Annotated in this window: 107 protein-coding genes, 1 pseudogene and 1 riboswitch (2 of these 109 running past the window's edge); of the genes and pseudogenes, 47 read left to right on the top strand and 61 right to left on the bottom strand. The window is 62.5% G+C overall.

Features of this window, described 5'->3' with window-relative positions:
• On the top strand, window positions 1-370 hold the final stretch of the coding sequence (locus tag HB375_RS00810; protein WP_167671055.1) for a DMT family transporter. It extends 494 nt beyond the left edge of the window; only the last 370 of its 864 coding nucleotides appear in the window; the start codon falls outside the window, past its left edge; the stop codon is at window positions 368-370.
• A 53-nt stretch (window positions 371-423) separates the two neighbouring features.
• Here the strand turns inward: HB375_RS00810 and HB375_RS00805 are convergent, their stop codons facing one another.
• From HB375_RS00805 to clpB, 3 genes are all read right to left on the bottom strand, one after another.
• A complete protein-coding gene (locus HB375_RS00805; protein ID WP_167671053.1) occupies window positions 424-588 on the bottom strand; it encodes a hypothetical protein in 165 nt (54 codons plus the stop codon).
• Between the two features lie 120 nt (window positions 589-708).
• Entirely contained in the window at window positions 709-1791 is a 1083-nt protein-coding gene (locus HB375_RS00800) for a TRAP transporter substrate-binding protein (protein ID WP_167671051.1), read from the bottom strand.
• A gap of 222 nt (window positions 1792-2013) precedes the next feature.
• Entirely contained in the window at window positions 2014-4638 is a 2625-nt protein-coding gene (gene clpB / locus HB375_RS00795; protein ID WP_167671049.1) for an ATP-dependent chaperone ClpB, read from the bottom strand.
• A 182-nt stretch (window positions 4639-4820) separates the two neighbouring features.
• Between clpB and HB375_RS00790 the strand changes: the two genes are divergently transcribed.
• Window positions 4821-5147, top strand: coding sequence for a hypothetical protein (locus tag HB375_RS00790; RefSeq protein ID WP_167671047.1), 327 nt, complete (start codon window positions 4821-4823; stop codon window positions 5145-5147).
• Between the two features lie 49 nt (window positions 5148-5196).
• Window positions 5197-5967, top strand: a complete 771-nt coding sequence (locus HB375_RS00785; RefSeq protein ID WP_167671045.1) for an MOSC domain-containing protein — start codon at window positions 5197-5199, stop codon at window positions 5965-5967.
• Window positions 5968-6030: 63 nt separating this feature from the next.
• Here HB375_RS00785 and HB375_RS00780 read toward each other — a convergent pair whose 3' ends face one another.
• From HB375_RS00780 to HB375_RS00755, 6 genes are all read right to left on the bottom strand, one after another.
• Window positions 6031-6936, bottom strand: coding sequence for a DUF4167 domain-containing protein (locus HB375_RS00780; protein ID WP_167671043.1), 906 nt, complete (start codon window positions 6934-6936; stop codon window positions 6031-6033).
• 372 nt (window positions 6937-7308) lie between these two features.
• Window positions 7309-8169, bottom strand: a complete 861-nt coding sequence (prmC, locus tag HB375_RS00775; protein WP_167671041.1) for a peptide chain release factor N(5)-glutamine methyltransferase — start codon at window positions 8167-8169, stop codon at window positions 7309-7311.
• Window positions 8166-8579, bottom strand: coding sequence for a FosX/FosE/FosI family fosfomycin resistance hydrolase (gene fosX / locus HB375_RS00770; RefSeq protein ID WP_167671039.1), 414 nt, complete (start codon window positions 8577-8579; stop codon window positions 8166-8168). Before fosX ends, prmC begins: the two co-directional genes overlap by 4 nt.
• Entirely contained in the window at window positions 8576-9664 is a 1089-nt protein-coding gene (prfA, locus tag HB375_RS00765) for a peptide chain release factor 1 (protein WP_167671037.1), read from the bottom strand. The genes fosX and prfA overlap by 4 nt, the downstream gene beginning before the upstream one ends.
• Window positions 9664-11931, bottom strand: a complete 2268-nt coding sequence (ptsP, locus tag HB375_RS00760) for a phosphoenolpyruvate--protein phosphotransferase (protein ID WP_167671034.1) — start codon at window positions 11929-11931, stop codon at window positions 9664-9666. The genes prfA and ptsP overlap by 1 nt, the downstream gene beginning before the upstream one ends.
• A gap of 88 nt (window positions 11932-12019) precedes the next feature.
• A complete protein-coding gene (locus HB375_RS00755) occupies window positions 12020-13258 on the bottom strand; it encodes an aspartate kinase (RefSeq protein ID WP_167671031.1) in 1239 nt (412 codons plus the stop codon).
• Window positions 13259-13389: 131 nt separating this feature from the next.
• Between HB375_RS00755 and ubiG the strand changes: the two genes are divergently transcribed.
• Window positions 13390-14148, top strand: coding sequence for a bifunctional 2-polyprenyl-6-hydroxyphenol methylase/3-demethylubiquinol 3-O-methyltransferase UbiG (gene ubiG / locus HB375_RS00750; RefSeq protein WP_167671029.1), 759 nt, complete (start codon window positions 13390-13392; stop codon window positions 14146-14148).
• On the opposite strand, the gene nhaA is transcribed toward ubiG, so the two are convergent.
• Together nhaA and HB375_RS00740 are read right to left on the bottom strand one after the other, a co-directional pair.
• Window positions 14121-15335 (bottom strand): Na+/H+ antiporter NhaA, encoded by a 1215-nt coding sequence (gene nhaA, locus HB375_RS00745; protein ID WP_343232330.1) that lies wholly within the window; start codon window positions 15333-15335, stop codon window positions 14121-14123. The genes ubiG and nhaA overlap by 28 nt on opposite strands.
• Window positions 15336-15391: 56 nt before the next feature.
• The gene (locus HB375_RS00740) at window positions 15392-15910 is read right to left on the bottom strand and encodes a metallophosphoesterase family protein (RefSeq protein WP_167671027.1); all 519 of its coding nucleotides are present in this window, start codon (window positions 15908-15910) and stop codon (window positions 15392-15394) included.
• A gap of 180 nt (window positions 15911-16090) precedes the next feature.
• On the opposite strand from HB375_RS00740, the gene HB375_RS00735 reads away from it, so the two are divergent.
• Both HB375_RS00735 and HB375_RS00730 read left to right on the top strand, forming a co-directional pair.
• Window positions 16091-16615: a DUF4142 domain-containing protein gene (locus tag HB375_RS00735; protein ID WP_205800001.1), complete on the top strand. Its 525-nt coding sequence runs from the start codon at window positions 16091-16093 to the stop codon at window positions 16613-16615.
• Window positions 16612-16953, top strand: coding sequence for a cupredoxin domain-containing protein (locus HB375_RS00730; protein ID WP_246728280.1), 342 nt, complete (start codon window positions 16612-16614; stop codon window positions 16951-16953). The genes HB375_RS00735 and HB375_RS00730 overlap by 4 nt, the downstream gene beginning before the upstream one ends.
• Window positions 16954-16964: 11 nt before the next feature.
• Here the strand turns inward: HB375_RS00730 and HB375_RS00725 are convergent, their stop codons facing one another.
• The 6 genes from HB375_RS00725 to HB375_RS00700 all read right to left on the bottom strand — a co-directional run bounded on the left by HB375_RS00725 (window position 16965) and on the right by HB375_RS00700 (window position 20939).
• A complete protein-coding gene (locus HB375_RS00725) occupies window positions 16965-17300 on the bottom strand; it encodes a cupredoxin domain-containing protein (protein WP_167671025.1) in 336 nt (111 codons plus the stop codon).
• A gap of 30 nt (window positions 17301-17330) precedes the next feature.
• Entirely contained in the window at window positions 17331-18293 is a 963-nt protein-coding gene (locus HB375_RS00720; protein WP_167671022.1) for a metallophosphoesterase family protein, read from the bottom strand.
• A gap of 213 nt (window positions 18294-18506) precedes the next feature.
• On the bottom strand, window positions 18507-18947 hold the full coding sequence (locus tag HB375_RS00715) for a DUF1178 family protein (protein ID WP_167671020.1): 441 nt from the start codon (window positions 18945-18947) through the stop codon (window positions 18507-18509).
• 39 nt (window positions 18948-18986) lie between these two features.
• Window positions 18987-19829: a carbon-nitrogen hydrolase family protein gene (locus HB375_RS00710; RefSeq protein ID WP_167671698.1), complete on the bottom strand. Its 843-nt coding sequence runs from the start codon at window positions 19827-19829 to the stop codon at window positions 18987-18989.
• Between the two features lie 14 nt (window positions 19830-19843).
• Window positions 19844-20101 (bottom strand): glutaredoxin 3, encoded by a 258-nt coding sequence (gene grxC, locus HB375_RS00705; RefSeq protein ID WP_167671697.1) that lies wholly within the window; start codon window positions 20099-20101, stop codon window positions 19844-19846.
• A gap of 61 nt (window positions 20102-20162) precedes the next feature.
• Window positions 20163-20939: a ComF family protein gene (locus tag HB375_RS00700; RefSeq protein WP_167671018.1), complete on the bottom strand. Its 777-nt coding sequence runs from the start codon at window positions 20937-20939 to the stop codon at window positions 20163-20165.
• Between the two features lie 124 nt (window positions 20940-21063).
• On the opposite strand from HB375_RS00700, the gene HB375_RS00695 reads away from it, so the two are divergent.
• Both HB375_RS00695 and HB375_RS00690 read left to right on the top strand, forming a co-directional pair.
• On the top strand, window positions 21064-21942 hold the full coding sequence (locus HB375_RS00695) for a methyltransferase domain-containing protein (RefSeq protein ID WP_167671016.1): 879 nt from the start codon (window positions 21064-21066) through the stop codon (window positions 21940-21942).
• A 101-nt stretch (window positions 21943-22043) separates the two neighbouring features.
• Entirely contained in the window at window positions 22044-22409 is a 366-nt protein-coding gene (locus tag HB375_RS00690; protein WP_167671013.1) for a DUF427 domain-containing protein, read from the top strand.
• Window positions 22410-22412: 3 nt separating this feature from the next.
• Here HB375_RS00690 and HB375_RS00685 read toward each other — a convergent pair whose 3' ends face one another.
• The 3 genes from HB375_RS00685 to mutT form a co-directional block, all read right to left on the bottom strand.
• Complete coding sequence (locus HB375_RS00685) at window positions 22413-22901, bottom strand: Mpo1 family 2-hydroxy fatty acid dioxygenase (protein ID WP_167671011.1); 489 nt, start codon at window positions 22899-22901, stop codon at window positions 22413-22415.
• 76 nt (window positions 22902-22977) lie between these two features.
• Complete coding sequence (locus HB375_RS00680; protein ID WP_167671009.1) at window positions 22978-23901, bottom strand: DMT family transporter; 924 nt, start codon at window positions 23899-23901, stop codon at window positions 22978-22980.
• Window positions 23902-23906: 5 nt separating this feature from the next.
• A complete protein-coding gene (gene mutT / locus HB375_RS00675; RefSeq protein WP_167671007.1) occupies window positions 23907-24320 on the bottom strand; it encodes an 8-oxo-dGTP diphosphatase MutT in 414 nt (137 codons plus the stop codon).
• A 143-nt stretch (window positions 24321-24463) separates the two neighbouring features.
• Here mutT and HB375_RS00670 point away from each other — a divergent pair, with 143 nt between their 5' ends.
• Window positions 24464-24838: a hypothetical protein gene (locus tag HB375_RS00670; RefSeq protein WP_167671005.1), complete on the top strand. Its 375-nt coding sequence runs from the start codon at window positions 24464-24466 to the stop codon at window positions 24836-24838.
• A gap of 12 nt (window positions 24839-24850) precedes the next feature.
• On the opposite strand, the gene argJ is transcribed toward HB375_RS00670, so the two are convergent.
• Window positions 24851-26092, bottom strand: coding sequence for a bifunctional glutamate N-acetyltransferase/amino-acid acetyltransferase ArgJ (gene argJ, locus HB375_RS00665; protein WP_167671002.1), 1242 nt, complete (start codon window positions 26090-26092; stop codon window positions 24851-24853).
• A gap of 188 nt (window positions 26093-26280) precedes the next feature.
• A complete protein-coding gene (locus tag HB375_RS00660; RefSeq protein WP_167671000.1) occupies window positions 26281-27141 on the bottom strand; it encodes a peptidylprolyl isomerase in 861 nt (286 codons plus the stop codon).
• A gap of 246 nt (window positions 27142-27387) precedes the next feature.
• Between HB375_RS00660 and secA the strand changes: the two genes are divergently transcribed.
• Window positions 27388-30201, top strand: a complete 2814-nt coding sequence (secA, locus tag HB375_RS00655) for a preprotein translocase subunit SecA (RefSeq protein WP_167670998.1) — start codon at window positions 27388-27390, stop codon at window positions 30199-30201.
• Between the two features lie 121 nt (window positions 30202-30322).
• Window positions 30323-30787, top strand: a complete 465-nt coding sequence (locus tag HB375_RS00650) for a GNAT family N-acetyltransferase (protein WP_167670996.1) — start codon at window positions 30323-30325, stop codon at window positions 30785-30787.
• 77 nt (window positions 30788-30864) lie between these two features.
• On the opposite strand, the gene HB375_RS00645 is transcribed toward HB375_RS00650, so the two are convergent.
• From HB375_RS00645 to HB375_RS00620, 6 genes are all read right to left on the bottom strand, one after another.
• Window positions 30865-32787, bottom strand: a complete 1923-nt coding sequence (locus tag HB375_RS00645) for a cadherin domain-containing protein (RefSeq protein ID WP_167670994.1) — start codon at window positions 32785-32787, stop codon at window positions 30865-30867.
• Window positions 32788-33159: 372 nt separating this feature from the next.
• Entirely contained in the window at window positions 33160-34494 is a 1335-nt protein-coding gene (locus HB375_RS00640; RefSeq protein WP_167670992.1) for a L,D-transpeptidase family protein, read from the bottom strand.
• A gap of 144 nt (window positions 34495-34638) precedes the next feature.
• Window positions 34639-35739: a D-alanine--D-alanine ligase family protein gene (locus tag HB375_RS00635; protein WP_167670989.1), complete on the bottom strand. Its 1101-nt coding sequence runs from the start codon at window positions 35737-35739 to the stop codon at window positions 34639-34641.
• Window positions 35740-35810: 71 nt separating this feature from the next.
• Complete coding sequence (locus HB375_RS00630; RefSeq protein ID WP_167670987.1) at window positions 35811-36764, bottom strand: acetyl-CoA carboxylase carboxyltransferase subunit alpha; 954 nt, start codon at window positions 36762-36764, stop codon at window positions 35811-35813.
• Window positions 36765-36881: 117 nt separating this feature from the next.
• A complete protein-coding gene (locus tag HB375_RS00625) occupies window positions 36882-37283 on the bottom strand; it encodes a DUF2306 domain-containing protein (protein ID WP_167670984.1) in 402 nt (133 codons plus the stop codon).
• Window positions 37284-37318: 35 nt separating this feature from the next.
• Complete coding sequence (locus HB375_RS00620; protein ID WP_167670982.1) at window positions 37319-38068, bottom strand: methyltransferase domain-containing protein; 750 nt, start codon at window positions 38066-38068, stop codon at window positions 37319-37321.
• A gap of 119 nt (window positions 38069-38187) precedes the next feature.
• Here HB375_RS00620 and gloB point away from each other — a divergent pair, with 119 nt between their 5' ends.
• Window positions 38188-38955 (top strand): hydroxyacylglutathione hydrolase, encoded by a 768-nt coding sequence (gene gloB, locus HB375_RS00615; RefSeq protein WP_167670980.1) that lies wholly within the window; start codon window positions 38188-38190, stop codon window positions 38953-38955.
• Window positions 38956-38986: 31 nt separating this feature from the next.
• The gene (locus HB375_RS00610) at window positions 38987-39748 is read left to right on the top strand and encodes a GNAT family N-acetyltransferase (protein ID WP_167670978.1); all 762 of its coding nucleotides are present in this window, start codon (window positions 38987-38989) and stop codon (window positions 39746-39748) included.
• Here HB375_RS00610 and yddG read toward each other — a convergent pair.
• The 3 genes from yddG to HB375_RS00595 form a co-directional block, all read right to left on the bottom strand.
• A complete protein-coding gene (gene yddG / locus HB375_RS00605) occupies window positions 39723-40595 on the bottom strand; it encodes an aromatic amino acid exporter YddG (protein ID WP_167670976.1) in 873 nt (290 codons plus the stop codon). The genes HB375_RS00610 and yddG overlap by 26 nt on opposite strands.
• A 55-nt stretch (window positions 40596-40650) precedes the next feature.
• Window positions 40651-41376, bottom strand: a complete 726-nt coding sequence (gene phbB, locus HB375_RS00600) for an acetoacetyl-CoA reductase (RefSeq protein WP_167670974.1) — start codon at window positions 41374-41376, stop codon at window positions 40651-40653.
• Window positions 41377-41537: 161 nt separating this feature from the next.
• The gene (locus tag HB375_RS00595) at window positions 41538-42716 is read right to left on the bottom strand and encodes an acetyl-CoA C-acetyltransferase (protein ID WP_167670972.1); all 1179 of its coding nucleotides are present in this window, start codon (window positions 42714-42716) and stop codon (window positions 41538-41540) included.
• Between the two features lie 261 nt (window positions 42717-42977).
• Here HB375_RS00595 and phaR point away from each other — a divergent pair, with 261 nt between their 5' ends.
• Window positions 42978-43550, top strand: coding sequence for a polyhydroxyalkanoate synthesis repressor PhaR (phaR, locus tag HB375_RS00590; RefSeq protein ID WP_167670970.1), 573 nt, complete (start codon window positions 42978-42980; stop codon window positions 43548-43550).
• Window positions 43551-43574: 24 nt separating this feature from the next.
• Here the strand turns inward: phaR and HB375_RS00585 are convergent, their stop codons facing one another.
• From HB375_RS00585 to mtgA, 3 genes are all read right to left on the bottom strand, one after another.
• Entirely contained in the window at window positions 43575-45188 is a 1614-nt protein-coding gene (locus HB375_RS00585; protein WP_167670968.1) for an EAL domain-containing protein, read from the bottom strand.
• Window positions 45189-45394: 206 nt separating this feature from the next.
• The gene (gene rpmF, locus HB375_RS00580) at window positions 45395-45580 is read right to left on the bottom strand and encodes a 50S ribosomal protein L32 (protein ID WP_167670966.1); all 186 of its coding nucleotides are present in this window, start codon (window positions 45578-45580) and stop codon (window positions 45395-45397) included.
• A 125-nt stretch (window positions 45581-45705) separates the two neighbouring features.
• Window positions 45706-46497 (bottom strand): monofunctional biosynthetic peptidoglycan transglycosylase, encoded by a 792-nt coding sequence (gene mtgA, locus HB375_RS00575; protein ID WP_246728278.1) that lies wholly within the window; start codon window positions 46495-46497, stop codon window positions 45706-45708.
• Between mtgA and HB375_RS00570 the strand changes: the two genes are divergently transcribed.
• Together HB375_RS00570 and HB375_RS00565 are read left to right on the top strand one after the other, a co-directional pair.
• A complete protein-coding gene (locus HB375_RS00570; protein ID WP_167670964.1) occupies window positions 46496-47422 on the top strand; it encodes a polyprenyl synthetase family protein in 927 nt (308 codons plus the stop codon). The genes mtgA and HB375_RS00570 overlap by 2 nt on opposite strands.
• Window positions 47423-47425: 3 nt before the next feature.
• Window positions 47426-47908 carry a GNAT family N-acetyltransferase gene (locus HB375_RS00565; RefSeq protein ID WP_167670961.1) on the top strand — a complete coding sequence of 161 codons (483 nt, stop codon included), beginning with the start codon at window positions 47426-47428 and terminating at the stop codon, window positions 47906-47908.
• 3 nt (window positions 47909-47911) lie between these two features.
• Here HB375_RS00565 and HB375_RS00560 read toward each other — a convergent pair whose 3' ends face one another.
• From HB375_RS00560 to HB375_RS00530, 7 genes are all read right to left on the bottom strand, one after another.
• Window positions 47912-48820, bottom strand: coding sequence for an EamA family transporter (locus HB375_RS00560; protein WP_167670958.1), 909 nt, complete (start codon window positions 48818-48820; stop codon window positions 47912-47914).
• Window positions 48821-48911: 91 nt separating this feature from the next.
• Window positions 48912-49478: a GNAT family N-acetyltransferase gene (locus HB375_RS00555; RefSeq protein WP_246728277.1), complete on the bottom strand. Its 567-nt coding sequence runs from the start codon at window positions 49476-49478 to the stop codon at window positions 48912-48914.
• A gap of 24 nt (window positions 49479-49502) precedes the next feature.
• Window positions 49503-51434 carry a potassium transporter Kup gene (locus HB375_RS00550; RefSeq protein ID WP_167670956.1) on the bottom strand — a complete coding sequence of 644 codons (1932 nt, stop codon included), beginning with the start codon at window positions 51432-51434 and terminating at the stop codon, window positions 49503-49505.
• A 192-nt stretch (window positions 51435-51626) separates the two neighbouring features.
• Window positions 51627-52907 carry a flavodoxin-dependent (E)-4-hydroxy-3-methylbut-2-enyl-diphosphate synthase gene (ispG, locus tag HB375_RS00545; protein WP_167671694.1) on the bottom strand — a complete coding sequence of 427 codons (1281 nt, stop codon included), beginning with the start codon at window positions 52905-52907 and terminating at the stop codon, window positions 51627-51629.
• Between the two features lie 97 nt (window positions 52908-53004).
• A complete protein-coding gene (locus HB375_RS00540) occupies window positions 53005-53523 on the bottom strand; it encodes a Fur family transcriptional regulator (protein WP_167670953.1) in 519 nt (172 codons plus the stop codon).
• 143 nt (window positions 53524-53666) lie between these two features.
• Complete coding sequence (locus HB375_RS00535; protein ID WP_167670951.1) at window positions 53667-54320, bottom strand: class I SAM-dependent methyltransferase; 654 nt, start codon at window positions 54318-54320, stop codon at window positions 53667-53669.
• The gene (locus tag HB375_RS00530; protein ID WP_167670949.1) at window positions 54317-55468 is read right to left on the bottom strand and encodes a glycosyltransferase; all 1152 of its coding nucleotides are present in this window, start codon (window positions 55466-55468) and stop codon (window positions 54317-54319) included. Before HB375_RS00530 ends, HB375_RS00535 begins: the two co-directional genes overlap by 4 nt.
• 584 nt (window positions 55469-56052) lie before the next feature.
• On the opposite strand from HB375_RS00530, the gene HB375_RS00525 reads away from it, so the two are divergent.
• The 8 genes from HB375_RS00525 to HB375_RS00490 all read left to right on the top strand — a co-directional run bounded on the left by HB375_RS00525 (window position 56053) and on the right by HB375_RS00490 (window position 68228).
• Window positions 56053-57819 (top strand): type I secretion system permease/ATPase, encoded by a 1767-nt coding sequence (locus HB375_RS00525; protein WP_167670947.1) that lies wholly within the window; start codon window positions 56053-56055, stop codon window positions 57817-57819.
• Window positions 57820-59142: an HlyD family type I secretion periplasmic adaptor subunit gene (locus HB375_RS00520; RefSeq protein WP_167670945.1), complete on the top strand. Its 1323-nt coding sequence runs from the start codon at window positions 57820-57822 to the stop codon at window positions 59140-59142.
• 177 nt (window positions 59143-59319) lie between these two features.
• Complete coding sequence (locus HB375_RS00515; protein ID WP_167670943.1) at window positions 59320-61551, top strand: alpha,alpha-trehalose-phosphate synthase (UDP-forming); 2232 nt, start codon at window positions 59320-59322, stop codon at window positions 61549-61551.
• Window positions 61544-62296: a trehalose-phosphatase gene (gene otsB / locus HB375_RS00510; protein WP_246728276.1), complete on the top strand. Its 753-nt coding sequence runs from the start codon at window positions 61544-61546 to the stop codon at window positions 62294-62296. Before HB375_RS00515 ends, otsB begins: the two co-directional genes overlap by 8 nt.
• 2 nt (window positions 62297-62298) lie before the next feature.
• Window positions 62299-64107, top strand: a complete 1809-nt coding sequence (locus HB375_RS00505) for a glycoside hydrolase family 15 protein (protein WP_167670941.1) — start codon at window positions 62299-62301, stop codon at window positions 64105-64107.
• Window positions 64108-64224: 117 nt separating this feature from the next.
• Window positions 64225-65163, top strand: coding sequence for a glucokinase (locus HB375_RS00500; protein ID WP_425515150.1), 939 nt, complete (start codon window positions 64225-64227; stop codon window positions 65161-65163).
• Window positions 65164-65246: 83 nt separating this feature from the next.
• Window positions 65247-66362, top strand: coding sequence for a succinylglutamate desuccinylase/aspartoacylase family protein (locus tag HB375_RS00495; protein ID WP_167670936.1), 1116 nt, complete (start codon window positions 65247-65249; stop codon window positions 66360-66362).
• A 282-nt stretch (window positions 66363-66644) separates the two neighbouring features.
• Window positions 66645-68228 carry a peptide chain release factor 3 gene (locus HB375_RS00490; protein WP_167670934.1) on the top strand — a complete coding sequence of 528 codons (1584 nt, stop codon included), beginning with the start codon at window positions 66645-66647 and terminating at the stop codon, window positions 68226-68228.
• A gap of 13 nt (window positions 68229-68241) precedes the next feature.
• On the opposite strand, the gene HB375_RS00485 is transcribed toward HB375_RS00490, so the two are convergent.
• The 6 genes from HB375_RS00485 to HB375_RS00460 all read right to left on the bottom strand — a co-directional run bounded on the left by HB375_RS00485 (window position 68242) and on the right by HB375_RS00460 (window position 74657).
• On the bottom strand, window positions 68242-69714 hold the full coding sequence (locus tag HB375_RS00485; RefSeq protein ID WP_167670932.1) for an HWE histidine kinase domain-containing protein: 1473 nt from the start codon (window positions 69712-69714) through the stop codon (window positions 68242-68244).
• Window positions 69715-69797: 83 nt separating this feature from the next.
• Window positions 69798-70733 carry a sugar kinase gene (locus HB375_RS00480; protein WP_167670930.1) on the bottom strand — a complete coding sequence of 312 codons (936 nt, stop codon included), beginning with the start codon at window positions 70731-70733 and terminating at the stop codon, window positions 69798-69800.
• 78 nt (window positions 70734-70811) lie between these two features.
• Complete coding sequence (locus HB375_RS00475) at window positions 70812-71603, bottom strand: bestrophin-like domain (protein ID WP_167670928.1); 792 nt, start codon at window positions 71601-71603, stop codon at window positions 70812-70814.
• Between the two features lie 85 nt (window positions 71604-71688).
• Window positions 71689-72591, bottom strand: coding sequence for an N-acetylglucosamine kinase (locus tag HB375_RS00470; RefSeq protein ID WP_167670926.1), 903 nt, complete (start codon window positions 72589-72591; stop codon window positions 71689-71691).
• A gap of 42 nt (window positions 72592-72633) precedes the next feature.
• Window positions 72634-73527 (bottom strand): N-acetylmuramic acid 6-phosphate etherase, encoded by an 894-nt coding sequence (locus tag HB375_RS00465; protein ID WP_167670924.1) that lies wholly within the window; start codon window positions 73525-73527, stop codon window positions 72634-72636.
• A gap of 104 nt (window positions 73528-73631) precedes the next feature.
• Window positions 73632-74657 carry a serine hydrolase domain-containing protein gene (locus HB375_RS00460; RefSeq protein WP_167670922.1) on the bottom strand — a complete coding sequence of 342 codons (1026 nt, stop codon included), beginning with the start codon at window positions 74655-74657 and terminating at the stop codon, window positions 73632-73634.
• 207 nt (window positions 74658-74864) lie between these two features.
• On the opposite strand from HB375_RS00460, the gene HB375_RS00455 reads away from it, so the two are divergent.
• The 4 genes from HB375_RS00455 (at window position 74865) to HB375_RS17990 (ending at window position 78663) form a co-directional block, all read left to right on the top strand.
• The gene (locus tag HB375_RS00455) at window positions 74865-76364 is read left to right on the top strand and encodes an ABC transporter substrate-binding protein (RefSeq protein ID WP_167670920.1); all 1500 of its coding nucleotides are present in this window, start codon (window positions 74865-74867) and stop codon (window positions 76362-76364) included.
• Between the two features lie 68 nt (window positions 76365-76432).
• Complete coding sequence (locus HB375_RS00450) at window positions 76433-77380, top strand: ABC transporter permease (RefSeq protein WP_167670918.1); 948 nt, start codon at window positions 76433-76435, stop codon at window positions 77378-77380.
• Between the two features lie 3 nt (window positions 77381-77383).
• Window positions 77384-78208 (top strand): ABC transporter permease subunit, encoded by an 825-nt coding sequence (locus HB375_RS00445; RefSeq protein ID WP_167670916.1) that lies wholly within the window; start codon window positions 77384-77386, stop codon window positions 78206-78208.
• The gene (locus tag HB375_RS17990; protein WP_167670914.1) at window positions 78205-78663 is read left to right on the top strand and encodes a GNAT family N-acetyltransferase; all 459 of its coding nucleotides are present in this window, start codon (window positions 78205-78207) and stop codon (window positions 78661-78663) included. The genes HB375_RS00445 and HB375_RS17990 overlap by 4 nt, the downstream gene beginning before the upstream one ends.
• On the opposite strand, the gene HB375_RS00435 is transcribed toward HB375_RS17990, so the two are convergent.
• The 5 genes from HB375_RS00435 to HB375_RS00415 are packed head-to-tail and all read right to left on the bottom strand — an operon-like array spanning window position 78653 to window position 83575.
• Complete coding sequence (locus tag HB375_RS00435; protein WP_167670912.1) at window positions 78653-79720, bottom strand: Gfo/Idh/MocA family protein; 1068 nt, start codon at window positions 79718-79720, stop codon at window positions 78653-78655. The two genes, HB375_RS17990 and HB375_RS00435, sit on opposite strands and share 11 nt — an antisense overlap.
• Before the next feature lie 15 nt (window positions 79721-79735).
• Window positions 79736-80869, bottom strand: a complete 1134-nt coding sequence (nagA, locus tag HB375_RS00430) for an N-acetylglucosamine-6-phosphate deacetylase (protein ID WP_167670910.1) — start codon at window positions 80867-80869, stop codon at window positions 79736-79738.
• A complete protein-coding gene (locus HB375_RS00425; protein ID WP_167670907.1) occupies window positions 80869-81921 on the bottom strand; it encodes an SIS domain-containing protein in 1053 nt (350 codons plus the stop codon). The genes nagA and HB375_RS00425 overlap by 1 nt, the downstream gene beginning before the upstream one ends.
• Window positions 81914-82699, bottom strand: coding sequence for a GntR family transcriptional regulator (locus HB375_RS00420; RefSeq protein ID WP_167670904.1), 786 nt, complete (start codon window positions 82697-82699; stop codon window positions 81914-81916). The genes HB375_RS00425 and HB375_RS00420 overlap by 8 nt, the downstream gene beginning before the upstream one ends.
• A complete protein-coding gene (locus HB375_RS00415) occupies window positions 82700-83575 on the bottom strand; it encodes a glucosamine kinase nucleotide-binding domain-containing protein (RefSeq protein ID WP_167670900.1) in 876 nt (291 codons plus the stop codon).
• A 382-nt stretch (window positions 83576-83957) separates the two neighbouring features.
• On the opposite strand from HB375_RS00415, the gene HB375_RS00410 reads away from it, so the two are divergent.
• The 4 genes from HB375_RS00410 to HB375_RS00395 all read left to right on the top strand — a co-directional run bounded on the left by HB375_RS00410 (window position 83958) and on the right by HB375_RS00395 (window position 88247).
• The gene (locus HB375_RS00410; protein ID WP_167670898.1) at window positions 83958-85247 is read left to right on the top strand and encodes an ABC transporter substrate-binding protein; all 1290 of its coding nucleotides are present in this window, start codon (window positions 83958-83960) and stop codon (window positions 85245-85247) included.
• Between the two features lie 72 nt (window positions 85248-85319).
• Window positions 85320-86282 (top strand): carbohydrate ABC transporter permease, encoded by a 963-nt coding sequence (locus HB375_RS00405; RefSeq protein WP_167670896.1) that lies wholly within the window; start codon window positions 85320-85322, stop codon window positions 86280-86282.
• Between the two features lie 9 nt (window positions 86283-86291).
• Complete coding sequence (locus tag HB375_RS00400) at window positions 86292-87125, top strand: carbohydrate ABC transporter permease (RefSeq protein ID WP_167670894.1); 834 nt, start codon at window positions 86292-86294, stop codon at window positions 87123-87125.
• Between the two features lie 33 nt (window positions 87126-87158).
• A complete protein-coding gene (locus HB375_RS00395; protein ID WP_167670892.1) occupies window positions 87159-88247 on the top strand; it encodes an ABC transporter ATP-binding protein in 1089 nt (362 codons plus the stop codon).
• A 36-nt stretch (window positions 88248-88283) separates the two neighbouring features.
• Here the strand turns inward: HB375_RS00395 and HB375_RS00390 are convergent, their stop codons facing one another.
• From HB375_RS00390 to thiB, 5 genes are all read right to left on the bottom strand, one after another.
• Window positions 88284-88577: a DUF2218 domain-containing protein gene (locus tag HB375_RS00390; RefSeq protein WP_167670890.1), complete on the bottom strand. Its 294-nt coding sequence runs from the start codon at window positions 88575-88577 to the stop codon at window positions 88284-88286.
• A 138-nt stretch (window positions 88578-88715) separates the two neighbouring features.
• Window positions 88716-91007 (bottom strand): putative bifunctional diguanylate cyclase/phosphodiesterase, encoded by a 2292-nt coding sequence (locus HB375_RS00385; protein WP_167670888.1) that lies wholly within the window; start codon window positions 91005-91007, stop codon window positions 88716-88718.
• Between the two features lie 150 nt (window positions 91008-91157).
• Complete coding sequence (locus tag HB375_RS00380; RefSeq protein ID WP_167670886.1) at window positions 91158-91859, bottom strand: thiamine ABC transporter ATP-binding protein; 702 nt, start codon at window positions 91857-91859, stop codon at window positions 91158-91160.
• Window positions 91843-93420, bottom strand: a complete 1578-nt coding sequence (locus HB375_RS00375; protein WP_167670884.1) for an ABC transporter permease subunit — start codon at window positions 93418-93420, stop codon at window positions 91843-91845. The genes HB375_RS00380 and HB375_RS00375 overlap by 17 nt, the downstream gene beginning before the upstream one ends.
• A 9-nt stretch (window positions 93421-93429) precedes the next feature.
• Window positions 93430-94431 carry a thiamine ABC transporter substrate binding subunit gene (gene thiB, locus HB375_RS00370; RefSeq protein WP_425515156.1) on the bottom strand — a complete coding sequence of 334 codons (1002 nt, stop codon included), beginning with the start codon at window positions 94429-94431 and terminating at the stop codon, window positions 93430-93432.
• Window positions 94432-94505: 74 nt separating this feature from the next.
• Window positions 94506-94612: riboswitch (TPP riboswitch) on the bottom strand.
• Between the two features lie 124 nt (window positions 94613-94736).
• On the opposite strand from thiB, the gene solA reads away from it, so the two are divergent.
• Window positions 94737-95927, top strand: a complete 1191-nt coding sequence (gene solA / locus HB375_RS00365; protein WP_167670880.1) for an N-methyl-L-tryptophan oxidase — start codon at window positions 94737-94739, stop codon at window positions 95925-95927.
• 10 nt (window positions 95928-95937) lie between these two features.
• Here solA and HB375_RS00360 read toward each other — a convergent pair whose 3' ends face one another.
• Window positions 95938-98280 (bottom strand): Tex family protein, encoded by a 2343-nt coding sequence (locus tag HB375_RS00360; protein ID WP_167670877.1) that lies wholly within the window; start codon window positions 98278-98280, stop codon window positions 95938-95940.
• A 181-nt stretch (window positions 98281-98461) separates the two neighbouring features.
• Here HB375_RS00360 and HB375_RS00355 point away from each other — a divergent pair, with 181 nt between their 5' ends.
• The 10 genes and pseudogenes from HB375_RS00355 (at window position 98462) to HB375_RS00310 (ending at window position 109648) form a co-directional block, all read left to right on the top strand.
• Window positions 98462-99778, top strand: a complete 1317-nt coding sequence (locus tag HB375_RS00355) for an Hsp70 family protein (RefSeq protein ID WP_167670875.1) — start codon at window positions 98462-98464, stop codon at window positions 99776-99778.
• Between the two features lie 66 nt (window positions 99779-99844).
• Window positions 99845-102634: a phosphoenolpyruvate carboxylase gene (gene ppc / locus HB375_RS00350; protein WP_167670873.1), complete on the top strand. Its 2790-nt coding sequence runs from the start codon at window positions 99845-99847 to the stop codon at window positions 102632-102634.
• A 97-nt stretch (window positions 102635-102731) separates the two neighbouring features.
• Window positions 102732-102899 (top strand): annotated as a pseudogene (locus HB375_RS00345) (plasmid stabilization protein); the annotation flags it as partial.
• A 177-nt stretch (window positions 102900-103076) separates the two neighbouring features.
• Window positions 103077-103601, top strand: coding sequence for a (2Fe-2S)-binding protein (locus HB375_RS00340; RefSeq protein WP_167670871.1), 525 nt, complete (start codon window positions 103077-103079; stop codon window positions 103599-103601).
• Window positions 103598-104614 (top strand): FAD binding domain-containing protein, encoded by a 1017-nt coding sequence (locus HB375_RS00335; RefSeq protein WP_167670869.1) that lies wholly within the window; start codon window positions 103598-103600, stop codon window positions 104612-104614. Before HB375_RS00340 ends, HB375_RS00335 begins: the two co-directional genes overlap by 4 nt.
• Window positions 104614-106899, top strand: coding sequence for a xanthine dehydrogenase family protein molybdopterin-binding subunit (locus HB375_RS00330; RefSeq protein ID WP_167670867.1), 2286 nt, complete (start codon window positions 104614-104616; stop codon window positions 106897-106899). Before HB375_RS00335 ends, HB375_RS00330 begins: the two co-directional genes overlap by 1 nt.
• Window positions 106900-107003: 104 nt before the next feature.
• A complete protein-coding gene (locus HB375_RS00325) occupies window positions 107004-107918 on the top strand; it encodes a dihydrodipicolinate synthase family protein (protein ID WP_167670865.1) in 915 nt (304 codons plus the stop codon).
• 9 nt (window positions 107919-107927) lie between these two features.
• The gene (locus HB375_RS00320) at window positions 107928-108704 is read left to right on the top strand and encodes an SDR family oxidoreductase (protein WP_167670863.1); all 777 of its coding nucleotides are present in this window, start codon (window positions 107928-107930) and stop codon (window positions 108702-108704) included.
• Window positions 108705-108903: 199 nt separating this feature from the next.
• Entirely contained in the window at window positions 108904-109179 is a 276-nt protein-coding gene (locus HB375_RS00315) for a hypothetical protein (RefSeq protein WP_343232329.1), read from the top strand.
• A gap of 256 nt (window positions 109180-109435) precedes the next feature.
• Window positions 109436-109648 (top strand): dodecin family protein, encoded by a 213-nt coding sequence (locus HB375_RS00310; RefSeq protein ID WP_167670861.1) that lies wholly within the window; start codon window positions 109436-109438, stop codon window positions 109646-109648.
• Between the two features lie 13 nt (window positions 109649-109661).
• On the opposite strand, the gene HB375_RS00305 is transcribed toward HB375_RS00310, so the two are convergent.
• The 3 genes from HB375_RS00305 to HB375_RS00295 form a co-directional block, all read right to left on the bottom strand.
• Window positions 109662-110099, bottom strand: coding sequence for a universal stress protein (locus HB375_RS00305; RefSeq protein WP_167670859.1), 438 nt, complete (start codon window positions 110097-110099; stop codon window positions 109662-109664).
• Window positions 110100-110144: 45 nt separating this feature from the next.
• A complete protein-coding gene (locus HB375_RS00300; protein ID WP_167670857.1) occupies window positions 110145-110984 on the bottom strand; it encodes a universal stress protein in 840 nt (279 codons plus the stop codon).
• 85 nt (window positions 110985-111069) lie between these two features.
• Window positions 111070-111834: an LOG family protein gene (locus HB375_RS00295; protein WP_167670855.1), complete on the bottom strand. Its 765-nt coding sequence runs from the start codon at window positions 111832-111834 to the stop codon at window positions 111070-111072.
• Between the two features lie 161 nt (window positions 111835-111995).
• Between HB375_RS00295 and HB375_RS00290 the strand changes: the two genes are divergently transcribed.
• From HB375_RS00290 to HB375_RS18325, 4 genes are all read left to right on the top strand, one after another.
• A complete protein-coding gene (locus tag HB375_RS00290; protein ID WP_167670739.1) occupies window positions 111996-112133 on the top strand; it encodes a hypothetical protein in 138 nt (45 codons plus the stop codon).
• A gap of 125 nt (window positions 112134-112258) precedes the next feature.
• The gene (locus HB375_RS00285) at window positions 112259-113002 is read left to right on the top strand and encodes a response regulator (RefSeq protein ID WP_167670853.1); all 744 of its coding nucleotides are present in this window, start codon (window positions 112259-112261) and stop codon (window positions 113000-113002) included.
• A 9-nt stretch (window positions 113003-113011) separates the two neighbouring features.
• Window positions 113012-113407, top strand: coding sequence for a phasin family protein (locus HB375_RS00280; protein WP_167670851.1), 396 nt, complete (start codon window positions 113012-113014; stop codon window positions 113405-113407).
• 51 nt (window positions 113408-113458) lie between these two features.
• Window positions 113459-113516, top strand: the 5' end (the start) of a protein-coding gene (locus HB375_RS18325; RefSeq protein ID WP_167670849.1) for a universal stress protein. Its footprint extends 779 nt past the window's final position; the window shows 58 of its 837 coding nt (coding positions 1-58); it begins with the start codon at window positions 113459-113461; its stop codon lies off the right edge, out of view.

The raw sequence follows: 113516 nt of genomic DNA, 5'->3' as shown, positions 1-113516 counted from the left end.
CGGCACCATCTGGCAGAAGCGGACCGGCGGCGCGCTCGACATGCGGGTGAACGCCATCATCCAGTACATGGGCGCGGCGGCCGTCACCGTGCCGATGGTGCTGTTATCGGAACAGGGCCACATGGAACTGACGCTTCCGCTTCTCGGCGCGCTCGCCTGGGCGGTGCTCGGCCTCTCCATCGGCGCGATTGGACTTCTGCTCTTCCTCATCCGCCAGGGCGCGGTAGTCGGCGTCGCAACGCTGCTCTATCTCGTGCCGCCGGTTGCCGCGCTCATGGCCTTCGCAATCTTCGGCGAGACCTTGAGTCTCGTTCAGATGGCGGGCATGGCCTGCGCGGCCTTGGGTGTTGCCGTGGCAAGTCGCGGGTAAGCAAAAAGAAAGCCCCAGGCGGGATGCCTGGGGTTTCGCGACAAGGCCAAAACCTATTTCGTGATGCGCACGGAAACGGGGTCGCTTGCCGGAAAGGATTCTTCTTCCGCCTCGTCGAGCCGGCGGTCCAGCGCTTCCTGCGAATTTTCCGGCAGTGTCCTGTCCCGCGTCTCGCGCTTTCGAGGCGTCTCTTTTCGGTTTTTGCGTTTTTCCTTCATCCCTTCTCTCCCAATCAGCAAAAAGCCTGATGGAAGAGAAACGCAGAAAGCGAAGCTTCGATCCCGAGAGAGCATGAAGGAGGCGGCGCAGGTTCTTGCGCCGCCTGTCGTTGTCACTGCTTAGCGCTGCTGCGAATTGACGAAGTAGTCGAAGGGCAGCTCCGCGATGCGGAACCAGGTGAGTTCCTTCTCGCGGAAGGCGTTCCAGGAATCGTAGATCTTCTTGAACTTCGCATTCGACGCGGCGATCTCGTTATAGAGCTTGAACGCCTCCTTGTAGCTCTGCTCCATCACGTCCTTCGGGAAGGCGCGCAGCAGCGCGCCCTGCGCCACGAGACGGCGGATCGCTTCGGCGTTTTCGGCGTCGTATTTCGCCACGCACATCGCATTCGCTTCCGCGCAAGCCGCGTCCAGAATGGCTTTGTAGTGCGCCGGCAGCGCGTTCCACTTGTCCATGTTCACATAGAGCGAAGGCTGCGCGCTGCCTTCCCAGAAGCCGGGATAGTAATAATACTTGGCGACCTTCACGAAGCCGAGCTTCTCGTCGTCGTAGGGGCCTGAGAACTCGACCGCATCGAGCGTGCCGCGCTCCAGCGCCGGGTAGATGTCGCCAGCGCCCAGAACCTGCGGCACCACGCCGAGCTTCGCCATGATCTGGCCGCCCATGCCGGCGATGCGCATTTTCAGGCCTTTAAGATCGTCGATGGAGGTGATCTCTTTGCGGAACCAGCCGCCCATCTGCGCGCCGGTCTGCCCGGCCGGGAAGGGCATGACGCCATAGTCCTTCATGAACTCGCGCACGAGCTGGAGACCACCGCCGTAATACATCCAGGCATTATGCTGGCGCACGTTCATGCCCCACGGCACGGAGGTCTCGAACATGAAGGTCGGGTCCTTGCCGATGAAGAAGCTCGACAGAGTGTAGGAGCATTCGACCGTGCCGTTCTGCGTCGCGTCGAGGGTCTGGAGCGGACCCACGATCTCGCCTGCGGCGAAGACCTGAATCTGGAACTTGTTGTCGGTTGCAGCCGCCACGCGCTTGGCGATCATGTCGCCCGCGCCGTAGAGCGTGTCGAGGCTTTTCGGGTAGCTCGACGCCATGCGCCAGCGGATTTCGGGCTGCGCCTGCGCAATGGCAGGGGAGGCGACTGCGCCCGCCATAGCCGCAAGCCCGGCACCTTTCAGCACTTTTCTTCTGTCCATGGGTGTTTCCTCGTCCCTTTGTTACGTTTCTGCCAGCGTGGCTGAACAATCCATAAAGGGGGGAGGCGCAACCAAGTCATCGTGCATACGGGGCGGGGCAGGTATGACGGCGCTGCATCTGCAACCTTCGCCTAATGACGCTGCAAAGAAAGAGCTCGCGCGTCACATGAAAATGGCCGGAGCGAGCCCGGCCATTTCGATTTGTCGCTTGCAACGAGACGATCAGTTCAACCGCACGCCTTCAGGTGCGCTCTTGGCTTCCTTGCCGACGCTGACATCGCCGATCATCAGGCCCATGGGGCCGAGATGCACTTTCACGGTCTCTCCGTCCTTGACCTCGCCGGAGAGGATCAGTTCCGCCAGCGGGTCCTGCACGTTCTTTTGGATCACGCGCTTCAGGGGTCGCGCGCCGTAAGCGGGGTCGTAGCCCTTGTCGGCGAGCCAGTCGCGCGCTTCAGCGTCCACATCGAGCGTGACCTTGCGGTCTTCCAGAAGCTTTTGCAGCCGCTGGAGCTGGATATCGACGATCGCGCCCATCTCGGTCCGCTTCAGGCGATGGAAGAGGATGATCTCGTCCACGCGGTTGAGGAACTCTGGGCGGAAATGCGAGCGCACCACCGCCATCACTTCGCCGCGCACCGCATCCGTATCCTCGCCCTCCTTCTGCGCCACGAGATATTCCGAGCCCAGATTCGAGGTCATGATGATGAGCGTGTTGCGGAAGTCGACCGTGCGGCCCTGTCCGTCCGTGAGACGTCCGTCGTCGAGCACCTGCAGCAGCACGTTGAACACGTCCGGATGCGCCTTCTCGATCTCGTCGAACAGCACGACCTGATAGGGCCTGCGGCGCACGGCTTCCGTCAACGCGCCGCCTTCCTCATAGCCGACATAGCCGGGGGGCGCGCCGATGAGGCGAGCGACCGAATGCTTCTCCATGTATTCCGACATGTCGAGGCGCACGAGCGCGGTGTCGTCGTCGAACAGGAAGCCGGCGAGCGCCTTCGTCAGCTCCGTCTTGCCGACGCCTGTGGGGCCGAGGAACATGAACGAGCCGAGCGGCCGGTTCGGGTCCTGCAAGCCGGCACGCGCGCGGCGCACGGCGGTCGAGACCGCCTCCACCGCTTCGCGCTGGCCGATGACGCGTTTGCCGAGTTCGTCTTCCATGTGAAGAAGTTTCTCGCGCTCGCCTTCGAGCATCTTGTCGACGGGAACGCCGGTCCAGCGGGAGACGACCTGCGCCACATGGTCGGGCGTCACCGCCTCTTCCATCAGACCTGAGCCGTTTTCGGCGGCTTCGGTGTAGGCGAGTTCCTTTTCCAGTTGCGGAATGATGCCGTAGGCCAGTTCGCCCGCGCGCTGATACTGACCCTGACGTTGCGCCGAGGCGAGTTCATTGCGCGCATCCTCGAGCTTCTTCTTCAATGCTGCCGCGCGACCGAGTTTATCCTTCTCGGATTTCCAGCGCGCGGTGATGGCGTCCGAGCGCTCCTGCAACTCCGCGAGTTCTTTCTCCAGACGCTGGAGGCGGTCCTTGGATGCGGCGTCGGTCTCCTTCTTCAGAGCTTCGGCTTCGATCCTCAAGCGCACGATCTCGCGGTCGATGGAATCAAGCTCTTCTGGCTTCGAATCGACCTGCATGCGCAGGCGCGACGAAGCCTCGTCGACGAGATCGATGGCCTTGTCCGGCAGGAAGCGGTCGGTGATGTAGCGGTTAGACAAGGTCGCAGCCGCCACGAGCGCCGAGTCGGTGATGCGCACGCCGTGATGCTGCTCATACTTCTCCTTCAGGCCGCGCAGGATCGACACCGTGTCTTCCACGGTCGGCTCGCTGACGAAGACCGGCTGGAAGCGACGAGCGAGCGCGGCGTCCTTCTCCACATGCTTGCGGTATTCGTCGAGCGTAGTCGCGCCGACGCAGTGCAGTTCGCCGCGCGCGAGCGCGGGCTTCAGGAGGTTCGAGGCGTCCATCGCGCCATCGGCTTTTCCTGCGCCGACGAGCGTATGCATCTCGTCGATGAAGAGGATGATGCCGCCATCTGCCGCCGTGACTTCGGTAAGCACGGCCTTCAGGCGTTCCTCGAACTCACCGCGATACTTTGCGCCGGCAATCAGTGCGCCCATGTCGAGGGCGAGCAACTGCTTGTCCTTCAAGCTCTCTGGCACGTCACCGTTGATGATGCGCAGCGCGAGTCCCTCGACGATGGCGGTCTTGCCGACGCCGGGCTCGCCGATGAGAACCGGGTTGTTCTTCGTGCGCCGCGACAGAACCTGGATCGTGCGGCGAATTTCTTCGTCACGGCCGATCACCGGATCGAGCTTGCCGTCGCGCGCTGCTTCGGTGAGATCGCGGGCATATTTTTTGAGCGCCTCATAGGCGTTCTCCGCCGTCGCATTGTCGGCGGTGCGGCCCTTGCGCAGGGCATTGATGGCTGCATTGAGCGATTGCGGCGTCACCCCGGCCTTCGCCAGAATCTTGCCAGCCTCCGAATCCTTGTCGACGGCGAGCGCGAGAAGCATTCGCTCCACGGTGACGTAAGAATCGCCTGCCTTCTCCGCAGCGCTCTCGGCTGAGTCGAAGAAGCGCATCAGGTCGCGCGTCGCCTGCGGCTGGGCCGCAGCGCCGGAGACCTTGGGCTGCTTGGCGAGCCATTGCTCGATCGCCGAGCGCGCCTCGCGCGAGCTGCCGCCCGCGCGGTCGATCAGGCCGGAGCAGAGGCCCTCGGGGTCGTCGAGCAGCACTTTCAGGAGATGGCCGGGAGCCAGTTGCGGGTGGCCCTCCCGCATGGCGAGGTTTTGCGCGGCCTGCACGAAACCGCGCGCGCGCTCGGTATACTTTTCAAAATTCATGTCTCATCCCTTCTGGGGCCCGCACGTCCTCTTTGAGGCCCGCCCGTACCCTGCGATGTCGGACCTTCCTGCGAAGCATCCGCTGAACCTTAGTTGGTGGGGCCAATCGGTCACAACAAGGGGGAGGAACCAGCCTCCAAGCGCCATCATTGACCCTTCGAGCAGCAAAGGAGGTTTTTGCGATGGTACGCGATCCGCGCTCCGAAGCGGAAAAGGCCCGCGCGGACTTGGCGCGCAACGACGCGCTCGGCATGGCCGTGCCGGAAAGCCCGGTGGAGCGGGAGCCCTCGGTGACGCCGAAAACCTTTGGCGACACCACCGAAAAGGCGAAGGTTGAAGCCGATCTCGAGCAGAGCATGGAAGCCTTTGAGATCGAGCGCGACGACGGCGATTCGACCGGCACGGGCACCATCCCTCCGAGCGGTGTGGTCCCCGTTTACCCGGAAGAGGGGGAAGAGGAGCAATCTTCAACCTCCGACGAGGATGTGCTCTCCCGGGCGAAGGAATAAGCCGCCGCCCGTTCTTGCGTCCCGCGACACACGGTTTTAGCGATGTGGCATGACCATTCGCATCGCCGCTCTCTATCGCTATCCCGTCAAGGGCCTCTCGCCCGAACAGCTCCCCTCAGCGGACCTCATCGCGGGCCGCCATTTTCCCGCCGACCGCATCTTCGCCATCGAGAACGGCCCGGCGGGCTTCGACCCGAAAAACCCGATCCATCAGCCCAAGGACAAGTTCCTGATGCTGATGCGCAACGCCAGCCTGGCGCAGCTCAAGACCCGCTATCTCGATGAGGCGACGACGCTCGTGATCGAGGAGGGCGGGCGCGAGGTGGCGCGGGGCGATCTGTCGACCCGGGAGGGGCGGCTCGCCGTTGAGGCCTTCATCCGCCGCTTCATGCCGAAGGAATTGCGCGGCGCGCCGAAGGTGTTGGCGGCCCCGGAGGGCATCCGTTTCACGGATTCACGGCGCGGCTTCGTGTCGATCATCAATTTGGCGAGCGTGCGGGCGCTGGAAGAGACTATCGGCGCGCCCGTCGATCCTCTGCGGTTCCGGGGCAATGTCCACGTGGAGGGCCTCGCGCCCTGGCAGGAATTCGACCTTGTGGACCGTGTGATCGTCAGCCCGTCCGGCATCCGCCTGCGCGGCATCAAGCGGATCGAGCGCTGCGCTGCCACCACCGTCGATCCCGCGACGGGTCTACGCGACCTGCAGATCCCCAAAGGCCTGATGAAGGGCTTCGGCCATGTGGATTGCGGCGTCTATGCCGAGGTTCTCTCCGGCGGCCGGATTGCGGAAGGCGACAGCTTCACGCCCGAGCAGGCGTAGGTTCGGACAACAAAAAGGGAGAGCAAAGCCCTCCCTTCATGGTCTTGCGATTGCCCTCGCGCCTTATTCGGCTGCGGGGGTTTTGATGTCGTCGCCGCTGAAATCCGCCTTGGCGCGGGCGTCGTCTTCCATCTCCTGACGGGTGCGGCGGCGGCGGCGCGGGCGAACCTCGCCCTCGTCGTTCGCGACGTCCTGCGGAGCCGGGGTCTTTTCCTCGATCTCGACCGAAACCGGAGCGCGCACCGGGTTGGTCAGGAAGGCCGGCAGACCGCCGGCATCGCCCGCTTCGCCCTCGTCGCGACGGCGGTCACGGCGGAAATCGCCACGGCCACCGCGATCCTGGCGCTCTTGGCGGTCAGGACGTTCCTGGCGGTCAGGACGCTCGCCGCGCTCGAAGGGCTGCTGCTCGTCGCGCTGGAAATCCTGCCGGGGGCCGCGATCGCGCTGGAAGCGCTCGCGCCGGTCGCCGCGCTCCTGACGATCGCCACGGTCCTGACGGTCACCGCGCTCCTGCCGATCTCCGCGATCGTGGCGTTCGCCGCGATCCTGACGGTCACCACGCTCGAAGCGGGCAGGGCGCTCGCCTTCAGGGCGGCTCTCGTAGGGCTGCGGCTGGGAGCCGAGATCGGCGTCGTCGCCGCCCATGCCGGCGCGCTCGAAGCTCGGGCGGTCGCCTTGGGCAAAGCCCTCCTCGTCGCCTTCGTCGTCAAAGCGCTGCTGATAGCCGTACTGCTCGCGCAGCTGCTCCTGTGCCGCGGCGATGATGCGGAAATAGTGCTCGGCGTGCTGGAAATAGTTTTCTGCCGCCACCGGGTCGCCGCTGGCCTGCGCATCGCGCGCGAGCTGGCTGTACTTCTCGGCGATATGCTGAGCCGTGCCGCGAATCTTCACGTCCGGGCCGTTCGACTCGTAGCTCCGGGTCAGAGGGTTCGGGCCCTTGTTGTTATTGTTGCGGTTACGACCGCGCATACGCCTGTTCTGTCCTGGTCTCATTCTGGTCTACGACCCTCGCTGGTTCCTTAAGGCCCACGCGATGCAAGCCAATGTTCACCGAACGGGCTTATCGCCCACCGTTCGCGTGGCAACCGTCTGATGTTCAGCCATAGCTTGAGGCCTGGCCATCCTTCAGTGTCGGGTTCAGATGATCGCGCCCGGCTGTTCAAAAAGCCCCTGCCTGCGCGATTGATATCGTTTGGTCTTCCGGCCTGTTCCTCAAAAGGGACCGCCGATTTGCTCAGACCGAGGACGATGTCTAGTCCCGAATCTAGCGGGTTCCGTCCGCTCCAACAAGCGGAATTTCAGCTTTTCCCTGTGGGGTGAAGGGATATTTATCCCCCGCGATCATGTCCGTTTGAGGGCGGCGCACCGTGGATTGCCCGAGAGATCGGGCGCAACGGCCAGCACTTCAAGGGCTCGCTCCGCGGCCAAACGCTGCAAGGCTTCGGCCTGATCATAGCCGATTTCCAGCACCAACAGGCCGCCGGGCTTCAGGAGCCGGCCCGCATCGTCGAGGATGATCCGGTAGGCGTCGAGCCCGTCCGCGCCCCCGTCGAGGGCGAGCGCGGGGTCATAGTCCCGGACCTCCCGGTCGAGCCCCGGAATCACTGCGGAGACGATATAGGGTGGGTTGGACACCACGAGGTCGAGGGTGCCTTTCAGCGCGCTGCCCCAGTCGGAGACGACGAAAAGCGCCCGATCCCCAACCCCGTTGGCCTGCGCATTGGCGTGGGCCGTGCGGGCAGCCTCGGGCGAGCGGTCGACGCCGATTCCCCTCGCATTCGGCAATTCATGCAGCAGCGCGGTCAGAATGCAGCCCGATCCGGTGCCGAGATCGGCGATGCCCAAGGGGGCGTTGTGGTCGGGAAGCAGCTTCAGGGCCGTCTCCACCACAGTTTCCGTATCCGGCCGGGGCACGAGGGTGGCATCCGATAGCCGGAAGGGCAGGCCCCAGAATTCCCGCTCCCCGATGATCCGCGCCACCGGCTCATGGGCAAGGCGACGGGCGGCGAAAGCCGCCAGCGTCTCGGCTTCGTGATCGGTCAGCGGGGTATCGGGACGGGTGATGAGGTCGGAAGAGGAGATGCCGAGCGCGGCCAGCACCAGGAGCCGGGCGTCAAGCGCCGCGCTCTCGAAACCGGCCTCCGTCAGACTGCGCCGAAGCTCGCGCAGCGCCTGGTCGCGGGTGGCGGCCGTCGCACTCAAGCCGCTTTGCCCCGCCGGTAGCGCTCGAGCCGCTCTTCCAACGTGCCGGTATGCAGCTCGAAGAGGTGATTGTCGTGGTCGTAGAAGTAGAGCGAATGACCCTCGCCCTCGACGCGGGGGCGTGACTCGCGGAAGGTCAGGCCGAGGCTCTCGATCCGTGCGCGGTAAGCGTCCACGTCCGAGGCCGCGATCTTGAAGGCGATGTGGTTGTAGGTCTGCGTAGGCAGGCTCTCGCCTTCCATGATCGCGATCCAGTGCCCGCCGACGATGAAGAACTTTTCCCGCGACAGGGAGAAGGTGTCGTCTCCCGAAGAGTAAACTTCGCGTCCGTCCAACACCTGTTCGACGATGGCGCTCATGCGGTCGAGATCGCTGGTGATCAGGGTGATGTGGCTCAACCCTTCGATCATGCGGCCTCGTCCTGCGCTGCGAGCAGGGAGGCCTGATGCTCGGTCACGAGGGCGTCGATCAGCTCGTCGAGGGCGTTGCCGGCCACGACTTCCTCGAGTTTGTAGAGGGTGAGGTTGATGCGGTGGTCGGTCACGCGGCCTTGCGGGAAATTGTAGGTGCGGATGCGCTCCGAGCGGTCACCGGAGCCGACCTGCGACTTGCGGTCGGCCGCCCGCGCGGCGTCCTTGGCGCTGCGCTCGGCGTCGTAGAGCTTTGCACGCAACAGAGCCAGCGCCCGCGCGCGGTTCTTGTGCTGGGAACGCTCGTCCTGCACGAAGACGATCGTGCCGGTCGGAATATGCGTGATGCGGATCGCGGACTCGGTCTTGTTGACGTGCTGACCGCCGGCACCTTGCGCGCGCATGGTGTCGATCTTCAGATCCGCGTCGTTGATGGCGATGTCCACGTCCTCCGCTTCCGGCAGCACGGCGACCGTGGCGGCGGAGGTGTGGATGCGCCCTTGAGTCTCGGTGTCCGGCACACGCTGCACGCGGTGGACGCCACTCTCAAATTTGAGTCGTGCGAAAACGCCGCGGCCTTTGACCTCGGCCACGATTTCCTTGTAACCGCCCGCCGTGCCCTCGCTCTCGGACACGATCTCGACCTTCCAGCCTTTCAGGTCGGCATAGCGGGAATACATGCGGAAAAGATCGCCCGCGAAGAGTGCCGCCTCGTCGCCGCCGGTGCCGGCGCGGATTTCGAGAATGGCGCTTTTTTCGTCCGCCTCGTCCTTGGGGAGCAGGATAATGCGCATGTCCTGCGCCGCCTTTTCCAGGTCCTCGCGGGCCTGGGGCAGCTCGTCGGCGGCAAGCGCGCGCATCTCTGCATCGGTTGCCGGATCGTCGAGAAGCGCCTCGAGGCCGTCCAGGTTCTCTTCCATGACGCGATAGGCGCGAATCGCCCCGACCACGTCCTCGAGCTCGGACAATTCGCGCGACAAGGCGACGAAGGTCTCGGGGTCCGGACCGGCGTTGAGCGTCGCCATGATGATGTCATGGCGGGCGAGAATGGCGTTCAGGCGTTCAGAAGGCGGAGCAAAAGACATCAGACCGGAATACCATGGGTTTCCGCAAAACGGGCGAGCTTGGGACGCAGCGTATCGCCGCCCCCGGCATGTTCGAGCTCTCTCCGGATAAGGGCACCGACTTCCCCTGCGTCAAGGGCCAGCAGCATCGCCTTGACCGGGCCGATGGCGGCCGGAGACATGGACAGGGAGTGGAAGCCGAGCCCGATCAGCGCCATGGCTTCGAGCGGGCGTCCGCCGATCTCACCGCAGACGGTGGCGAGGCAGTTCGAGGCCTTGGCCTGCTCCGCCACAAGGCTGAGCGCCCGCAGCATCGGCGCGCTCAACGGGTCGAAGCGGTCGGCGACGCGCCGATTCTCCCGGTCGATGGCAAAGAGGAACTGCATCAGGTCGTTCGAGCCGACAGAGACGAAATCGGCGACCGCGCAGATTTCCTTGAGCTGGAACAGGAGGGAGGGCACCTCCAGCATCACGCCGAGCTTGAGGTCCGAAGGGTGGACGTGTCCGTGGCGGGAGAGGTGGTTGCGCTCCCGCTCCACCAGCGCCTTGGCGCGGAAGAACTCGTCGCAGGTCGCGACCATCGGGAACATGATCTTCAACGGCCGTCCGGCTGCCGCCTTCAACAGCGCGCGGATCTGCGCCCGCAGGAGGCCGGGACGGTCGAGGCCGATGCGGATAGCGCGCCAGCCGAGCGCCGGGTTTTCCTCCTCGACCGCCTGCATGTAGGGCAGCACCTTGTCGCCGCCGATATCGAGGGTGCGGAAGGTGATGGGCCGGTCGCCCGCAGCCGCGAAGGCCGCGCTGTAGAGGTTCTGCTGCTCGGTCGCCGTCGGCATCCGCTCGGCGATCATGAACTGCAATTCGGTGCGGAAAAGCCCGACGCCCGTCGCGCCCGTGTCTTCGAGGTGCGGAAGATCGACGAGAAGGCCCGCATTGAGCTGAAGCGTGACCGGGACCCCGTCCTTGGTGACGGAGGGCACGTCGCGCAGCTTGAGATATTGCTCCTGCCGCCTTGCGCGCAGCCGCGCCTTTTCGGCATAGGCGGCTTCCACGTCGGACGAGGGGCGGATCTGCACCTCGCCCGCCGCGCCGTCGACGATGATCGCGTCCCCCTGCTCTACGAGAGAGGTGACGTTTGCCACCTCGCCCACGGCCGGTAGGCCGAGCGCCCTTGCGACGATGGCGATGTGGCTTGTGGGGCCGCCTTCCTCCAGCACGAGGCCGCGCAGGCGCGAGCGGCCATAGTCGAGCAGCGCCGCCGGTCCCATGGACCTTGCGACGAGAATAGCGTTCTCCGGCAGCAGGCCGCGCTCTACCACGAGATCGCGGCCGACGAGCCGGTGCAGCAAGCGGTTGGCGAGGTCGTCGAGATCGTGCAGCCGCTCGCGCAAGTAAGGGTCGGTCTGGCGCAGCATGCGAGCGCGGTTGTCCGACTGCACGCGCTCCACGGCCGCTTCCGCGGTCAGACCCGAGGTGACCGCCTCGCGCATCCGGCGCAGCCAGCCCTGGTCATGGGCGAACATGCGGAAGGTTTCCAGAACTTCCCGGTGCTCGCCGTGATGGGCCACGTCGCCCCGTTCGAGCAGCCGGTCGATGGAGGCTCGCACCTCGCCAATGGCGTGCTCCAGCCGTTGCAGCTCCGACTCCACGTTTTCGGCGATGAGGTTTTTGACGACCACGCGGGGTTCGTGAAGGATCACATGGCCGAGGCCGACGCCGTCGGCGAGCGCGGTGCCCTTCTGGTGGACTGGGCGGCGCAGCGCGATGCCGGTCTCGACGGGGGCGAGCGCCTGCAATTCGCCGGTGGCGATCAGCTCCGCCAGCACCATCGCAGTGGTCTGGAGCGCCTCGATCTCCTCTTCCGCGTAGACCCGGAAGGTGCGGTTCTGAACGACCAGAACGCCCAGCGTATTGCCCGCGCGCAGCAGCGGCACGCCGAGGAAGGCGTGATAGATCTCTTCGCCCGTCTCGGGCTTGTAGGAGAAGGCCGGGTGGCTCTGGGCGTCGGAGAGCGCCAGCGGTTCGGCAGTCGAGGCGATGAGGCCAACAAGGCCCTCGCCGGCGCGCATGACCGTGTGGTGGACCGCTGCCCGGTTCAGGCCCTCGGTTGCGAAAAGCTCAAGGACGCCGTCGCCGCGCATGACATAGACGGAGCACACCTCGGCCACCATATTGGCCGCGATCTGGATCACGATCCTGTCGAGGCGATCCTGCGCTCCGACCGGCTCCGCCATGATCTCGCGGAGGCGGCGCAGCAGAAGGCGCGGACCGCCGGGAGCGCTTGGCATGAGCTTTCGTGTCCCGTCCGTTTGAAGCCGACGGGGGTCAACCGGCGGCTGTCCTATCAGTGTCGCAGCCTCACCGACGAGCCGTCAATCAGGCTTGATCAAGGCCGTATAGCGAGTGGAGCGTACGCACCGCAAGCTCCGTATAGGCGGAGTCGATCAGAACCGAGAACTTAATCTCCGAGGTGGTGATCGCGCGGATGTTGATTCCCTTGTCCGCCAACGCCTTGAAGGCCTTGGCCGCGACGCCCGCATGGCTGCGCATGCCCACCCCGATGGCCGAGACCTTCACCACGTCGGTCGCACCCTGGAGGTCCTTGAACTGGATCTCGGCCTTGTGCTCGTTGAGAACCGCGCAGGCGCGGTCGTAATCGGCGGTCGGGACCGTGAAGGTCAGGTCCGTGGTGGTGGTGTCGTCCGATACAACCTGGATGATCATGTCCACGTTGATGTTGGCCTCAGCCAGTGGCACGAAGATCGAGGCCGCGATGCCCGGCTTGTCGGCTACATTACGCAGCGTAATCTGGGCTTCGTCGCGCGAATAGGCGATGCCCGTGACGACCTGCTGTTCCATGATGTCTTCCTCGTCGCAGATGAGGGTGCCGAGCTTGGGCTCGGCGGGATCGTCGAAGCTGGAGCGCACGTAAGTGGGAACCCGGTGCATCATGGCCAGCTCCACCGAGCGGACCTGGAGCACCTTGGCGCCCAGCGAGGCCATTTCCAGCATTTCCTCGTACGACACCTTATCCAGGCGGCGCGCCTTCGGCACGATACGCGGATCGGTGGTGTAGACCCCGTCCACGTCCGTGTAGATGTCGCAGCGCTCGGCCTGGATGGCGGCGGCCAGCGCCACCGCGCTGGTGTCCGAGCCGCCGCGCCCGAGGGTGGTAATGCGCTGGGTCGGCTGGTGAATGCCCTGGAAGCCGGACACCACCGCCACTTCCTTGTTCTGAGTAAAGCCCTGAAGGATGCCGGTGCCGTCGATGGCGGCGATTCGCGCCGAGCCATGGCCTTCCGAGGTCATGATGGGGATCTGCCAGCCCTGCCAGGAGCGGGCCTTCACGCCCATTTCCTGCAAGGCGAGGGCGAGAAGGCCAGAGGTCACCTGCTCGCCGGAAGCGACGACGACGTCGTATTCCTTGGCATCATAGAGGGACGAGGCGTCCCTCACCCAACCGACCAGCTCGTTGGTCTTGCCGGACATGGCGGAGACGACCACGGCCACGTCGTAGCCCGCGTCGATCTCGCGTTTGACGTGCCGCGCCACATTGCGGATGCGATCGACCGTGGCGACGGATGTACCGCCGAACTTCATAACGAGACGGGGCATGCGATTAAGGCCAGACGTGAGAAGAAATTTTGCCTCTTCGCCGGGGGCGAAGGCGGCGTATACATGACTGTGGGGTAGCGCGCTGTCAACGCGCCCGATATGTCCCTTGGTCTAAACGCAAGGAAGTTTCAATGACCGACCGCCAAGCCAAGACCCCCGAGGCCAGCACCATCGACCCGGCGGAGGTCGCCCGTTTCGAGCGGATCGCCGAGACGTGGTGGGACCCCAAGGGGCCCATGAAGGTCCTGCACAAGTTCAATCCGGTCCGGCTCGCTTATATCCGCGACGAGGCTTGCCGCCGGTTTGGGCGCGATCCACGTTCGGCGCGCTCGCTGGAAGGGCTGACGATCCTCGATGTCGGCTGCGGCGGCGGCGTGCTCTCCGAGCCGCTCGCCCGCCTTGGCGCCAAGGTCACGGGGCTCGACCCTGCCCCGACCAACATTTCCGTCGCGAAGCTCCACGCGGAGCGTGCGGGCGTTCCGGTAGACTATCGCAACGAGACCGTTGAGGCCGTGGTCGCGCGCGGCGAGACCTTCGACATGGTGCTCGCCATGGAGGTGGTGGAGCATGTGGCCGACGTGCAGGCCTTTGTCACCGCCTGCGCCCAGGCGGTGAAGCCCGGCGGCGCTCTCGCCATGGCGACGCTCAACCGGACGCTGCGCTCCTTTGCGCTCGCCATCGTCGGCGCGGAATACATTTTGGGCTGGCTGCCGAAGGGCACACACGAATGGGACAAGTTCGTTACGCCAGATGAGCTGACGGAAGCCCTGCGGGTCGCGGGCTTCACGGTCAACGATCTCAAGGGTGTGGTCTACAATCCCTTGCGTGGTGACTGGTCTCTCTCGTCGGATACGGCGGTCAACTACATGCTGCTCGCCGCGCGCACGTGAGGCGCTTCGCGCGGCGCGACACGCAAGATCAGCCAGCCCGCGCAAGCCGAGAGGAGCGAGCCCGCCAGCACGCCGATCTTGGTGGCATCGGTCAGTTCTGGCCTGTCGGGGAAGGCGAGCGCGCCGATGAACAGGCTCATGGTGAAGCCGATGCCGCACAGAAGCGCCACGCCGTAGCATTGAAGCTTTGATGCGCCTGAGGGCACGTCGGCAAGGTTGAGGCGGATCGCCAGCATCATGAAGGCAAAGACGCCGGCCTGTTTGCCGATGAAGAGGCCAAGCGCGATGCCGAGCGGCAGCGGGCTGAGCAGGCTGTCGAATGAGAGGCCCGCAAACGATACGCCCGCATTGGCGAAGCCGAAGATCGGGATGATCGCATAGGCCACCCATTTCTGAAGCGCGTGCTCCAGCCGGTGCAGCGCCGAATCCTCCTGCTCGCGCAAGGCTCGGGTGTGGCCGTAGAGCGGAATCGTCAGCGCCAAAGCGACGCCGGCGAGCGTCGCGTGGATGCCCGATTTCAGCACGAAGAACCACAACAGCGCGCCGAGTGCGAGATAAGGCGCGAGCCGCATCACGCCGAAGCGGTTGAGTGCGATCAGCGCGAGAAGGCATAGCGCCGCCGCGCCGAGCATCGGCAGTGAAATGGTGCCGGTGTAGAACAGGGCGATGATGACAATGGCGCCGAGGTCGTCGAGAATCGCCAGCGCGGTCAAAAAGATCTTGAGCGAGGCGGGCACCCGCGAGCCGAGGATGGCCAGGACGCCGAGCGCGAAGGCGATATCGGTCGCGGCGGGAATCGCCCAGCCGCGCACGAGGTCGGGCCTCGTCAATGTGACAGCGAGGTAGACAAGCGCCGGAACGGCCATGCCGCCGAAGGCGGCGATGCCGGGCAGGATGCGGCGCGGCCAGGTGGCGAGCTGCCCGTCCAGAAACTCGCGCTTGATCTCAAGCCCCACGAGCAAAAAGAACACGGCCATGAGGCCGTCATTGATCCAGTGCTGGATGCTCAGGCCGAACACATAGCGGTGCAGAACATCCGCATAAGCACGTCCGGCCGGAGAGTTCGCAACGAGAAGCGCGGCGACGGTCACCGCCATCAGGATCATCCCGCCCGCGGCCTCGCTGTCGAAAAAGCTGCGCATCAGTGATGCGGGTCTGCGATGAGCCTTGCCGTGGTCGTGCTGCACGCCGCTCTCCTTTGTTCTCAAGCGTTCTTAGGGCACAGGGCGCGGAGGCGAAAGGTTCAGCTTGCCGATTTCCAGCGATGCAGGCGCGAATTCAGGATCATGGACAGCGTGACGGGGCGATAGTCCCACACATCGACGCCGACATCGTATTGCCGCGTCTTGTGAGCAAGACGGCCATGGCTGTGTCCGTGCAGGTCGATCCAGCCGCGGCTCATATTGTGCCATGTTCGGAACGGGTAATGGCATAGCACCAGATTACGCCCGTTCACTTCAACCTCGGCATAGGTTTGAACGCTCTCCCAGCCTCTCGCGGAGAGCGTGGCCGGGCCGTCGTTGTTACCGGAGATGAGGTTCTTGCGACCCTGGAGACGTTCGAGCAATTCTTCGATCCGGGCTGTCTCGGTCTGAAGCGTGAAATCGCCGAGATGCCAGACCTCGTCATCAGTGGAAACCGTCGCGTTCCAGCGCTCGATCAACGCCTCGTCATGCGCCGGGATTATTTTGAACGGCCGCTTGTCTACGCGCAAGACGCGCGGGTCACCGAAATGCGTATCGCTGGTGAAAAAGACCGTCACGGCGAGCCCTCGCGCGCGGTGCGAAGTCAGCCGATGAATCTAGGCGCTGCGTGGTGGTCCGCCATTGCGAGGTCTTGCGGCAAAGCGCGCGGTTGGCGGCGGTGTGAGGAACTTTTCCAGGAGACGCACGCTATTCGAGACGTGCAGGGTTGGTGGGCTCTCGACGAAGGGAGAATTCCAATGTTGTCCGTGAGACTGGCCGCAGCGCTGGCGGCGCTGATCCTGGCTTCTGGAAGCGCCTTCGCTCAAGCGGCCAAGCCAACCGATCCCCAAATTGCCCACACCGCCTACACCGCGGGACAGATCGACATTCGGGCGGCGGAGCAGGCGCTCAAGAAATCGAAGAACAAGGATGTCCGGGCTTTTGCGCAGGACATGGTCCGGGATCATACGGCGGTGAACAAAAAGGCGCTGGCGCTGGTCAAGAAGCTGCATGTGACGCCGGAGAACAACGACACCAGCAAAGCCCTCGTGAAGAAAGCCGACCAGGAGCGTGCCAATCTCGCAAAGCTGAGTGGTCCCGCCTTCGACAAGGCCTACGCGGCGAACGAAGTCGCCTATCACAAGACGGTCAATAGCGCATTGAGCGATACGCTGATCCCGTCAGCCAGCAACAGCGAACTCAAGGATCTTCTTTCGACGGGCCTGAAGGTGTTTCAGGGGCACGAGCAACATGCCGAACAGCTTGCGGGGAAACTGAAATGACATCGGGTCAGAACAATCTTCACCGGATGATGCTTGCCGCAATTTTCACGATTGCGGGTGTGGCTTACGCGAATGCGGCTGTGATCCGTGTGCAGGTCTCGAACTATCGATTCAACCCGCCGCAGATCGTCGCCCATGTTGGCGATACGATCCAGTGGGTGAGCAGCGATGTCGCTCCGCATACGGCGACCGCGAGAAACGGGACCTGGGATCTGCCGATCCCCTCAGGACAATCGGGCTCGATCATTCTGACGGGCGCCGGAACGATCGACTATTATTGCCGCTACCACCCGAACATGGTCGGCCGCATCACCGTCCTGAAAGGCCGCGCGCGCTGACAGCGCCGGGATCAGGGAGCCTTGACGATGATCTTGCCCACCATCTTGGGATGGATCGAGCAGAAGTAGGCGTACTCGCCCGGTTTCTCGAAAGTGAAGCTGAAGCTGTCGTTCGTATCGAGCGCCTTTGAGCGGAAGGAATGGTCCTGGGCGGTGACGGTGTGCGGAATGTCGTCCCGGTTGACCCAGGTCACCTTCGTGCCTGCCAGCACCGTGATCGCTTCGGGCGCAAAGGTGAAATTCTCGATCTTCACCTCGTTCGTTGGCGCATCAACCGCGAATGCCGCTGCGCCGGCAAGAAGCGGAACGAGAAGAAAGGCGACACGCCAAGTTTCTGTCCTTGCCACTGATCGTCTCCCTTTGCGATGCAGCCGCTCTCACGCGAGCGGCGTATCGATGATCGCGAGGTGCTTGTTTCCGGGAACGAAATTGACATGCGCCACGCCGAGATATTTGCGCAGCTCGCCTGCCGGAACCTGCATCGGCCCCGGTCCGGGCGCGGTGCCGGGCGCAGGCTGCGGAAACGCTGTCGCGCGCGCGGTGTGAAACGCGACGTTCCCCTCCACCTTCTGCATGATCTGGTGGATGTGACCGTTCAGAACAGTCACAGAACCGAAGCGCTTGAGGAACGAAAGTGCACGCGCCCCGTCATCCGTGCCCCAGCCCCATTCGGGATAAAGGCTCCAGAGCGGAATATGCGCGAAGACGACGATGGGTGTGCTGGCTGATAGGCCGCGCACATCGTCTTCAAGCCATTTGAGCTGTTCTTCGCCGAGATTGCCGAGGCCGCCGGCCTTCAGGTCGACGACATTGACCAAGCCGATGAAGTGGATACCGTGCTGGTCGAAGCTATACCAGCCGGCCCCCTTGGTGCCTTTGCCGTAACGATCGCGATAGAGCTTGCCTTGTTCATCATCGAGCACGTCATGCTCGCCGGGAACATAGAACACGGGAAGGCCGACCTCCCTGATGAGCTGATTGGCGTCGTCGAATTCCTTCTCCTTCGAGAGATGGCTGATATCGCCGGTATGGATCATGAAGGACGGTTTGACGGGGAGCGTCTTGATCTTCGCCACAGCCTCGCGCAGCGTTGCGAGTACATCCGTGTTGGGCGGCCGGTCGAACCCGATGTGACTGTCGCTGATCTGCAGGAAGGTCAGGCCGGTCGGCTTGGGCGCAGTCGCGGCCAGGGCGCTGGAAAGGCCGACCGAGCGCGGGAGCCCGTCATTCGCCATCCACAGAACGCCGGTGCCCGCCCAGGTCATGCAGCGCAGAAAGCCGCGGCGGCTGACGCCGTCATCATCATCCTGCAGGGGTTCGCCGTGATCGGAGCCGTTCATCGGGGACCTCCATCGGGTCGCCGACGCGGGCACTTGGACGACGCGTTCACAAGTCAAGTGCCGGCGCCTCTGCCGACAACAACGCCGTGCGGCGGTATTGGCTCCCGATCGCTAGAGCATGATCAGAACAAGTGGGAACCGGTTGTTCGCCCGGATCATGCGGCACAAAGGAATCGAGAGCTTGATCATGTTTTAGAGAAACATGATCAAGCTCTAGTTCCGGTCGTCAGGCACGACGGGGAGCGGCAAAACCTCGATGCCTTCCTCCAGCAGCGCCTGCGCTTCCGCGAAATTCGTCTCGCCGTAGATCGAGCGCTGGTCCACTTCGCCATAGTGCATCTTACGCGCTTCCTCGGCGAAGGCTGTGCCGACATTGTCCGCGTTCTGCACCACATGATCGCGAAGCGCGCGCAGCGCGACGCGGATTTCCTTTTCCTTCTCGGAGAGCGCGGCCACAGGCTGCGGCGCGGATGCGACGGGCGTCTTGTCCGTACGCGCCACGGACGGCGCCATGATCTGTTTTTCGATCCTAGCGGAGTCACAATAAGGGCAGGTCACGAAGCCGCGCTTGCGCTGTTTTTCAAACGCATCGCTTGAAGGAAACCAGCTCTCGAATTCGTGGGCCTTTTCGCAAATCAGGGCGTACTTGATCATGTCGTGTAGATAGCAATGCTAAACCGCGCGGCCAAGGTTTCAGCCGGCGGACGATATCGTCGCGACCGTGAAGGGGCGCGCGTTCTTGAGGGTGGGAATGCGGCCGCGCGCGTCCGCGACAAGGTTGGGGTCGATCTCGGCCAGAATCACGCCGGGCTCGGTTCCCGCTTCTGCAAGCACGCGACCCCACGGATCGATGATGATCGAATGGCCAAAGGTCTCGCGTCCGTCTTCGTGCAGGCCGCCTTGTGCGGCCGAGATCATGAAGGAGCCGGTTTCGATGGCGCGCGCGCGGTGCAACACGTTCCAATGCGCCTCGCCCGTCTGCTTGGTGAAGCAGGCAGGCGCGGAGAGAAAGGACGCGCCGCCTTCCGCCAGCGCCCGGTAGAGAGCGGCGAAGCGCACATCGTAGCAGATCGTCATGCCGAGATAGCCCCAGGGCGTCTCAGCCAGCACCGCCTTGTCGCCGCCGGTATAGGTGGCCGATTCGCGCCAGCTCTCACCGTTCGGCAGGTCGACGTCGAAGAGATGAACCTTGTCGTAGGAGGCGACGATTGCGCCATCCGCGCCGATGAGGAAGGCGCGGTTGGCGATCTTGTCGCCTTCCTTCACCGCAATCGAACCGATGTGGACAACGATGCCGCGTTCGCGCGCCACGTCGCGCAGAGCCGCAAGCGTCGGGTCCCGATCCTGCGGGCCGACCTTGTCGAAAAGCGCCGCCCGCTCGCGCTCGACGAGCGAGGTCATCTCCGGCGTCTGCACGAAATGCGCGCCCTTGGCTGCTGCTTCCCGCACGAGCGCCATCGCCGCGTCGCGGTTTTGCAGCGGATCGCGGGTCGAGCGCATCTGGACGCAGGCGGCGGTGAAGCGGGTGGTTGCCAGGGGTTCAACTCCACTCAGGCCTGAAGCAGCGGTTGAAGCTCGCCCTTGCTCTCCAGGGCGTAAAGATCGTCGCAGCCGCCCACATGGCGCTCGCCGATGAAGATCTGCGGCACGGTGGTCCGGCCAGAGGCTTTCTGGATCATCTCTGCGCGGGCCTCGGGCTTGGCCTCGATGTCGATTTCCGTGAAATCGATGCCCTTTTCGTCGAGAAGCCGTTTGGCGGCAATGGAATAGGAGCACCAGCTCTTGGTGTAGATCGTGACGGGCGGCATACGCGGCATTCTCCGGTTCTTGACAGCATATAAGACGAGGGGGGCCGCCCTCACAACACCGTCAGGCCTCCTTCACCACCCGGGCGAAGGCAAGTACGTCTACCTGCGCCGCCCCGCCGCGCAGGAGCGCGCGGGAGGCCGCATTGGCCGTGGAGCCGGTGGTCAGCACGTCGTCGATGAGGAGGACGCGCTTGCCCTTCAGCCGGGCCTTCGCCTCCTCCGGTACGCGGAAGGCCCCTTGAAGATTCTCCTGCCGCTGCGTCTTCGTCAGCCCGACTTGCCGGCGGGTCCGTTTGACGCGGGCGAGCAGGAAAGGGTCGCACGCGACGCCGCTCTCCCGCGCCACGACGGCGGCAAGCGCCATCGCCTGATTGAAGCGTCGCCGCCACAGCCGCCAGCGATGCAGGGGCACCGGCACGATCACATCAGCCTCCGCGATCAGCTCCGCTCCAGCGCGGGTCATCATGGTGCCGAGCGCACGGGCCAGCTCCAGCCGGTCGCCATATTTGAGTCTGTGTACGAGCATGGCTGCGGTGCCGTCATATTCCGCCACCGCGCGGGAGCGTCCGAAAACCGGCGGATCGGCGATGGCGGCGGGTGAGAGCAGCGTCTGGCCAAAATCGACCGCAAACGGCGTTCCCAACCGTTCGCAATAGGGCCGCTCGATGAAACGCATGCCAGCCCAGCACCCTGCGCAAAGCCCATGCGGCGCGCTGGTCGCCGCCTGACAGGCGATGCAGGTGGGCGGATAGACCAGCCCCAACGCCGCGCGCGAAACCTCCCGCGCGGCGTGGAATAGACGCGGCAGGGCAGGGCGGGATTCGGCGGGGTCGTTCATAAGGGAAGCTTAGCTATTTGCTGCCAGGATTGAAAACCGGTTCCAGTCCACAGGGGGAGGGGATTGCTGGACACGCCGAAAAACCCTTGGCCCGGCCGCCGTTTCACGCCATATCGAGCGCCTCATGAGCACGCCCCTCGTCTTTGACCGCCCCCTCGTCCGCCGCCGCCTTCAGCGCGCGCTGCAATCCGGCTACGCGGATTTTCTGCTGATGCGCGTGGTCGAGGATCTCGAGGAGCGCCTGTCCGCGGTGCTGCGCACGTTTCCTCAAGCCCTCGACATCGGCACGCCGACGCCCGCCGCGGCTGAGGCCCTTTCGCGCAGTAGGCGTGTGGAGACGGTGCTGCGTCTGTCTCCCGTCCCGGAAGAGGGAAGCGTCTTCGGGGACGAAGAGCATCTGCCCTTTTCGGGCGAGCGGTTCGACCTCGCGGTGTCGCTTCTCTCGCTGCAGAGCGTCAACGACCTTCCCGGCGCGCTGGTACAGATCCGGCGTGCGCTCAAGCCTGACGGGCTGTTCGTCGCGGCGCTTCTCGGTGGCGCGACGCTGACCGAGTTGCGTCAGGCCTTCACGCAGGCCGAGGTGGAACTCGAAGGTGGCGTCAGCCCGCGCGTCGCTCCTTTTGCGGATGTGCGCGATCTGGGTGGCCTGCTCCAGCGCGCGGGCTTCTCGCTGCCGGTGACCGACACGGAAGTAGTCCGCGTGCGCTATGGCGATCCCTTCGCTCTCATGCGGGATTTGCGCCGCATGGGGTTCACCAACGCGCTTCACGACCGCCGCAAAACCCCGCTGCGGCGCGCCACGCTTTTGCGCGCGGCGGAGATCTATGCCGAACGCTTCGCCGATCCGGATGGACGTTTGCCCGCCACCTTCGAAATCGTCTGGCTGTCCGGCTGGGCGCCGCATGAGAGCCAGCAGAAGCCGCTGCGGCCCGGATCGGCCAAGATGCGTTTGGCCGATGCGCTCGGCGTCACGGAGACGCCTGCCGAGCCGCGCGAAAAGTGATCCTGCGGAAGCGATGCCGCAGGTATGGGCGCGGTTAAACCTTTGTGTTGAACTGGGCTCTGCTGTATTTTTGAAGGCAAGCGCTTTGAGGCGAGGCCGTCATGAAACAGCCCGGGCCCGACCATCCGATCACCGTCGAGAAAAACCCGCATCGTATCCGCGTCGTGCTTGGCGGCTTCATCATCGCGGAGACGACGCAGGCGCTGACCCTGCACGAAGCCTCGCTGCCGCCCATGCATTACATTCCGTCCCAGGACGTGCGCATGGATCTTCTGGAGCGCAGCGACCGCACGAGCCACTGCCCCTATAAAGGTGACGCCTCCTACTTCACCGCCATGGCGGGCGGCCTCGTGCGCGAGAACGCAGCGACCTGCTACGAGAGTCCTTATCCCGTCGTCGGCGAGCTCGCCGGCCATGTCGCCTTCGCGCCGGGCAAGGTCGACGATATCGAGGAATTCATGGTGTGATGGCTACTGCTCGGTGAACCGCGCCAGATCGCGGCGCAAGCCCAGCATCATCAGCACTTCCGCCATGATGAACATGGGGCCGATGAAAGCCTGGAAGAGATTGTCCGCAAGCGCCGGCCGCCGCCCCTCGAAAGCGTGGCCGACAAGCTGAAAAACCCAGCCGCCAACGAAGAGAATGCCGAACAGCCACAATGTCGCGGCGCTGCCGTAAGTGGCGGCGAACCAGTCCGCGAACACCACCACCGGCAGGAGGACGAGGGCCATGGCAAGGCCGATGGTCAGGTCGAGCGCGATCCAGCCGAGGCACGCGGCGGCCCAGACGAGCCAAGCGCCTGAAATGCGGATGGAGCTGAACTGAACCTGCCAGAGCGCGAGGAGAATGATCAGCGAAAACACGATGGCCGGAATACCGATGAAATGGGTCAGCCGGTTCCGGTGGTCGCGATGATAGCTCGAATAGGTCGCAAGCTGACGTTCGAACAGGGTCGACATCGGGCTCCTCCCGCTTCTCGTCAGACAAGAGTTTAGCCTGTCTTTGGCCGGCGGGAAGGGGAGGGGGACGCCGCCTTTAGCTGGATGCCGCCTTGCGCCGTCCGCTCAAGGACACCAACGCGACGCCAGTCAGCACCACCGCACCGCCGATCATCTCGCGCGGGCCGATCCGCTCGCCGAGAAACACGACCGCGAGAACCGCCGTCCAGACGGGCATGAGATAGCCCACCATCGAGGCCCGCGTCGGCCCCGCATTGCGGATGAGGCGCATGAAGAACAGGATCGGCATGGCCGTTGCAATGACGCCGAGCGCAATAAGCGGTGCGAGGTTGGCCGGAACCGCCGCGAAGGACGACGGCCCGACGACGACGAGTGCCAGGATCGTCGCTGGAATGCCGGAGCAGATCTGTTGCCCCAGCGCCAGGCGCGACGGATCCGCCTGCCGGACGAAGCGTACATAGAGATTGGCGCAGGAATAGCTGATTGAGCAGCCCACCATCGCGAGCACGCCCCATGGGCTGATTCCGCTGTCGGGGAAGGCGGCGGGGCCGATGAGAATGGCCATGCCGACAAAGCCGAGAACGACGCCGATCATGCGCCGCGGCGACAGCCGCTCCTCCGCGAAAAGCAGGTGCGACAGCACCGCGACGATCAGGGGCGCGGAGGCCTGGATCATGGCGGCGGAGGCGGTGCCCATCTGCGTCAGGCCGTAGGCGAGAAGAACGTTCGGAATCCAGCCGTTGAACGCGCCGAGAAACAGCCAGCTCATCCACTCGCGACCCTGCGGAAGTACGCTCTTGCGCATCACGGCGAACCACAACGCCAACGATGTCGCGCCGACAAGCCCGCGCATGGCGGCGAGCGCGAAGGGATGCACCTCGCCGCTCACTTTCACGAACAGAAATCCGCTCGCCCATAAAATTGAGCAGCCGAGAAGGCTGGCGATCAGAACACCCGGCGTCGGGGCGGTCGGCGCAGCGAGAGTGGCCTGGTTGGTCATGGGCGTTACGCCGCCACGAGATCGATGAGGAACGGGATCAGGGGCTCGTCCGCGGGCGGCATGGGATAGCTGCGCAGATCCTGCGGCTTCACCCATTTCAACGCCTGCCCTTCGAGCGACTGCACGAAGCCTTCCCAGCGGCGGCAGACGTAAAGCGGCATGAGAAGATGGAAGTGTTCATAGGCGTAGCTGGCGAAGGTAAGCGGCGCGAGGCAGGGCTCCTTCACCTCAATGCCGAGTTCTTCGCGCAATTCGCGGATCAGCGTCTCTTCCGGCCGCTCGCCCGGCTCGACCTTCCCGCCGGGAAACTCCCACAGGCCCGCAAGCTGCTTCCCTTCCGGCCGCTGGGCCAGGAGAATGCGATTATCCGCGTCGATCAGGGCGACGGCGACGACGAGGGTGAGCTTGAGGGGAGGCAAGGCTGATCGGGTCCGGTGACTTATCGTTGGGAAAGGCTCTCTTAGCCTGTTTTGAGATTGCGGCGAACTCAATTCGGCCAACTTGACAAACGTTACTTCGGAACACAAACCTAAGTTGTGATCAAAATCTTGTCAGGTTCGATATGAAGAAAGTTTTTGCGGCGGCCTTCTGCGCTCTCGTTTGGCAAAGTGCGCCAGCTTTTGCGGATCCGGGTGACTGCATCGTCGCACCGATGAACTTCAACTCCCACGTCGCGACGGTCGAAGGGGAGATGACGGTCAAAGCCGGTAAGGGGTGCGGCTTCGGGCTCAACGGCATTCAAGGCGGGATCAACGAAGCGGTGATCGTGCAGAAGCCGAAGGTGGGCAGGGCAGGCGTGCAAGGCCTTACGCCTTTCTACGTCGCCAAGCCCGGTTATCAGGGCGCGGACGAGTTTGCCTACGCGATCAACGGGACGGATCAGTACGGCGGCCCGATGCGCGTCACGACGAAGATGAAGGTGACCGTCGTCCCCTGACGACGGCGCTATTCAACTCCGGTAATCGCCGTTGATCTCCACATAGGCCTTGGTCAGATCGCAAGTCCATGCCGTGGCCTCACCGCGGCCAAGGCCGAGATCGACGCGGATGGTGATCTCGTCGCCCTTCATGTAGGCAGAGGTCTTCTTCTCGTCATAGGTCGCGTCGCGCGCGCCCTTCACGGCGACGCGGATATCGCCGAACCAGATGGCGAGCTTGTCGCGCTCGGCCGGTTCGCCGGCCTTACCGACCGCCATCACCACGCGACCCCAATTGGCGTCCTCGCCCGCAACGGCGGTCTTCACCAGCGGCGAATTGGCAATGGCCATCGCGATGTGCTTGGCGGACGTCACGCCGGTTGCGCCCGTCACCTTCACGGTCACGAACTTGCGCGCGCCTTCGCCATCACGCGCCACCTGCTGCGCGAGATCGATCAAGAGGTCTTCCAAGGCTTGCCGGAAATTTTTCAGGCGGCGGTCGCTCGGCAGCGAGATCGCGGGCGCGCCGCGCTTCGCGGCGGCGCCGGTTGCGAAGAACAGCAGCGTGTCAGAAGTGGAGGTGTCGCTGTCCACCGTCACGCAATTGAAGCTCTTGTCCGCGCCCTTCTTGATGAGCGCCTGCAACACGGGTGCTGCGATGGGCGCGTCGGTGAAGATGAAGGAGAGCATCGTAGCCATGTCGGGCGCGATCATGCCCGCGCCCTTGGCGATGCCGTTGATGGTGACCTCGACGCCGCCGATGGTCGCGGTGCGGGTCGCGACTTTCGGAAACGTGTCGGTGGTCATGATGGCTTTCGCGGCGTCGACCCAAGCGAGGGGCTTCGCCTTCTTCTCGCAAGCCTGCAGCACACCGTTGAACTTCGCAGCATCGAGCGGCTCGCCGATGACGCCAGTGGAGGCGACGAAGACCTGCGACGCGCGGCATCCCGCAGCATCGGCGGCGATGTCGGCAGTCATCTTCACCGCTTCCGCGCCCGTCTTGCCGGTGAACGCGTTGGCGTTGCCGGAATTCACCACGAGCGCGCGCGCCACACCCTTTGCCAGATTTTTGCGGCACCAGTCGACCGGCGCGGACGGGCACTTCGAGCGGGTGAACACGCCGGCCACCGCCGTGTCCTTCGCAAGGGCAACATAAAGGACGTCCGTGCGGTTCTTATATCGGATCCCCGCCTCTGCGGTCGCGATCCTGACGCCCTCGATGGCGGGGAGCGTCGGGTAGGATTTGGGCGCGAGCGGAGAGACGGTCTTGGACATCGGTTGAACTCAAGGAAAGGCGGAATGCCGTTAAGATCCGCGACGTGCGGGCTATTAACGCTTTTTGTCAAGCCCGAGCTTCGTTCCAAAGCAGTCGACTTCACGGCCGGAACGGCGCAAAAAGAAAGGCGGGCCGGAGCCCGCCTTTGTCGATCCGCTTCATCCCGCGATAGCGTAAGCGAAAAAACCTATTTCTTCTGCTCGACCAGGTTGCCCTTGTCGTCGAGGCGCTCGATCTTGGCGTCCTTGCGCAGGCCGACGATCAGGTCCTGCTGGGCCTTGCGCTCGAGATAGGTGTCGATTTGCTCCTTCATCTCATCGAAGGTCGGCACGGGCTTACTGCGGCGTTCCTCGACCTTGATGACGTGCCAGCCGAACTGGGACTTCACCGGGTCGGAGATCTGGCCGGGCTGCAGCTTGAACGCGGCTTCGGCGAAGGGCTCGACCATGCGGTCCTTGGTGAAGAAGCCGAGATCGCCGCCGTCGGTCTTGGAGCCGGGGTCCTTCGAGAGTTCGCCGGCAACCTTGGCGAAGTCCTCGCCGCCCTTCACGCGGGCGGCCGCCTTCTTGGCCTCATCTTCGTTTTCGACGAGGATGTGGCGGGCGCGCACTTCCTCCTCGGTAGGCACATTCTTGGCGGTTTCGTCGTAGAGCTTCTTGGCGGCGTCAGGCGTCACGGCTTTCTTCGCCTCCTGGTCCAGGTACTGGTCCAGCAGAGTCTTGTCGCGGTTATAGGCCAGCTTGCGGGCGAAATCGGCGCTGTCGCCGACCTTAGCAGTTTCAGCGGCCTTGGCGCCGAGCTTGAGGTCGATGAGATACCCGATCAGCATGTCGCGCTTCTGGGCTTCAGGAATGTTCGGCAGTTGCAGGGCCGGGTCGGCGGCGGCGATCGCGAGATCCCCTTCCGTAATGGCCGTCCCGTTGACGCGGGCGACCACCTTGTCGGGGCTGGCGGGGGCGGCCGTCTGGGCCAGGGCGGCGCCGGCGGCGAAGGGCAGGGCGACCGCGAGGGCGAGGACGCTCTGGCGAAGCTGAGATGACAATGACATGGAAAATCCTCTAGTGAGCTGACCGCCCACGACAATGGGGATCGATGGCCTAGTCCGTTTGCGTTTGCAAGCCGTGGCATAATTATGTCACAGCATCTCGTCGAGCAGGTCCCGGGCGGCCTCGCTTGTGGAATTCGCCCTGCGCCACTGGGGCACAGTCTTTAAGGTGCGTTCCTCGATAATTAAGTCTATAAGCCTGCCCCAATCGCCCGTTACTCTGAAATCCTGGAATTCTGAAGGCTCCCGATGTTCGGTTCTCTCGCGAAGAAAATCTTTGGCTCGGTTAATGATCGCCGGCTGAAGTCCTACCGGCCGAAAGTGGCGGCCATCAACGCGATGGAGGCGGAACTCGAGGCCCTTTCGGACGACCAGCTCCGGGCCCGGACGGAGGAGTTCAAGGCCCAGGTCGCCGCCGGCAAGAGCCTGGACGACATCCTGGTCCCGGCCTTTGCCACGGTTCGCGAGGCCGCCAAGCGCACCCTCGGCCAGCGTCATTTCGACGTGCAGCTCATCGGCGGCATGGTGCTCCATGAGGGGGCGATCTCGGAAATGCGCACCGGCGAAGGCAAGACCCTGGTTGCGACCCTGCCGGTCTATCTCAACGCGCTCTCGGGCAAGGGCGTCCACGTGGTCACGGTCAACGACTACCTGGCCAAGCGCGACTCCGAATGGATGGGCCAGATCTACCGCTTCCTCGGCCTGACCGTCGGCGTGATCGTCCATGGCCTCGACGATGCCGAGCGCGCCGCCGCCTACAATGCCGACATCACCTACGGCACGAACAACGAATACGGCTTCGATTATCTGCGCGATAACATGAAGTACGAGATGGCGCAGATGGTCCAGCGCGGCCACAACTTCGCCATCGTGGACGAGGTCGACTCGATCCTCGTCGACGAGGCGCGCACGCCGCTTATCATCTCCGGCCCGCTCGACGACCGTTCCGACCTCTACAACGCCGTCGACCTCGTCATCCCGCGCCTCGACAAGTCCGACTACGACCTCGATGAGAAGCAGCGTGCCGTCTCGCTGACGGAAGCGGGCAACGAGAAGATCGAGGACCTGTTGCGCAATGCGGGCTTGCTGAAAGAGGGCGATCTCTACGACGCGCAGAACGCCACGCTTGTTCACCACATGAACCAGGCTTTGCGCGCTCACACACTGTTCCAGCGCGACAAGGACTACATCGTCCGCAACGGCGAAGTGGTCATCATCGACGAGTTCACCGGCCGCATGATGCCGGGCCGCCGCTATTCGGAAGGCCTGCACCAAGCACTCGAAGCGAAGGAACGCGTGCAGGTTCAGCCCGAGAACCAGACGCTCGCCTCCATCACCTTCCAGAACTATTTCCGGCTTTACAACAAGCTCGGCGGCATGACCGGCACGGCGGCCACCGAAGCCGACGAGTTCCTGGAAATCTACAATCTCGAAGTGCTCGAGATTCCGACGAACCGCCCGGTCGCCCGCATCGACGAAGACGATGAGGTCTATCGGACGGCGGACGAGAAGTACAAAGGCATCATCCGCGAGATTGAGGCCGCGTCCGGTCGCGGCCAGCCGATCCTCGTTGGCACCACGTCCATCGAGAAGTCGGAGCATCTGGCCGAGCTTCTCGTGAAGGACGGGTTCACTCTCATCGATTTCGAAAACCCGCAGGCGCTGGAGCCGCTCTACAAGGCGGCGCGCGAGGGCAAGGGCACCAAGCACTTCGCCGTGCTGAACGCGCGCTTCCACGAGCAAGAGGCCTTCATCGTCGCCCAGGCCGGTGTGCCGGGCGCGATCACGATTGCCACCAACATGGCCGGCCGCGGCACCGACATTCAGCTCGGCGGCAATGCCAAGATGCGTATCGAGCGCGAACTCGCCGGCCTCGAGGGTGATGAGCGCGCCGCGAAAGAAAAGGAAATCCTGGCCGAGATCGCGACGTTCAAAGAGCGCGCGCTCAACGGCGGCGGTCTCTATGTGCTCGGCACCGAGCGCCATGAATCCCGTCGCATCGACAACCAGCTGCGCGGCCGTTCCGGTCGTCAAGGCGATCCGGGTCGGTCGAAATTCTACCTGTCGCTTCAGGACGACCTGATGCGCATCTTCGGTTCCGACCGCATGGACGGCATGCTCTCCAAGCTCGGCCTGAAGGAAGACGAGGCGATCATCCATCCGTGGATCAACAAGGCCATCGAGCGTGCGCAGGCGAAGGTCGAGGCGCGCAACTTCGACATCCGCAAGAACATTCTCAAATACGACAACGTCATGAACGACCAGCGCAAGGTCGTGTTCGAACAGCGCAAGGAGTTCATGGCGGAAGAGAGCGTGCGCGAAACCATCGACGACATGCGCCATGGCGTCGTCGAGGACGTTGTCGCCCGCGCGATCCCCGAGCATGCCTATGCCGAGCAGTGGGATGCAGAAGGCCTCAAGGCCAATGTCGCGAACTTCCTCAACCTCGATCTGCCGATCGAGGAATGGGTGAAGGAAGAAGGCATCGCCGACGACGAGATCCGCGAGCGCATCGTGAAGGCCGCGGACGAATCCTACGCGCAGCGCGTGGAGGCCAATTCGGCCGAGGTCATGACCTATGTGGAGAAGCAGGTCCTGCTCCAGAGCCTCGACCATCTCTGGCGCGAGCATCTTGTGACCCTCGACCATCTGCGTCAGGTCATCGGCTGGCGCGGTTACGCGCAGCGTGACCCGCTGAACGAATACAAGTCGGAAGCCTTCGAGCTGTTCAACAACCTTGTCGGCCATCTGCGCGAGCAGGTGACGGGCCAGCTCATGCGCATCCAGGTGGTGTTCCAGCAGCCCGAGCCCGCCAGCCTGCCGCCCATGTTCGCGCAGCACCTCGACCCGGCGACGGGTGAGAACGAGCTCGACATGCCGCAAGGCGGCGGCCTCGGCGCCGGCCCCGCCCTCGGCTTCACCGCCGCGTCGGCGGCAAGCGCGCCGATCGAGGCCCGCGACCCGAACAACCCCTCATCCTGGGGCCGGGTCGGCCGCAACGAGCCCTGCCCCTGCGGATCAGGCAAGAAGTTCAAGCACTGCCACGGCCAGTTCGTGGCTTAAAGCCCGCGAAACGATGCTAAAAACCCAGCTCTGTGCTGGGTTTTTTCTTGGCCATCAAATGCTGTCGCTTGGGGTTCCGCTGGCCCCGCCAAAAACCCTTTGGTCGATTTCAGGATCGTTTATGTCAAACGCTCTCACTATCCGCTCTGTCGCTCCCCAGGATTTCGAGCAATGGCTTCCCCTCTGGGATGGCTACAATGCGTTCTACGGGCGCTCGGGCCCGACTGCTCTTTCCCCGGATATCACACGGATGACCTGGGCCCGCTTTTTTGACGGTTATGAACCGGTGCACGCCATCGTCGCTGAGAGCGACAGACGCCTGCTTGGCTTGGCACACTACATTTTCCACCGCAGCACGACGGCCCTCGGCCCCAATTGCTACCTGCAGGATCTGTTCACCAGCGAGGCGGCGCGCGGAAAGGGTGTAGGCCGGGCTCTTATTCGCGAGGTCTACGAGCGGGCCCAGCGTGCTGGATCCCTGCGGGTCTATTGGCAGACGCACGAGACGAACCACACTGCGCGGCAGCTCTACGACAAGGTGGCGCAGAATTCCGGTTTCGTCGTCTACCATCAGCGCTTCGTCTGAACTGCCGGCCCAAGCCCAGTAACATGGGAGTGGTGATCGGGGCGCACGGCCTTCAACAAGCACGCCTCTCCACCTTCTCAGACGACGAAGAAGTCCATGTAGGTCAGGGCGAGGTTTTTGGAGAGGATGGCAATCTCCACCGGCTTGTACGTGGAGCCCGAGCCGTCGGCATCGTAGTACAGCACGCCCTTCTTATCATCATAGATCACGAAATCGTTCTTGTCTTTGGCCTGAGGCCCTTTGACGAAGTAGGCGCTCTTCAGCTGCGCGGGCTTGGCTTCGGAGCCTGATTTCCCGAGCGCGGTGAAGACTTTGTTGTCGAGCCAGATCGAGTCATCCACGACCTTGAAGTCGACGATCCTGTCCAGGTTCGTGCTCTTGTTCGGCTTGGTGTCGAACACGAACACATCCTGTCCCGCGCTACCGGTCAGCGTGTCCCTGCCGAGACCGCCGTAGAGAACGTCCTTTCCTGTGCCGCCCGTCAGCTTGTCATTGCCGGATGTTCCTTTGACGATTTCGACGGCCACATCGGTGACATGGATTGTGATGTCCTTGATGGACGAAGCGCCAAAAGCGTCGATCGCGACAACCGTGATCTGGTGAGTTGTCGCCATCTCATAATCCAGCTTCGCGTTCGCGACGACGATGGACTTGCCATCAGCCGATAGTTTGAAGCGACCGCCGGCATCGTCGAGCAGGGCGTAACGGATGGCGTTCCCCTCCACATCCGTGGCCTTGATGGCGCCGACCACAGTACCGGCCGCGGAGTTCTCGGCGACCCTGTCGTTGCCGAGACCCAACAGGACAGGCGCATCGTTGACCGCCTCGACGATGATCTTGAACTCGCCGGACCTGGTGAGAAGATCGCCGGTTCCCGCGATCCTGATCGTGAGTTCGCCGTTCCAGTCTTGCGGCGGCGTGCCTGTAAGCGTGTTCGTCCCCGGATCATAGGAAAGCCAGCCCGGCAGGCTTGATCCATCGGCAAGCGCGATCGTCAGCCCCGACAGTCTGGCGATGTCGGAGGGCAGCTTCAGGTTCAGCCTGCTGTCCTCGCGGATGGAGACGTTCTCGATGGCGATGGGACGCAGGTCGTCGAAGGAAATGATCGCGTCCTTGAATTTCAGCGCTTCGACGCCCGTGAGAGTGTCGGTGCCGTCGATGCCGCGCTTGTCGGTGATCGTGACGGAGCCCTGCGCATTGGCAACGACAATGTAGTCCGAAAGGCTGCCGCTGAAGACGACGGTGTCGAAACCCTTGCCGCCGTCGATGCTGTCGTCGCCCGCGTCTCCCTGGATGAAGTCGGCCCCGTCTCCGCCGAAAATGGTATCGTTGCCATCGCCACTGACCAGGGTGTCATTGCCGGCCCGGCCGTCGAGAACGTCGTTGCCGCCGCGTCCTTCCAGCCGATTGGCGATTGCACTGCCGTAAACGGTGTCGTGTCCCGCGGTTGCGACAGCGTTCTCGATGTTGACGAGACGCAGTGATCCGCCCCTCGGGGCGTCGCTCCACTCGTCCACACCTACGAGGCTGATCCTCGCGCTGAATATCCCCCAGGCCTGGCTGTAGTCGATGGTATCCGTCCCCTCTCCCCCATCGACAAAGTCTTGGCCGCCGCTTGGCACGATCAGATCGTCGCCACTCCCCGCGTTGATGATTTCGTCTCTTTCGCTGCTATTGATGGTATCGTTGCCGTTGAGGAGGAAGTTGAGGGCTCCGGTTCCCTGGTTGAAGGCTTTGACGATGTCGCCGAAAGTGACGCTCAGGTTGGAGATCCGCATCAGCGGGGTCCCGCCGTCCCAGGCCTCGATCAACGTCACGGTTCCGATGGTGTTCTCGCTCCAGACCGCGAAGAGGTTGGTGGAGCCTATGAGCTCGATCCGGACGAACTGGGTCTGGATTGCCACCTTGTTCGGTGCCGTCTGCGTGATCGACCATCCCGAGCGCATCTCGTTAAAGAAATCGAAGAGGATCGAGTAGGGCTCGACGACGACTGTGGCCATAGTTCCTATTACTCCGGACTAGTGTCTCAAAAGGGACATTACGTAGCGGAATATCTGACGAGGGCCTCTGCGAAAAGGGGGATCTGACGTCCGACCGCGAGAGGTCCGTGTCCCCGTCTTTCCAGGGCACGCAACGGGGAGCCCGATCTGACGGGCCAGGCGAGGCGGGGAAATCCGTAACCGCTAGCGGTGCAGGACGACCGCTGCACCCACCGCGGGAATGGTGCGGCCGGAGGGAGGCGCGCGGCGCTTCGATCAGCACGTCGTGCCGAGAAACAAACGGCGCATGGGAACCAACGATTCAAGGATTACGGGCTGATGCTCATGAAAAAGCCCGCCGAGGGGCGGGCTTTTGTAACAATGAGTGGGCCATCAGTTCGCGGCGAGCTTGACCGTTGAGCTGCCTTCCGCCCGGCGTTGTGGAGCCTTGGCGGCGGGAGCGGCGTTGCGCTGCGGTGGCAGCGGCGACATCGACGGCATGGGGGCCGGAGCCTGCGCCGTCTCGGTGGTCGGCTCCGAGGCGGGCGCGGTGCTGAAGAGGTCACCCACGCCGTTGAACATCTTCTTGTAGAACGGGGTCTCCGAAGAGGTCGATCCTGTAGTGGCCGGGGCAGCCTGCGGCGCGGGGGCCGCCGCGACGGCTTTGACCTCGGGCGCGGGAACAGGAGCCGGAGCCGGAGAGGCAACGCTCATGGCGGCGACCGTCGTCGAGGGCGCTTCCGCCTTCGGCTTGCCGGAGGCGTCGAGCGCGATGCGCTGCGGGCCGGAGGACAGGCCCTCAGGGCGGCTGACATCGCCGAACTTGTCGCGCATGCGGCTGTCGACCACGAGGGAGCCGTCGGCTCCGACCGCGCCGGACAGGGCCTGGCGGAAGGATTCGTGCGAATCGCCGTCGTTATAGACGAGCTTGATCGGCTGGACGCCGCGAGCGACGAGGGCCGCCACTTCCTGCTCGTCCTGGTGCTGCTTCTGCGCCACGGCGGAATCGGCGCCCGCATCGGCGACATTGAACTGATAGCGGTGGTTCGTCACCGACACGCGCGGCTCTTCGCGGGTCAGCTCGAAATAGTCGTAGCCTTCCTTCAGGTTCTTCCAGAAGGCCATGTTGGGGTCGAGGCGGTGCTCGGCGAGATTATAGGCCGTCATCCGGAACGGATAGGACTGGAACTGGAAGCCGCGTTGCCCGCTGCCCAGGGCCTCGCGGGCGATGGCGTAGATCTCGGCGATGGCCTGGTCCGTCATGGCGAAGCAGCCGCGTGACGAGCACGAGCCGTGCACCATCAGGTTCGAGCCGGAGCGGCCGAGCGAGCGGTCATAGGCGTTCGGGAAGCCCGTGTCGAACGACAGGTAGTAGGACGAATTCGGGTTCATCTGCGCCGGCGAGACCGTGTAGAAGCCCTCCGGCGCCTGCCGGTCGCCCTCGCGGACCTTCGGGCCGAGTTGGCCGGACCAGCGGCAGATGGGATAGGTTTTCAGCAGGGCGTAGCGGCCGTCCGCACTCTTCTTCCAGACCTCCATCTCCGACTCCTTCTTGAAGGAGCGGATCAGGATCGGGTCGTTTTTCGACATCCCCTTGGCGGCCATGAGCGACATGGTGGCCGGCGGAATGGGAGATAGATGGCGCGTGGAACTGCGCGAGAAGCTGTCGTCCTGGCAGGCTGCAAGCGTGACGGCCAAGCTCGCGGCCAATGCGAAACGCTTCATCATGGGGGACCCCGCATTCTTGATCTGCCCGGTCTGAGATGCCGGGACAGTTCCCCGAACTGAGTAGATGGTTAGCGTTAACTCAAGCTTACTGCAAGGGTTGGGGTTCTTCTGTTATGGTTAAGAGGGGGTAAGCCCAAGCCACGCTTAAGGCTGCGTCAGCGCGGTTTTACGCTGGTGCCGGGCCAAAGCGTGGCCGATCAGCGCGTCCATCAGGTCACGCTGCGGCAATCCGCCGGCCTCCCAGAGCTTGGGATACATGCTGATGGCGGTGAAGCCCGGCAGCGTATTGATCTCGTTGACGAACAGGCTTTTCGGGTCGCGCGGGTCGATGAAGAAATCGACGCGGGCTAGGCCCTCGCAGCAGAGAACCTTAAAGGCCTCGACTGCAAGCTCCTGAGCATTTCGGGCCTGCTCGGGGGAAAGGGTCGCCGGAATGCGCAAATCCGCGCCCGCCGCGTCCTCATACTTTGCATCGTAGCTATAGAAGCCGTGGCTGCTCGCGGGGACGATCTCGCCGAGCGGAGAGGCGCGCAAGGTTCCCGAGGCTTCCTCCAGCACCGAGCATTCGATCTCCCGCGCTCCCGCGACGCTGCGCTCCACAATGATCTTGCGGTCATAGCGGAAGGCGAGTTCACAGGCCCGCGCGAACTCCGCCGGTGTTTTGGCAGGCGAAACGCCGACCGAGGAGCCCATATTCGCCGGCTTGATGAAAAGCTCACGCGAGCCAACCGCGGCGGCCGCGGCTTCGTAATCCACGCGGTCGCGGTCGGAGAGCGTCAGGAAGGGGACGATGGGGAGGCCGGCATCGCGAAGCAGGCGCTTGGCGACATCCTTGTCCATGCTGGCAGCGGAGCCCATCACGCCTGAGCCGACATAAGGAACGCCGGCCAACTCCAAAAGCCCTTGGACCGTCCCGTCTTCGCCGTTCGGCCCGTGGAGGACCGGGAAAACCACGTCGAGGCGCAGCGGAGCGCGTGGGGTGCCGCCAAGAGCGACCAACTCGCCGCTCCGTCCCGGAGGCAGCGTCACTTCCGGGGCGTCGGCAGGGATTTCGAGGGATTTGGCGTCGGGCGCTGCGGCATTGCCCAAAAACCAGCACCCATCGCGGCGAATGCCGACTGGCACAACCTCGTAGCGGGCGGGATCGAGGGCGCGGAGAATGTTGGCGGCCGACATTCTGGAAACGTCGTGCTCTGCCGAGCGTCCGCCGAACAACAGCCCGACAACTTTTCGCGTATGATTCATGGTCTCACCCCTCCGGCCGCTGGCCAAGTATGGCCGGAGAGATTGAAGCATTCTTAAAAATGAGCGGCGCTTTAGAGCTTGCGGCCGATATTGAGGAATTTCTCGGCCCGATGGTCCCGCAATTCGGACGGGCCCATATTGCCGAGATCCTGGAGCGCTTCCTCGATGGCGTTGCCGGTCGCGGTCATGGCGGCCTTGGGGTCGCGGTGTGCACCGCCGACCGGCTCGGTCACGATGCCGTCGATGATGCCGAGGCGGCGCAGGTCCTGCGCGGTGATCTTCATGTTGGTGGCCGCGTCCTGCGCACGGGCCGAGTCGCGCCACAGGATCGAGGCCGCGCCTTCCGGCGAGATCACACTGTAGATCGCGTGCTCCAACATCAGGACTTTGTTCGCGGTGGCGATGGCGATAGCCCCGCCCGAGCCGCCTTCACCGATGATGACGGAGACGTTCGGCACGCCCAGCGACAGCTGCATTTCGGTCGAACGGGCGATGGCTTCCGCCTGTCCGCGCTCCTCGGCCTCGATGCCGGGATAGGCGCCCGCCGTGTCCACAAAGGAGATGACCGGCAGGCCGAAGCGGTCCGCCAGTTCCATCAGGCGCACGGCCTTGCGGTAGCCCTCAGGCCGGGCCATGCCGAAATTATGCCGAATGCGGGTTTCGGTGTTGTGGCCCTTTTCCTGGCCCATCACGCAGACGGCCTGGCCGCGGAACCGACCGAAGCCGCCGACGATGGCCTCATCCTCGGAAAACTTGCGGTCGCCGGCGAGCGGCGTGAACTCGGTGATCAGCGTAGCGCAGTAATCGACGAAATGGGGCCGCTGCGGATGGCGCGCGACCAGGGTCTTCTGCCAGGGGGTGAGCTTGGCATAAAGGTCTCGCAAGGCGTCCGACGCCTTGTTTTCGAGCCGGGTAATATCATCGGAGATCGAGACGGCGTCCCGGCTCTCTCCAAGCGCCCGAAGCTCTTCAACCTTGGCTTCCAGCTCGGCGACGGGTTTTTCGAAATCGAGATAGCTGCGCATCAGACTCTATGAAAATGAAAAACCGGCGCTGACCTCGAGCGGCCCCCGCCGGAACGGGCGGACACTGGCGATTTGAGGGCTCCAAGTCAAGTTGCCCCAAGCGAACGGGGCGGGCGCTTACCCCCCGAAAACGGCCTGATGGATCAAGCGCCCCGGCATCAGGGTGAACACGCCGGCGACGACGAGGCCGCCGAAGAACAAGCCCATCATGGCCCTGCGATGGCCCGCGATCCGTCCTCGGCGGGCGTGGATGACCGCCGCCGGCAGCGTCAGAACCGTCAACGCCGAGAGGGCATGGATCGGTCCGAACGGGCCGATCATGGGCCAGTTCGATAGGATTCCGAGAGACGTGACCGCGACTGTCATCATCAGGGCGGCCCAGATCCATCCGGTGCGGCGATGCGATGGCGTGCCCTTGGGGCTAAGCATCTGATAGCTGCCGAGCACCAGCGCGGCGACGGCCGAAGCCGCGTGGACCTGAATGAGGAGGGGCGCGGCGATCAGAGGGGCCAGGGACATGGGCACTCCAGAGAACGTGAGAAGATCGGGAGGGCTCAGGACTTCGGCTCCGCCGAAACCCGTGAGGCGGGGGCGGGGATGAAGACCGGGGCGAAGCGGCTGGCGCGCCGCACGGCACGAACTGCGCCCGGGCGATAGAGCTGCTTCGTCGCTTCCACAATGTGCAATCCGGCGAAGGGCAGCGAGAAGCTGATGCCGATCTGTTCCCACGCCTGAGCGGTCTGAATGAGAAACCGGCTGCGCAAGGGGGGCATGTAGAGGGTCTCGGCCCAGCCCTCGGGCGAGAACCAGGTTTGCCGCATCAGGCTCTTCAACTGCGAGCGGCTATAGGGTTGGCCGTAGCCGAAGGGCGTGGTGTCCATCCGCGCCCACAATCCGCGTCGGTTGGGAGCGACCATGATGATCCGCCCGCCGGGGGTCAGGACGCGCCAGATCTCATGCAGAAGCTCGCTCGGGCTTTCTACGGTTTCAAGCGCATGGACGACGAGGGCGCGGTCGATCGAGGCCTCAGGCAGGGGCAGTGCGAGCGGGTCCACGAGCGCGGAGGCGGAGGCGCCGGTATTCGGCCAATGCACCACGCCCTGGCTCGCAGGCATGAACACAATCGCCCGCTCGCAGGCTCCTCGCACCGCCGTCATGTAAGGCGGCGCGTAGCCGAGCCCCAGCACGCGCAAGCCCGTCAACGGTCCCCAGAAGCGGCTGATGGCGCGCCCGACGAAACGTTGCGTGACGTTTCCAAGTGGGCTGGCATAGAAGCTGCGCAGATCGGTGATGTCGATGCTCATGCCTCGTCCGTGACGCGTACCATCCGGGTGGTCAGATGTGCCAGGAATCGATCAGGATCTGGTTTCATTGCCTGACTGTCCCATGATAGCAGGTGAGCCATCAAGCAAGGTTTCATTCCATGCCCGCCCAGGTTCATGTTTTCCGCTGCCTTCAAGACAATATCGGGGCTCTTGTCTACGATCCCAATACGGGAGCCTGCGCGGCCATCGACGCGCCCGACGATAAGGCGATCCTGGCGGCGCTGGCGGAAACCGGCTGGAGCCTTTCCGACATTCTCGTTACGCATCGCCATGCGGATCACATCCAGGGAATCGAACCCCTGAAGCAGCGCACGGGCTGCCGCGTCGTCGCGCCGTGGAAAGCGCGGGAGCATGTTCCGCTCGCCGATGCGTTGGTGCGCGAGGGCGACACCGTGCTCGTGGGCGGCCTGCAGGCTCATGTGTGGGAAACGCCCGGCCATTGCGCCGACCATGTGTCTTACTGGTTCGCAGCGGACAGAGATCTTTTTGCGGGCGACACGCTCTTCACCCTCGGCTGCGGGCGCGTGCTCGAAGGCACTTATGCGGAGCTCTGGTCCTCGCTTCAGCGGCTGGCCGCGTTGCCGGACGAGGCGCGCGTATTCTGCGGTCACGACTACACGCTTTCGAATGGGCGCTTTGCCCTCGCCGCCGATCCTGACAACGATGCCCTGAAGGTACGCATCGCGGAGGCCGAAGCCGCGAAAGCGCAAGGCGGCTTCTTGGTGCCGACGACCATCGGCGCGGAGAAGGCGACCAATCCCTTCCTACGTGCAGGCGAAGCGGCTCTGGCGAAAGCTGTTCATAAGGAAGGCGCAAAACCTGTCGAAGTCTTCCAAGCCCTGCGCGAATGGAAGAACAGGTTTTGACGACAATCTTCGAGACATCCGTATTCGAGCCATGATCGATCATAGCCTCATCCTCGGCCTTGAAAGCCGCCTTCTCAATGCCTGGCCGTCATTCGATTATCAGGCGTATGACGGGTGGATTCTGCGACTGGCAAGGGGCTATTCCAAGCGCGCCAATTCGGCGACGCCATTTTTGCCCGGCGTGAGCCTCGATGAGGCGCTTCTCGATTACATGATCGCGCATTTCATCGAGGCTAATGTGCGCCCGACCTTCCGCCTTAATGGACTTGAGACGCCGGATGTCGATGGTCTCCTGGAGCGACGCGGATTTTTGGGAATCGAGCCGACCTGCGTGCTGACGGCACCGCTCGACGGCATCGACGATTCCGACGACCGAGAGGTTCAACTGGAGCCGCATGTCTCGAAACAATGGGTGCGGGAGGCGGCTGAATCCTATGGCGGCGACAAGGCCGACGATGCAACGCTCATGGAGATCGTCTCGCGCATCCGCCAGAAGGCTGCCTTTGCCACCTTGCGTCTCGACGAGCAGCCCGTGGCTTGGGGGCTCGGCGTGGTGGAGCGGGGTTATGTCGGCCTTTACGACATTGTCGTCGCGCCGGACCTGCGCGGCATCGGTCTCGGCCGCCGCGTGGTGATGAGCCTGATGGATTGGGGGCGGCGCGAGGGAGCGCACACCGCCTATCTTCAGGTGCGCGAGGAAAACGAGATCGCGCGTTCGCTCTATGGAGCGCTCGGCTTCCGTTCAGCCTACCGCTACACGCACCGCGTCATGCCCGCACCCGCTTCGGCGTGAGCGTCGCGACCAGCGCTCCCAGCACGATCAGTCCGCAGGAGACGGCGAGCGTGGTGGAGGGCTCGGCATAGCCGGCCACGACCAAAAGTAGGGTCGACAGAACCGGCGTCGCGTAAGATGCGACTCCGAGAAGCCGGATGTCGCCGCGCTTCATGCCGATATCCCACACATAGAAGGCGGCGCCCACCGGGCCGATGCCGAGCGCCAAGAGCGCCAGCCATTGCGTTGTGGTTTCCGGCCACACGGTCGTCTCGAAGGCGAGATGGCAGAGAAGACTCAAGAGCGATGTCATGAGGCAAAAGCCCGCCACCGCATCGGTCGGCACCTCGCCGAAGCGTCGGGACAGCACTGAATAAGCTGCCCAAACGAAGGCCGCGATGAAGGCGCAGACATAGCCAGGGACATACTCGGCCCGCGCGTCCAGCGCGCCGCGGCCGGCAATGAGCACGACAACCCCGGCAAATCCCAACAGCGCTCCGACCACATGCGCGCGGCGCAAGTGCTCGCCGGGCAACAGGGACGAGAACAGCACGATCAGCAGCGGCCACAGATAATTGAGAAGTCCAGCCTCCGCTGGCGGGGCCATGCGGAGCGCCGCGAAATAGAGGGCGTGGTAGCCGAACAACCCGCCAAGGCCGAGGGCCCAAACCACCGGCTTCTGACTCAGTGCTTTCAACCCCTGCGGCCGTGCGATCCAGCTCGTCATGCCGACCAGGCCGCCGACGAGGAAGGTCATCGCGGCAAGCTGGAACGGAGGGATCTTGCCGGTCGCCGCCGTGAGCACGGCGAGGAGGGACCAGAAAAGAACGGCGAAAAAGCCAATGGAAGTGGCGGTGCGTGTCGTCATGAGGCCGCCACTACCATGTCTCGCGGCGCGAAGCGACGCGCCGATACAACCTTTTTCAGGTCATGTACTGGCCGCCATTCATCGTCAGCGTGGAGCCCGTGACGAATCCGGCACCGTCCGATGCCAGGAAGAGGACGCCGCGGGCGATTTCCTCCGCTTCGCCGAGGCGGCCAACGGGGATCAGTGGCAGGATTTTGGATTTCAAGACGTCTTCCGGCACTGCCTTCACCATCTCGGTGGCAATATAGCCCGGCGCGATGACGTTGACGGTGATGCCCTTGTTCGCGTTCTCCTGCGCCAGGGCCTTCGCGAAGCCGATGACACCGGCCTTCGCGGCGGAATAGTTCGCTTGCCCCATCTGACCCTTCTGGCCGTTGATGGAGGAAATGATGATGACGCGGCCGAAGCCGCGCTCGCGCATGCCGTCGATGACTGGGCGCGTGCAGTTGAACACGGAATCGAGGTTGGTGCGGATCACGGCCGACCATTGGTCGAAGGTCATGCGGTGGAACATCGTGTCCCGCGTGATGCCGGCGTTGTTGACCAGGATGTCGATGGGGCCGAGTTCGGACACGACTTGCTTGATGCCCGCGTCGCAAGCAGCATGGTCAGACACGTCGAACTTGAAGACCGGAATGCCGGTCTCTGTCTTGAAGGCGCTTGCCGCTTCATCGTTGCCACCATAGTTCGCGGCGACGTGGTAGCCGGCCTGCTTCAGGGCCGTCGAAATCGCAGCGCCGATGCCGCGAGTGCCGCCCGTGACCAATGCAACGCGCGCCATGTCCGTCTCCTTCCCAAGACCATTCCCAAGCAGGTCTCTGCCGACCCATCTTGCTATTAAGGCGACCAGGATCGAGCCGGGTCGCCTTAAAGCATAGCTTAGGACACACTCACGGTCCTAGAAGGGGGCACCGCAACTTTTGGGCGATGTCTGCGCGTTTTTTAGCGCTCGACGCACATGGCGACGCCCATGCCGCCGCCAATGCAAAGGGTGGCGAGACCCTTCTTGGCATCGCGACGGGCCATTTCGTGCAGCAGCGTGACGAGCACGCGGGCACCGGACGCGCCGATCGGATGCCCGATGGCGATAGCGCCGCCATTGACGTTCACGATGCTAGGGTCCCAACCCATGTCCTTGTTGACCGCAAGCGCCTGCGCCGCGAAGGCCTCATTGGCTTCGACGAGGTCGAGATCGGATATTTTCCACCCGGCCTTCTCGAGCGCCTTGCGGGAGGACGGGATCGGACCCGTTCCCATCACAGCGGGGTCGACGCCCGCCGTCGCCCAGGACACGATGCGGGCAAGCGGGGTGAGCCCGCGCTTCTTGGCTTCGGCTTCCGTCATCAGCACGACGGCGGCTGCGCCGTCGTTGATGCCGGAGGCGTTGCCTGCGGTCACCGTGCCGTCCTTCGAGAAGGCGGGCTTGAGCTTGGCGACGGCGTCGAGCGTGGTGCCGGGGCGGATGTATTCGTCCTGGTCGACGATGATGTCGCCCTTGCGGGTCGAGATCGTCACCGGCACGATTTCATCCTTGAAGCGGCCCGCCTTTTGCGCCGCCTCGGCCTTGTTCTGCGACGAGACGGCGAACTGGTCCTGCTCCTCGCGGGTCAATTGCCAACGCTGAGCCACGTTCTCCGCGGTGGTGCCCATGTGGTAGCCTTGGAAGGCATCGATCAGGCCGTCCTTCAGCATGGTGTCGACCAGCTTGAAGTCGCCCATCTTGGTGCCGCTGCGCATGTAAGCGGCGTGCGGGGCCTGGGACATGGATTCCTGGCCACCTGCCACGATGATGTCGGCGTCACCATTGGTAATCTGCTGCAGGCCGATGGCGACTGTGCGCAGGCCCGAGCCGCAGAGCTGGTTCAGGCCCCAGGCGGTCTTTTCCTTCGGGATGCCGGCGGCGATTGCCGCCTGGCGAGCGGGGTTCTGGCCTTGAGCGGCGGTCAGGATCTGGCCGAGGATCACTTCGTCCACCTCGGCCGCATCGACCTTGGCGCGTTCGAGCGCCGCCTTGATGGCGACCGCGCCGAGTTCGTGGGCGGGGGTGTTGGCGAAGGCTCCATTGAACGAGCCGACGGGCGTGCGCGCCGCGCCGACGATGACGATGCTGTCTTGGGCCATTCCTGATCTCCTCGTGCCGGCAAGCCGAATGTCGGGCGTGCCTTTTGGTGGTGCGATCAAAGCCCCCGATGGCGGGAAGTCAAGCACACTAAGGTCGGGGTAGGTCGACCCTGGGGGCACATCTCTTAGACTTTTAGTGCTTTGATCGGGCAGTAGAACGCCTATAATCTGGGCACACGCGCTCAACTCTCCAACCCCGAGAGATGAGAAAGGCCGAAGTCGCTGGATTTTTCAGCTCAGAGCAGGACCGTATCGGACCAAATGGCGACGGAAAAACAACCGACAATCATCAAAAAATACGCCAATCGCCGTCTCTATCACACGGGCACATCAACCTACGTCACGCTGGAAGATCTCGCGGGCATGGTGCGGGAGGGAGAGGATTTCGTCGTCTACGACGCCAAGTCGGGCGAGGACATCACCCGCTCTGTCCTGACGCAGATCATCTTCGAGCAGGAGAACAAGGAAGGGCAGAACCTCCTGCCCGTTACTGTGCTGCGCCAGCTCATCCGCTTTTACGGCGACAGCCTGCAATCTTTGGTGCCGAGCTATCTCGAATTTTCCATGAACAATCTGTCCCAGGAGCAGCAGAAGCTTCGGGAGCAGATGACGCAAGCCTTCGGGCCTTCCGCTTTCCAGGCCATGGAAGAGCAGGTTCGCAAGAACATGACCTTCTTCACCGAGGCGATGAGCATGTTCTCACCCTTCGCGCAGCCGAAGCCTGCCGCCGACGCGAAAACCGAGCCGAAGGAAGAGGCCTCGAACGATATCGAAGCCCTGAAACGCCAGATGGCGGACATGCAGGCGAAGCTCGACAAGCTCGCTCGCCAGTAATTATTCGGACGAGCCCGTTTCTCTTCAACCGGTCATGCGTTGGCGGGCTCTGCCCTCCGAGGGCTGCTGCGTGAAATCACCGAACGCGCCGCCCTGGAGATAGTCGACGCCAAGGCTTTGCAGCAGGTGGGCGGTTTCATCGTCGTCCACCCATTCCGCTGCCGTGGCCATGCCGAGATGATGGGCGAGATCCACAAGCGTGCTGACGAAGAGCCGGTCGTCGGTGGAACGCTTGAGGCATTGGCTGAAGACGCCGTCGACCTTCAAAAGGTCGAAAGGCAGGATTTGCAAGTGGGTGGCGGTGACATGGCCGACCCCGAAGCCACCGAGCGCGAGGCCGATCCCGAGCGCTTTCATGGCATCGAGACGGCCCCGCGCGGGACCGGAGTCGATTACCGCGGTCTCGGAGATCTCGATCATGAGCCGTGAGGCAATTCCGGGCCGGGCGCCGAGATGGGCCGCCAGCATGGTCAGCCATTCGCCGTCATGGAAGGTCGCATCGGCAATCGGGAGCACGAGCCGCTCGTCCGGGTGACGGACGAGGTACTGCGCCGCCAGTTCCAGCATGCGGCCATCGACAAGAAGGGCGAGATTGGCCTCCGCCAGGAGCGGGGTCGGGCCGAGATGGATCAGACGCCCATCGGATGCCACCAAGGCCGGCCCGGCCTGGAGCAGAGCCGTCTGGCGCGAATGGGCGTCCGCCATCGGCCTTGTGGCCAAGGTGACCCGTCGGTCGTTTACCGCGGCGATCAGGTCGTAAGGAGCGTGTCGCAAAGCGGGCGCGGGGCCGCGGGTGTACTTCCGGGGGTCGTGCAGGATGGCAGGAGCGTTGCGTGAGCATGCCTCGTCCAGCGCTTGTTCGGCCGCGCGAAGCAAAGCCGGCGCGTCGAAAGAATGCTCAGGCGCGCAAGCCGCACCGAGGCGCAGGTGTGGATAGGATTCGAGAAGCTGGCCAAGCCGTTTCATGGCACTTCCGGCGTCCGACGCTGGGCAGGTCGTCAGCACAAGCGCGAAGGAGTTCGGAGCGAGGACGGTCAGATGATCGCGGCGGCGCATCAGCGGGCGGGCGGCCCGCGCCATGTCCTCCATTGCATCCGACTCATCGTCTAAGGTGCCGACAATCAGCGCGCACGAATGGGAGAACCGCAGGGCCTCGTTGATATCGTCCTGAAGGCGGGTGAGGAGGGCTGAGCGCGCATTGATGGAGGCAGGCAGAAGGTCTCTCGCGCCCGCCCTGGGGTCGATCCGCATCACGCCGCGGACGAGGGCGGAGCCGCCCGACGCGGCCTCCTGCCGACGGCCAGAATCCTGCACCATGACCACGTGATCGGGGCCGAATCGCAGAGCGTAGCGGATGTCATAGCTGCCGGTTGGATCGGTCTCGCGATCCGGCCCGCTTCCCGGCTCCACCATCTGCGACAGGGCGTGGCCGGTGCGGGGGAGGGCGGTTGCGCCGAGGCCGAAGAGAGCGGCGGCGTTGGGTCCCCAGGTCAGGACGTCGGTGGCGGTATCCCACCGATAGGCGATGCCGCCGAGGGCGGTCAGGGCCGATTGCGGGCCCGTGGGAGCCTGGCGCTTGCGCGACGTCCGGGATGCGCCCTTGAAGATTCCCGCCCGGCCGTGCCGCCTCGTCGTCATCACTCACACCTTCGACATACGCATACATCGGGGCGAGGACGGCGGTGACGCACGGCCCAAAGCCCCGGAAACAGGGGCTTAGGATCAGGCTTGAGACTTAACGAACTGTAAAAGTCAGGGGCGAAAGCCTCCCCCAACGGCACGGCCGAAGCACAAAAAAACCGGCGCTTAGGGCGCCGGTCTTTATTTGTCGCATGCAGCGTAGATTACGCTTCAGCCTTCGCCTTCAGAACCTGACGGCCACGGTACATGCCGGACTTCAGGTCGATGTGGTGAGGGCGGCGCAGCTCGCCGGAATCCTTGTCCTCGATATAGGTCGGGGCCTTCAAGGCATCGGCGGAGCGACGCATTCCGCGCCGCGAGGGCGACGTTTTTCTTTTTGGAACGGCCATTTTTCGTCTCCGGTCAAACAGCGGAGCGCCCGCTCAAACCGGGAAACGCTCACATCAATCTCGATGAGGTTCGGCCTCATACAAGGTCTTCAGGGAAATATCTAGCCCCTTTCGCCCTCTGCCCGTTACTTCTTGAGGCATTCGCTGAAAGGAGCGGCCCCTTCCATACGCCCCATGAGCCGTTCCGCCAAGGCTCGATGGCGGGCGGTAGGGCGTCCGGGGTTGCGGACGAGCGGGTTCGGAAGGGCGGTTGCCAGCAAGGCGGCCTCTCGGCGGCTCAAGCTGCTCGCGGATTTGCGGAAATATTTCTGGGCCGCGGCTTCCGCTCCGAAAACGCCGTCGCCCCATTCAGCCACGTTGAGATAGACCTCCATCATCCGCCGCTTCGACCAGATCAGGTCGAGATAAAGCGCGACCGGAAGCTCCAGCCCTTTGCGGATGTAGGACCGGCCCGGCCACAAGAAGAGGTTCTTGGCGGTCTGCATCGGGATAGTGGACGCGCCTCGCGAGGGTCCGTCCTCATCGGCGGCCTCCATCACCTCCCGAAGGGCGTCCCAATCCACCCCGCCGTGCTGGCAAAAGCGGCTGTCCTCCGCGGTCAGGACGGCAAGCGGGAGGTTGGACGATATGGTTTCAAGGCCGACATATTCGCGCGAAACCGGCTGCAAACTCAGCCAGCGGCCAAGCATCAGAGTCGAGACCGGAGGGGCCGCCTGGTACAATAGACCTAGCCAAAAGACCGCCGAGGCCCATAAGAGAATAAGCCCCAGGCCGATCCGGACGAGGCGGCGGAGCACGTGGAAACTCGCCGAAGGGCGTTTGGGCCGTCCCGGCCGCAGCGATCCTTCCGGCTGGGATTGTCCCATCGCGCTCTCCTCGGACGGAGCGGTCGCACCATCCGAATCCAGGCTCATCATGACGGCATCCACCAGCACTTTCACGGCACGGCTCGCTGAGGCGGCCGCATCTGTCGAGGCATGTCTTGCGGACTTGCTATCAGACAAAGCGCGTCACGGCGAGATTGCCAGGCCCGCACGCCTGATAGCCGCCATGCGCTATGCCGCCCTGGGCGGGGGCAAGCGCCTGCGGCCGTTCCTGACCATCGAGGCGGCGCGGCTGTTTGGGCAGGAAGGCGACGGACCCTTGCGAGCCGGCTCCGCCATCGAGCTTCTGCATTGCTACTCTCTCGTCCATGACGATCTGCCGTCCATGGATGACGATGACCTGCGGCGGGGCAGGCCGACCGTCCACAAGGCCTTCGACGAGGCGACCGCGATCCTGGTCGGTGACGCTCTCCAGACACTGGCCTTTGAGGTGCTGGCCGATTCAGCCACCGATCTCGATCCGGCGGTCCGCTCGGAACTGGTGCTTGGCCTCGCGCTCGCTTCGGGCCTTGGCGGCATGGTTGGCGGCCAGATGCTCGATCTCGCAGCGGAGGGACGCTACGGGGCCGCCCATCTGGCAGAGGCGGATATCCGGCGTCTGCAGATGATGAAGACCGGCGCCATCCTGACATTCTCCGTCGAAGCGGGGGCGATCCTGGGGCGGGCGGACGCCGCGGCGCTGCAAAGCCTCAAGGATTACGGACGCGCGCTCGGGGCGGCGTTCCAGGTGGCGGACGATATTTTGGACCGGGAATCCTCCGCCGAAGCGCTCGGTAAGCGCACGGGCAAGGATCAGGAGAAGGGCAAGGCGACGCTCGTCGATCTTTTGGGACTCGATGGCGCCCGTCGTGAGTGTCGTCAACTGGTCGAGAAGGCGGAGGCTGCGCTCGAAGGCTTTGGCGCTGACGCGGACACCCTGCGCGCCGCCGTGCGCTTCGTCGTCGAGCGCGAGATCTGACTGATGACAACTGTAACCATCCGGCTTGCTGCTCCGGCAGACATTCCCTTCATCATGCAGACGGAGCGAGGCGAGGGCTTTGGCGAGTTCGTCGGACGCTGGGAGCTTGCACAGCACGAGGCGGAATTCGCCAAAGCAGGCAACGCCTATCTCATCGGTGAGAAGGATGGTTCACCCAACGGCTTCGCGATCCTACGCGATCTGGATGATCCTTTTGGCAATGTGCTGCTGAAGCGCATCGCCGTGCGCGAACCCGGCGCGGGTTTCGGCAAGGCATTCCTGTGGCTCGTCATGGCGAATGCATTCGGCCGTGAAAAGACCCATCGCCTGTGGCTCGACGTGTTCGTTCACAATGACCGGGCGCGCCATGTCTATCGCAGCCTGGGTTTTCGTGAAGACGGCGTGCTGCGTGAGGCTTATGCGTGGCCCGACGGGCGGCGCGCCTCGCAGATGCTGATGTCGATCCTCCGACCGGAATGGCGTTAAGGCTCACGCTTCGGCCGACTTGTTGCGCTTCGCCCAACGCGGCGGAGTCATCTCGCTGACGATGACGCCAACGACAATCAGGCCTGCGCCGATCAGCGCTGCCGGGAGCATCCGCTCGCCGGCCCACCATCCGACGAGGCCCGCCCAGACGGGCTCGCCGGCATAGATCACGGTTGCGCGCGTCGGCGACACGGTTTTCTGTGCCCAGTTCATCGCCAGCTGAATGCCGGCGCTGGCAATACCGAGTCCGACCGCGCTGAAAATCAGAAGCCACGAGAAGCTCGGGACCGGCTCCCCAAGCGGCGTCATGAAACCGAAGGCGAGAAGCGATGTGGTGGCAAGCTGGATCACCGTCACACGGCGCGCATCGACGCGGCCCGCATAGCTGCCGATCAGAATGATCTCGGCGGCGATGGCGATGGCGCAGAGAAGCGTCAGAAGCTCGCCGATCCCGAAGCCGATGGAGGTGCCTTCAGGCCCCGCGAGAAGAGTCAGTCCCGCAAAGGCCAGCGCGATGCCGAGCCATGACATGAAACGCGGCGGCCTGCGCAGGACGAGCCATTGCAGCAGGGGAACGATGGGCACGTAAAGTGCCGTGATGAACGCCGACTTGCTGCTCGCAATGGATTGCAGCCCATAGGTCTGGAGCGTGTAGCCAAAAAAGATCGCGATGCCGATGAAAATGCCGGCCTTCAATTCGGCGAACGTCAGCCCTCGCAGCACGGGGGCCGCGATCAATGCCATCATCAGCGCGGCGGTGCCGAAGCGCAGGCCGACGAAGAAGAGCGGCCCACTGACTGAAAGAGCGTTCTGGACGGTCAGGAAGGTTGCGCCCCAGATCATGGTGACGAAAACCAGCACCGCCTCGCTGCGGCTGAAATAGAAACGGGGCTTCGAGACGGCAGCGGTCACAATATATCCTCATGCGCGGGCTTGCGCGTCGGGTTACGGGCAATGTCAGGGAGGGGCAAGGCAACGCGCGAAAAAGGGCTTCCGCTCGCTCCTACGACGTTGGCACCCAATAGACGAATTTCGCGCCACCCGGCTTGTCGGAATGCACGATCGTTTTCATGAGCACGCCGCCATTGGCCAGAATGACCTTTTGCGACGGCTCGTTCTCGGCATCGCAGGAAATCTGGACGCGCGAAAAGCCTTCGCTGCGAGCGACGGGCAGAATCTGTCGGAGCGCCTGCGTGGCATAACCCCGCCTGCACTTCCACGGCACGATGGCATAGCCGATATGCCCCAGGGCGTTGGGCGGTAGCTCTTCCGTTCCCGGTTGGAAGCGGAAGCTGATGCGGCCGCAGAATTCCCCATCGCTGATCCAGAAATCATGGGCCGGCAGGCGCGGAACATCGCGTCCGTCAGCGAGACGGATGGTCGGGCTGTTGAAGAGGTCGTGCAAAAAGCGCTCGGGATCGCGCCGCAGCTTTTCCAATTGCTCGCCGCTGACGTCACGCGTGGTGTCGGGCGACCATCCCTGCGCGAGAGCGGCTTCGTAGGCCGGCAGCCAATCGAGGCTGGGGCGGATGAGGGTCATCGTGTCGGTCATGGCGGCCCGAGAGTACATCGGGCCGCCAAAAGGGCAACTGCCTTACACGGTCACCTGCGTGCCGACTTCCACCACGCGCCCGGTTGGGATCTGGAAGAAGTCCGTCGCGTCGCTCGCGGATTTCGCGAGGCCGATGAAGAGCTTGTCCTGCCACAGGGGCATTCCCGACTGCGCGGCGGGGCGGATCGAGCGGCGCGAGAGGAAGAACGACGTCGCCATGATGTCGAACTTGAAGCCCTGCTTACGCAACACGGCAAGGCCGCGCGGAATGTTGGGGGTCTCCATGTAGCCGTAGCTCATGCGCACCCGCCAGAAGGAATCGCCGATGGACTCGATCTCGATGCGATCATCATCCTCCACGCGCGGAACGTCTTCGCTACGAATGGTGAGGATCACGTTCTTCTCGTGCAGCACCTTGTTGTGCTTGAGATTGTGCAGGAGTGCCGCGGGAGCGGTGTCCGGATCGCTGGTCAGGAAGACGGCGGTGCCCTTCACCCGGTGCGGCGGGCTCTTTTCGAGCATCTTGACCAGCTCAAGGAATGGCACGTCGACCTTTCGCGTCTTCTCGAACAGGATGTTCGTGCCCTTCACCCAGGTCCACATAATCGTGATGATGATCGCTGCCAGAAGCACGGGGACATAGCCGCCGGTGAAGAGCTTCATCAGGTTCGCACCGAAGAAGGCGAGGTCGATGAGAAGGAACGGCAGCATCGTCAGAAGCGCCAGGCCAAACGACCAGCGCCAGCCGCGCCAGATCACGATGATGGCGAGAATGGCGTCCACCGCCATCGCACCGAACACCGACACGCCGTAAGCGTGGGACAGATTGCTCGACGAGCCGAAGATCAGCACCAGCACGATCACGCCGATGAGGAGTAGCAGGTTGACCCGCGGCAGATAGATTTGTCCCTGATGCGCTTCCGACGTGAAGCGGATATCAAGACGCGGCAAAAGCCCGAGTTGCACCGCCTGACGGGTCAGCGAATAGGCGCCCGTGATGACCGATTGACTGGCGATGATCGTCGCGAGCGTCGCAAGCCCGATCATCGGAATGAGCGCCCAGTCCGGGACGAGACGGAAGAGGGGGGATTCGGCAGCCGTCATATCCGACAGCACCAGTGCGCCCTGGCCGAAATAGTTGATCACCAGGGCAGGGAAAATCAGATAGAGCCACGCCCGCTTGATCGGTTTTGCGCCGAAATGCCCGAGATCAGCATAAAGCGCCTCCGCACCCGTCACCGACAGACAGACCGCGCCGAGCACCGCCAGTGAAACGGCGGGGTGATTGGCGAAGAACATGATGCTGTGAAGCGGGTTGATCGCCAGCAGCACAGACGGGTCATCGGCGATGTGGAGCGCGCCGGTCAATGCCAGGGTCGCGAACCAGGCCAGCATCACGGGGCCGAAAAAGGCAGCGACTTTTCCTGTGCCATGGCTCTGGACCAGAAACAGCGTTGCAAGGATGGCGATGGTGATCGGCACCACGAAAGTGTCGAGGTCCGGCGTCATCAGCTTCACGCCTTCCACCGCGGACAGAACCGAGATGGCGGGTGTCAGCACCGCATCGCCATAAAAGAGGCCGGCGCCTGCAATACCGAGCATGAGGACAATCCCGCGCCTCTTGCCCGTCGCGCGCTGGGCCAGTGCGACGAGGGTCAGCGTTCCGCCCTCGCCGCGGTTGTCGGCGCGCAGGAGAATGAAGACGTATTTGACCGTCACGACCAGGACGAGCGACCACAGGATCAGCGAAAGAACGCCGATGATGATGTCGCGCGTCAGCGGACCGCCGTGCGAGGCGGCCGCGACGGATTCCTTGAAGGCATAAAGGGGACTTGTCCCGATATCGCCGAAAACGACGCCGATGGCCCCGAGCATGAGCGTCCAGGGGCCCAGCTTGGCGTGACTTTCGTGTGAAATGGCCTCCGGACCCGCCGCGTGGCTCGGTTCGGTGGCGACAGCTTGCTGATCTGCCATGTGATTTTCTTTTGCGGACAGGCCCGCCAGACGGCTCTCTAAAAAACGCGTTTCAGGAGACGAGGGGCTGTCCCTCCTCGCAGGACGCGGCAGTCGTCAGTGCCGGCGCGGCGGGCTCTCTAGCACATCGCGCGCGAGCTTAAAACGGAATTTCAACCGCGCTCCCGCCGGGTGGCGAAGTGCTCGAAGCGCCTATTCTGCCGCGTCGCGGCCGGGGTGGCCGTAGTTCTTCTCGATGTAGTCGAGGACGATTTTCTGGAAGTCCTGGGCGAGCGTCGGGCCGCGCAGGGTCATAGCCTTGCGGCCGTCGATGAAGACGGGAGCCGCCGGCTGCTCGCCCGTGCCGGGAAGCGAAATGCCGATATGGGCATGCTTCGATTCGCCCGGCCCGTTCACGATGCAGCCCATCACTGCGACATTGAGGCCCTCGACCCCCGGATATTGCCGGCGCCATTCGGGCATGGAGGACGAAATCCAGTTTTGGATGTCCCGCGCGAGTTCCTGAAACACGGAAGAGGTCGTCCGGCCGCAGCCGGGGCAGGCCGCCACGAGCGGGACGAAGGTGCGAAAGCCCATGGTCTGGAGCAGTTCCTGAGCGGTCTTGACCTCGACCGTCCGGTCGCCGCCGGGCTCCGGTGTCAGGGAATAACGGATTGTGTCGCCGATACCCTGTTGCAGAAGAATGCCGATGGCGGCGGACGAGGCCACGATCCCCTTCGAGCCCATGCCGGCCTCGGTCAGGCCGAGATGGATCGCGTAGTCGGAGCGCAGAGCGAGTTCCTGATACACCGCGATCAGGTCCTGAACGGCCGAAACCTTGGCCGAGAGAATGATCCGGTCGCGCCGCAGGCCGATTTCCTCGGCGCGGGCGGCTGAGAGGAGGGCCGACTGGATCATCGCCTCGCGGGTGACCCAGCGCATGTCGCGCGGGCTGGCTGAGGCGGCATTCTCGTTCATCAGATGGGTGAGCAATTCCTGATCGAGCGAGCCCCAATTGGCGCCGATGCGCACAGCCTTGCCGTGCTTGATCGCCATTTCGACGATAGCGCTGAATTGCCGGTCCTTCTTGTCCTTGAAGCCGACATTGCCGGGATTGATGCGATATTTGTCGAGCGCTTCGGCGCAGGCCGGATGATCGGCAAGCAACTGATGGCCGATATAGTGGAAGTCGCCGACCAGAGGCACGGTCACGCCGAGTCGATCGAGGCGCTCGCGGATCTTGGGGACGGCGGCGGCCGCCTCGTCACGGTCCACCGTGATGCGTACGATTTCGGATCCGGCGCGGGCGAGTGCCGCGACCTGCGCGACGGTTGCGTCCACATCGGCCGTGTCGGTGTTGGTCATCGACTGGACCACCACCGGCGCGCCGCCTCCGACCATGACGGAGCCCACGCGCACGCCGACCGTGCGGTGCCGGGGAGCAGGGCCGGCCAGGGCCTCAGGGGCAGTTTTCTCGTCGGAAGACAGGGACATGGCGGACATGTGGTAATCCAGGACGGCAGCTTAAGGCTGTTGCCGAGTAGCTGAGGCCAAATGCCCGCCTCGTCAAGCGTGGCTTAACAAATCCAGATCAGTGAGCGTCCTGGCAATGGGCGCATCGTCCCGTGACTTCCAGAACCTTGGTGTGGGCCCTGAAGCCTTCCGCATTGAGAAGGTTGGCCATTGTTTCGGTCAGGGCGGACGATGTCACCTCGTCTACACCGCCGCATTCCTCGCAGATCAGGAAGGCGGTGGCCTCATGGCTGCTGTCGCCTTGGAAGGTCGCGATATAGGCGTTCTGGCTTGCAAGCCGATGGGCGAGACCCTGTTCGATCAGAAAGTCCAGGGCGCGGTAAACGGTAATCGGGGCAATGCGGCGGCCGCCCGGCTCAAGCGCCTCGGCGAGATCGTAGGCTCCGAGGGGCTTGTGGGTCGTGTAGAGCGTCTCGAGCACCTTGCGGCGGATGGGCGTCAGCCGGACCCCATGGGCGCGGCAGATCGCTTCCGCCTGTGCGAGAGCCCGTGCGGCCTTCTCCTCTTGGCGGACGGCGTGGGCACAGGAGCCTTGGCTTGCCTCGTGCTGAAGTCGTTCGGCTGCTGTCCTGGCCATGAGCGCCACCCTATTTTCGTGTTTCGCAAACGTGTTTCGCAAAAATCGGACCGGGCATGAAATGCGGCCCACCTCGTTTATATAGGTTATAGCACTACATTTTCATAGAGGTTTTTGCAATGAAATAACTTTTGCGAGGTCGCTCAAGGGTTGTGCCGGAAGCGCCAGACGCTGGTCTTTTTGATATCCGCATCCTCAAGGGTGCGGGTGACAGGGACCTCGTAGAGAGCCAGTCTCTCGAGACGGTCCTGCGGGAGGTAGCTGCGGCCGGGATCTCCAATCAGCACGATCGCACCGCGTTCGCTCAGGGCAAACAGCCAGTCCGTCACTCGTTCGGCGAGGTCGCGCTCGTAGCAGATATCGCCGGCGAGAACCGTCTCCCACCCGAGATCCTGTCCGATCAGATCCGCCTGCAGACACGTGACCTGCACATTATTGGCCCTCGCGTTGAGGCCGATGGCGGCGACGGCGAAAGAGTCGATGTCGCAGGCCGTCACCTCGCGAGCGCCGGCCTTCATGGCGGCGATGGCGACGAGGCCCGAGCCGGAGGCAAAATCGAGCACGCGACGCTCCCGCACGGTCGCCGGATTGTCCAGCACATATCGCGCGAGCGCCTGTCCACCGGCCCAGGCGAAGGCCCAGAACGGGGGAGGAAGGCCGATCTCGCCGAGCTCGTCTTCCGTCTTCTGCCAGAGCTCGGTCGCTTCATCCGCCACATGCAGCGACAGTTCCGGGGTATGCGGAACCGGGAGCAGCCGGGTCTCGGCCCTGATGAAGGCGATGGGATCGCTGATCATGAGGTCAGCATATCCCCATAAAGACGCTTGACCGCATCCATGACATTCCGCTCCGTGAAGCCGTCGAGGACGCGGACGCGGGCAGCTTCACCCATCCGGGCCGTCAGATCGGGTTGCCGGGCAAGAAGTACGAAAGCGTCGGCAAGGCGGACGGCGTCGTCGGGTGGCACGATTTTTCCCTCAATGCCATCGCGCACCAGCGTGCGGCAACCGGGAACGTCGGTGGTGACGATGGCCCGGCCGCAGGCGGCGGCTTCCAGAAGCGTTCGAGGCAGGCCCTCACCGCCTCGCGACGGCAGGCAGGCGACGTGATGCTCGCGCCAGACCGCCGCGACGTCTTTGGTTGCTCCGCGCCAGGCGATTCCCGGCTCCCGGCTCCATTCGTTCAGGGTCGCTTCGGGAATCGCTTTCGGATTGGAAGGATCGGGCGCGCCGTAGAGGGACAGTTCGACCGCGGCACCGCGGGCCTGTGCCAGACGGGTCGCTTCAACCGCGAGGTCGATGCCCTTGGACCAGAGCATGCGCGCGACGACTGCGATCCGGAGAGGCGGCTGCGGAGGAAGGGGTGCGGGTTGAAGGACGACGGGGTCGATTCCCGCGCCGCCGACGATGATGATGCGCGTCCCAGTCGGATCGAGGCCGAGCAGCTTGGGGTCGTCGGTGTTTTCGAACAGATAGCGGGTTTGAGCCGTCTCAAGGCCGCGCACGAGAAGGCGGACGGCGCGTTGCGCAAGGCGACCGACCCGGTCCGTTCTGGCTCCCAGGAAGCCAAGGCCAGTCAGCGCATAGACGCGTCGTCTGACGCCGGCCAACATTGCCGCAAAGCCGCCGACCAGAATGCTCCTGAGTGCGATGCAGTGGACCAGATCCGCCTGTTCGGCCTTGAGGATCGAGGCCAATTGCCCGGCCGTGTAGCCCGCCGCCATGGGGTTTAGGCTGCGGCGCTCCGCCTCGAGAGGGATGACCCGTGCGCCGGAGGCCTCAATGACCTCGCGGTGAGAGCGCACCCGCGTGACCACCGCAACGTCGAGCCCGAGTTCCCGTGCCGCACGAGCCATCGGGAGAAAGTGGGACGCAAAAAACCAATCCTCGGTGACGACGAAGATGAGTTTGCGGCCTTGGAGGTTGGGCTGGGTTGGGGCGGACACGAGCTTTCCAGAACAATGAGGCTGCTCTTGTAGACGCGGATCCGGATCGAGAAAACCTCTCATTTCGTTCGTGTTCGGCACCGTCACACGGCTGAATGACGGCGGTACGAACCTGTCGCGTGATTCGGCGAATGGGTTGCTGGCGGAGGTACGCCAGAAGACTCGTTTTTTCTCCGAGTCCACATTGCGACCACATCGGTCGGTCAAGAAGGAATTAACCTTGAAAATTCACCAAGGTTGGTCATCGCGTACGCGATCACGTTATTTCCCCCTCTGATTAGATAGGTGTTTGTCGGTACTTGGAAAATTACAATGCCTTTCAGTTGACATAATTACAGTGAATAGGGTTACAAAAGACATGGCGTAACGGAAAGCGCCGCTTTTGGGGGTTCCTCAATTCCATGCAGGTCGTCGCAATTTCAAAGGGCTGATCCTCAGCGCCGCGAGCGAACCTTCATGAAATCGGCCCGACATCGCAGCCGTCGCGAGGCGGCTAACATTATGCAGAATCCGAGATTCCGCGTAATGTCACTGCAACGGCACGGCGCGGCTTTCGTTTCGCGGTCCGCCTATGGAAGAAGAATATGAAACAGGCTTCGAAACGCAGGGACGAGAGCACAGAGGTCTATGACGCTCTGAGAGCATGCAGTCCCTCCTTCATTGGCGTCGCGATCTTTTCTGCTGTCGTGAACGTTCTGGCGCTAACCGGCTCCCTCTACATGCTGCAGGTCTATGACCGGGTTCTGTCGAGCCGGAGCATCGCTACTCTCGTCGGTCTCTCATTGATCACGCTGGCGGCCTACGCTCTCTCGGGCGGTCTCGACATGCTGCGCGGCAAGATGCTCGCCCGCATCGGCGCCCGCTTCGACGAATTGCTCTCGGCGCGCGTGTTCGATCTCGTCGCGACGATGCCGCTCAAGGGCGCGAAGCACTCCGAGAGCATGCAGCCGATCCGCGATCTCGATACGATCCGCGGCTTCCTGTCGAGTCTGGGTCCGACGGCGCTCTTCGACATGCCGTTCATGCCGATCTTCTTCATCGGGTGTTTTATCATCCACCCGTGGCTCGGTTGGATGTCGATCGTCGGCGGCATCTGCATCATCCTCCTCACCCTCTATACGGACGCGAAGAGCAAGGCTCCCTCGTACGAGGTAACGAAGAGCGCGGCAGAGCGTCATTCACTGGCCGAAACCAGCCGCCGCAATGCGGAGGCCATCCGTGCGCTCGGCATGCTCCGGTTCCTGGCGAGCCGCTATGACGAGGTGCATTGCCGCCATGTGAATGACGGCCTTCGCGCCAGCGAAGCGGCCTCCGGCATCAGCGCCTTCGCCAAGGTGTTCCGCATGGTCCTGCAGTCGGGCATCCTGGGTCTTGGTGCTTATCTCGTGATCCAGGGACAAATGTCCGGCGGCCTCATGATCGCCGCGTCGATCATGATGTCGCGCGCACTCGCGCCCATCGAGATCGCCGTTGCACACTGGAAGGGCTTCGTCGCGTCGCGCCAAGCCTATCGCCGCCTGCAACACATCATGACCATCGTGCCTGCTCAGGATCCGCGCATGGGCCTTCCGGCTCCGCGTGCCTCGGTTTCGGTCGAGGAGGCCTATGTGGGCGCCCCCGGCACGCAGGCGCCGATCGTCCAGGCGGCCTCTCTGCAACTCGTTGCCGGTCAGGGCCTCGGCCTCATCGGGCCGAGCGCATCGGGCAAGTCGACGCTCGCGCGCGCCCTCGTCGGCGTTTGGTCGACCATGCGCGGCGACATCCGTCTCGACGGCGCGTCGCTCGACCAGTGGGAATCCGACGCGCTGGGCCGTCACATCGGCTATCTGCCGCAGGATGTGGAACTGTTCGACGGAACGGTTGCCGAAAACATCAGCCGCTTCGAGCCTGACGCGCTGCCGAAGGATATCATCGAGGCAGCGCAGGCGGCGGGCGCGCATGAGCTGATCCTCGGCCTGCCGGACGGCTATGACACTCGAATCGGCGAGGGCGGCGCCGCTCTGTCGGGCGGCCAGCGCCAGCGCCTCGCCCTGGCTCGCGCCCTCTACGGCAAGCCGTTCCTGGTTGTTCTCGACGAGCCGAACGCCAGCCTCGATGGCGCCGGCGACGAGGCGTTGAACCAGGCCATCCTGTCCGTGCGCCAGCGTGGTGGCATCATCGTCGTCATCACCCATCGTCCGGCAGCGCTCGGCCATGTCGATCTCGTCGCGATCATGGAGGAAGGCCGCATCAAAGCCATGGGCCCGCGCGATGAAGTTCTGCAGGCTGTCATGAAACGTAATGCGACGCCCGCCCCCGCGCGGCCGCAGCAGGGAGCCGCGGCATCCGCGTCTCTGCGGGAGGTTGGTTAAATGATGATCGAAATGAAACCGGTGAAGCCGTCGGCTCACCAGGAGGCTCTGCACAAGGCCTCCGTTGTCGGCCTGTCCATGATTGCGCTCTTCGCTGGCACGATCGGGCTCTGGGCGGCTACCGCGAACCTGTCCGGCGCTGTCGTCGCCGGCGGCCAGTTCGTGGTCGATACCAGCGTCAAGAAAATTCAGCATGCGACCGGCGGCATCGTCGGCGAGCTGAAGGTGCAGGAAGGGGCCCGCGTGTCGCAGGGCGATCTTCTGATCCGCTTGGACGAAACCGTGACTCGCGCGAACCTGCAGGTCGTCTCGAAGCAGCTCGACGAGTTCATTGCCCGTCAGGCACGCCTTGAGGCGGAGCGTGACGGCGCTCCGGAGGTCAAGATGCCGCCGGAATTCGCCAGCCGGCTCGATGAGCCTGGCGTCAAGACCATGATGGATTCGGAGCGTACGCTCTTCGAGGCTCGCCGTTCCGCGCGCGAGGCGCAGAAGAACCAGCTCCGTAAGCGCATCTCGCAAGCGCAGGACGAAATCACCGGTCTCAAGGCGCAGCAGGCCGCAAAGGCCCGCGAGGCGGAACTGATCGTCGAGGAACTGAAGGGCGTTCGCGATCTCTATCAGAAAAACCTCGTCCAGCTTCCGCGTCTCAACGCGCTCGAGCGCGACGCGGCCAGCATCGAAGGCCAGCGCGGCCAGTTGATTGCGGCCGTTGCGCAATCCGAGGGGCGCATCGCCGAAACCTCCCTGCAGATCATCCAGATCGATGAAGAGATGCGGGCGGAGGCGATGAAAGAGCTGCGCGAAATGCAGGGCCGTGTGGCGGAGTACACCGAGCGCCGTGTGGCAGCCGAGGATCAGCTGAAGCGTATCGATATCCGCTCGCCCAGCGATGGTTATGTACACCAGCTCAATGTTCACACCGTCGGCGGCGTGATCTCTCCCGCCGAGCCGGTGATGCTGATCGTGCCGATGAACGACAAGCTGGAACTCGAAGCCCGGGTGATGCCGAACGAAATCGACCAGGTTGCAATTGGACAGAAGGCGACGATTCGTGTTCACGCATCGAACCAGCGGCTGATTCCGGAACTGCACGGTGCCGTCAGCCGGATCTCGGCCGACGTGTCGCGCGACCAGCAGAGCGGCGCGTCCTTCTACACCATTCGCGTCGATATTCCCGCGAACGAGCTGAAGCGCCTCGATAACCTGCGCATTATGGCCGGCATGCAGGCTGAAGTGTTCGTGGAAGTCAACGAGCGCACGCCGCTCGAATATTTCTTCAAGCCGATGAAGGAGCAGATGTCTCGCGCTTTCCGCGAGCACTAAAGCTCATTACAAGCTCCAGCATTCTTTCATCCGCGGCCAGTCCTCACTGGCCGCGGATTTTTTATGGCCGCGCTTGGCCGGTGAAACCGGTTCCTTCGTCGCGCGAGGAAACTTTACGCCTCCTGAAGAGTTAAAGCTTAGCCGTTCGACTTTGCGTTCTCAGGAGGGAAAAGACTGTTGAAGCTCATCTTCCGCCTCGGCGGTATTGCGGCGCTTGTCGCCGGCCTCGTCATCCTCGCGGTCCTGCCATTCGCAACGTCATTCGTGGAGCAGTGGGCGCGCCGCGATGTGGAGCTACGCTCGCGGTTGGTCTTCAGCACTGCACGGGATCAGATCGTCGATCTCATGGTGCGCAACGATACGGAACAGATCGACCGGCTGTTCGAACGTGTTGCCACCGATGAGCGGGTGCTCGCCATTGGATACTGCGACGGTCAGGAGCTTCTTTTCCCAACAAAGAATATGCCGGGTTCCTTCTCCTGCGCACAGGCAGCGCGCTCGGACAGCGAGACGTTTTCAACGATCAGGGCGGATGACCGTGATGTTCTGGTCAGTGCCTTTCCATTGAAGGCCAATGGACGAACGGGGCATCTCGTCGTTCTCCATGACATGAGTTATGTCCAGCGACGCGGAGCGCAGGCGCGGAATTACATTTTCCTGGCGCTTGCAGGCGTTGCCTTGGGAGCGGCCGCTCTTGTGGCGGCGATTGCCCTTCTCATCATGCGGCGATGGCTCGCCTCGGTCCGGCAGGCGATTGAGAACGTCCGCGCTGGAACGCCTCCGCTTCCCCATAGCGATGATCTGCCTGCCATCGGGAAAGAGATCCATGACGTTCTGCAGGAGCTTGATGCGACGCGTCGAACCATTGATGCGGCACACACCGATTGGAGCCCCGACGCATTGCGGGCTGCCTTGTCGAATGAGCTCTCGGGGTCGGAAGTCATCGTCGTGTCGAACCGCGAGCCTTACATCCACAATCGGACCGACAACGGTATCACGCTGCAGATTCCCGCAAGTGGTCTGGTTGCGGCGCTTGAGCCGATCACGCGCGCCTGTGGTGGAACGTGGGTCGCACATGGCAGCGGTACGGCCGACCGCGAAACCGTCGATACCTATGACCGCGTCGCCGTACCGCCAGGCCATCCTTCCTACACGCTGCGCCGGGTTTGGCTGACGGAAGAGGAGCAGGACGGGTACTATTACGGCGCGGCGAATGAAGGCCTCTGGCCGCTCTGCCACATCGCCTTCGTGCGTCCGGTCTTTCGTGAAACGGATTGGCGCATGTATCGTGCGGTCAACGCGAAATTCGCGGATGCGGTGGTGGCAGAAGCCAAGCGCGAAGATCCCGTCGTTCTCGTACAGGATTATCATTTCGCGCTTTTGCCGCGCATGATCCGCGAGCGGCTCCCCCGCGCCACAATCGTCACCTTCTGGCATATTCCATGGCCGAATGCCGAGACCTTCGGCATTTGCCCGTGGCGTGAGGAAATCATCGACGGGCTTCTGGGCTCCTCGATCCTCGGATTTCACACGCAGGCGCATTGCAATCACTTCCTCGAGGCCGTTGACGCGTATGTGGAAAGCCGGATCGACCGCGAACGGGACGCGGTGACTTACGGCGGCGAGGAAACCTTGATCCGTCCCTATCCCATCTCCATCGAGTGGCCGCCGGCGGCGCTTGCGGGGCAAAAGTCGGTCGAGGAATGCCGCGCTGCCGTGCGTCAGCGACTCGGCCTGCCGCCTGAGATGCGCCTCGGCGTCGGCATCGAACGGTTCGATTATACGAAGGGCATCATCGACCGGATGAAGGCCATCGATACATTGCTCACGGACTATCCGGAATGGAAGGGCCATTTCGTCTTCGCACAAGTCGCAGCGCCGACGCGCAGCAAGCTCGCCAATTACCGGCAGCTTCAAGAGGAAGCGGAGGCGCTCGCGCGAGATATCAATGTCAGGCACGGTACAGAAGGGTATGAGCCGATCAAGCTCCTCGTCCGTCATCATGAGCCCGATGAGGTGTTCGAGCTGTTCCGTGCGGCTGATCTTTGCGTCGTGTCGAGCCTGCATGACGGTATGAATCTGGTTGCGAAGGAATTCGTCGCCGCGCGGGATGATGAAGCCGGCGTTCTGATCCTCTCCGCCTTCGCCGGCGCCTCCCGCGAACTGGCGGAGGCGCTCATCGTCAACCCCTACAATGCCCACGCCATGGGCGAAGCCTTCAATCGTGCACTCACCATGCCGCTGGGGGAGCAGCGAGAACGGATGCGCCTGATGCGCGATCAGGTTCGGGAACGCAATGTCTATCGCTGGGCGGGCCAGATGCTGCTCGCGGCGTCGCGCCTGCGTAAGCGCCAGCGGATCAGGCGCGTCATTGCCGAAAGCCGGAGGCGCGCGTCGGCCTATGCGTGATGCCCCGGCGATGGATCACTGCGCGCTGTTCCTCGATTTCGACGGCACGCTCGTGGATATCGTCGAACGGCCCGAGGCGGTCGCAATCGATCCTGCTCTGCCGCCGATTTTGACCTGCCTGCAGGAGCAGTTGAATGGTGCACTCGCCATCATCAGCGGGCGGCCGATCACGTTCTTGGACCGGGCGTTCGCGCCATGCCGCTTCGATAGTGCAGGTCTTCATGGCCTTGAGCACCGCATCGGGGACAAGATTTTTCTGTGCGATCCGAATGACCACCCGGACCTTCGCGACATGGTGCGCCGGTTGCAGGACGCCGTTCTGAGCAAGCCCGGTCTCCTCATCGAAGACAAAGGATGCTCGGTCGCACTCCACTGGCGCCTTGCTCCGCACGAGAAGGACTTTGCGCGCGCGACGGCGCAGGCGGCAGTCGAGGCGCTCGGCGCACAATATCGCATTCAGTACGGCAAGGCGGTGGCCGAGATCGCTCCGTCCGGCGCAGGAAAGGGAAGCATCATCGAGCAATTCCTGCAGCAGTCCCCTTATCGCGGGCGCCGACCTGTCTTCGTCGGCGACGATCTGACCGACGAGAATGGGTTCAAAGTAGTAAACATTCGTGGCGGCCTGTCCGTACGCGTGGGCGCTGGTGAGACGGTTGCGGCGCAGCGTGTGGGAACGCCTTCCGACCTGAGGCATTTGCTGTCCGTATGGGCTAGGACCGGCACCCTTTCTTTCGATGGACGTTAGACATGGGTTCACTTGATCTTGCCGTCATCGGTAATTGCATGATCGCCGCCTTGGTCGATCGTCGCGCGCAGATTGTCTGGAGTTGTTTTCCACGATTTGACGGCGACCCGGTTCTCTCGGCACTGCTCGATAGCCCGGAGGACCGTAGCGATGACGATCAGCGCGGAGTCTTCGCCATCGATCAGATCGGCATGGTCAGTTGTGAACAGAGCTACCTGCAGAACACCGCGGTTCTCGTGTCGCGCATGACGGATGCCTACGGCAATATCCTCGAGATCACCGATTTTGTTCCGCGGTTCAAATATTTCGACCGCACCTTTCGCCCGCCGCAACTCGTTCGCCGCGTCAATCCGATCAAGGGGCGCCCACGCATCCGCGTCAGGCTTCGGCCGCACTTCGAATGGGGCTCGTTTCAACCCAATCTGACGCGTGGCAGCAACCATTTGCGCTTCGTGGGGCCGGGGCGCTCGCTCAGGATGACGACGGATGCGCCGGTGTCCTATGTGCATGAGGAACGTCCCTTCGTCGTCGAGCGTCCCATGTCGCTCTTCTTCGGCGAGGACGAGCCCTTGCGCTCCGATGCCGATGCCACGGCGCGGGAATTCCTCGACAAGACGATTGATTTCTGGCGCGACTGGGTGCGGTCCCTGTCAATTCCGTTCGACTGGCAGGAAGCCGTGATCCGCGCGGCCATCACGCTCAAGCTCTGCAATTTTGAGGAAACGGGCGCCATCGTTGCGGCGCTGACCACATCGGTGCCGGAAGCGCCGCATACGCAGCGCAATTGGGATTATCGCTATTGCTGGCTGCGGGACGCCTATTTCGTCATCCAGGCGCTCAACCGGCTCGGTACGACGAAGACCATGGAGGAATATCTCACCTACATCACCAACATCGCCGACGATGACGAGATGCAGCCGGAGCAGAAGGATATGCCGCCACTCTTCAGTATCACCCGGTCGACCGCTCTCGAAGAGCGCGAGGCAACCGCGCTCGCAGGCTATCGGGGCATGGGACCGGTTCGCGTCGGAAACGCGGCCTACACACAGATCCAGAACGATGCTTATGGCAGTATCGTCCTGGCTTCCACACACGCCTTTCTCGACAAACGTCTCATCCGCACGGGCAACCGGGCTTTGTTCAAGCATCTCGAGCAACTCGGACGCCGGGCTATTGAGGTATTCGACCAGCCTGACGCCGGCCCCTGGGAACTGCGCACGAAAGCGGCCGTGCATACCTTTCCGAGCGTGATGTGTTGGGCAGCCTGCGATCGCCTTGCCAAGATCGCGCTTGCCATGGAGCGCGCGGATCGCGCCGCCTTTTGGCGGGAACAGGCCGACCGGATGCACACGATTATCGATGAGCGTGCCTTCAACCCGCGAAAGGGCACGTTCGTCTCCTCCTTCGACGGCGACGACCTCGATGCGACGCTTCTGCTTCTGGCCGAACTCAATTTCGTGGCACCGGACGATCCGCGCTTCATTGCGACCGTCGAGGCGGTGGGAAAGGTCTTGCGCCGCGGAAACCTGCTTCTGCGCTACGATATCGAGGACGATTTCGGCCTGATGCACAACGCCTTCATGATCTGCGGCTTCTGGTATGTGGATGCCCTCAACACCATCGGGCGAAAGCAGGAAGCCTGTGAATTGTTCGAGCATATCCTGGCTCTTCGCAATTCTTTCGGCCTCTTTTCGGAAGATGCCGACTTCACGACCGGCGAGTTATGGGGCAACTTTCCGCAGACCTACTCTATGGTGGGTCTCATCAATTCTGCCGTGCGCCTGAGCCGAAGCTGGGAGGAAGCGTTCTGAACTTTCAGGGCGCGGTCCTGGCTCAGGCGTTGAGAAGCAAAAGGTCGATAAGGTCCGATGTTCGCGTTTCCCGTTCTGCTGGGCGATATTGGGGGCACCAATGCGCGCTTTGCCATTTTGCCTGCGCCTGGAGAGCCCGTTCAGCTTCTGCCGCGCGCTCTGACTGCGCACACGCCCGATCCGGTGGAGGCGATCAGGATTGCGCTCAAGGCCTATGAGGGTCCTGCGCCACGCTCGGCCATGATCGCGGTCGCAACCCGGGTCGATGCGTCGGTCATCCGCCTGACGAATGCGCAATGGACCATCGACGCCAAGGCCATCGGCGCAGCCTTCGGGTTGGAGCGTGTGACGCTGGTGAATGACTACACGCCTGTTGCAGCCTCGGTGACGACGCTGGATGCCGCCGCAGGAGACCTGGCGCCGTTGGGCGCGGTTGCGCCGGTCACGGGCGGGACGCGGGTCGTCTTAGGTCCGGGGACAGGCTTCGGCGTGGCGGCTCTCGCGCCTGTGGAGGACCGTCTGGCAATTCTGGCGACGGAGGCAGGCCATGCCGAATTCGGCCCGGCAACTCAGGATGAAATGGCGCTATGGCCGCATCTGGAGCGCGTTGGCGGACGGGTGACTGCGGAGGTCGTTCTCTCCGGTCCCGGCATCTTCCGCCTTGCGAAGGCCCTGGCCGCGCATCGTGGGGTCGCTTGCCCCTACACCATGCCCAACGACGTTCTGGCGGCGGCCCGCCATGGCGATGCGCTCGCTGTCGATGTGCTCGATCTCTTCGCGCGCTGGCTTGGGCGGTTTGCAGGCGATTTGGCCCTGACCTTCGAGGCTTCGGGAGGCGTGTTCATTGCCGGGGGCATTGCGCCCCGCATGGTCGATATCCTGCAGAAGGGCAGCTTCCGCGAGGCGTTCGACCACAAGGCGCCTCACGAAGGCTGGGCCAAGAAGGTGCCTGTCTTCGTCATCGTCCATGCCGAACCCGCCCTTGAGGGACTGGCGGCTTTGGTCACCAATCCGCGGCGTTTCGTGTTCAAGTCGCAGGGGTGGAGCGCTGCCTGAACAGGGCTTTGGTCTGTTCAAGAGGGCAGGGCGCTGGTAATCCGGGCACTCCTATCGCCTCAGGCCATCTCCCACCGGTCATCATGAAAACAGAACAGATCGCCCTTTCCCCGCTCGCGCCCGGCGCGAACCTCTCCCTTACGGTTCATCGCTTCGGCGAGGCGGGCGCGCGCCCAAAGGTCTATATCCAGGCCGCCCTCCACGCGGATGAGATCCCCGGCATGATTGCGGCGCACCACCTGCGCGAGCGTTTCAAGGCGCTCGAGGCGGAAGGGCGGATCAAGGGCGAGATCATTCTCGTGCCGTCGGCCAATCCCATCGGGTTGGCTCAGAAGGTTCTGGGCGAGCCGGTTGGCCGGTTCGATCTCTCGAATGGCATGAATTTCAACCGCGGCTATGCCTATCTGGTCCCCAAGGTCGCGGAGCGCATCAAGGGCAAGCTGACGAAGGACGGGCAGGCGAATGTCCGCCTGATCCGCGAGGCTATGAGCGCGGAGCTGGCTGCGTGGCCGACCCACAATGCCGCGGACGTTCTCAAGAAGACCCTGCTCGGCCTCGCCATCGAGGCAGATGTGGTGCTCGACATGCACTGCGATTCCGAGGCCGTGGTGCATCTTTATTCGCATACGCGCTCGGCGGAGGAGTTCGCTCCGCTCTCCGCTCTGCTGGGCGCCCATGCCTTCCTGCTGGCAGATGAATCCGGTGATGATCCGTTCGACGAGGCTTGCAGCCGTCCCTGGGCCGAGCTGGCGGACCGCTTCCCTGAGCATCCGATTCCGTTCGGCTGCCATTCCACGACGCTCGAATTCCGGGGCGAGGGCGATGTCACCCATGAATTCGCGAAAGCCGATGCCGCCGCCGTGCTCGCCTACCTGACTTTGCGCGGCGTGGTGGCCGGGGAGGCTCCCGCCGTCCGACAGGCGCTCTGCACGCCGACTCCGCTTGCCGCGTCCGAGCCCGTCCCGTCGCCTGCGACCGGAATGGTGGTGTTTCGCGCCGAGCCCGGCGCACGGGTGAAGGCAGGCGATGTAATCGCCGAAATCATCGACCCACTGACCGGCGACGTGACCCCAGCGCGCAGCGAAGCCGATGGTGTGATGTTCGCGCGCATTCTGCTCCGGTTTGCCACGAAGGGCATGCGCCTCGCCAAAGTCGCGGGCACCGATGCCCGGCGTACGGGCAAGCTCTTGAGTGCCTGAGCCAAAAAGAAAGGCCGCCTGTCGCGGCGGCCTTTCCATTGTCGGTCCGCGGCCCGGTTGGGGCCGCCCCTTATGTGCGTTACGCACCAATCTCGGCAGAGGCCAGGATCAAGGTCACGGCAACCGGGAACCGCAGGATAGGACAATGAGACACTTGATCACCTCCTTTTCGTTGTTGACGGGAACCGACAATATGGTTTGAAAACTCCCACGACGTAAGAGGGTAGCGCTGCGGCGTCTTGCCCCCGCCTTCACCGCCTGTTCGAGAGACCCCGGAAAGCCATGACTGATCTTCCGGCGCCCGTCCGCCGCCGCCGTACCTTTGCCATCATCTCGCACCCCGACGCGGGTAAGACCACGCTCACCGAGAAGCTTTTGCTGTTCGGAGGCGCGATCCAGCTCGCGGGCGAGGTCAAGGCCAAAAAGAACCGGGTCTCCACCCGCTCCGACTGGATGGGCATCGAAAAGGAGCGCGGCATTTCGGTCGTGACCTCGGTCATGACGTTCGAATACGGCGATTGCGTCTTCAACCTGCTGGACACGCCGGGCCACGAGGACTTCTCGGAGGACACCTATCGCACGCTGACGGCCGTCGATTCCGCGATCATGGTCATCGACGCGGCGAAGGGCATCGAGGCGCGCACGCGCAAGCTCTTCGAGGTCTGCCGCATGCGCGACATCCCCATCGTGACCTTCATCAACAAGATGGACCGCGAGGCGCGCAACCCCTTCGATCTGCTCGACGAGATCGAGAAGACGCTGGCGCTCGACACGTCTCCCGTTACCTGGCCGATCAGCCAGGGCCGCACCTTTGCGGGCACGTTCGATCTCAGCCGCAACCTCGTGCGCCGTATCGACACGGATGACGAGTTGACGCCGGTCTCAGGGCCGGATGATCCGACGCTGACGGCCCTGCTGCCGCCGGAAGAGGCGGACGCCTGGCTCGAGGAAGTGTCGCTCGCGCAAGAAGCCTGCAAGCCCTTCGACCTCACGGCGTTCCGCGAAGGCCATCTCACGCCGGTCTTCTTCGGCAGTGCGCTGCGTAATTTCGGCGTGCGCGATCTCATCGACGCCATGGCAGCCTATGCGCCGCCGCCGCGCGGGCAGGAGGCCGACAAGCGCCTTGTCGAGGCCGGCGAGGCCAAGATGTCGGGGTTCGTGTTCAAGATCCAGGCGAACATGGACCCGAACCATCGCGACCGCATCGCCTTCATGCGCATCTGCTCGGGCAAGCTCCAGCGCGGCATGAAGGCGAAGCTCGTGCGCACGGGCAAGCCCATGAGCCTCAACACGCCACAGTTCTTCTTCGCGCAAGACCGCGCCATCGCGGACGAAGCGTGGGCGGGAGACGTGGTGGGCATCCCCAACCATGGCACGCTGCGCATCGGCGACACGCTCACCGAGGGCGAGGATATCGTGTTTCGCGGCGTCCCGAGCTTCGCGCCTGAAATCCTGCGCCGTATCAAGCTGCAGGATGCCATGAAGGCGAAGAAGCTGCGTGAGGCCCTGCAGCAGATGGCGGAGGAGGGCGTCGTGCAGCTCTTCATTCCGCAGGACGGCTCGGGCGCTATCGTCGGCGTCGTCGGCGCGCTTCAGCTTGATGTGCTGAAGGAGCGTCTGCTCGGCGAATATGGCCTGCCCATCGACTACGAGCCGACCCGCTTCACCATCTGCCGCTGGATCACTTCGGCAGACCGTGTTGAGCTCGACAAGTTCATCGACAGCCATCTTTCCTCGATGGCGCGGGACTTGGATGATGCGCCGGTTTTCATGGCCGCCAACACGTTCAACCTTCAATACGAGATGGACCGCTACAAGGGCATCCAGTTCTCGGACGTGAAGGATTATCAGAAGAAGGCGGCGTAATACGCCGCCTCTCTCAAGAGGTGAGGCTGTCGAGCGGCAACTTGAGACTCACGCGCAAGCCGTCACGGCGCCAGTCGTAGTCGATGGCACCGTTCAACTGGCTCGTCACACTCGTGCGGGCCAGTTGCGAGCCAAACCCCTCTACTGCAGGCGCGCTCTCAATCGGTGGGCCATTCGCTTCCTGCCACAGCAGAACAAGCGCGTCATCGGCGTGCGCCCAGCTGATTGCAAGCTGCCCCTCATGAACTGACAGTGCACCATATTTAGAGGCGTTGGTCGCGAGTTCATGGAGAACGAGGGTTAGGCTGGTCGCTGCGCGTGGGCCGATGGGAACGGCCTCTCCGCTGATCGACATCTGCGTCGGTGTCTCGCGATCCGTATGCGGGGCTAACACGACGCGAACGATCTCGTCGATGGACGTTTCGCGCGGCGCCGGCTCGTCGCCGGTAATGGCGGGACGGATCAATTCATGGGCGCGGGCCAGCGCCTCGAGCCGCCCGCGCAGCACGACCGACATGTGCTTCGGTGAGTGCGCGGTTTTTGCCGTCAGCACGATCATCCCGCTCGCCATGGCGAAAAGATTCTTCACCCGATGGTTCAGCTCCTGCACGAGGAGCTTGCGGCTCTCCTCGCCCTTACGGCGATCCGTGATGTCGAGAATGGTGCCGATAAGACGAGAAGGTTTTTTCACCCCATCCTTGATATCATACATCATCCGGCCGCGGCCGATGATCCAGAGGACTTCGCCATCAGGACGCACCAGTCGGTGCTCAAGTTCGAGTCGTCCTCCAGAGGTCGGGTCCAGCAGTGACGTCACGCGCTCAATGACATAGTCGCGGTCGTCCGGGTGAAGAGCTGAGGCCCAGAACTCGTAAGATGCACTTTGATCGAGCGGAAGGCCGAAGATTTCCTTCTGGCGGTCGGACCAATAGGTTTCACCGGTGCGGGCATCCCATTCCCACAGCCCCAGTTCCGTCGCCTCCACCGCAAGCGCCAGACGCTCGTTGTAAAGCGCAGCATCGCGCGCTTGGCGGCAGGCCTCTGCCTGCGCCATCACACGTTCAGTCGCATTGGCTCCGATGACTAAAACACCGTTGATGCGATCGTCGCTCGCGCGGGTGGGAACCAGCTTAATATCCCAATAAGTCGTCTTGTGACCCACAACGAGGTTGAGGGGCAGACCGAGAACTTCATAGGTCTCCCCGGTCTCGAAAACATGCGTCTGACGAACCGCGATCTCCTTCGCGTGGCGCGCGCCTACGATATCGGACACGGTTTTGCCGACATATGTCTGATCGTCTGCCGAAAACGCCGAGCGAAACATGCGGTTGGCGAACGCACAGCGATGCTCCGGCCCGAGCGTCACCGCGAGCGCGAGGGGGACATGTTCGAGAAGCTGCGCCAGCGCTTCAAGACCGAAGTCCTGCGAGCCCGCGTGCAAGCGGAACTCGTTGAGTCCAGAGGCCCATTCCTGGAAAGGACTCACCGCCTCACCCTCTGCTCAAAACGCTGATTGGTCCCCGCCGCGAGGGCGTGAGGCGGCAACCTTAGATGGTTCGGCCGCGCTCTTCAAATACGTTTTTGATGTAGGACGCGAAGCTCGGGGGCCGGTCTCGTATTTTCAGGAAAGGTTTCTTGCGTGTGCTTGATGTCGGCGAGCGTCGGCAGGCTTGCCTCGTTGCCGAGATGCTGAATGGCGTAAGCTGACGCTGCGCGGGCGAAGATGAAATGCTCCCGCCAGGGAAGTTCAGGCCGCGCCATGGCCGAATAGACATAAGCGCCGTGGAAAATATCGCCTGCGCCGTTCGTATCGACCACCGCTTCCGGCGGGACGGCGAGGGCGGGCAACACTCCTTCCGTGCCTGTCTCGTCGTACCAGACGAGGCCGCGTTCGCCCAAGGTCACGCCACCGATCTTGCAACCGCGACTCTTGAGGTAACCCAACATTTCAGAGGGCGTCAGATTCATCTGTTCACAGAGACGCTCGGCCACGATGGCGACGTCGATGAATTCGAGAAGTTCATGGGTATTCTCGCGCAGGCCGCCGCCGTCGAGCGAGGTCAGAATGCCGGCCTCCCGGCAGGTGCGCGCATAATGCATCGCCGCGTCGGTCTGGTGGCCATCGAGGTGAAGCCCTCGGCAACCGGCGAGGTTCAGAGGCGGCACCGGATGCAGATAATGGTCGTCGCGGCAGCGCACGATGGCGCGCTTGCCGCCGCGCGGCATGATGAAGGACAGGGACGATTCCGCGACCTTTCGGTGATGGACCGAAATGCCATATTTCGCTGCCATGTCGATGAACATGCGCCCGAGCCAGTCGTCGGCGATGGAGGTAAGCAGATCGGGAACGATGCCGAGCTTCGCGCAGGCGAACGCGGCGGTGACGGCATTGCCGCCGAACGAGATCGCGTAATCCCGCGCGACGGTCTTGTCGTCGCCGGTCGGAATTTCATCCGCGAGGAACGTCACATCGATATAAGTCTGGCCGACAAAAAGAGCTTGCATCACGAACTATCGTCTATTGAGCCTGGATTCGTGTCCGAAGTCTTGCCGAGGCGGAGCGATTGCGCAAGCCATTCCCTGTCATGGCGCCATTCTGCCTGTGTAGACCTGAAGCGCCTCCTCTATGGGTTCGGACGATACCTGGATGGCGCCGCCGAAGGGCCGCTCACGCATCGCGATAAGGCCAAGGCTGGTGATGACGGCCACGGAAAAGATGGCCAAAGCGGCAATCTGGGCGCGTGGACGCTCGAGGTGCACCACCGCAATTGCGACCTGCGTGATGAGCGCGAGGATGACGACAGCGGCCCATTTCGTCCGGTCGGTATTGTTTCCGGTCAGCGCCAAGCGGTCGTCCCTGGCACTACGGAGCCTGAGACCCGCATCGAGAAGGACCCTTTGCGTCGCCGGGCCGGCCTCGTTGGCGATCGCCGGATTGGCGATCTTACCGAGTAGCTCGAGAAGGACTTGCCCTGCCGCTGCCGAGTAGTCTTGATGGCGCATGCGTGGCCATTCATCGGAAACCAGAAGCTCCGCATAGCGTTGGGCCGTCGCACGGATTTCTTTCGTGTCGGACGTCGCCGCGATGCTGACCGCATAAAGGGTCAGCAATTCGTCTTCTTCCAGCAGCACGGTGCGTGCCGCCTGTCTGTTTCGTTCCCACACATCGTTGGCAAGGAAGCCGGTAAGGAGCGCGAACAGGACGGCGACGGAGCCGAAGAACGGCGCGACGACACCAACGAAACTTGCTGCGAAAGCCCGGCAGGGCTTGCCGAAAGAGAGCCAGTAAATCAGGAATGCCGAGAGGCCGAAAAGTGCCGCGACGGAGCCGAAAATTCCCCAAACGGGCAGGTCGAGCCAAGCATCGAATATCATTGCGCCCTCCTGCGGAGGCGGGCCGGAATGACATCTTAAAGTAAGGCTGTTTCGTGGGAAGGCAAATGCCTCGAAGCGGGTCGCCTCAGCGAACCATGGCCGCGAGGCGTCCGGCGGTCATCGCGGCATCGACATCCGCAGTAATGACCTCGACTGGCGCAACGAGATCCCGCTTGAAAGCCTCCGCGATGACCGGGTGAAGGCGCGATCCGCCGCCCATGAGCGCGACGGGGCGCGGGCCGACACGTTTGATCAGGCTGTTGGCAAGGCGGGCCAATTCTTCACCCGCTTCGCGCAAGATGCGCAAGGCGGTCTTGTCGCCCTTCACCGCAGCTTCTCCCACAAAGCGAGCCAGCACGCCGACCTTTCCGCGATCCCCGCCATAGACGAAGGTGCGCACGGTGTTCCAATCGGTTCCGCCGAGCGCGTCGGCGAAACAGGAGCCGAGAACGGTCGCCCAGCCCGATCCGGGATTGTCTTCCTCCGCACGCAGAATTGCTTTCAGGGCTTCCCGCGCTACCCAGAAGCCAGAGCCGCCATCATCGATCAGGTTGCCGCGCCCGCCGACGCGCAGCACCTCCTTCGCGTCGGACAGGTAGTAACCAATCGAACCGGTTCCGCTGTAGACCAAAATGCCTTCGCCCAGCGCGAAATGGGACAGGTAGGCGATCCACATATCCTCGGCGACGAAGACCCTTTCTTCGGGCAGCGCGAACGCTTCCGAGAGAATGTTGCGCATCGTCGCTTCTGCGGGCGTATCCCGCGTCAGCCCCGTGATGCCGGCAACGATGCCAGCAGGCTTCTCCTTGGTGGCGATGGCCTCAGCCATCTCGGTGATGATCCGGCGCGCGCGCTCTTCCGCCGCTGCGGAAAAGAGATGGCCTGTCAGGGGCTCGACGGAGCCTTGCGCGACACACTCGCCGCCCGCATCCACCAGCCGCCAGCGCGTCGCGGTTCCGCCTGCGTCGATGCCAAGCCCCAGCGCCATGACATTTCGCTTTCTTGTCTCAGCCGCCGTTGTGCAGCGACATCAGCCCTTGATGTCGGAGAAGTTTGCCAGCGCTTCGCGCAAATTGCCATCGCTGTGCGCAAGGGCCGCCTGGGCGTCGGAGGCATTGATGCCGAGTGCGATGAGAGAGGCAAGCTTCATGTCGCCATCGGCCTGGCGCAGCGCCGCAATCGCTGTGGCGTCGTCGCAGCCGGTGATCTGGGAAACCATGATCTCGCTGCGGCGGCGCAATTTCGCATTGGTCGCGCGCATATGCACCATCAGGCCGCGATAGACGCGGCCGAGACGGACCATGATGAGGGTCGAGAGCAGATTCAGAATGATCTTCTGCGCCGTGCCCGCCTTCATGCGGGTCGAGCCCGCGATGACCTCTTCGCCGGTATCGGCGAGAATCGGGTGAGAGCAGACGTCGAGAATCGGCGCGCCGCTGTTGTTGGAAATGCCGATGGTCTGTGCGCCCCGCGCCTTCGCTTCTTGAAGCGCCGCGATGGTGAAAGGCGTTCTGCCGCTGGCAGCAACACCGATGACCACGTCATTCGGGCCGACCTGCGAGCCACGGATACCGGCAATGCCTTGCTCGACCGAATCCTCCGCATTCTCGACCGCCTTGAGCAGCGCACCTTCGCCGCCGGCGATCAGATAGACCAGTTTGTCGTCCGGCCAGTTGAAGGTCGGCGGCAATTCGGTGCCATCCTGCACGCCGATGCGGCCCGAGGTTCCTGCGCCCACATAGATGAGGCGCCCGCCCCGGCGCAGTCGCGCCACGGCCTCTTCCGCAGCCGCGGCGATGGCCGGAAGGGAGGATCTGACCGCGGCGACCGCCGAAAGCTGGCCCTCATAGAAGGCGGAAAGAATGTCGAGGCTGGGCCAGGAATCGAGGTCCTGAAAACGGGTGCTGAAGGTTTCTGTGGCCATCGGATGCTCTTTTCGTGCAGACCAGTATAGGTCCAGTTCCTCGCGTCAGCAATCGCCGTCGCCGCCACACAGGGTCGGCGTTGACGGCCTTTCACCAAATGTCGTTAAGACCGCGCCTCTGCGTCAAACAACGCGATCACCCGTTCCCCAGTCGCTCGGCGCAAGGGGAGGATCCCACTATCCGTGTGGCGGCTGGGATGGACGCGGTTGGTCAGCAGCGACCAGGCGAACCCCCGATCGAAGTCGAGCCAGAGGCCGGTGCCGGTGAAACCGGTATGCCCGATGGTGGTGGGCGAACAGGCGTCACCCCCGTGCCAGCCGGCATAAAAGCCTTCCCAGCCGACCGTCCGCTTCTCTGATTCCCGCGTGCGGATGGCGCGGAGGGACTCGGCCGGAAGGCCTGTCCCGTCGAGAAGCGACTGGGCGAAGTCCAGCACGCCGTCGATGGTGCCGAACAGGCCCGCATGGCCGGAGGCGCCGCCGAGCGCGAAGGCATTCTCATCGTGCACGTCGCCCCGGATGACGCGTCCGCGCCACGTGCAGCGCTCGGTCGCCGCGCAGAGGCTGGGGTTCGGGCGGAAACTGAATCGTTCAGGGAGTGGCTGATCGAGGAGAGGTTTTCCCGTGATGCGTTCAATCGCGATGCCGAGCAACATGTAGTTGATGTCGGAATAAACCGGCGGGCCGCTCTGCCAGACCCGCTGCAGGATGAAGGCACGCAGGGTCTGCGGGTCCTGGCCATAGGTATAAAGCGGCTCGACCGCCGGCAGATGAGTCTGATGGGCGAGACACTGGCGGAACGTGAGACGGCGCTCGGCCGCGTTCATGTCGTATTGGCGCAGATCCGGGATCACCGAAACGAGAGGATCGTCGAGCGCGATCCGGCCTTGCTCCACAAGCTGCAGAATCCGCGTCGTCGTGAAGATGATCTTAGTGAGGGAAGCCAGGTCGAACCAAGTCTCGCGGGATAGGTCATGCCGCTCCGGCTCGATCTGCGCGGCCCCTGCCCAATGGGCGGCTCGCGCCCCATCGGCAGTGACGATGCCAAGCACTGCGCCGGGGATTTTCGCATCGCGGATTGCGGTGGCGGCGGGCTCGAAAGCCAGTCCGATCATGTCTGTGAGAGGCATCGCTGGTTACAATGTTCAAGCTGGCGGGCGCCGATGGCGCCCCATCGCAGGCGAAATCGCGGCGCGGGGGCCACCTGCCGGAGCGTCTTCGTTGCGGACCATAGCACAGGCGGTCGGGTGGTCTAGAGTGGTATGATATTGGACCATGACAGGTTCGCAACGATGGCCTATAAATTTGTCTTGCGGCTTCCAAGGGAGAAAAGACGCATGTTCAGGTCAGCACTGCGCGGCGCGATCGGCGCGGGTTTCATGGCGGCGATGATGGCCTCCGCCTCGGCTCAGGTTCTCGAGATCGGGGCTGAGGCCAGCCCGACCGGCCTCGACCCCCACCTCATCACCGCTTTTCCGAGCTTCATGGTGGTGAATGGCAACATTTATGAAGGCCTCACCTCCGTCGATAAGGATTTGAAGGTCGTTCCCGGCCTCGCCGAATCCTGGACCATCTCGCCGGACGGCAAGACCTACACTTTCAAGCTGCGTTCCGGCGTGAAATTCCACGACGGCTCCGCCATGGAGGCGGAAGACGTGGTGTCGACAATGCGCCGCGTGCAGAGCAAGGACATCGCCTCTCCGCTCGCAAGCCGCCTTTCGGCCATCGACAGCGCCACCGCGACCGACGCCAAGACCGTCGAGTTGAAGCTGAAGGAGCCGTCCGCGCCGCTGCTGGCATCGCTCGCCACCATTGCCATCGTTCCGCGCTCGGTCGAGACCAACAAGGACATCTTGCAGAAGGCCCCGGTCGGCACCGGCCCGTTCAAGTTCCAGGAATGGCAGCCGAACGGCTACATCCTGCTCGCCAAGAACGACGCCTATTGGCAGCAGGGTCTGCCGAAGCTTTCGGGCCTGAAGTTCAACATCGTTCCTGAATCGGCCACCCGTCAGGTTGGACTCACCAACGGCCAATACGCGCTCCTGCCGAACATCGATGCGGCGACGGCGCTGCAGCTCAAGGGCAAGCCGAACGTCAAGCTCTCTGAGACGCTGGAACTCGCCTACATGCTCGTCGGCATGAACGTGTCGAAGCCGCCTTTCGATAACGCGAAGGTGCGCGAGGCGCTCAACTACGCCATCAACCGGCAGGAAATCGTCGATGCCGCACTCTTCGGTGCGGGCGTGCCTGGTGGTCCGCTCTCTCCGGCGCTGAAGTCCTGGGCGCTCGATGTGAAGGAGTTCTCCTGCTACAAGCCCGATCCGGCCAAGGCGCAGGCGCTTCTGAAGGAAGCAGGCGTTGCTATGCCGGTGACTGTCACGATGAACGTTCTGCCGCGTCAGGACGTGAAGGACATCGCGCAGGTCGTGCAGGAACAGCTCAACAAGGCTGGCTTCAAGGTCGAGCTGAAGAGCCAGGAGCAGGGCCAGTTCATTCAGGATTGGCGCAACAGCAACTTCGACCTGTTCGCTTCGATCAACTCCGGCAGCCCGGATCCGGACGAGTATTTCTATCGCACGTTTCGCACGGGCGGCTCGACCAACGTGTTCAAGTACTCGGACACGGAGATCGACGGATTGCTCGACAAGGCTCGTACCTTGTCGGATCAGGCCGAGCGCAAGACCGCTTACGACGCGGTGCAGAAGAAGCTTGCCTGCTCGGGCCCCGTTGCGCACCTGACCTACGGCACGCTGTTCTCGGCGATGCGTGACAAGCTCACGGGCTATGAGGTCATGCCGAACCGCTCGCTCGTGCTGCTCCGCGGCGCAAGCTACTAAACCACGACGACGTTCCGGCGCCGCGGTGGCGGCGCCGGACATCATTCGAGATAACGCTAATTTTTCCGATGAATCGAGTTCTTGCCGCGCGCCTCATCGATCTGGTCGTCGTTCTCTTCGGCGTCTCGATCATCGTGTTCTTGATGATCCGCCTCATTCCGGGCGATGCCGTCGCCATCATGCTCGGCGCAAACACAGAGATCACGCCTGAGCGCATGGCGGAACTCAAAAGCCGTGTCGGCCTCGACCGCCCGGTGATCGAGCAATACCTGCTCTGGGCAGGCGCAGCGCTGCACGGCGACTTCGGCACCTCGCTCTGGACCGGCCGACCGGTCGCGACAGAGATCATGACGCATCTCTGGCCGACGCTTGAACTCACTATGCTGTCGCTGATCCTTGGCGCGGTGCTTGCGGTGCCCGTCGGCTGCGTGATGGCGCAGACGCATGGTCGCGGCGCGGATGTCGCCATGCGGATCGGCGCGATTGCGGGATTGACGATTCCTTCCTTCTGGCTCGGCATCGTCCTCATCCTGTTTCTTGCAACGGTCGCGCCGAGCTTCGCCTCGCTCGGCTATGTGCCGTTCTCTGAAGATCCGCTCGGCAACCTCCAGCGCATGAGCCTGCCGGCCGTTGCGCTTGCGCTGCCGATCCTTGCCAATCTGTCTCGCCTCGTGCGCTCCGCCATGCTGGACGCGTTGGGGCAGGACTATATCCGCACGGCCCGCGCCAAGGGGCTGAACGAGCGTCGCGTGGTCTATAAGCACGCTCTGCGCAATGCGCTGATCCCGTTTCTCACCAGCGTCGGCATCATGACCGGCTATCTGCTCGGTGGCGCAATCGTGGTTGAGCAGGTTTTTGCCATTCCAGGTCTCGGCCGTCTCATTCTCGGCGCGATTGCAGAGCGCAACTATCCCGTCATCCAGGCGACCATTCTCGTGGTCACAGCGGTGTTCGTGCTCGTGAATTTTCTCGTGGATTTCCTTTACATGATCGTCGATCCCCGCGTGAGGGCTTGAGCCGTGTCGCGTCTGGCCAAGAGCAAGCTTCTGACTTTCGCCGCCATTCTGGTGTTGGTGCAACTCGTTCTCGCGCTGGGGGCGTCCTTCATTGCGCCCTATGACCCGATGGCGCAGAGCGTCGCACGCCGTTTGCGTGGTCCGTCCGAACTGCACTGGCTTGGAACGGATCAGCTCGGCCGCGATGTGCTGACGCGCATTCTCTACGGCTACCGAACCTCGCTCATCGCCTGCCTGCTGGCGGTTGGCATCGCGCTTATGGCGGGGGGCACGCTCGGCCTCATCTCGGCCTATTACCGGGGCTGGCTCGACCGCATCGTCATGCGCATCATGGATATTCTGTTCGCATTCCCGGTGATGCTGCTCGCCATCGGCATCATCGCGGTGCTCGGGCCGCACACCTACAGCGCAGCGGCGGCGATCGCCGTCGTTTACACGCCGATCTTTGCTCGCCTTCTGCGTGGCCCCGCGCTGGTGCTTTGCGAGAGCGAATATGTGGCGGGGGCAAAAGCCATCGGCGCGTCCGATGCACGCATCATCTTTCTGCACATCCTGCCGAATCTGGCTTCCGTTATTCTCGTGCAGACGAGCCTGTTGCTTTCCGCGGCGATTCTGGTCGAGGCATCGCTCTCGTTCCTCGGGCTGGGCACGCAGCCGCCGACCCCTTCTCTCGGTCTGATGCTGTCGGAAGGGCGCAACTTCCTGATGCTCTCGCCCTGGAGCGCGATTTTCGCCGGGTTTGCGATCCTGTTCTTGTCCTTCGGATTCAATCTGCTGGGCGACGCCCTTCGCGACACGCTCGATCCGCGCCTGCGGGGACAGCCGTGAGGGTGCGGCGTGCCCGTGCCGCCGACGTTCCGGCGCTCGCGGCAATTGCCGAACGGTCTTATCGTGAGGCGTTCAAAACCATCCTCGAGCAGGATGTGTTGGCGACCCGCGATGCGGTCTTTTTCGCTGCGCGTTTTACCGAATCCTGGCCGCGCATGATCCTCGTGGAAATGGAGAGCAGGGCTCTCGGTTTCCTCCTCATGACCGACGGCCATATCGACATGCTTTTCATGGATCCCGACGCCAGCGGGAAGGGCGCGGGCGCCTTGCTGCTCCATGAGGGGGAAGCATCTGGCGCAAAAAGCCTCGAATGCTTCCGCGATAATCTGGGTGCCCGTCGCTTCTATGAGCGGCACGGTTGGCGCATAGCGCGCGAATATGACCGTGAGTTCGCGGGCAGGAGTCGCAGCTTCGTCTTCTACGTCAAGAACGGCGAGGCCATTCCTACAGCGTGATGACGCGCCCGGTGCGAACCGCTTCATCTGCGGCCAGAACGATGCGTAAGGATCTCACCGCATCGGTCATGTGATCCGTCAGGTCGAGATCCTCGTCGATGGCGCGTAAGAGAAAGCGCTGCTCACGTTCGCAAAGGGCATCGTGGTCCGGCTCGTCCGCCGTACTGATCCGCTCATCTTCCTTGGCGAGCGTGCCGTCGCCTTTGAGCGCCGCGTGATGCAGCAGGATCTGATTGGTCTTGGTGTGCGCGTCGATGTCGGCGGATTTCACGTTGCCTGCCGTTTCGGCCATGACGATACTGACACTGCCCTTCGGGCCGATCACGTCCTTCACGAAATAGGCCGTCTCGCTCATCATCGGCCCCCAGCCCGCTTCATACCAACCGACCGATCCGTCATCGAAGGCCACATGCAAGTGGCCGTAATTATACATGCTCTCGGGCATATCGTCCGTCAGGCGTGCGCCGACCGCATGCACCTGCACGGGTTTGGCGCGCGTGATCTGACACATCACATCCACATAATGGACGCCGCAGTCGACGATGGGAGAAAGCGACTGCAGCAACCGCTTATGCGCCTCCCAGGCCGATCCGCTCGATTGTTGATTGAGGTTCATGCGAAAGACGTTCGGCGTGCCGAGCGTTTTGGCGAGTTCGATGAATTTGATCCAGGATGGATGATGCCGCAGGATGTAGCCGATGACGAGTTTGCGCTTGGTGCGGTTGGCCGTTTCGACCACCCGTTCCGCATCCGCGACCGTGTCGGCGAGCGGCTTTTCCACGAAGACGTGCGCGCCCGCTTCCATGGCCCTGATGGCATAAGAGGCGTGCGTGTCCGACCAAGTGTTGATCGAGACGACGTCCGGCTTGAGCGTGTCGAGAGCGTCCTCGAACTGCGTGAAACGCATCGCGCCGTGGAGCGCGGGCGGCAGGTCCAAGGCCTCAACATTGCGCGTGCACAGACCCACAACCTCGAAGCCCTCGATGCGGGAATAGGCGAGGGCATGGGACAAGCCCATATTGCCAAGGCCGACGACAAGAACCCGCTTCACGCCCATGGCCAATCCTCTTGATCAGTCGCCTTCGCCGTCAATCCAGGTTTTCTGCACGTTCAAGGCGTCATCGAGCAGGACGAAGCTTGCGCGATAGCCGGGCACAATGCGGCCGAGTTCGTGGTCGAGCCGCAGGAAAGAGGCCGGAGCGAGAGACGCCATGCGCAACACGTCGGGAAGCGCAAGGCCGAGCCGTTGTACGCTGTTGCGCACCGCGCTCGCCATGTCGAGATCAGAGCCCGCCAGCGTTCCATCCGCCGTCGTCAGCTTGCCGTCCTTGCGATAAATCGTTCGACCATGGATGTCGAACTGCGTCATGTCTGTGCCGGTCACGGACATGGCGTCGGTGACGAGCATCATATGGTCCATGCCCTTTGCGGCAATGGCGATGCGAAGTGCCGCATCGCTGACATGATATCCATCGACGATCAGCCCGCACCAAGTGTCTCTGCTGTCGAGCGCTGCGCCAACCGGACCAGGCTCCCGCCCGGCCATCGGCGGCATGGCGTTGAAGAGATGCGTGAAGCCGCGCAGGCCGTGACGGCAGGCTTCCGTGATCGTTGCATAATCACCAGCCGTATGCCCGGCGCAGACGAGGACGCCGGCGGCGGAAAGGCGCGCGACCATGCCCATGGCGTTGCGCTCCGGCGCGAGCGTCACAATCGTGCGGCCCGCTTTGAGCGAGGTGAGGATCGCGAGATCTTCTTCCTCCATCGGGCGCATGAAGGCCGGATCATGCACGCCCTTGCGTTCGGGGTTGATGAAGGGACCTTCGACATGGATGCCGAGGACGCCGGGAGTGGCTGCGGCCAGCGCGGCACGCATGGCCTCGACCGCCTCTGCCATCCGCTCACGCGTATCCGTGATAAAAGTGGGCAGAAGGCCGATAGTGCCGAACTTTCGGTGCGCCTCGGCGATGGTCCTAATTCCATCTGCCGTCCGCACATCGTTGAAGAAAACCCCACCACCGCCATTGACCTGAACGTCGATGAAGCCAGGCGCCAACAGGCCTTCGATCTTGCGTCGCGTGATGTCCGCGCCGAGATCTTTCTCGTGCGGCACGGCAACAATGCGGCCATTGTCGATGACAACGGCACGCCCTTCGAGAATATGCGTTCCGTCGAAGACGCGGGCTCCGGTGAGGGCGAAACGCATCACACGGTCTCCGTCACCTTGCGCAGGCGCGGCGGCGCATCGGGGTTGCGGCCACGTGCCTGGGCAATGGCGTTCACCAGCGGATAGAAGCTCTGAATCAGGGCGATGGGGGCGATGTAAGGATGAACCCTCTCGACGGAGGGCAGCATGACCTTCGCCGGTCCTTCGGCTGCGCCTGCGACGACCACGGGGACGTCCTGTTCATTCAGCTTTGTCACGAGATCGTTGACGCCGTTCAGCGTCTCATCGCGCTGGCTGAGAACGAGAACCGGGAAGTGATCGCCAGCAAGCGTCCAGGGGCCGTGCATCAACTCGGCGGCGCTCATGGCCTCAGCGTGGATGCCTGATGTCTCTTTTAACTTCAGCGCAGCTTCCTGCGCCATCGCGAAGCCGACGCCCCGCCCGACGACAAAAAGATCATCGGCTTTGGACAGCATGGAAAGCGCTGCCGACCAGTCGGTCGCAGCAGCCTTCGCAAGGACCTCGGGCAGGGTATCAAGCGCGGTCAATAGGGCCTTGTCCTGCGACCAATGCGCGACGAGCTGCAACGATGCGGCAAGTGCCGCGATGAAGGACTTTGTCGCTGCGACGCTCTTCTCAGGGCCCGCGTGAAGCGGCAGCACCACTTCACAGGTGGAGGCGAGCGGCGAGGTCGTGTCGTTGACGAGCGCCACCGTCAGCGCGCCGTCCTCTCGTCCCGCATTGGCGAGGTGAAGAATGTCCGGACTACGGCCCGACTGTGAGACGGCGAGAAAGAGCGCATCGCGCATACGCGGCCGCGCGGAATAGACGGATGTCACAGACGGGCCGACCGAAGCGGTGACAAGGCCCGAGTGAATCTCCAAAAGATACTTGGCGAAGGTTGCCGCATTGTCCGAACTGCCGCGTGCGCAGGTCACGGCGAAGGGTGGCGGCGACGCGCGCAGGCGCGCGCCGAGATCCCGGCAGAGAGCGGCGTTGCTCTCAAGAAGGCGCGCGACGACCTGCGGGGCTTCACGTGCTTCGCTCAGCATCGCCGTGACGGGGAATTCGGAAGTCGTTTTCTCAGACATCATCACTCTGTGTTCGATCAGGTTGGCTGATGGTCAGCTCAGCCACGAAGTCGTAGGCATCGCCCCGGTAATAGGACGAGGTGAATTCGACCGCTTCGCCCGTTCCGATGAACGAGCGGCGCTCGATGTAGAGAGCCGGGCTGTCCGGCGGAACTTGAAGAAGGGCGGCCTGCTCCTCGCTCAGAAGAACTGCATGAAGCCGCTGCAATGCGCGGCTCGGCATGAAGCCCTGCTCGTGCAGAACCGCATAGAGCGATTGCCTCACGAGAGAGGGATCGGGCAGAAACCGGCTTGGCACGACGGCATGTTCGATTGCCATCGGGATGCCGTTGGCAAGCCGAAGCCGATTGACGCGGCTCACCATGTCGCCCGGCGACAGGCCGAGCGCCATCAGCTCGTTCGGCGAAGCCGGGCCGGTGGAGCGGCTCAAGAGGACGGCCGAGGAGGGGAGACCTCGCGCCGACATGTCGTCGGTGAAGCTCGACAAACGCGAGAGCGGCTGTTCGAGCCGCATCTGGGGCGCAATGAAGGTGCCAGATCCCCAGCGCTGCACCAGTACGCCCTTTTTGACGAGGCCTGTGATCGCCTTGCGGACAGTGACGCGCGAAATGCCCAGTTGCTTCGCAAGATCGCGCTCGCCGGGCAGTGCGTCTTCCGGTTTAATCGAGCCCCTCCTGACTGCGTCCTCGATGGACTGCTGCAGCTGCAGATAGAGCGGCGTCGGATTGTCTTCATCGAGCGGGATCAGCGGAAGCGTCTCAGAGGCCTGTCCAGTCATTCATGCCTCCGCGACGTTGGCCTGTGCGAGAAGGATCGCGCCGTCCAACGCATCGGCCGTCGGTTGGACGATGGCCTGTTGCAGCGGTGGCGGCAGCCAGGGCCGCAACGGCTCGGCCAATCCCCCGAAGAGGCACAGGGTTGGCGCGCCGAGATCAAGCAAGCGCGTCGCAATTTGCGCCAGGCCGGTTGCTGCGTCTGTGATCAGCGCGACGCCGAGTGGATCGCGCCGTTTTGCATGGTCAAGCACAGTCGGTGCGTAGCGCGCATAGTCACTGGGGCGTGCCTTGCCGACCCAGTCGATGAGCAATTCAGGATCGTTGCCGAATTTGGCCAGAAGCGTTTGGGTAAGTGGTGTCGTAGGAATGCGCCCGTCATAGGCCCAGACGGTGCGGCGCAAAGCTTCGCGACCGATGGCGGCTCCACTGCCTTCGTCCGAGATCTCATAACCCCAACCGCCGACATAGTGGCGCTTTCCGCCAACGACACCGTAGCCACAGGAGCCTGTGCCGACGATGAGGATGGCACCGTCGCCTCCGCCGAATGCCCCGAGCCATGCGGTATGCGCGTCGGTGTCGATGACGAAGGAGGCAAAGGGAAGGGGACGGGAAAGGAGGCGTTCCACCGCACTCGTTTGCCCGGCGCCGGCTGCGCCCATTCCCACATGGGTCCGATTGAGGTCTGCCTCGCCGAGCCCTGCCTTGCCGAGAGCTTCCCGGCAGGCGGTAAGAATCGAATGCCAGACAAGGTCCGGATCGAGCCGGATGTTCGACGGGCCGCCCGCTCCTTCTCCCCTCAGGGTGCCATTGGCATCGCGCAGGCGGGCCCGGCACTTGGTGCCGCCGCCGTCAATGCCGAGGAACAAGGACTCACTCATCTCAAAACTGGACCGCGGAATGGGTTCAACGAAGGAATGCCATCTCTAAGTGGTCACCATGCCACTTAATATCCAGTTGGGAAAGGGGCGCGATGTTGAAACGGTGGGTTCAGCCAGAAAACGACCGTTAACTAGAGCATTCAAGTACAGCGAGTAGATGCCAGGCATTGGACAATGGTACTATGCAACAAATCATCATAGCGCTTGCCGCCTCTCCGGGGCGGCGATACCACTATAAGGTCACTTGCCCGTCGTCGTTTCAAGTGGAACACTTTGAATAAGTCCACCGAAACCACAAGAACGCGGAAACCGCGCAGAGGGACAAGTCCAGGGGTAGTCAACGCCGCGCCTGAAGGGCGCTCCGACCGGAGGAATACCGACTATGAGGCCTCTCCACGCGAAAACACTCGTGCGCCGGGCTGGGCAGATGCTTGCGACCGCCTCGGTTGCCGTCGCCGCCTTGGCCTGTGCGAATGCGGCCAGCGCCCAGACACTCACCATCGAGAGCTGGCGCAATGACGACGCGGACGTCTGGAACAGCCAGATCATCCCGGCCTTCAACAAAAAATTCCCGAATATCAAGGTCCAGTTCAAGGCCGACCCGCCGACCGAATATAACGCTGCGCTCAATGCGCGTCTGACCGGCGGGACTGCTGGCGATCTCATCACCTGTCGGCCGTTCGATGCCTCGCTCGACCTGTTTAAGAAGGGGCAGTTGATCTCCGTCAACGAGGTGAAGGGCATCGAGAACTTTTCGGATGTCGCGAAGAGCGCCTGGTCCACAGACGACGGCAAGACGACCTTCTGCATGCCGATGGCCTCGGTGATTCACGGCTTCATCTACAATAAGCCGATCTTCGACGAGCTTAAGTTGGCGCCGCCGAAGACCATGTCAGAGTTCTACGCGGTTCTCGACAAGATCAAGGCGCACGGCAAGTATACACCCCTAGCCATGGGTACCGCCGATCAGTGGGAAGCTGCGACCATGGGCTTCCAGAACATCGGCGTAAATTACTGGAAGGGCGAAGAAGGTCGCAAGGCGCTGATCGAGGGCAAGCAGAAGTTCACCGATCCGGCCTATATCCAGACTTTCTCGGAACTCGCGAAATGGGCCCCGTATATGGGCAAGGGCTATCAGTCGCAGAAGTATCCGGATACGCAGAATCTCTTCGCACTTGGCCGCGCGGCGATCTACCCCGCCGGTTCCTGGGACGTGCCGATCTTCCGTAAGCAGGCTGATTTCGAGTTCGATGCGTTTGCGCCGCCGGTGCCGGATGGCCAAGGCAAGTGCTACATCAGCGATCACACCGACATCGCGCTCGGCATCAACGCTAAGTCGAAGAATGTGGAGGCTGCCAAGACCTTCCTGTCTTGGATTGCGACCTCGGAATTCGCGGACATCTACGCGAATGCGCTGCCTGGTTTCTTCCCGCTCTCGAAGGAGAAGGTCACGGTGAAGGATCCGGTCGCGGCCAAGTTTGTCGGTTGGCGCTCCACCTGCGATAGCTCGATCCGCAATTCCTATCAGATCCTCTCGCGTGGCACGCCGAACCTCGAGAACGAGCTTTGGAACGTAAGTGCGCAGGTTCTCAACGGCACCATGAAGCCGGAGGAGGCCGCGAAGAAGGCCGAGGATGGGCTCGCCGGCTGGTACGAGCCGCACAAGAAATAATCGCTCAAATGATGACGCGGGCCGCCGCAAAGGCGGCCCGCGATCCTTGTTCTTCTTCGAGCCAGAGCTTTCATGTCGGATATTACGGCCTCGGGCGTCCAGCCGGCGGAAAGCGTTTCCGTTCGCTCGCGCTTTCCCGTCCATGTTGCAGTTTTCCTCGCCCCGGCGCTCGCGATCTATACGCTTTTCTCGATCTATCCGCTGATCGATACCATCCGCCTGAGCTTCTATACGGGCGATGAGTCGGGCGCGCGCCACTTCGCGGGGCTTGCCAATTTTTACACGCTTCTCACCGATCCGGCGTGGTCCGGGCATTTCTGGAATGCGCTGCGTAACAATCTGGTGTTCTTCGCCGTTCACATGGTCGTGCAAAACGCCATTGGGTTAGGTTTGGCTATGCTCCTGAGCCTACCGCGCCTGACCGGAGGCAGCGTCTACCGCACCCTGCTTTTCTTGCCGACCATGTTGTCGGTTGTGATCATCGGGTTCATCTGGCAACTCATGCTCAATCCCCTCTGGGGCATCGCTGAGAAGATTTTGAGCGCAGTCGGTCTCGGCAGCTTCTTCGGGCCCTGGTTAGGACAGGAAACGACTGCGCTCATCACCATATCCCTGATCTCCGTGTGGCAGTTCGTCGGCATTCCGATGATGCTGATTTACGCCGCTCTCCTGAACATCCCGGATGACCTGCTCGATGCAGCGATCGTTGATGGTGCGGGACCGTTCAGCGTGTTCTGGTTCGTGCGTTTGCCGCTGATCCTGCCGACGCTCGGCGTCGTGTCCATTCTCACCTTCGTCGCGAATTTTAACGCCTTCGATTTGATCTATGCTATCAAAGGCGCTCTTGCAGGGCCGAACTTCTCGACCGACATTCTCGGCACGTTCTTCTATCGCACCTTCTTCGGTTACCAGCTTCAAGTCGGCAGCCCGACCATGGGTGCGACTGTGGCCACCGCCATGTTGATTATCATTCTGCTTGGCGTCTTGATCTATCTCTTCGGCGTGCAGCGGCGGCTGCAACGACATACCTTCTGAGGGCGTGTCATGAGACCAAACATCAGGCCGGGCCGCATTGCCGTCCACATTGCGTTGGTTCTTTATACGATTCTCGCCATCGGACCGATTGCGCTCATCCTCATCAACGCGTTCAAGACGCGCCGGGCGATTTTTTCCGATCCGCTCGGGTTTCCGGACGCGCGCACTTTCACAACCATCGGCTTCGATCAGGTTTTCACGAAATCCGATTTCGGGCTCTATTTCGTGAATAGCTTGACCGTAACGGTGGTGTCGCTGGGCCTCATCATTCTGATCGGAGCCATGGCGGCTTGGGCGCTGACAGAATATCGTTTTCGCGGCAACACGATCATCGCGCTCTACATGGCCATCGGCATCATGGTGCCGATCCGGTTAGGCAGTGTCAGCATCCTTCGGATGATGGTGGAGCTGAACCTCGTTAACACGCTCACGGCACTTGTTCTGGTTTATGTGGCGCAAGGGTTGCCGCTCGCCATTCTGATCCTGGGTGAATTCATTCAGCAGATTCCGAGGGATCTGCGGGACGCTGCGCGATGCGACGGTGTGAGTGAGTATCGGATTTTCGCTAGCATCATCCTGCCGCTGATCACGCCCGCCATCGCAACGGTCGCGGTGTTCACCATGGTGCCGATTTGGAACGACTTGTGGTTCCCGCTGATTCTGGCCCCCGGCGACGGCAAGCAGACGGTGACGCTGGGCGTGCAGCAGTTCATCGGCCAATACGTCACCGACTGGAATGCCGTTCTCGCCTCGTTGACGCTGGCGATCGCGCCGATCCTCGTTCTCTATCTCCTCTTCTCGCGTTACCTGGTCCGCGGATTGACCGCAGGGGCTGTCAAGTAACGCGCAAGGCTCATTTCACGGATTGGAAAACCGATGGCTGACGTTTCCCTCCACGGCATCGCGAAGTCCTACGGCGTGACCGAAATCCTGCGCGACATTGACCTGACTATCGACGACGGCGAATTCGTCGTGTTCGTCGGCCCTTCGGGCTGCGGCAAGTCAACGCTCTTGCGCACCATTGCGGGACTCGAGAATGCCAGCGCGGGTGAGTTGCGCATTGGCGGTAAGCGGGTCAACGAAATGCCGCCGGCCGAGCGCAAGATCGCGATGGTGTTTCAGTCCTATGCGCTCTATCCGCACATGTCCGTTTACAAGAATATGGCTTTTGGTCTCAAATTCGCGAAGACCAACAAAGCGGATGTCGATCGTCGTGTGCGACGGGCGGCAGAGATCCTGAAGCTCTCCGCGTTGCTGGACCGCAAGCCGCGCGAATTGTCAGGCGGTCAGCGCCAGCGTGTCGCTATTGGTCGCGCCATTGTGCGCGAACCAAGCGTCTTCCTCTTTGACGAGCCGCTTTCAAATCTCGATGCGGCTTTGCGCGTGAACACACGGCTGGAGATTGCCAAGCTCCATCGGGAGTTGGGCGCGACCATGATTTACGTCACACATGATCAGGTCGAAGCCATGACCCTTGCGTCGAAGATCGTCGTGATGAACCAGGGTCGGATCGAGCAGGTCGGCGCGCCGCTTGAGCTCTATCACAATCCGCGCAATTTGTTCGTCGCGGGCTTTATCGGCTCACCGCGTATGAACCTCATCAAGGGGCAGGTCCGTTCAGTTTCTGGCGGCAGTGTAACGCTCGCTTTTACAGGTGCGGAGACAAGCGTGGACGTTGTTCCCGGAACGCTCAGGGCCGGCGATGAGGTGACCATCGGGGTTCGTCCCGAGCATATGGCGGATGCAGGCGCCAATACCATTGCCCTCGAAGGGCGCATTGATGCTGTGGAGAGGTTAGGAGAGGCAAGCTACGTCTATATGAAACTTGCCAGCGGGGACGATGTGATTGTGCGTTCGCCGGGGGATGTGGAGGCTGCTCCCGGTGGACGCTACACCGCGCATCTTCCAGGCCGCGCTCTGCATGTTTTCAATGCGGCGGGACAATCGGTGCAGTTTGGAAAGTGAGGGCTGTAAGGGCTGGCGTTATGTGGTGCGAAACGCTCAGCCACGTCGGATCCAGGTGATCGTAGGCCGTTCCCGCCACATGGATTGTTCCAGATAGGTACTGACGAGGCGTTGAACTTGCGCCAGGGAGGCTTCATCCTCAGCTTCGGCAACAAGGGTCAGCGAGCGACCGGCCGCGAGCAAAGTGCAATTGCCGAATTCGAACTCGGCACGTCCTTGGTGGTTCGAGTAGGTGGCGGGGTCGTTGGGGGCAAAGCGCTTGCAGAGCTGAACGAGATATCGGTCAGGCGCGATCGTATCGATGTTCGCTTCTGCTCTGAGAGGGGCCATGGTCCTCGTCCGTCGGCGGATTTGTGGGACTTTTCGATTCTCCCAGGCCCAGCATGCCCGTCCGCGAGGACGCATTCAACTGAAAATGCTGCTAAGACATTGAAATAAAATGGTTTTTGTTTGTTATATCGTTGGCGCTTAGGCGCATTCAGCTTCTCGGCGATTGAGAAAATGGGCGACCTGGCACGACGACATCGGCGCGGCGTAGAAGTTGCCCTGCGCCTGGGTACAGCCCCCGCGGCGCAGGAAATCGACCTGGCCAATCGTTTCGACGCCCTCGGCGATCACCTCCATGCCAAGGCTCGTGCCCAGTTCGATCACGGCGAGCACAATGGCCGCGCTGTCCGCATCGCTCTCGACGTCTTTCACGAAACTCTGATCGATCTTGATGTCGTCGATAGGGAATTGCTTCAGGTGAACGAGCGACGCATAGCCCGTGCCGAAATCGTCGAGGGCGATGCGGATGCCGTTGTCGTGAAACTCCTTGAGTGCAGTCACGACGTGGGATGCGGTGCTGCCGAGAAAGACCGTTTCGGTGATTTCGACTGCGAGCCGCTCCGGCGGCACGCCGGCCGCCTGGATGATCTCCAGAAACCGCTTCGCCAGGCCGATCCAGTTGAACTGCGCCGGGGAGAGATTGACGGCGATCGTGCCGCAATCGATACCCTCGTCCAGCCATTTTCTGATATCCGCCGCGACCTGCTTGAGAATCTGCTCGCCGACGGCAATCGACAATTCAGGCTCTTCAAATGCCGTCTGAAAAGCGGCTGGCGTCAGTAGGCCCTGATCGAGATGATGCCAACGGGCCAGTGCCTCGAAGCCGACAACCTTTCCTGTCTGCAAGTCGATCTTCGGCTGGTAGAAGGGAACGATCTGTCCCTGCCGCAAAGCTTCCCGGATGTCGCGTGTGATGGAGGCCCTTTGCTCGACCTTCTCTCGCATGTCGGGGGAATAGACGACGGTGCGGTTGCGCCCCATGGCCTTGGCCGCATAAAGCGCGAGATCGGCGTCTCTCATCAACTCGGATGGCGCCCTGTCATGGTGAGGGTAGCTGGCGATGCCGATGCTTGCCTGGCTCGCAAGGTGTCCATCCCGATAAGCGAAGGGGCGCCGCAAATCGGCAAGGATCTGTTCGGCGAGGGTTTGCGGGTCCTCAAGGGGGAAGGGATCCACGACGATGATGGCGAACTCATCACCGGCCAACCGCGCGACAGTATCGTTCTCCCGCATCATGCGATGGAGGCGGCTCGCTGTCTTCTTGATCAGGATGTCGCCCGCGTCGTGGCCGAGCGTGTCGTTGACGGATTTGAGATTGTCGAGGTCGATGAGGAAGAGATTGATGCGCGTGCCGTTTCGCTCCGCCTGTGCAAGAGATTGTTCCAGCCGGCTTTGAAAGAAGGCCCTGTTCGGCAATCCCGTTAACGGATCGTGACTTGCGGCGCGCCAGACGCGCTCCTCTGTTGATTTGCGCTCCGTAATATCGATGACACCCGTCATGATATGCGGCTCGCCGCCGATGTCGATGGTCGCGCCAGCCAGAAGAACGGTATGGATGGAGCGGTCGGCCAAACGCACGCGCGTTTCAAAATTGCTGACCTGCCCATCCTTGCGAAGAGCGTCGAGAAAGGCGTTGCGATCATTCGGCTCAACATAAAGCTCATCGATCGTTTTGATGCCCAGGGCATCTGCGGTCGCGCCCATGTAGCGAACCGCAGCATCATTCGTTGCGACGAGGCTTCCATCCATGCGGACGACGAGAAGCGGGATCGGGACCGTCTTGAACATGGTCTCGAACATCGTCCGGCTCTCGATGAGTTCCTCCTTAGTGCGTCGCTCTGCCTGAGTCGCCATCCACTCCAGACGCTGAAGCCGGTTCGAACGGGAAACGACAAGAAAGAGGGCGAGATTCAGCATGACGATGGCGAGGAAAAGCCCGGTCGTGGTGTCACTGGCAGGTTCCGGAAGCATGTAGCCGCCGAACATCATGGCGCTGCAGGCGATGCCTGAAATGATCGACCAGCGAAAGGATGTCGGCAAAGCGAGGTAGTAAATCGAGGGCAGCATCAGGACGACGAAAAGCGCCAGATCGCTGTGGGAACTCACAAGCACCGCGACGGCGGCGCTGTTGACCCATTCCCAGGCTATCATCGATTTCTCAGCTTGCGCGAAGCTCCTGGAGCGACGGACGGTCCAAAGACAGATGAGAGCAATCGCTACGACGACGACGCGGGCGGGGATGGCCGCATAGAAATGGGGCTGCCCGTAGAAGCGCCAGTCGCTGAGAAAGAACAGGCTATTCAGAACCGCCGAGAGCAGAAACAAAAGCTGGACGTGCCGAAGGGTCTCCGGCAGGCGCTCGGTTTGAAATGCGGCTTCGCGCTCTGGCGCTAGAAACTCGCCGCCGAAAGGTGTGAGGGTTCGATGGGGCATTGCCCGGACGGTGTCATGAAATGTTTCAATGTGTCGTTAATGGCGGCTTTTGCGCGAGAAGGCCAGACCTTACTTGAGAACTGGCCCGAGCCCAAGAAATATAAATGATGACCGCGGGCAAGGCGGCATAGTCTCGCGCGGCGGGCAATATCAGGTTTCGGATATGGAATCCGCGATCCGGGAGGCGAGCGGGCCGTTCAAAATATCGGCGGGAACGCCCGAGGCGAGAACCTTACCATCCGCGACAAAGGTCATTTGTTCGGCCAGACCAGCGACATCCTCCGGCGTGTGAATGGTCATCACGATGGTGACCGGTCGCTTGCGGCGCAACTCATCAACCAGTTGAATCATCGACCGACGCAATCCTGGATCAAGGCTGCTGAAGGGTTCGTCGAGAAGGATAAGCGGCCGTTTCGAGATGAGGGCGCGCGCGAGGGCGACCCGTTGGCGCTGGCCTCCGGACATCTCGCCCGGCTTGCGACTTCCGAAGCCCTTCAACCCCACGGCTTCGAGCATATCGACTACCAGCCTTTCTTCGACGTCCCTCAGGCGGAGTGAGGGACGAATTCCCAGCGCGACATTTTGAGCCGCCGTCAGGTGGGGAAAGAGATTGTGATCCTGAAAGACGATGGCGACGGGTCGCTCGGCGGGTTCAAGGCGAAGGAGGTTCTGACCAGCGAAGGAAAGAGCGCCGCTCTCAGGTTTCTCGAATCCCGCGATCATGTGCAGCAACGTGGTCTTTCCGCCGCCTGAGGGGCCGATGACCGCGCACAGCGTGCCGGCTTCGACGGTCAGCGAATACTCGGCCCTGAAGTCGGGCCAAGTCAGACGGCATTTATCGATCACCAGCATGGGAAAATCTGTCTGAGGTATGAGCGAGCAGGAAGGCGAAGAAGACGACGAAGAGGCCAACGGCTCCGGCGTCGTCGAGGCGATAGGACCCGAGATATTCGTACAGAAGATACGGCAAGGTGCGCAGTTCAGGTCCACCGAAGAGCGCGATGATGCCGAAATCTCCGAATGACAGCGCCATCGCCAACGCGAAGGCGGCTCCGAAGGGCCGCTTGAGCAAAGGCCAGTCCATGATCTTCAACTTCATAACGCCCGTCACGCCGAGAGAGGCGGCAACGCGGCCGTATCGCTCCTCCGCCGTCATGAGACGGGGCGCAAGATAGCGATAGGCGAACGGCAGTGCGGCAAGCCCATTGATCAGGGGCAGGAGAGCAAGGCCAGCCGTCGCCGGTTCGACGAACCGGCGAACCATGAGAAAGAGCCCAGCGGTCAACGCGAATGGCGGAACGGCGAGAAGGATATTCGGCAGAAAATCATAGAACGCTGCGGTGCGCGGTGAGCGCAGCACCTGCCGCTGACGACGCACGGCGCCGCCAAGCGCGAGAGCCAGAGCACAGGCAATCGTTGCCGCTGCCGCCGCGATCAAAAAGCTTGTTGCCGCCGCTTGAAACAAATCCATATCGAGAATGCGCGGGATGAAACGCAGGCCCGTCAGAACGCTGACAGCGAGAGGAGCGATAAAGAGCGTTCCGACTGCGAGGACGACCGCATCCACAATCTTGAGCCGTCGGCTTGATGAATCCGGGCGGCGGATCGGCGGGCGGTTCGTATGATCGGCGGGAGGGCGTTTGAAAGCCCAGTTGAGGCCCGCTGCCATTGACAAGCAGATGGCGAGTTGAATCAAGGCGAGCCAAGCGGCGCGACCGAAATCGAGATCGACTTTGAGCGCCTCATAGATCGCGACCTCGAGCGTCGCGCGGCTCGGTCCGCCGCCAAGCGCGAGCACGATTGCGAAGCTCTTGAAGCATAGAAGAAAGATCAGCCCGGCAAGGCCCGGCAGTTCGCTGCGGATGGCGGGCCAATCGAGATGGCGGAACGTTTGGCTAGGCGTAAAGCCAAATGCGGTCGCAAGGCGCCACTGCTCGGCGGGCACGAGGTTCAACGCATCGAGGATGATCCGCGCCACGAAAGGAGCGTTCAGAAAGACGTGTGCGATGAGAATGCCCGGATAGCCGAAAATGCTGAAACTGCCTTTCCAACCGGTCGCGTCGAGCGCTGAGATCAGCCACCCGCTGCGGCCATAGACGGCGAACACGGCGAAGACCGCGACGATGGTTGGCATGACCATGGTCGTATTCAAAGCGGCCAGCACCATCCCGCGTCCGGGAAAACGGCGCCGCGCGAGGGCGAGTGCAAGGCCGATGCCGAGCACGAGGGACAGAAGCGACGAAAGCGCGGTTTGGATAACGGAGAATGCGAGAATCTGTGTCAGATAAGGACCGATGGAGAGAAGCGTCGGCCTCCCTCCATCGAATTGCACGAGAGCGATGAAGCTGCCCGCGACAAGCGCTACGATGCCGAGCGCAACGAGGCTTCCCGGATGCGGCGGCTTATAGCGCATGCCATTCACTCAGCGCGCAGTGGCGTTGAGCCAGCCATCAGTGAAGGCGCGACGGTTCTGTTGAACCTCTTCAGGTGTGAAGAGAAGCGCTTTGGTGGGCTGGATCATGTCCTTGAAGATCGCCGGCGTCCCCGACGGCGGGTTCTTCGCCGGATACATCCAGTTGGTGTCAGGAATGGCGGACTGGAAGGCATCGCTCAGGACAAAGCCCATGAACTTCTTTGCCAACTCCGGCTGTTTCGTCGTGCGCGTCATGCCGACAAGTTCGACGCTCAGGTAGTGCCCTTCTGCGAAGGACGCCGCTTTGTAATTGTCCTTCTTCTCGGCGACGATGTGATAGGCAGGCGAGGTCGTGTAAGACAGAACCATGTCCGCCTCGCCTTTCAGGAATAGTCCATAAGCCTCAGACCAGCCCTTGGTGAAGGTGACGATGCGGGGTTTGAGCTGCGCCCATGCCTGATCTGCTTTGTCGCCGTAGACTTGGCGCATCCAGAGCAGAAGGCCGAGTCCCGGTGCACTGGTGCGCGGGTCCTGCAACACGACCTTCGGGCCGTTGGAGTTCTCCACCAACTCCTTCAGGCTCTTGGGCGGATTGGCGACTTTGTTGGCATCATAGACGAAGGCGTAATAGCCCCAGTTGAAGGGGATGAAGGTGTCGTCGGACCATTGAATGGGCAGGGACAAATCCCTCACCTCGGTCTTGTGCGGCACAAAGAGACCAAAGGACTTGGCTTCTGCGGCAAGGTTCATGTCGAGCCCGACGACCACATCAGCCTTCGTGCTTTCCCCCTCGAGCCGAAGGCGGCCCACCATGCTGCCTGCATCCTCGGAGGTAACCCACACGAGCTCGCAGCCACAGATCGCCTCGAAGCGCTCTTTGATGAGCTTGCCCGGACCGTATTTTCCGGCGAACGAACTGTAAGTGTAGACCGTCAGTGTCGGTTTGGTCTGCGCATGCGCAAACCCTGTCGCGAGCCAGAGCGACAGCAGAAAAAAGGACAATCGGCGTATCATGATGAATGCTCCCATGCATAAGACAGCCGGATTGGCGGCAGCATTCGCACGGCGCGCGCGCAGGATTGTCTGCGATGTCGCATGCTCATTCCCTCCGCCGGCATGATCCGGATCAGGTTCGACGGGTCGGCGGCCCAGCCGCCTCTCAGCCCCGGAAAGGGCTCCCCGTGAGACGCTTCGTATGTAGAACAGTTCCGGTTCAGGAACAAGGAGCGCGCTGACTTCATCCTCCGCCCTTCAACCTATTGCCGCAGGGGCCGGGTTCTGTTTGGAATGCGTAAGGCGTTCCTCCGGAGTTTTTCATGTCGAAGCCCTTGGCATCCTGTGACGTTGCGGTAATCGGTCTAGGGGCAATGGGCTCGGCCGCGATCTACCAACTCGCCAAGCGCGGTGTGAAAGCCATCGGGATCGACCGGCATTCGCCGCCGCACGACCGCGGCTCGACGCATGGGGAAACCCGCATCACGCGGCAGGCCATTGGTGAGGGCGAGGCTTATGTGCCGCTTGCTCTGCGATCCAATGAGATCTGGCGGGAGCTGGAGGCGGAAACGGGTCGGCACCTGCTGACCCAGAATGGCTGTCTCATCATCGGCACGGAGCAGACCGGTTCTGAGGGCGTCATTCGCGCGGGTTTCCTCAACAGGACCCGAAGGGCGGCCGAGCACTATCGGATACCGCATGAGATCCTTAATGCGGCAGAGATTAGGCGCCGCTTTCCGCAATTTGCGCCGCAGGAGCAGGAGAGCGGATATTTCGAGCCCAGCGGAGGGTATTTGAACCCGGAAGGGTGCGTCGCGGCTCAACTCGAGCGGGCGGAGGCTCTCGGGGCCGCCCTTCGTCGTGGAACGACGGTTCTATCCGTCCGGCAGGAAGGCGATGCGGTTCGGATCAAGACCGATCAGGGCGACATCCTTGCCGGAGAGGCCATTCTCTCGGCCGGCGCTTGGGCAGCGGGGCTCCTCAACGCGCCGTTCGACAAGCTTTTCGCGCCGAGCCGCCAGGTCATGCATTGGTTTCCCGTTGCAGCGAACGCTTCGCAATGGGAGGAGAGCCCCGTCTTCATCTGGTCCCACGGCCCCAATCCCAACGACTTCTTCTATGGTTTCCCTTCGCTTCCGGGGAGTGGCGCCATCAAGACGGCTGGCGAGCAATATGAGGACAGGACCGACCCGGACAATGTCGAGCGCAATATCGGGCCGACGGAATCTCGCGAGATGTACGACCAGCATGTGGCCGGGCGCCTCGAAGGTCTCATCCCATCGGCGGTCAAAGCCGTGACCTGTCTCTATACCATTACGCCGGATTCCAACTTCGTCATCGACCGGCATCCCGATGCCAATCGCATTCTTGTCGTGTCGCCCTGTTCGGGCCATGGCTTCAAGCATTCGGCAGCCATCGGTGAAGTCGCGGCGCAGATCGTGACAGACGGGCAGAGCCGGATCGATCTTTCGGCGTTTTCGCTGGCACGCTTCCAGTCGCTCGGGCTTCTGTAAGGATTGACTGTTAGCGTCGGGAGTTCTTTCCCGCGTCCTTGCTCAAGCCGGCACGGCGCAACGCATCGGCAAGAGCGCCGCCGTCCGAGCCTTGCCCGGAAGATTTTTGACCGGATCCCGCGTTGCGAGGCTTCTGGAATGAGCTACGATCGTCGCTGCGGCCGGCGGGTTTCTTCTCGACAGGATCGCTCATTCGCATGGTGAGCGAGATACGCTTGCGTGCCTTGTCGACTTCCAGAACCTTGACGCGGACGATGTCGCCGGGCTTCACGACGTCGCGCGGGTCTTTCACGAACGTATCCGACAGGGCGGAGATGTGAACGAGGCCGTCCTGATGGACACCGACGTCGACGAAGGCTCCGAATGCGGCGACGTTGGTGACGACGCCTTCAAGCATCATGCCGGGCTTCAGGTCGTCAATTTTCTCGACGCCTTCCATGAATGTTGCGGTCTTGAATTCGGGGCGGGGGTCGCGACCCGGCTTCTCAAGCTCGCCCAGAATGTCTTTGACGGTTGGAACGCCGAAGGTCTCGTCGGTGAATTTTTCGGGTTTCAGCGTTTTGAGAAGCGCGCCGTTCCCGATCACGACCTTGATGTCGCTTTTCGTCGCCTCAAGAATGCGGCGCACGACCGGATAAGCCTCCGGGTGAACGCCCGAGGCATCGAGTGGATCGTCACCGCTCGGGATGCGCAGGAAGCCAGCAGCCTGTTCGAAGGTTTTGGGTCCCAGCCCCATTACGTCGCTGAGCGCCTTGCGTGTCTTGAACGGGCCGTGGGCGTTGCGGTGTGAGACGATGTTTTGCGCCACCCACTCGCCAAGGCCCGAGACGCGGGCAAGCAGGGGAACGGAAGCTGTGTTGAGGTCAACGCCGACCCCGTTCACGCAATCCTCGACCACGGCATCGAGAGAACGCGAGAGCTTGTATTCCGCAAGATCGTGCTGGTATTGGCCGACACCGATGGACTTCGGATCGATCTTCACCAGCTCCGCCAGCGGGTCCTGCAGGCGGCGAGCGATGGAGACGGCGCCACGCAGCGACACGTCGAGATCGGGCAATTCCTGACTTGCGTAAGCAGAAGCGGAATAGACCGAAGCGCCGGCCTCTGAGACCATGATCTTCGTCAGCTTCAGATCGGGGTGTTTCGACACCAATTCGGCTGCGAGCTTGTCGGTCTCACGCGAGGCGGTGCCGTTTCCAATCGCGATCAGTTCGACCTTGTGAACGCGGCAGAGGCGCGCCAGCGCTGCGAGGGATTCGTCCCACTGACGCCTCGGCTCGTGCGGATAGATGGTGTCGGTGGCGACGACCTTGCCGGTCGCGTCGACAACGGCAACCTTGACGCCCGTGCGATAACCGGGATCGAGACCAAGCGTCGGGCGCGTGCCAGCAGGCGCCGCCAGAAGAAGATCGCGCAGATTGCCCGCGAAGACCTTGACCGCTTCATCCTCGGCCGCCTGCCAGAGGCGCATTTTCATGTCGAGTTCGATGGAGAAACGGAGCTTCGTCCGCCACGCCCAACGCACTGTCTCCAGAAGCCACCGGTCCGCCGCCCGGCCTTGATCGGCGATGCCTGAGGCAAGAGCGACGCGGCCTTCATAGGGGCTGATGTAATTGGGCTCAGCGCTGTCCTTGTCCTCGTCCATGCGCAGGTCGAGAATTTCCTCCTTCTCGCCGCGGAAGAGGGCCAGGATGCGGTGCGAGGGGAGCTTTGTGAGAGGTTCGGCGAAGTCGAAATAGTCGGAGAACTTCGCGCCATCGGTCTTCTTGCCCTCACGCACGGTCGAAGTGAGGCGGCCGCGTTGCCAATAGTTTTCGCGCAGGGTGCCTATAAGTTCTGCATTTTCCGCGAAGCGCTCGACAAAAATCGCGCGCGCGCCTTCCAGCGCCGCTTCCGGCGTGGCGACTTCCTTCTCCGTGTGGACGAAGGCGACGGCCGCCTCCTTCGGGTCGCGGGTCGGGTCGCTGAGGAGCAGGTCGGCGAGAGGCTCGAGGCCGGCTTCCTTCGCGATCTGCGCTTTGGTGCGGCGCTTCGGCTTGTAGGGCAGATACAGATCTTCGAGACGCGCCTTGGTGTCGGCCGTATTGATCTGGAGCGCAAGCTCATCGGTCAGCTTGTCCTGCTCGCGGATGCTGTCGAGGATGGTCTTGCGGCGATCCTCAAGCTCGCGGAGATAGCGCAGGCGCTCCTCCAGCGTGCGGAGCTGGGCGTCGTCCAGGGTGCCGGTGACCTCCTTGCGGTAGCGCGCGATGAACGGGACGGTAGCACCGCCATCGAGCAGGTCGACGGCAGCCTTGACCTGCCATTCCTGGACATTCAACTCATTCGCGATGCGCTGACCGATGGACTGCATGGGAATCTCCGACGGAACCGAGGCGCGGCTTCTACGGCGCGCCGTATCCTCAGGTCAACCGGGGCGGTTGGCGAGGGGATTATAACGTTGGGGAAGGCTTTTCCGCAGATTTTACTTGGCCCGCTGGAGCCCGGCGTATAGACCGTCCGGCCCCGCTCCGCCCCATATCTCCGAGAATGCCATGCCGCCCGCCTCGCAAAACCTGTCCATCGGCGTCGATTTTGGTACCAGCAACACGGTCGTGGCGATTGCCGATTCCGAAGGCCGGGTCGAGGCACTGACCTTTGCTCACGGGGGCAAGGACCTGAAGGTCTTCGTCACGGCCCTTTGCTTTTGGGACGAACGCCATGGCAACGGCCTGCGTACCCAAGTCGAGGGCGGTCCCTGGGCTATTGAGCAGTTTCTCGATGGATTGTCGGCCCACCGATTCATCCAATCCTTCAAGAGCTTTGCGGCAAGCCAGTCCTTCCAGGAAACCCGGATTTTCCGGGAGAGGTATCGATTCGAGGATCTTTTGAGCGCCTTCCTGCGCACCCTGGCGCGGCATGGCGGCGACCGCATCGACTTTTCTGCCCGCAATGTGGTGATCGGGCGGCCCGTTCAGTTCGCGGGATCGCACCCTGACGATGCGCTCGCGATGAGCCGATACCGGACGGCCTTCAGCAAGCTGGGCGCGAAACACGCTCACTATGTCTATGAGCCAGTTGGGGCCGCGTTTTTCTATGCGCGGCAGCTGGAGCACGACGCGACCGTTCTCGTCGCGGATTTCGGGGGCGGCACGAGCGACTTTTCTGTCATGCGCTTCTCACGCTCCGGCGGGGTCCTGCGCGCGGAGCCTCTGGGCCATTCCGGCATCGGCATCGCCGGGGACGCTTTCGACTACCGCATCGTCGATCAGGTGGTTTCTCCACGCCTCGGAAAGGGCGGTAGCTACCGCTCGATGGATAAGATCCTCTCGATCCCTAATCACTACTACGCCAATTTCGCCCGCTGGAACCAACTTGCGATGATGAAGGGGAGCGGCGACCTCAAGGAATTGCGGGAACTCGCCCGCGTCGCGCTCGATCCTGAGCCGCTCGAAAAGTTCATCGACATCGTGGAATACGATCTCGGCTTCGCCCTCTACCGCGCCGTTTCATCGGCCAAGGTCGCCTTGTCTAGCCAGGACGAGACCGAGTTCCGCTTCAAAGCCGAAGGCGTCGACATTCGCGCCAGCATCGCACGCCGCGATTTCGAAACCTGGATTGCCGGCGATGTCGTCCGCATCGCCGAAACCGTTGATCAGGCGCTGGCGAATGCTGGGGTTGCTGCGGGAGAAATCGAAAAGGTTTTTCTAACCGGCGGCACGTCCTTCGTTCCGGCCATTCGCAACCTTTTCGTGGATCGCTTCGGCGAAGAGCGGCTGACCTCTGCCGATCAGTTCGAATCCATCGCCTATGGGCTTGCCCTTATCGGTCAGGCCAACGAGCCAGCCCGCTGGGCTGTGGGCGGCCACTGAATTTGACGGAGGAATGCCACGCTTGCGGCGACGGGAGGGAAGGGATTTACTCGCAAATGCAACATCATGCCGAAGCGAGCCATCCCCTTGTCCGCGAACAACCCAGACGCCACTCCCAACAAGGACCTGCCTCTCCGTGATGATATCCGTCTCCTGGGGCGCATCCTGGGGGACACGATCCGCGAGCAGGAAGGCGAGGCGGTTTTCGAAACCGTAGAACGAATCCGCCAGACATCCATCCGATTCCACCGGGACGAGGACAAGGCTGCTCGAAATGAGCTCGAAAAGACGCTGAACAGCCTCTCGCGCGGGCGAACCAACCAGATTATCCGGGCCTACAGCTATTTCTCGCATCTCGCGAATTTGGCCGAAGACCAGCACCATGTCCGCCGGTCCCGTGCTCATCAAATGGCCGCTTCGGCTCCCCGTGAAGGCACCATGGCGCGTGCGCTCAAGCTCGCGCAAGAGGAGGGCGTGGCTCAGGCGCAGCTGCAGCAGTTCTTCGCGTCCGCTCTCGTTTCCCCGGTTTTGACCGCGCATCCGACGGAGGTGCGGCGCAAGAGCACCATCGATCGGGAAAGGGAGGTTTCGCAGCTTCTCGACTTGCGCGACCGCCAGCGTCTGACGCCGCAGGAGGACGCTGCGAGCGAAGAGGCTCTGCGCCGCGCCATCCTGACCCTCTGGCAGACGAGCATTTTGCGACGAACCAGGCTCAAGGTCATCGACGAGGTCATGAATGGCCTTGCTTATTACGATTACACTTTCTTTCGGGAATTACCGCGCCTCTACGCCTCTCTTGAGGACCAGCTTACTGCCATGGACCCGGTCTGGACCACGTTGGAACTGCCCTCGTTCCTGCGCATGGGAAGCTGGATTGGCGGCGACCGCGACGGCAATCCTTTCGTGACCGCCGAGACATTGCGGCAGGCTCTCCTTCTACAGAGCGGCCGGGCAATCGGATTCTATCTCGAAGAGATTCACCGTCTCGGGAGCGAGCTTTCTCTCGATGGGCGCTATGTCAGCATCTCCGAGCAGGTCCAAGCGCTGGACGATGCCTCGCCGGACCATTCACCTCACCGGCAGGATGAGCCTTACCGCCGCGCGATTTCCGGCATCTACGCGCGGCTCGCGGCCACTGCCGAAGCTCTCGGTCATGCAGAAATCGCCCGTCACGCGGTTGGTGAGGCTCCCGCCTACACTGCCGTCGAGGAGCTTGCAGAGGACCTTGCGGTACTGCACCGCTCTCTCACGGCAAATGGTTCCGCGGCTCTTGCGCGCGGCCGCTTGTGCAAGTTGCGACGTGCGGTCGGTGTTTTCGGCTTCCATCTCGCCAGCATCGACCTGAGGCAAAACTCCGATGTGCACCAGCGGGTGGTCGCCGAATTGTTCGAGAAGGCGAACCCCGGAACAAACTACGCGGCGCTTCCCGAGGCGGAGCGCGTGGCGTTGCTGCTGCGGGAACTTCGCACACCGCGCCTTCTGGCGTCACCCTATCTCGACTATTCGCCGGAAACGGCTTCCGAGCTCGCCATCGCACGCGAGGCCGCCGAGGCCCATAGGCGCTACGGTAAGGCCGCTGTTTCGAACTACGTCATTTCGAAAGCAAGCGACCCGTCGGACGTTCTGGAAGTTGCGCTTCTTCTCAAGGAGGTCGGCCTGCTGCGCCCGCATGACGGCGAGATGAGCGTCAATATCGTACCGCTTTTTGAAACCATCGCAGATCTACGTGCCTGCGCGAGCGTGATGGAAAGCTTGTTCTCGCTGCCGGATTACATGCGCCTCCTGCGCAGCCGCGGAAAGCTGCAGGAAGTGATGCTGGGTTATTCTGACAGCAACAAGGATGGTGGCTTCCTCACCTCCGGCTGGGAACTTTACAAGGCCGAGATCGAACTGGTCGAAGTGTTCGAGCAATACGGCGTGGCATTGCGCCTTTTCCACGGTCGCGGCGGCTCGGTCGGTCGTGGCGGCGGACCAAGCTATCAGGCCATTCTGGCGCAGCCGGGCGGCGCGGTGCAGGGTACCATCCGCGTCACCGAACAGGGCGAGGTGATTGCGGGTAAGTACTCGAACCCCGATCTGGGCCGTCGCAATCTTGAGACGTTGGCTGCCGCCACGTTCGAGGCCTCGCTGTTGCATTCAGGCAAGCCTGCGCCTCGCGAAGAGTATCTGACGGCGGTGGAGGAACTCTCAGAGAGAGCCTACAAGGCTTATCGCAATCTCGTGTACGAGACCGAAGGATTCGAGCAGTATTTCTGGGAATCCACCGTCATCAGCGAAATCGCCAATCTCAACATCGGGAGCCGCCCTGCCTCGCGGACGAATTCGAGACGCATCGAGGACCTGCGCGCCATCCCCTGGGTTTTCGGATGGGCGCAGTGTCGCCTCATGTTGCCGGGTTGGTACGGCTTCGGCTCCGCGGTGAATGCTTGGCTCGACGCTCATCCGGACAACGGTCTCGCGCTGTTGCAGGAGATGTATCGCGAGTGGCCGTTCTTTCAGGCATTGCTGTCGAACATGGACATGGTTCTTGCCAAGAGCAACATCGCCATCGCATCGCGCTATGCAAAACTTGTCGAAGACGAGGCGCTGCGCGATGCGATCTTTCCCCGACTCCGGTGCGAGTGGAAGGATTCGATCAGGCAGCTTCTTGCGATCACGAAGCAAGAGGCTCTGCTCGACGGAAATCAGCTTCTTGCGCGCTCCATCCGCAATCGCTTCCCCTATCTCGATCCGCTGAATCATCTCCAGATCGAGCTTTTGAAGCGCCACCGCGCAGGTGATGCCGATGAGCGTGTTGTGGAGGGTATTCATCTCTCGATCAACGGCATCGCAGCCGGCCTCCGCAACAGCGGCTAGACAGGGCGGGGCCTGGAACCAAGGCCGGCGTAAGCTGTTGGTGGCTTCAACGAGCGCTCTCCGGGAACGGGGACCATTGTCACGCCAGGAGGATCTCATGCCACGCGGCGACAAATCGAGCTATACGGGCAAGCAGAAACGCCAAGCCGAGCACATCGAGAAGTCTTACGAAGATCGCGGTGTGTCCGAGCACGAGGCCGAGCGCCGGGCTTGGGCGACGGTCAACAAGGAAACCGGTGGCGGGAAGAAGAGCGGATCCGGTCGTAAGGGGGGCGGTTAGGCTCCCGCTGCTCCTCGCGAATTGCTACGCTTCGAGCATTCAAACTGAGGTGATGGGTGGACCGCCGCTTGAGCGCGCGGCAATGCGTCCGATACCAGCCGTGACCGGAACCCGCTCCATCGGCCCCTGTTATCCCTCGTGCCCATATCAGGGGACCACGAAATGGATGCGAATTCACCTCTCAAGGCTTCCCTTTCCGCAAGCCGGGCGCTGAAGCTCGTTCTCTCGGTGAATGGCCGCGACCATCGGCTTTCCCTTGATCCCAGAGTCACCCTGCTCGATGCCTTGCGGGAGCATCTTGGTCTGACCGGAACGAAAAAAGGATGCGACCAAGGACAGTGCGGAGCATGCACCGTCCACGTCGATGGCCAGCGTGTCCTGTCCTGCCTCACGTTGGCGGCGAGCGTCGAAGGTAAGGCCGTGACCACCATCGAAGGATTGGCGCTGGATGAGAGCACCCTGCATCCAATGCAGCAGGCCTTTATGGATCATGATGCCTTCCAATGCGGCTACTGCACGCCGGGCCAGATCATGTCTGCCGTCGCCTGCGTTATGGAGGGATTGGCGGAGACGGACGACGATATTCGCGAGTATATGAGCGGAAACCTCTGCCGCTGCGCCGCTTATCCCAATATCGTCGCGGCCATCAAGCAGGCGAGAGCCGAGATGAAGAGATCGCGCAAATGAGGCCATTCTCTTATGAGCGCGCGCACGATCTCGCCTCTGCCATCCGCGCGGCGTCTCACCAAGCGGACGCGCCGCTGCACGCGCCGATACAATTTCTTGCCGGAGGGACGACCCTTCTCGATCTCATGAAGATAGACGTCATGAGGCCGGACCGGGTCATCGACATCAATCCGCTCGAGAAGACGTTCTCCGAGATTACTGTCACCCCGATGGGCCTCCGTCTCGGAGCACTCGCCCGCATGAGCGCGGTCGCTCATCATCCGGCGGTCGAGCGTGAATACCCGGTCGTGTCTCAAGCCTTAAAACTTGGGGCCAGCGCGCAACTGCGCAACATGGCAAGCCTCGGCGGCAATGTGCTGCAACGGACGCGATGCTCTTACTTCCGCGATACATCATGGCATGAGTGCAACAAGCGCGATCCCGGTAGCGGTTGTGCAGCTCTTCAAGGATTGAACCGCAAGCACGCCATTCTCGGCACGAGCGAGCATTGTATTGCCACGTATCCGGGCGACTTCGCCCAGGCGCTCATCGCTCTCGATGCGGCCGTCGAAATCGCAGGCGCGAAAGGAAATCGTGAGGTGCCTTTCAGAACGCTTCACAAACTTCCGGGGGACACGCCGCATATCGAGACGTCGCTCGCTACAGGCGAGATCATCGTGTCTTTCCACATTCCTGCCGGTGCTTATGCGCGTCGCTCGCTTTATCTGAAGGTGCGAGACCGGGAATCTTACGAATTCGCGAGCGCATCGGCGGCGGTGGCGCTCGATCTTGCGGATGGCGTTGTTCGCGAAGCCCGGATTGCACTCGGCGGTGTCGCAACAATTCCTTGGCGCGCGGTGGAAGCGGAGGACGTCTTGAAGGGCACGATGCTCGACGAGGTGCGGGCACGTGTGGCTGCGGAAGCCGCCTTCGCTGGTGCACGGACTTTCGGTGGGAATGATTTCAAACCTGAACTCGGACGACGGACTCTTGTTCGCGCGCTTCTCGAAGCGGCGGCCCTGGAGATCCGGTGATGAGTGTGCAGATCAAGGCAAACGGTGACATGATCGGGCGGGCTGTGCCACGCATCGACGGGCGCTTAAAGGTAACTGGCGCTGCATGCTATCCGTCCGATGTCGTCCTCGACGACACGGCGCATGCCTTTCTTGTCATGAGCACCATAGCCCGTGGCCGGATCAGTGCGCTCGACCTGACGGAAGCGCAGGCGGTTGATGGCGTTATCGATATTCTCACCTATGAGAATACCAAGGGCAAAGTCCACAAAGTGCGTTTCTTCGCTTTAGGGGGCTATACCTCGACAAGCATAGTGCCGTTGGACACGCGAAAGATCTGGCATGATGGACAGATCATCGCCATGGTCGTCGCTGAAACCTTCGAGGCCGCGCGGGAAGCCGCTTATATGATCCGCGTCGACTATATGGAGCGGAGGGCCGTGTCGGGCTTGGATGGGCGCAAGCCCCAGCCTAGAGCTGCCGCGGGCTTCCTCAGTTCGGAGCCGGGTGTCGGCGATCCCGAGACGGCGTATCAGGAAGCCGATGTCAAGATCGATGCTTACTATTCAACCCCCGCCCAGCACCACAACGCCATCGAGCTCTATGCCACGACCTGCGCCTGGTCTGGCGATCAGCTGACCGTCTACGAGTCGAGCCAATATGTCTATGGATTGAAGAACGGAGTTGCGAAACAGCTCGGCATTAGGCCGGAGCGTGTTCGGGCCGTGTCGCCCTTTGTCGGCGGCGCATTTGGATCGAAGGCGGCGATTACGCCGCGAACCGCCCTGGTCGCCATAGCCGCCAAGCGCCTCGGCCGCCCCGTCAAGCTCGTGGCGACACGCCAGCAGGGCTTTACAGTTTCAAGCTACCGCGCTGAAACGCAGCATCACATCAAACTCGGAGCCGACCGCAGTGGCAGGCTGACATCTCTGTCGCATGAAGGGTGGGAGATCTCGTCCCGCGCGGATGATTACAAGGTCGCCGGGACGGACACGACATCGCTTCTCTACGCCTGTCCGAATGTGGCGACGCACGTCAATATCGTGCATGCCGACCGTAGCACACCAGGCTTCATGCGTTCGCCTGCCGAGGTGCCTTATATGTTCGCGCTGGAGAGCGCGATGGACGAGCTTGCGGTGAAACTGCGCATGGACCCGGTGGAACTGCGGAGGCTCAACGATACGCAGATCGACCCAATCAACCAAAAGCCTTTTTCCAGCCGGTCACTCATAGCCTGTTACGACAGGGCGGCCGCGGCATTCGGATGGGCTAAGCGGAATCCCGAGCCGGGCTCGATGCAGGATCGCGATTGGCTTATTGGATGGGGATGCGCCACTGCCTGCTACCCGACGAACATCGGGCCTGCCGAGGTGCGGGTGACGCTTGCGCCAAACGGCAAAGCAAGGGTCCGGACTGCGGGACATGACCTCGGCACAGGAGCCTACACGGCCATCGCGCTGACGGCGGCGGAGTTTCTCGGCATACCGCTGGAGGATGTGAACGTAGAACTTGGCGACAGTTCCTTGCCTCCGGCTCCTGTCGCCGGTGGGTCGAACGCAACAGCCAGTATCTGCAATGCCGTTGCACATGCCTGCGAGGACATTCGCGAGCGGTTGGCCAGAGCCGCCTCGCATGAGGGCGCCCTGCGGGGTGTGGATCCGGCCGTTATCCGCTTGCGCGAGGGTATGCTTGTTGGCGCCGACAAAAGCGAGCCGTTGAAGAGCGCGCTTTTGCGCATCGGATTCGGACCCGTCGAAGGCCATGCGAAGTACACACCGGAAGTCGCTTCTGTACCGATCAAGTTGCTCGGCCATACCCTGCTCTCAAAGGGGATTCCCGTCCTGACAGTCGGCACATCGGCTGGAAACCATGTGCAATATGCTTTCGGCGCCGAGTTCGTGGAGGTTCGCGTCCACAAGCGAACCCGTGAAATTCGCGTTCCTCGCCTTGTCGGCGCGTTCGCCGCGGGCCGCATCGTTAGCCCCATCACTGCACGCAGTCAGCTGCTGGGTGCTCTGATCTGGGGCGTTGCCTCGGCGCTGCATGAGGAAACGGAGATCGATGAGCGCGTCGCCCGGTATGTCAATAAGGACCTCGCGGACTACATGATTCCGGTCAGCGCCGACATCCGCGACGTTGAGGTCATCTTGGTGCCGGAAGAGGACAACAAGGTGAATGCCCTCGGGATCAAGGGCGTCGGCGAATTGGGGAACGTCGGCACGAACGCGGCCATCGCCAATGCCGTGTACCATGCGACCGGGCGCCGGATCAGGAACCTGCCCATCCGTATGGAAGACCTTCTCTGAGCAACCAGACCCCGCATTTCGGATAATTCGATGACCGGTGCGCGCGGCGCAAAGGCGGTGTATGACATCATCCGGCCAGGTCTCTCTGGTGCGTCACGGAGGAAATGGTGCTCACGACTTCTGCTGCCGGTGTCTATGTCATCTGCCCGACCCCCTTCAGGAGCGACGGAAGCCTGGACCTCGCGTCGACCGACCGGATGGTCGAGGCGTTCCTCAACGCCGGGGCGACGGGTCTGACGATCTTGGGGATCATGGGGGAAGCCCCGAAGCTCGCCGCCGAGGAGTCGTTTTCCTACGCCAAGCAAGTTCTTGCTGCGGTATCGGGGCGAGTTCCCGTCATCGTAGGGGTGTCGGCCGCCGGTTTTGCCGCCATGTCGGCCTTGTCCCGCAAGGTGATGGATGCGGGAGCCGCGGGCGTGATGATCGCGCCTCCTTCAACGCTTCGGACAGACGACCAGATCGTGTCCTATTTCGCCGATGCGGTCGAGGCGATTGGTCCGAACGTGCCATTCGTGATCCAGGATTATCCGCTCGTGACCAATGTGGTCATGACGCCGAAGGTGATCATGCGGATCATCGAGGAGAATCCATCGTGCGTGATGCTGAAACATGAGGATTGGCCGGGCCTCGACAAGATCACGACGCTGCGCCGCGCAAGCGATCAGGGGCAGGTGCGCCGGGTTTCGATCCTCTGCGGCAATGGCGGTCTCTTCCTGCCTTTCGAGATGGAACGTGGCGCGGACGGGGCGATGACAGGGTATGCTTACCCGGAAATGCTTGTTGGGGTCGTCAATCTGATCAAGGCGGGCAAGCGCACGGAGGCGCATGATCTCTTCGACCGCCATCTGCCGCTCGTCCGCTACGAGACGCAGCCCAGTCTCGGACTTGCAGTGCGCAAATATGTCCTGAAGCGGCGCGGCATCATTGTCTCCGAGACATTGCGCAAGCCAGGGCCGAAGTTGAGCCCGGAAACAATCGCAGATATCGAATGGATGATGGAGCGCATCGAGCGCTCGTGAGGGGATGACATGAAGACAGGTTTGGACGGAAAGCGTGCGCTTGTTCTCGGCGCGAGCAAGGGGCTTGGCTTCGGCATAGCGCAAGGCTTGGTCGAGGAGGGAGCCCGCGTCGCCATTGCCAGCCGCGCCATGGAGGGATCCAAGGCCGCAGCCGACAAGATCGGCCGAGGCGCGATCCCCCTCATCTGCGACACCGGCAAAAGCGAGCAGATCGATGCTCTCGCCAAGGATGCGGTGAGCGCGCTCGGCGGTGTCGATATCCTGGTCCTCAACAGCGGCGGCCCGCCGCCCGGCAAAGCACAGGGCGTTGCGAGCGAGCAATGGCGCACCTCGTTTGACGCGATGTTCGTCAATCTCGTGCGACTGGCCGATCACCTGCTGCCGGGCATGATCGAGCGCAAGTTTGGCCGCATCATCTCAGTGATTTCATCGGGCGTCATCCAACCCATCCCGAACCTCGCCATCTCGAACGCGATCCGCCCGGCGCTTGTCGGGTGGGGCAAGACATTGGCGAGCGAGGTTGCCTCGTCGGGTGTAACGGTCAATGCCATTGCCCCAGGACGGATCGCAACCGACCGGCTCAAGCAGCTCGATGCCGCCAATGCCGAGCGCACAGGCCGTTCCATCGAAGATGTTGCCGCTGCCGCCCGTGCGGGGATCCCCGCCGGCCGTTATGGCGAGATTGAGGAATTCGGGGCGGCGGCCGTTTTCCTCGCTAGCGAGAAGGCTTCCTTCGTGACCGGCTCGATTCTGCGCGTCGATGGCGGCCAAATCTCCTGCACCTGATTGAAGCGGCCGTGAGGGTGGGGGGCCATATCCCACCCTCACGGCCGCAAGCCGGCGGCATCGCTATGCTAATGGAGATGGCAGACGGATGGCGGAGGTTGTGCTCAATGTTGGCCGCTTTGACCAAGATCAAGGCGGCTAGGCCGCACGTCCTTAAGCTTGATCAAGTCAAGCTCAACCGATTGGCTTTGGAGGAAACGTGCTGCACCATATCACCCTGCATCTCGCACGCTCTGCGGATTATCCGGAGGGAAGTGCCCAGCATGGCTACGAGATGATCGCTCCTCTCGACGGTACCGGCCTTCTCGACCCGGGCGAATGGAAGGCTGCGCGAACCCGCTGCTGGGTCAGGCGCTTCTGGGCGGACGAGACGGACCGGCTCGGAATGCTTGTTCACCGCCCTGGCGGCGCAGGCGGAGCGACCTGGATGATCGACTACGATCCTGATCGCACAGCGGACGATGAGGCGGGCTAGCGTCTCAATCAGCATCATATTGTGCCCGGTGAGTACGTCTCGATCCAGGATGATGAAGAGAAGCTTCACACTTTCCAGATCGTTTCCGTGCGACCCGCCATGTACACCGCATCTGCGGAGAGGCGTTGACCATCCTTCGGGAAGGAAACGAGCGAGGGGCTTACCTCCAACGATCATGGCGTTGCGCGATTGATCATCATCAAGAGACAACTCCCCGTGCTTGCTAGATTTCCGCTGCGAGCTCAGGAGGGAAATCATGACGCTGATCAAGGTGATTGAGGTGCTGGCCGAATCCGATCAGAGCTGGGAAGAAGCAGCCCGTCGAGCCGTCAAGATTGCGTCGCAGTCTGTTCGCAATATCCGCTCGATCTACATCGAGAATTTCGAGGCTGCGGTCTCCGAAGATTCAATTCGGGTCTATCGCATCAACGCGAAAATATCCTTCGCACTTGAGCCTGCGGACGAGTAAGACCGACGCCGTATTATCGAACGACGAGAACCGGAATCCTCGAGTGGGTGAGAACCTTCATGGTTTCACTCCCAAGCAGGAGAGCGGAAACGCCGCCGCGACCGTGGGAAGCCATGACGATGAGATCGCAGCGGCGCGCCTCTGCCGTTCGAATGATCGCCCGATAGGGCTCATCATCTTCAAGATGAACCTTTTCGATCTCAACACCGGCATCCTCTGCCAATTTTGCGGCTTCTGACAGCGTCTTGGTAGCCTGTCCCTTCATGTGGTGTCTGAACGTCGATGCAGTGTCCTCCAGTTGCTCGGCATCGATCGTGAAGACATGGAAGCGTTCCGTAACGGTGAGCACAATGACTTTTGCGTTCACCGCTTTTGCCAGTTGTACGCCGTGGTCAATCGCACGAGCGGCGAGCGATGAGCCGTCGGTCGCGATCAGAATATTCCGGTACATCTGAAGTCTCCTTCGCTCTTCAAACCTGGCAGCGTCTGATTGCGTTTAATACGATAGAAGAAGAGGGACAGGGCAGCTTTTCAGCATCGACTGAGTAACGCCGCCGAGCACCAGTTGGCGTAAACGGGAGTGAACGAAGGCTCCCATGACAAGCAGGTCGGCTCTCAGAAGCCCGGCCTGGGTTCTTATCGTCTCGCCGACATCGCCGTCCTTCGAGGCTAGATCCTTGACGGCGCAATTGACGCCGTGGCGGACCAAATGTGGGGCCAGTTCCGCTCCAGCGATCGATTGGGAAAGATCCTTTTCGCCCGAGACGCTCAAGATCTCGACCTGATCGGCTCCCCTCAGGAACGGCAGCGCGTCGTTGACGGCGCGTGTTGCTCTTGCGCTGCCGTCCCACGCGATCACGATTCGGCGGCAGTGAAATGTGTCGGTACCCTTGGGGACGACGACCAGCGGTCTTCCGCTGCCGAAAAGCGTTTCCTCGAGCAGGCCGCGACCAAGGCTCAAAGAGTCAGGCTCCGCATCGACGATTGTGGCGTCATGAATGCGTGCCCGTTTCGCGAACTGAGGAGCCAGAACGGAGTAATGCTCCTGGACGACCTCGGCCGTGCATGGGATGCCGGCAGTAATACAGTCCTGCCGGGCCTGTTCCGTGGCCGCGTCCGCCACCTCGCGCAGGCGACGGTTTTCCGATGCCACCAATCCTGCCGCCACATCGCTGACGAAGGCATGCGTAATCGTCATTTCCGGCGTGAGGGAACAGACCGAAACATGAGCCCCGGCCTGTGATGCGAGTGAGAGCGCGTAGCGAAGAGCGGAGGACGGTGCCTTATCTTCCGGGTTGAAACCGACAAGAATGCTCTTGAGGTTCTGAAGCGTCATCTCGATCTCCTGTGGCCCGTGAAAGAGTGCCCCAAGAGACCAACCTTAACTTTGATTATACTCAAAGCTTTTGAAGATATCCCCGCTACGGGGTATGGGCGAGAAGCCCCTCTCTCGTGAGTTCGCTCCAGGCGTCTTCTGCGCTGTTTGCAAACTTGAGAAGATCACAGTCGCGCGGCGAAACCATTCCACTCTCAATCAACGCATCGAAATTGATGATACTTTTCCAATATTCCTCGTCGAAGAGGATGATTGGCAGCGGTGGAGCCTTCCCCGTCTGGCGGAGGGTGAGGAGTTCGAAGAGTTCGTCCAAAGTGCCGAACCCGCCTGGAAACACGACAAGAGCGTTCGCCCGCATCGCGAGGTGCATCTTCCTCATCGCGAAGTAATGGAACCGGAAAGTCAACTCGGGCGTCGAGTAGGGGTTCGGCTCCTGCTCATGCGGCAGAGTGATGTTGAAGCCGATGGAGGGGGCCCCCACATCGTGCGCTCCCCTGTTCGCCGCCTCCATCAGGCCGGGGCCGCCACCTGTCGCGATGACGTTGTCGCGGACTCCACCATTGTCCGTCAGGGCGCCGCCGCGGGATGAGGCGATGCGTCCAAACAACCGGGCCTGCTCATACCAGAACGCCTGTCGGCCGGGGCCGTTCTCCCGCACGCGGGCGCTCCCAAAGACAACGATCGTCGAGCGCACGCCCCAATTCCGCAGGCTTTCTTCTGCCTTGGCATATTCGAGAAGAAAGCGGACACCCCGCATCGAGTCTCCGAGCAGAAAGTCCTGGTCGAAGGCCGCAAGGCGATAGGAGGGAGAGGCGAGTTGAGCCGCATTCGCACTCTTGATGTCGTCCATTCTAAAAGTTCCTGTCGCCGTGCCGGACTGCTGTTGGTTCGTTCCCATCTCTATCAGCGAACGGCTGTGCTTGGAAATCCCCGCCCCGTAAGCACCTTGACCTCAATCAGTTTGTCACCGCGGGGCGGCGTCTAGTGTCTTCAAGCCTATGAGGTCTCCCAATGCCGCAGCATCGAGCCATCGGGTCGGATGGGCTCATGGACGCGATCAGAGCCAGTCAGGCCATCGTGCCGGGACAAGAGATCCGTGCAACGGGATATTGCCTCGGCGGCACGCTGCTTTTTCTTGCTGCTGAGTGATCGGCTGGGCCGGCGAGGCCGCCGATACTTTCCTTCCCGACATTTTGAATGATTTCACCTGTTACTCTATGTTACATTTTACGTAACAATCCGTAACGGCGGGGCACCTTTTCCGAGGACTTGGCATGTCCGTCGCGAGCGAAATCCCCCACATTCTCGTCGTTGACGATGATGCCCGCATTCGGCAGATGCTCGAACACTACCTTTCAGATGAGGGGCTTCGTGTCACCACAGCCGATGGTGGCGCAGCAATGCGCGTCGCGCTTCACAAGGACAATCCGGATATCATCTTGTTGGATCTCATTCTTCCTGGGGATGACGGCTTGGCGCTGGCCCAGGAGATTCGGCAAAGGTTGCCTGAGGCCGGAATCATCATGCTGACCGGCCGCAACGATCCGGTCGACCTGGTGGTCGGTCTGGAGGTGGGCGCGGATGATTGCATCGCCAAACCTTTTCACTTACGTGAAGTTCTGGCGCGCATTCGCAGCCTGCTACGTCGCGTCCATTCGGCGAAAGGGGAAAAGGCGGGCAATCAGGTTCTCAGCTTTGAGGGTTGGTCGCTTGATCCCGGGCGCAGGCGCCTCACCGGCGCCGATGGCCGGGAAGTCGCGCTGACGAGTGGGGAGTTCGATCTGCTGCACGCATTTGCCAAGCATCCACAGCGAGTGCTCAAGCGTGAGCAGTTGATGGACATGACAAAGGGGCGGGAATGGGATCCGCTTGGCCGATCAATCGACGCGCAGATCGTCCGTCTGCGGAAGAAGGTCGAGGCCGACCCCAAAAAGCCGGCCCTGATCAAATCGGTGCGAAGTGTCGGCTACGTCTTCGCTGCTACGGTACGAGCGGGCGGCAATTCGTATCATGACTGACATTGGTCAATGCACACCGGAAACCTGTTGTCATGGTCCCTGAACAAATTTGAGAAGGTGGAACGCTTCGACAAAGGAGAACGCGTCATGGTGGCACTCAAGGCAGGGAACTTGAATAGGAAAATGCGCGAGCCGCCGGATGTGATGACTTCTGTCGCGGGGCTTTGGAGATCTTCGGCTCTCGACCTGCCCTTGATGTTGATGAGCGAGTCGCTTCGGTTCATGGGACACCGCCTCCAGGCTCAGGCCGATCATTTGGCCACGCTCACGCAGTGCAAGAGCGTGGCAGAAGCTTTCGAATCCCAGGCGTCCTTCGCTCAGACGACGGTGTCCGATTACATGACTGAGACCAGCACGATCATGCAGGAGGCTCGATCCGCGATGACGCCGCAGAAGGCGGCCTGATCGGGGCAACCTAGCGCCACCTCGCTCAGCAGTCACTCAATGGAGGCTGTGGTGATCAAGGACGTGCTCGTCCATCTTGATGGAACTGAGGGCGACGACTGGCGCATCG

Origin of the sequence: Microvirga terricola (assembly GCF_011777495.1) — a bacterium.
GTDB lineage: Bacteria > Pseudomonadota > Alphaproteobacteria > Rhizobiales > Beijerinckiaceae > Microvirga > Microvirga terricola.
Note: the sequence above shows the minus strand (reverse complement) of the source record. Positions and strands in the feature narration are given on the sequence as shown.

Excerpts from the sequence above, each read along its gene's own strand:
- HB375_RS00805 (WP_167671053.1), bottom strand. The coding sequence starts at position 588 with ATGAAGGAAAAACGCAAAAACCGAAAAGAGACGCCTCGAAAGCGCGAG.
- HB375_RS00800 (WP_167671051.1), bottom strand. The coding sequence starts at position 1,791 with ATGGACAGAAGAAAAGTGCTGAAAGGTGCCGGGCTTGCGGCTATGGCG.
- clpB (WP_167671049.1), bottom strand. The coding sequence starts at position 4,638 with ATGAATTTTGAAAAGTATACCGAGCGCGCGCGCGGTTTCGTGCAGGCC.
- HB375_RS00790 (WP_167671047.1), top strand. The coding sequence starts at position 4,821 with ATGGTACGCGATCCGCGCTCCGAAGCGGAAAAGGCCCGCGCGGACTTG.
- HB375_RS00785 (WP_167671045.1), top strand. The coding sequence starts at position 5,197 with ATGACCATTCGCATCGCCGCTCTCTATCGCTATCCCGTCAAGGGCCTC.
- HB375_RS00780 (WP_167671043.1), bottom strand. The coding sequence starts at position 6,936 with ATGCGCGGTCGTAACCGCAACAATAACAACAAGGGCCCGAACCCTCTG.
- fosX (WP_167671039.1), bottom strand. The coding sequence starts at position 8,579 with ATGATCGAAGGGTTGAGCCACATCACCCTGATCACCAGCGATCTCGAC.
- prfA (WP_167671037.1), bottom strand. The coding sequence starts at position 9,664 with ATGTCTTTTGCTCCGCCTTCTGAACGCCTGAACGCCATTCTCGCCCGC.
- ptsP (WP_167671034.1), bottom strand. The coding sequence starts at position 11,931 with ATGCCAAGCGCTCCCGGCGGTCCGCGCCTTCTGCTGCGCCGCCTCCGC.
- HB375_RS00755 (WP_167671031.1), bottom strand. The coding sequence starts at position 13,258 with ATGCCCCGTCTCGTTATGAAGTTCGGCGGTACATCCGTCGCCACGGTC.
- ubiG (WP_167671029.1), top strand. The coding sequence starts at position 13,390 with ATGACCGACCGCCAAGCCAAGACCCCCGAGGCCAGCACCATCGACCCG.
- HB375_RS00735 (WP_205800001.1), top strand. The coding sequence starts at position 16,091 with ATGTTGTCCGTGAGACTGGCCGCAGCGCTGGCGGCGCTGATCCTGGCT.
- HB375_RS00730 (WP_246728280.1), top strand. The coding sequence starts at position 16,612 with ATGACATCGGGTCAGAACAATCTTCACCGGATGATGCTTGCCGCAATT.
- HB375_RS00720 (WP_167671022.1), bottom strand. The coding sequence starts at position 18,293 with ATGAACGGCTCCGATCACGGCGAACCCCTGCAGGATGATGATGACGGC.
- HB375_RS00715 (WP_167671020.1), bottom strand. The coding sequence starts at position 18,947 with ATGATCAAGTACGCCCTGATTTGCGAAAAGGCCCACGAATTCGAGAGC.
- grxC (WP_167671697.1), bottom strand. The coding sequence starts at position 20,101 with ATGCCGCCCGTCACGATCTACACCAAGAGCTGGTGCTCCTATTCCATT.
- HB375_RS00700 (WP_167671018.1), bottom strand. The coding sequence starts at position 20,939 with ATGAACGACCCCGCCGAATCCCGCCCTGCCCTGCCGCGTCTATTCCAC.
- HB375_RS00695 (WP_167671016.1), top strand. The coding sequence starts at position 21,064 with ATGAGCACGCCCCTCGTCTTTGACCGCCCCCTCGTCCGCCGCCGCCTT.
- HB375_RS00690 (WP_167671013.1), top strand. The coding sequence starts at position 22,044 with ATGAAACAGCCCGGGCCCGACCATCCGATCACCGTCGAGAAAAACCCG.
- HB375_RS00685 (WP_167671011.1), bottom strand. The coding sequence starts at position 22,901 with ATGTCGACCCTGTTCGAACGTCAGCTTGCGACCTATTCGAGCTATCAT.
- HB375_RS00680 (WP_167671009.1), bottom strand. The coding sequence starts at position 23,901 with ATGACCAACCAGGCCACTCTCGCTGCGCCGACCGCCCCGACGCCGGGT.
- HB375_RS00670 (WP_167671005.1), top strand. The coding sequence starts at position 24,464 with ATGAAGAAAGTTTTTGCGGCGGCCTTCTGCGCTCTCGTTTGGCAAAGT.
- argJ (WP_167671002.1), bottom strand. The coding sequence starts at position 26,092 with ATGTCCAAGACCGTCTCTCCGCTCGCGCCCAAATCCTACCCGACGCTC.
- HB375_RS00660 (WP_167671000.1), bottom strand. The coding sequence starts at position 27,141 with ATGTCATTGTCATCTCAGCTTCGCCAGAGCGTCCTCGCCCTCGCGGTC.
- secA (WP_167670998.1), top strand. The coding sequence starts at position 27,388 with ATGTTCGGTTCTCTCGCGAAGAAAATCTTTGGCTCGGTTAATGATCGC.
- HB375_RS00650 (WP_167670996.1), top strand. The coding sequence starts at position 30,323 with ATGTCAAACGCTCTCACTATCCGCTCTGTCGCTCCCCAGGATTTCGAG.
- HB375_RS00645 (WP_167670994.1), bottom strand. The coding sequence starts at position 32,787 with ATGGCCACAGTCGTCGTCGAGCCCTACTCGATCCTCTTCGATTTCTTT.
- HB375_RS00640 (WP_167670992.1), bottom strand. The coding sequence starts at position 34,494 with ATGATGAAGCGTTTCGCATTGGCCGCGAGCTTGGCCGTCACGCTTGCA.
- HB375_RS00635 (WP_167670989.1), bottom strand. The coding sequence starts at position 35,739 with ATGAATCATACGCGAAAAGTTGTCGGGCTGTTGTTCGGCGGACGCTCG.
- HB375_RS00630 (WP_167670987.1), bottom strand. The coding sequence starts at position 36,764 with ATGCGCAGCTATCTCGATTTCGAAAAACCCGTCGCCGAGCTGGAAGCC.
- HB375_RS00625 (WP_167670984.1), bottom strand. The coding sequence starts at position 37,283 with ATGTCCCTGGCCCCTCTGATCGCCGCGCCCCTCCTCATTCAGGTCCAC.
- HB375_RS00620 (WP_167670982.1), bottom strand. The coding sequence starts at position 38,068 with ATGAGCATCGACATCACCGATCTGCGCAGCTTCTATGCCAGCCCACTT.
- gloB (WP_167670980.1), top strand. The coding sequence starts at position 38,188 with ATGCCCGCCCAGGTTCATGTTTTCCGCTGCCTTCAAGACAATATCGGG.
- HB375_RS00610 (WP_167670978.1), top strand. The coding sequence starts at position 38,987 with ATGATCGATCATAGCCTCATCCTCGGCCTTGAAAGCCGCCTTCTCAAT.
- yddG (WP_167670976.1), bottom strand. The coding sequence starts at position 40,595 with ATGACGACACGCACCGCCACTTCCATTGGCTTTTTCGCCGTTCTTTTC.
- phbB (WP_167670974.1), bottom strand. The coding sequence starts at position 41,376 with ATGGCGCGCGTTGCATTGGTCACGGGCGGCACTCGCGGCATCGGCGCT.
- HB375_RS00595 (WP_167670972.1), bottom strand. The coding sequence starts at position 42,716 with ATGGCCCAAGACAGCATCGTCATCGTCGGCGCGGCGCGCACGCCCGTC.
- phaR (WP_167670970.1), top strand. The coding sequence starts at position 42,978 with ATGGCGACGGAAAAACAACCGACAATCATCAAAAAATACGCCAATCGC.
- HB375_RS00585 (WP_167670968.1), bottom strand. The coding sequence starts at position 45,188 with ATGACGACGAGGCGGCACGGCCGGGCGGGAATCTTCAAGGGCGCATCC.
- rpmF (WP_167670966.1), bottom strand. The coding sequence starts at position 45,580 with ATGGCCGTTCCAAAAAGAAAAACGTCGCCCTCGCGGCGCGGAATGCGT.
- HB375_RS00570 (WP_167670964.1), top strand. The coding sequence starts at position 46,496 with ATGACGGCATCCACCAGCACTTTCACGGCACGGCTCGCTGAGGCGGCC.
- mtgA (WP_246728278.1), bottom strand. The coding sequence starts at position 46,497 with ATGATGAGCCTGGATTCGGATGGTGCGACCGCTCCGTCCGAGGAGAGC.
- HB375_RS00565 (WP_167670961.1), top strand. The coding sequence starts at position 47,426 with ATGACAACTGTAACCATCCGGCTTGCTGCTCCGGCAGACATTCCCTTC.
- HB375_RS00555 (WP_246728277.1), bottom strand. The coding sequence starts at position 49,478 with ATGTACTCTCGGGCCGCCATGACCGACACGATGACCCTCATCCGCCCC.
- HB375_RS00550 (WP_167670956.1), bottom strand. The coding sequence starts at position 51,434 with ATGGCAGATCAGCAAGCTGTCGCCACCGAACCGAGCCACGCGGCGGGT.
- ispG (WP_167671694.1), bottom strand. The coding sequence starts at position 52,907 with ATGTCCCTGTCTTCCGACGAGAAAACTGCCCCTGAGGCCCTGGCCGGC.
- HB375_RS00540 (WP_167670953.1), bottom strand. The coding sequence starts at position 53,523 with ATGGCCAGGACAGCAGCCGAACGACTTCAGCACGAGGCAAGCCAAGGC.
- HB375_RS00535 (WP_167670951.1), bottom strand. The coding sequence starts at position 54,320 with ATGATCAGCGATCCCATCGCCTTCATCAGGGCCGAGACCCGGCTGCTC.
- HB375_RS00525 (WP_167670947.1), top strand. The coding sequence starts at position 56,053 with ATGAAACAGGCTTCGAAACGCAGGGACGAGAGCACAGAGGTCTATGAC.
- HB375_RS00520 (WP_167670945.1), top strand. The coding sequence starts at position 57,820 with ATGATGATCGAAATGAAACCGGTGAAGCCGTCGGCTCACCAGGAGGCT.
- otsB (WP_246728276.1), top strand. The coding sequence starts at position 61,544 with ATGCGTGATGCCCCGGCGATGGATCACTGCGCGCTGTTCCTCGATTTC.
- HB375_RS00505 (WP_167670941.1), top strand. The coding sequence starts at position 62,299 with ATGGGTTCACTTGATCTTGCCGTCATCGGTAATTGCATGATCGCCGCC.
- HB375_RS00495 (WP_167670936.1), top strand. The coding sequence starts at position 65,247 with ATGAAAACAGAACAGATCGCCCTTTCCCCGCTCGCGCCCGGCGCGAAC.
- HB375_RS00490 (WP_167670934.1), top strand. The coding sequence starts at position 66,645 with ATGACTGATCTTCCGGCGCCCGTCCGCCGCCGCCGTACCTTTGCCATC.
- HB375_RS00480 (WP_167670930.1), bottom strand. The coding sequence starts at position 70,733 with ATGCAAGCTCTTTTTGTCGGCCAGACTTATATCGATGTGACGTTCCTC.
- HB375_RS00475 (WP_167670928.1), bottom strand. The coding sequence starts at position 71,603 with ATGATATTCGATGCTTGGCTCGACCTGCCCGTTTGGGGAATTTTCGGC.
- HB375_RS00470 (WP_167670926.1), bottom strand. The coding sequence starts at position 72,591 with ATGGCGCTGGGGCTTGGCATCGACGCAGGCGGAACCGCGACGCGCTGG.
- HB375_RS00465 (WP_167670924.1), bottom strand. The coding sequence starts at position 73,527 with ATGGCCACAGAAACCTTCAGCACCCGTTTTCAGGACCTCGATTCCTGG.
- HB375_RS00460 (WP_167670922.1), bottom strand. The coding sequence starts at position 74,657 with ATGCCTCTCACAGACATGATCGGACTGGCTTTCGAGCCCGCCGCCACC.
- HB375_RS00455 (WP_167670920.1), top strand. The coding sequence starts at position 74,865 with ATGTTCAGGTCAGCACTGCGCGGCGCGATCGGCGCGGGTTTCATGGCG.
- HB375_RS00450 (WP_167670918.1), top strand. The coding sequence starts at position 76,433 with ATGAATCGAGTTCTTGCCGCGCGCCTCATCGATCTGGTCGTCGTTCTC.
- HB375_RS00435 (WP_167670912.1), bottom strand. The coding sequence starts at position 79,720 with ATGGGCGTGAAGCGGGTTCTTGTCGTCGGCCTTGGCAATATGGGCTTG.
- nagA (WP_167670910.1), bottom strand. The coding sequence starts at position 80,869 with ATGCGTTTCGCCCTCACCGGAGCCCGCGTCTTCGACGGAACGCATATT.
- HB375_RS00425 (WP_167670907.1), bottom strand. The coding sequence starts at position 81,921 with ATGTCTGAGAAAACGACTTCCGAATTCCCCGTCACGGCGATGCTGAGC.
- HB375_RS00420 (WP_167670904.1), bottom strand. The coding sequence starts at position 82,699 with ATGACTGGACAGGCCTCTGAGACGCTTCCGCTGATCCCGCTCGATGAA.
- HB375_RS00415 (WP_167670900.1), bottom strand. The coding sequence starts at position 83,575 with ATGAGTGAGTCCTTGTTCCTCGGCATTGACGGCGGCGGCACCAAGTGC.
- HB375_RS00410 (WP_167670898.1), top strand. The coding sequence starts at position 83,958 with ATGAGGCCTCTCCACGCGAAAACACTCGTGCGCCGGGCTGGGCAGATG.
- HB375_RS00405 (WP_167670896.1), top strand. The coding sequence starts at position 85,320 with ATGTCGGATATTACGGCCTCGGGCGTCCAGCCGGCGGAAAGCGTTTCC.
- HB375_RS00400 (WP_167670894.1), top strand. The coding sequence starts at position 86,292 with ATGAGACCAAACATCAGGCCGGGCCGCATTGCCGTCCACATTGCGTTG.
- HB375_RS00395 (WP_167670892.1), top strand. The coding sequence starts at position 87,159 with ATGGCTGACGTTTCCCTCCACGGCATCGCGAAGTCCTACGGCGTGACC.
- HB375_RS00390 (WP_167670890.1), bottom strand. The coding sequence starts at position 88,577 with ATGGCCCCTCTCAGAGCAGAAGCGAACATCGATACGATCGCGCCTGAC.
- HB375_RS00385 (WP_167670888.1), bottom strand. The coding sequence starts at position 91,007 with ATGCCCCATCGAACCCTCACACCTTTCGGCGGCGAGTTTCTAGCGCCA.
- HB375_RS00380 (WP_167670886.1), bottom strand. The coding sequence starts at position 91,859 with ATGCTGGTGATCGATAAATGCCGTCTGACTTGGCCCGACTTCAGGGCC.
- HB375_RS00375 (WP_167670884.1), bottom strand. The coding sequence starts at position 93,420 with ATGCGCTATAAGCCGCCGCATCCGGGAAGCCTCGTTGCGCTCGGCATC.
- solA (WP_167670880.1), top strand. The coding sequence starts at position 94,737 with ATGTCGAAGCCCTTGGCATCCTGTGACGTTGCGGTAATCGGTCTAGGG.
- HB375_RS00360 (WP_167670877.1), bottom strand. The coding sequence starts at position 98,280 with ATGCAGTCCATCGGTCAGCGCATCGCGAATGAGTTGAATGTCCAGGAA.
- HB375_RS00355 (WP_167670875.1), top strand. The coding sequence starts at position 98,462 with ATGCCGCCCGCCTCGCAAAACCTGTCCATCGGCGTCGATTTTGGTACC.
- ppc (WP_167670873.1), top strand. The coding sequence starts at position 99,845 with ATGCCGAAGCGAGCCATCCCCTTGTCCGCGAACAACCCAGACGCCACT.
- HB375_RS00340 (WP_167670871.1), top strand. The coding sequence starts at position 103,077 with ATGGATGCGAATTCACCTCTCAAGGCTTCCCTTTCCGCAAGCCGGGCG.
- HB375_RS00335 (WP_167670869.1), top strand. The coding sequence starts at position 103,598 with ATGAGGCCATTCTCTTATGAGCGCGCGCACGATCTCGCCTCTGCCATC.
- HB375_RS00330 (WP_167670867.1), top strand. The coding sequence starts at position 104,614 with ATGAGTGTGCAGATCAAGGCAAACGGTGACATGATCGGGCGGGCTGTG.
- HB375_RS00325 (WP_167670865.1), top strand. The coding sequence starts at position 107,004 with ATGGTGCTCACGACTTCTGCTGCCGGTGTCTATGTCATCTGCCCGACC.
- HB375_RS00320 (WP_167670863.1), top strand. The coding sequence starts at position 107,928 with ATGAAGACAGGTTTGGACGGAAAGCGTGCGCTTGTTCTCGGCGCGAGC.
- HB375_RS00310 (WP_167670861.1), top strand. The coding sequence starts at position 109,436 with ATGACGCTGATCAAGGTGATTGAGGTGCTGGCCGAATCCGATCAGAGC.
- HB375_RS00305 (WP_167670859.1), bottom strand. The coding sequence starts at position 110,099 with ATGTACCGGAATATTCTGATCGCGACCGACGGCTCATCGCTCGCCGCT.
- HB375_RS00300 (WP_167670857.1), bottom strand. The coding sequence starts at position 110,984 with ATGACGCTTCAGAACCTCAAGAGCATTCTTGTCGGTTTCAACCCGGAA.
- HB375_RS00295 (WP_167670855.1), bottom strand. The coding sequence starts at position 111,834 with ATGGACGACATCAAGAGTGCGAATGCGGCTCAACTCGCCTCTCCCTCC.
- HB375_RS00290 (WP_167670739.1), top strand. The coding sequence starts at position 111,996 with ATGCCGCAGCATCGAGCCATCGGGTCGGATGGGCTCATGGACGCGATC.
- HB375_RS00285 (WP_167670853.1), top strand. The coding sequence starts at position 112,259 with ATGTCCGTCGCGAGCGAAATCCCCCACATTCTCGTCGTTGACGATGAT.
- HB375_RS00280 (WP_167670851.1), top strand. The coding sequence starts at position 113,012 with ATGCACACCGGAAACCTGTTGTCATGGTCCCTGAACAAATTTGAGAAG.